The organism is Leifsonia aquatica H1aii (assembly GCF_000633535.1).
Lineage (GTDB): Bacteria > Actinomycetota > Actinomycetes > Actinomycetales > Microbacteriaceae > Leifsonia > Leifsonia aquatica_A.
In genome coordinates this window covers 57,672-169,769 of sequence record NZ_AYMR01000018.1, presented here as the reverse complement: position 1 = coordinate 169,769, position 112,098 = coordinate 57,672, and the positions used below count along the sequence as shown (strand labels likewise).

Annotated in this window: 113 protein-coding genes, 2 tRNA genes and 1 pseudogene (2 of these 116 running past the window's edge); 55 read left to right on the top strand and 61 right to left on the bottom strand. The window is 70.2% G+C overall.

From position 1 onward, the window contains the following. A protein-coding gene (locus tag U870_RS25070; RefSeq protein WP_025158523.1) for an Ig-like domain-containing protein crosses the window boundary here: on the bottom strand, positions 1-1,015 show its 5' portion. Its footprint begins 905 nt before the window's first position; only the first 1,015 of its 1,920 coding nucleotides appear in the window; its start codon is at positions 1,013-1,015; its stop codon lies beyond the left edge, outside the window. A gap of 124 nt (positions 1,016-1,139) precedes the next feature. Here U870_RS25070 and U870_RS0116720 point away from each other — a divergent pair, with 124 nt between their 5' ends. Further along, positions 1,140-3,908 carry a LuxR C-terminal-related transcriptional regulator gene (locus U870_RS0116720; protein ID WP_162819172.1) on the top strand — a complete coding sequence of 923 codons (2,769 nt, stop codon included), beginning with the start codon at positions 1,140-1,142 and terminating at the stop codon, positions 3,906-3,908. Between the two features lie 52 nt (positions 3,909-3,960). Beyond that, positions 3,961-4,896, top strand: coding sequence for a helix-turn-helix transcriptional regulator (locus U870_RS22710; protein ID WP_025158521.1), 936 nt, complete (start codon positions 3,961-3,963; stop codon positions 4,894-4,896). Between the two features lie 174 nt (positions 4,897-5,070). Here U870_RS22710 and U870_RS0116710 read toward each other — a convergent pair whose 3' ends face one another. From U870_RS0116710 to galU, 5 genes are all read right to left on the bottom strand, one after another. Further along, entirely contained in the window at positions 5,071-6,297 is a 1,227-nt protein-coding gene (locus U870_RS0116710) for an MFS transporter (RefSeq protein ID WP_025158520.1), read from the bottom strand. A gap of 251 nt (positions 6,298-6,548) precedes the next feature. Further along, positions 6,549-6,621: transfer RNA gene (locus tag U870_RS0116705), tRNA-Ala, on the bottom strand. 58 nt (positions 6,622-6,679) lie between these two features. Beyond that, positions 6,680-7,741: a hypothetical protein gene (locus U870_RS0116700; RefSeq protein WP_025158519.1), complete on the bottom strand. Its 1,062-nt coding sequence runs from the start codon at positions 7,739-7,741 to the stop codon at positions 6,680-6,682. Between the two features lie 54 nt (positions 7,742-7,795). Next, positions 7,796-8,464 carry a GNAT family N-acetyltransferase gene (locus U870_RS0116695; protein WP_052357780.1) on the bottom strand — a complete coding sequence of 223 codons (669 nt, stop codon included), beginning with the start codon at positions 8,462-8,464 and terminating at the stop codon, positions 7,796-7,798. Positions 8,465-8,518: 54 nt separating this feature from the next. Next, complete coding sequence (gene galU / locus U870_RS0116690) at positions 8,519-9,469, bottom strand: UTP--glucose-1-phosphate uridylyltransferase GalU (protein WP_025158517.1); 951 nt, start codon at positions 9,467-9,469, stop codon at positions 8,519-8,521. Positions 9,470-9,528: 59 nt separating this feature from the next. Here galU and U870_RS0116685 point away from each other — a divergent pair, with 59 nt between their 5' ends. The 3 genes from U870_RS0116685 to mscL are packed head-to-tail and all read left to right on the top strand — an operon-like array spanning position 9,529 to position 11,006. Further along, positions 9,529-10,113 carry a 5-formyltetrahydrofolate cyclo-ligase gene (locus U870_RS0116685; protein WP_025158516.1) on the top strand — a complete coding sequence of 195 codons (585 nt, stop codon included), beginning with the start codon at positions 9,529-9,531 and terminating at the stop codon, positions 10,111-10,113. A 40-nt stretch (positions 10,114-10,153) separates the two neighbouring features. Then, entirely contained in the window at positions 10,154-10,522 is a 369-nt protein-coding gene (locus U870_RS23740) for an FmdB family zinc ribbon protein (RefSeq protein WP_081815329.1), read from the top strand. 46 nt (positions 10,523-10,568) lie between these two features. Beyond that, positions 10,569-11,006, top strand: coding sequence for a large conductance mechanosensitive channel protein MscL (gene mscL / locus U870_RS0116675; protein ID WP_025158514.1), 438 nt, complete (start codon positions 10,569-10,571; stop codon positions 11,004-11,006). A gap of 32 nt (positions 11,007-11,038) precedes the next feature. Here mscL and U870_RS0116670 read toward each other — a convergent pair whose 3' ends face one another. The 4 genes from U870_RS0116670 to U870_RS0116655 form a co-directional block, all read right to left on the bottom strand. After that, on the bottom strand, positions 11,039-11,224 hold the full coding sequence (locus U870_RS0116670; RefSeq protein ID WP_029947749.1) for a hypothetical protein: 186 nt from the start codon (positions 11,222-11,224) through the stop codon (positions 11,039-11,041). A gap of 86 nt (positions 11,225-11,310) precedes the next feature. Continuing rightward, positions 11,311-15,072 (bottom strand): ATP-binding protein, encoded by a 3,762-nt coding sequence (locus U870_RS0116665; RefSeq protein WP_025158513.1) that lies wholly within the window; start codon positions 15,070-15,072, stop codon positions 11,311-11,313. A 9-nt stretch (positions 15,073-15,081) separates the two neighbouring features. Beyond that, complete coding sequence (locus U870_RS0116660; protein ID WP_025158512.1) at positions 15,082-16,362, bottom strand: MFS transporter; 1,281 nt, start codon at positions 16,360-16,362, stop codon at positions 15,082-15,084. After that, entirely contained in the window at positions 16,359-17,042 is a 684-nt protein-coding gene (locus U870_RS0116655) for an ArsR/SmtB family transcription factor (RefSeq protein WP_025158511.1), read from the bottom strand. Before U870_RS0116655 ends, U870_RS0116660 begins: the two co-directional genes overlap by 4 nt. 142 nt (positions 17,043-17,184) lie before the next feature. Between U870_RS0116655 and U870_RS0116650 the strand changes: the two genes are divergently transcribed. The 3 genes from U870_RS0116650 to U870_RS0116640 all read left to right on the top strand — a co-directional run bounded on the left by U870_RS0116650 (position 17,185) and on the right by U870_RS0116640 (position 20,776). Continuing rightward, entirely contained in the window at positions 17,185-18,630 is a 1,446-nt protein-coding gene (locus U870_RS0116650) for an MDR family MFS transporter (protein ID WP_025158510.1), read from the top strand. A 132-nt stretch (positions 18,631-18,762) separates the two neighbouring features. Next, positions 18,763-19,512, top strand: a complete 750-nt coding sequence (locus tag U870_RS0116645; RefSeq protein WP_025158509.1) for a FadR/GntR family transcriptional regulator — start codon at positions 18,763-18,765, stop codon at positions 19,510-19,512. A gap of 7 nt (positions 19,513-19,519) precedes the next feature. Next, a complete protein-coding gene (locus U870_RS0116640; protein WP_025158508.1) occupies positions 19,520-20,776 on the top strand; it encodes an alpha-hydroxy acid oxidase in 1,257 nt (418 codons plus the stop codon). A 39-nt stretch (positions 20,777-20,815) separates the two neighbouring features. Here U870_RS0116640 and U870_RS0116635 read toward each other — a convergent pair whose 3' ends face one another. Further along, complete coding sequence (locus U870_RS0116635; RefSeq protein WP_025158507.1) at positions 20,816-21,448, bottom strand: G5 domain-containing protein; 633 nt, start codon at positions 21,446-21,448, stop codon at positions 20,816-20,818. Between the two features lie 179 nt (positions 21,449-21,627). Here U870_RS0116635 and U870_RS0116630 point away from each other — a divergent pair, with 179 nt between their 5' ends. Next, positions 21,628-22,530: a DsbA family protein gene (locus U870_RS0116630; RefSeq protein WP_240183736.1), complete on the top strand. Its 903-nt coding sequence runs from the start codon at positions 21,628-21,630 to the stop codon at positions 22,528-22,530. A 114-nt stretch (positions 22,531-22,644) separates the two neighbouring features. Continuing rightward, the gene (locus U870_RS0116625) at positions 22,645-22,941 is read left to right on the top strand and encodes a hypothetical protein (RefSeq protein WP_025158505.1); all 297 of its coding nucleotides are present in this window, start codon (positions 22,645-22,647) and stop codon (positions 22,939-22,941) included. Between the two features lie 64 nt (positions 22,942-23,005). Here the strand turns inward: U870_RS0116625 and U870_RS0116620 are convergent, their stop codons facing one another. Beyond that, entirely contained in the window at positions 23,006-23,593 is a 588-nt protein-coding gene (locus U870_RS0116620; protein WP_025158504.1) for a TetR/AcrR family transcriptional regulator, read from the bottom strand. Between the two features lie 9 nt (positions 23,594-23,602). Then, positions 23,603-24,187: a TetR/AcrR family transcriptional regulator gene (locus U870_RS0116615; RefSeq protein ID WP_025158503.1), complete on the bottom strand. Its 585-nt coding sequence runs from the start codon at positions 24,185-24,187 to the stop codon at positions 23,603-23,605. 69 nt (positions 24,188-24,256) lie between these two features. On the opposite strand from U870_RS0116615, the gene U870_RS0116610 reads away from it, so the two are divergent. The 4 genes from U870_RS0116610 (at position 24,257) to U870_RS0116595 (ending at position 26,717) form a co-directional block, all read left to right on the top strand. Then, positions 24,257-24,802: a hypothetical protein gene (locus U870_RS0116610; protein ID WP_025158502.1), complete on the top strand. Its 546-nt coding sequence runs from the start codon at positions 24,257-24,259 to the stop codon at positions 24,800-24,802. A 78-nt stretch (positions 24,803-24,880) separates the two neighbouring features. Continuing rightward, positions 24,881-25,477, top strand: a complete 597-nt coding sequence (locus U870_RS0116605; protein WP_025158501.1) for a DUF6230 family protein — start codon at positions 24,881-24,883, stop codon at positions 25,475-25,477. Further along, positions 25,468-25,980, top strand: a complete 513-nt coding sequence (locus U870_RS24915) for a DUF6114 domain-containing protein (RefSeq protein ID WP_025158500.1) — start codon at positions 25,468-25,470, stop codon at positions 25,978-25,980. Before U870_RS0116605 ends, U870_RS24915 begins: the two co-directional genes overlap by 10 nt. Then, positions 25,977-26,717: a hypothetical protein gene (locus U870_RS0116595; protein WP_025158499.1), complete on the top strand. Its 741-nt coding sequence runs from the start codon at positions 25,977-25,979 to the stop codon at positions 26,715-26,717. The genes U870_RS24915 and U870_RS0116595 overlap by 4 nt, the downstream gene beginning before the upstream one ends. 33 nt (positions 26,718-26,750) lie before the next feature. On the opposite strand, the gene U870_RS0116590 is transcribed toward U870_RS0116595, so the two are convergent. Beyond that, positions 26,751-27,362 carry a DUF1992 domain-containing protein gene (locus U870_RS0116590; RefSeq protein ID WP_025158498.1) on the bottom strand — a complete coding sequence of 204 codons (612 nt, stop codon included), beginning with the start codon at positions 27,360-27,362 and terminating at the stop codon, positions 26,751-26,753. Between the two features lie 338 nt (positions 27,363-27,700). Here U870_RS0116590 and U870_RS0116585 point away from each other — a divergent pair, with 338 nt between their 5' ends. The 5 genes from U870_RS0116585 to U870_RS23260 all read left to right on the top strand — a co-directional run bounded on the left by U870_RS0116585 (position 27,701) and on the right by U870_RS23260 (position 31,662). Next, positions 27,701-27,937, top strand: a complete 237-nt coding sequence (locus tag U870_RS0116585; protein WP_025158497.1) for a PLD nuclease N-terminal domain-containing protein — start codon at positions 27,701-27,703, stop codon at positions 27,935-27,937. Next, positions 27,934-28,662 (top strand): DUF3592 domain-containing protein, encoded by a 729-nt coding sequence (locus U870_RS23265; protein ID WP_025158496.1) that lies wholly within the window; start codon positions 27,934-27,936, stop codon positions 28,660-28,662. The genes U870_RS0116585 and U870_RS23265 overlap by 4 nt, the downstream gene beginning before the upstream one ends. A 33-nt stretch (positions 28,663-28,695) precedes the next feature. After that, positions 28,696-29,301 (top strand): hypothetical protein, encoded by a 606-nt coding sequence (locus U870_RS0116575; protein WP_025158495.1) that lies wholly within the window; start codon positions 28,696-28,698, stop codon positions 29,299-29,301. Positions 29,302-29,374: 73 nt separating this feature from the next. Continuing rightward, entirely contained in the window at positions 29,375-30,847 is a 1,473-nt protein-coding gene (locus U870_RS0116570) for an MFS transporter (RefSeq protein WP_025158494.1), read from the top strand. A gap of 398 nt (positions 30,848-31,245) precedes the next feature. After that, entirely contained in the window at positions 31,246-31,662 is a 417-nt protein-coding gene (locus U870_RS23260; protein WP_052357777.1) for a hypothetical protein, read from the top strand. 36 nt (positions 31,663-31,698) lie between these two features. Here U870_RS23260 and U870_RS0116555 read toward each other — a convergent pair whose 3' ends face one another. The 3 genes from U870_RS0116555 to U870_RS0116545 all read right to left on the bottom strand — a co-directional run bounded on the left by U870_RS0116555 (position 31,699) and on the right by U870_RS0116545 (position 34,343). After that, positions 31,699-32,988, bottom strand: coding sequence for an MFS transporter (locus U870_RS0116555; protein ID WP_240183735.1), 1,290 nt, complete (start codon positions 32,986-32,988; stop codon positions 31,699-31,701). Next, positions 32,972-33,649, bottom strand: a complete 678-nt coding sequence (locus U870_RS0116550) for a metalloregulator ArsR/SmtB family transcription factor (protein WP_029947739.1) — start codon at positions 33,647-33,649, stop codon at positions 32,972-32,974. Before U870_RS0116550 ends, U870_RS0116555 begins: the two co-directional genes overlap by 17 nt. 67 nt (positions 33,650-33,716) lie before the next feature. Further along, a complete protein-coding gene (locus tag U870_RS0116545) occupies positions 33,717-34,343 on the bottom strand; it encodes a TetR/AcrR family transcriptional regulator (RefSeq protein WP_025158491.1) in 627 nt (208 codons plus the stop codon). A gap of 81 nt (positions 34,344-34,424) precedes the next feature. On the opposite strand from U870_RS0116545, the gene U870_RS0116540 reads away from it, so the two are divergent. Beyond that, positions 34,425-35,906, top strand: coding sequence for an MFS transporter (locus tag U870_RS0116540; RefSeq protein WP_025158490.1), 1,482 nt, complete (start codon positions 34,425-34,427; stop codon positions 35,904-35,906). A gap of 52 nt (positions 35,907-35,958) precedes the next feature. Continuing rightward, positions 35,959-37,089: an alpha/beta hydrolase gene (locus U870_RS0116535; protein WP_025158489.1), complete on the top strand. Its 1,131-nt coding sequence runs from the start codon at positions 35,959-35,961 to the stop codon at positions 37,087-37,089. Positions 37,090-37,912: 823 nt separating this feature from the next. Here the strand turns inward: U870_RS0116535 and U870_RS0116520 are convergent. Continuing rightward, complete coding sequence (locus U870_RS0116520; RefSeq protein WP_025158487.1) at positions 37,913-39,373, bottom strand: DHA2 family efflux MFS transporter permease subunit; 1,461 nt, start codon at positions 39,371-39,373, stop codon at positions 37,913-37,915. Positions 39,374-39,467: 94 nt separating this feature from the next. On the opposite strand from U870_RS0116520, the gene U870_RS0116515 reads away from it, so the two are divergent. Continuing rightward, on the top strand, positions 39,468-40,106 hold the full coding sequence (locus U870_RS0116515) for a TetR/AcrR family transcriptional regulator (protein WP_025158486.1): 639 nt from the start codon (positions 39,468-39,470) through the stop codon (positions 40,104-40,106). Beyond that, positions 40,103-40,768 carry a methyltransferase domain-containing protein gene (locus tag U870_RS0116510; protein ID WP_025158485.1) on the top strand — a complete coding sequence of 222 codons (666 nt, stop codon included), beginning with the start codon at positions 40,103-40,105 and terminating at the stop codon, positions 40,766-40,768. The genes U870_RS0116515 and U870_RS0116510 overlap by 4 nt, the downstream gene beginning before the upstream one ends. Before the next feature lie 31 nt (positions 40,769-40,799). Here U870_RS0116510 and U870_RS0116505 read toward each other — a convergent pair whose 3' ends face one another. The 10 genes from U870_RS0116505 to U870_RS0116460 form a co-directional block, all read right to left on the bottom strand. After that, positions 40,800-42,272: an FAD-dependent monooxygenase gene (locus tag U870_RS0116505; RefSeq protein ID WP_029947733.1), complete on the bottom strand. Its 1,473-nt coding sequence runs from the start codon at positions 42,270-42,272 to the stop codon at positions 40,800-40,802. A 130-nt stretch (positions 42,273-42,402) separates the two neighbouring features. Next, on the bottom strand, positions 42,403-43,176 hold the full coding sequence (locus U870_RS0116500) for an SDR family NAD(P)-dependent oxidoreductase (protein WP_025158483.1): 774 nt from the start codon (positions 43,174-43,176) through the stop codon (positions 42,403-42,405). A gap of 117 nt (positions 43,177-43,293) precedes the next feature. After that, on the bottom strand, positions 43,294-43,719 hold the full coding sequence (locus U870_RS0116495; protein WP_025158482.1) for a VOC family protein: 426 nt from the start codon (positions 43,717-43,719) through the stop codon (positions 43,294-43,296). Positions 43,720-43,855: 136 nt separating this feature from the next. Continuing rightward, positions 43,856-44,278 carry a PaaI family thioesterase gene (locus U870_RS0116490; protein ID WP_025158481.1) on the bottom strand — a complete coding sequence of 141 codons (423 nt, stop codon included), beginning with the start codon at positions 44,276-44,278 and terminating at the stop codon, positions 43,856-43,858. Positions 44,279-44,310: 32 nt separating this feature from the next. Further along, a complete protein-coding gene (locus tag U870_RS0116485; protein ID WP_025158480.1) occupies positions 44,311-44,898 on the bottom strand; it encodes a hypothetical protein in 588 nt (195 codons plus the stop codon). Positions 44,899-44,997: 99 nt separating this feature from the next. Beyond that, positions 44,998-46,005: a C-terminal binding protein gene (locus U870_RS0116480; RefSeq protein WP_025158479.1), complete on the bottom strand. Its 1,008-nt coding sequence runs from the start codon at positions 46,003-46,005 to the stop codon at positions 44,998-45,000. Then, the gene (gene speB, locus U870_RS0116475) at positions 45,998-47,035 is read right to left on the bottom strand and encodes an agmatinase (protein WP_025158478.1); all 1,038 of its coding nucleotides are present in this window, start codon (positions 47,033-47,035) and stop codon (positions 45,998-46,000) included. The genes U870_RS0116480 and speB overlap by 8 nt, the downstream gene beginning before the upstream one ends. 68 nt (positions 47,036-47,103) lie before the next feature. Then, a complete protein-coding gene (locus U870_RS0116470; RefSeq protein ID WP_025158477.1) occupies positions 47,104-48,714 on the bottom strand; it encodes a thiamine pyrophosphate-binding protein in 1,611 nt (536 codons plus the stop codon). 25 nt (positions 48,715-48,739) lie between these two features. Continuing rightward, positions 48,740-50,413, bottom strand: coding sequence for an amidohydrolase (locus U870_RS0116465; RefSeq protein ID WP_025158476.1), 1,674 nt, complete (start codon positions 50,411-50,413; stop codon positions 48,740-48,742). 3 nt (positions 50,414-50,416) lie between these two features. Next, entirely contained in the window at positions 50,417-51,763 is a 1,347-nt protein-coding gene (locus tag U870_RS0116460; protein WP_025158475.1) for an MFS transporter, read from the bottom strand. 225 nt (positions 51,764-51,988) lie between these two features. Between U870_RS0116460 and U870_RS0116455 the strand changes: the two genes are divergently transcribed. Beyond that, entirely contained in the window at positions 51,989-52,927 is a 939-nt protein-coding gene (locus U870_RS0116455) for an Lrp/AsnC family transcriptional regulator (RefSeq protein WP_025158474.1), read from the top strand. Positions 52,928-52,939: 12 nt separating this feature from the next. On the opposite strand, the gene U870_RS0116450 is transcribed toward U870_RS0116455, so the two are convergent. Both U870_RS0116450 and U870_RS0116445 read right to left on the bottom strand, forming a co-directional pair. After that, positions 52,940-53,287, bottom strand: a complete 348-nt coding sequence (locus tag U870_RS0116450) for a LysR family transcriptional regulator (RefSeq protein WP_025158473.1) — start codon at positions 53,285-53,287, stop codon at positions 52,940-52,942. A gap of 25 nt (positions 53,288-53,312) precedes the next feature. Beyond that, positions 53,313-53,537 carry an RNA-binding S4 domain-containing protein gene (locus tag U870_RS0116445; protein ID WP_025158472.1) on the bottom strand — a complete coding sequence of 75 codons (225 nt, stop codon included), beginning with the start codon at positions 53,535-53,537 and terminating at the stop codon, positions 53,313-53,315. A 147-nt stretch (positions 53,538-53,684) separates the two neighbouring features. On the opposite strand from U870_RS0116445, the gene arfB reads away from it, so the two are divergent. The 6 genes from arfB to U870_RS24905 all read left to right on the top strand — a co-directional run bounded on the left by arfB (position 53,685) and on the right by U870_RS24905 (position 57,983). After that, on the top strand, positions 53,685-54,122 hold the full coding sequence (gene arfB, locus U870_RS0116440) for an alternative ribosome rescue aminoacyl-tRNA hydrolase ArfB (protein ID WP_025158471.1): 438 nt from the start codon (positions 53,685-53,687) through the stop codon (positions 54,120-54,122). A 49-nt stretch (positions 54,123-54,171) separates the two neighbouring features. Beyond that, entirely contained in the window at positions 54,172-54,732 is a 561-nt protein-coding gene (locus U870_RS0116435) for a dihydrofolate reductase family protein (RefSeq protein ID WP_025158470.1), read from the top strand. A 133-nt stretch (positions 54,733-54,865) separates the two neighbouring features. Next, a complete protein-coding gene (locus tag U870_RS0116430) occupies positions 54,866-55,954 on the top strand; it encodes a hypothetical protein (RefSeq protein WP_025158469.1) in 1,089 nt (362 codons plus the stop codon). Between the two features lie 119 nt (positions 55,955-56,073). After that, positions 56,074-56,394, top strand: a complete 321-nt coding sequence (locus tag U870_RS0116425; RefSeq protein ID WP_025158468.1) for a nucleotide pyrophosphohydrolase — start codon at positions 56,074-56,076, stop codon at positions 56,392-56,394. After that, positions 56,381-57,118 (top strand): GIY-YIG nuclease family protein, encoded by a 738-nt coding sequence (locus tag U870_RS24910; protein WP_240183734.1) that lies wholly within the window; start codon positions 56,381-56,383, stop codon positions 57,116-57,118. The genes U870_RS0116425 and U870_RS24910 overlap by 14 nt, the downstream gene beginning before the upstream one ends. Next, entirely contained in the window at positions 57,111-57,983 is an 873-nt protein-coding gene (locus U870_RS24905; protein ID WP_240183733.1) for a DNA/RNA helicase domain-containing protein, read from the top strand. Before U870_RS24910 ends, U870_RS24905 begins: the two co-directional genes overlap by 8 nt. A gap of 270 nt (positions 57,984-58,253) precedes the next feature. Here the strand turns inward: U870_RS24905 and U870_RS24440 are convergent, their stop codons facing one another. From U870_RS24440 to U870_RS23735, 3 genes are read right to left on the bottom strand one after another with little or no spacing between them, the layout of a single operon-like run. Continuing rightward, complete coding sequence (locus tag U870_RS24440) at positions 58,254-58,493, bottom strand: hypothetical protein (protein WP_162819170.1); 240 nt, start codon at positions 58,491-58,493, stop codon at positions 58,254-58,256. 40 nt (positions 58,494-58,533) lie between these two features. Next, complete coding sequence (locus U870_RS24435) at positions 58,534-58,941, bottom strand: hypothetical protein (protein ID WP_025158467.1); 408 nt, start codon at positions 58,939-58,941, stop codon at positions 58,534-58,536. Continuing rightward, positions 58,889-61,105 carry an ATP-binding protein gene (locus U870_RS23735; RefSeq protein WP_081815327.1) on the bottom strand — a complete coding sequence of 739 codons (2,217 nt, stop codon included), beginning with the start codon at positions 61,103-61,105 and terminating at the stop codon, positions 58,889-58,891. The genes U870_RS24435 and U870_RS23735 overlap by 53 nt, the downstream gene beginning before the upstream one ends. Positions 61,106-61,354: 249 nt before the next feature. Here U870_RS23735 and U870_RS23730 point away from each other — a divergent pair, with 249 nt between their 5' ends. Continuing rightward, entirely contained in the window at positions 61,355-62,500 is a 1,146-nt protein-coding gene (locus tag U870_RS23730; protein WP_081815326.1) for a DNA-methyltransferase, read from the top strand. On the opposite strand, the gene U870_RS0116415 is transcribed toward U870_RS23730, so the two are convergent. The 3 genes from U870_RS0116415 to U870_RS24430 are packed head-to-tail and all read right to left on the bottom strand — an operon-like array spanning position 62,481 to position 65,467. Further along, positions 62,481-63,902, bottom strand: coding sequence for an McrC family protein (locus U870_RS0116415; RefSeq protein WP_240183732.1), 1,422 nt, complete (start codon positions 63,900-63,902; stop codon positions 62,481-62,483). The genes U870_RS23730 and U870_RS0116415 overlap by 20 nt on opposite strands. Further along, a complete protein-coding gene (locus tag U870_RS0116410) occupies positions 63,850-64,797 on the bottom strand; it encodes an McrB family protein (protein WP_240183731.1) in 948 nt (315 codons plus the stop codon). Before U870_RS0116410 ends, U870_RS0116415 begins: the two co-directional genes overlap by 53 nt. 16 nt (positions 64,798-64,813) lie before the next feature. Further along, on the bottom strand, positions 64,814-65,467 hold the full coding sequence (locus U870_RS24430) for a hypothetical protein (protein ID WP_162819168.1): 654 nt from the start codon (positions 65,465-65,467) through the stop codon (positions 64,814-64,816). A gap of 515 nt (positions 65,468-65,982) precedes the next feature. Between U870_RS24430 and U870_RS0116400 the strand changes: the two genes are divergently transcribed. Both U870_RS0116400 and U870_RS0116395 read left to right on the top strand, forming a co-directional pair. After that, positions 65,983-67,188 carry an exonuclease domain-containing protein gene (locus U870_RS0116400; protein WP_029947725.1) on the top strand — a complete coding sequence of 402 codons (1,206 nt, stop codon included), beginning with the start codon at positions 65,983-65,985 and terminating at the stop codon, positions 67,186-67,188. A 721-nt stretch (positions 67,189-67,909) separates the two neighbouring features. Further along, a complete protein-coding gene (locus tag U870_RS0116395; RefSeq protein WP_025158461.1) occupies positions 67,910-68,182 on the top strand; it encodes a hypothetical protein in 273 nt (90 codons plus the stop codon). 42 nt (positions 68,183-68,224) lie between these two features. On the opposite strand, the gene U870_RS24425 is transcribed toward U870_RS0116395, so the two are convergent. The 5 genes from U870_RS24425 to U870_RS0116370 form a co-directional block, all read right to left on the bottom strand. Further along, entirely contained in the window at positions 68,225-68,854 is a 630-nt protein-coding gene (locus U870_RS24425) for a DUF7255 family protein (protein ID WP_162819167.1), read from the bottom strand. Between the two features lie 888 nt (positions 68,855-69,742). Further along, positions 69,743-69,814: transfer RNA gene (locus U870_RS0116385), tRNA-Arg, on the bottom strand. 41 nt (positions 69,815-69,855) lie between these two features. Then, entirely contained in the window at positions 69,856-70,353 is a 498-nt protein-coding gene (locus U870_RS0116380; protein WP_025158460.1) for an HNH endonuclease, read from the bottom strand. Between the two features lie 390 nt (positions 70,354-70,743). Further along, positions 70,744-71,718 carry a C40 family peptidase gene (locus tag U870_RS0116375; RefSeq protein ID WP_025158459.1) on the bottom strand — a complete coding sequence of 325 codons (975 nt, stop codon included), beginning with the start codon at positions 71,716-71,718 and terminating at the stop codon, positions 70,744-70,746. A gap of 220 nt (positions 71,719-71,938) precedes the next feature. Then, complete coding sequence (locus U870_RS0116370; RefSeq protein ID WP_025158458.1) at positions 71,939-72,637, bottom strand: metal-dependent transcriptional regulator; 699 nt, start codon at positions 72,635-72,637, stop codon at positions 71,939-71,941. A gap of 130 nt (positions 72,638-72,767) precedes the next feature. Between U870_RS0116370 and serC the strand changes: the two genes are divergently transcribed. Together serC and U870_RS24900 are read left to right on the top strand one after the other, a co-directional pair. After that, a complete protein-coding gene (serC, locus tag U870_RS0116365) occupies positions 72,768-73,883 on the top strand; it encodes a phosphoserine transaminase (RefSeq protein ID WP_025158457.1) in 1,116 nt (371 codons plus the stop codon). 8 nt (positions 73,884-73,891) lie between these two features. After that, positions 73,892-74,044 (top strand): annotated as a pseudogene (locus tag U870_RS24900) (DUF2530 domain-containing protein); the annotation flags it as partial. Here the strand turns inward: U870_RS24900 and U870_RS23255 are convergent. Further along, the gene (locus U870_RS23255) at positions 73,991-74,884 is read right to left on the bottom strand and encodes a DUF3027 domain-containing protein (RefSeq protein ID WP_025158456.1); all 894 of its coding nucleotides are present in this window, start codon (positions 74,882-74,884) and stop codon (positions 73,991-73,993) included. The pseudogene U870_RS24900 and the gene U870_RS23255 overlap by 54 nt on opposite strands. Continuing rightward, the gene (locus tag U870_RS0116355) at positions 74,877-75,257 is read right to left on the bottom strand and encodes a cold-shock protein (RefSeq protein ID WP_025158455.1); all 381 of its coding nucleotides are present in this window, start codon (positions 75,255-75,257) and stop codon (positions 74,877-74,879) included. The genes U870_RS23255 and U870_RS0116355 overlap by 8 nt, the downstream gene beginning before the upstream one ends. Before the next feature lie 56 nt (positions 75,258-75,313). Between U870_RS0116355 and U870_RS0116350 the strand changes: the two genes are divergently transcribed. From U870_RS0116350 to U870_RS0116340, 3 genes are read left to right on the top strand one after another with little or no spacing between them, the layout of a single operon-like run. Next, positions 75,314-75,610: a hypothetical protein gene (locus U870_RS0116350; RefSeq protein WP_025158454.1), complete on the top strand. Its 297-nt coding sequence runs from the start codon at positions 75,314-75,316 to the stop codon at positions 75,608-75,610. A gap of 24 nt (positions 75,611-75,634) precedes the next feature. Continuing rightward, positions 75,635-77,518: a helicase-associated domain-containing protein gene (locus tag U870_RS0116345; protein ID WP_025158453.1), complete on the top strand. Its 1,884-nt coding sequence runs from the start codon at positions 75,635-75,637 to the stop codon at positions 77,516-77,518. Between the two features lie 56 nt (positions 77,519-77,574). Beyond that, positions 77,575-79,218, top strand: coding sequence for a DNA repair helicase XPB (locus U870_RS0116340; RefSeq protein ID WP_025158452.1), 1,644 nt, complete (start codon positions 77,575-77,577; stop codon positions 79,216-79,218). 307 nt (positions 79,219-79,525) lie between these two features. Here U870_RS0116340 and U870_RS0116335 read toward each other — a convergent pair whose 3' ends face one another. From U870_RS0116335 to U870_RS0116320, 4 genes are read right to left on the bottom strand one after another with little or no spacing between them, the layout of a single operon-like run. Continuing rightward, positions 79,526-80,419: an aminoglycoside phosphotransferase family protein gene (locus U870_RS0116335; protein ID WP_240183730.1), complete on the bottom strand. Its 894-nt coding sequence runs from the start codon at positions 80,417-80,419 to the stop codon at positions 79,526-79,528. Between the two features lie 19 nt (positions 80,420-80,438). Beyond that, positions 80,439-81,224 (bottom strand): pyrimidine reductase family protein, encoded by a 786-nt coding sequence (locus U870_RS0116330; RefSeq protein ID WP_025158450.1) that lies wholly within the window; start codon positions 81,222-81,224, stop codon positions 80,439-80,441. After that, the gene (gene folP / locus U870_RS0116325; RefSeq protein ID WP_025158449.1) at positions 81,217-82,128 is read right to left on the bottom strand and encodes a dihydropteroate synthase; all 912 of its coding nucleotides are present in this window, start codon (positions 82,126-82,128) and stop codon (positions 81,217-81,219) included. The genes U870_RS0116330 and folP overlap by 8 nt, the downstream gene beginning before the upstream one ends. After that, positions 82,115-83,332: an NAD(P)/FAD-dependent oxidoreductase gene (locus U870_RS0116320; protein WP_025158448.1), complete on the bottom strand. Its 1,218-nt coding sequence runs from the start codon at positions 83,330-83,332 to the stop codon at positions 82,115-82,117. The genes folP and U870_RS0116320 overlap by 14 nt, the downstream gene beginning before the upstream one ends. Before the next feature lie 104 nt (positions 83,333-83,436). Between U870_RS0116320 and U870_RS0116315 the strand changes: the two genes are divergently transcribed. Both U870_RS0116315 and U870_RS0116310 read left to right on the top strand, forming a co-directional pair. Further along, complete coding sequence (locus U870_RS0116315) at positions 83,437-84,129, top strand: response regulator transcription factor (protein WP_018191755.1); 693 nt, start codon at positions 83,437-83,439, stop codon at positions 84,127-84,129. A gap of 63 nt (positions 84,130-84,192) precedes the next feature. After that, positions 84,193-85,917, top strand: a complete 1,725-nt coding sequence (locus tag U870_RS0116310; protein ID WP_025158447.1) for a sensor histidine kinase — start codon at positions 84,193-84,195, stop codon at positions 85,915-85,917. A gap of 103 nt (positions 85,918-86,020) precedes the next feature. On the opposite strand, the gene U870_RS0116305 is transcribed toward U870_RS0116310, so the two are convergent. From U870_RS0116305 to U870_RS0116285, 5 genes are all read right to left on the bottom strand, one after another. Further along, complete coding sequence (locus U870_RS0116305; RefSeq protein WP_162819166.1) at positions 86,021-87,103, bottom strand: hypothetical protein; 1,083 nt, start codon at positions 87,101-87,103, stop codon at positions 86,021-86,023. Positions 87,104-87,286: 183 nt separating this feature from the next. Beyond that, on the bottom strand, positions 87,287-88,906 hold the full coding sequence (gene groL, locus U870_RS0116300) for a chaperonin GroEL (RefSeq protein WP_025158445.1): 1,620 nt from the start codon (positions 88,904-88,906) through the stop codon (positions 87,287-87,289). 226 nt (positions 88,907-89,132) lie between these two features. Continuing rightward, positions 89,133-89,336, bottom strand: coding sequence for a cold-shock protein (locus U870_RS0116295; protein ID WP_025158444.1), 204 nt, complete (start codon positions 89,334-89,336; stop codon positions 89,133-89,135). A gap of 185 nt (positions 89,337-89,521) precedes the next feature. Beyond that, positions 89,522-90,064, bottom strand: coding sequence for a LytR C-terminal domain-containing protein (locus U870_RS0116290; RefSeq protein ID WP_025158443.1), 543 nt, complete (start codon positions 90,062-90,064; stop codon positions 89,522-89,524). Between the two features lie 22 nt (positions 90,065-90,086). Further along, positions 90,087-90,380 (bottom strand): DUF3263 domain-containing protein, encoded by a 294-nt coding sequence (locus tag U870_RS0116285; protein ID WP_025158442.1) that lies wholly within the window; start codon positions 90,378-90,380, stop codon positions 90,087-90,089. Positions 90,381-90,563: 183 nt separating this feature from the next. Between U870_RS0116285 and msrB the strand changes: the two genes are divergently transcribed. Beyond that, the gene (gene msrB / locus U870_RS0116280; protein WP_025158441.1) at positions 90,564-90,968 is read left to right on the top strand and encodes a peptide-methionine (R)-S-oxide reductase MsrB; all 405 of its coding nucleotides are present in this window, start codon (positions 90,564-90,566) and stop codon (positions 90,966-90,968) included. Continuing rightward, the gene (locus U870_RS0116275; protein ID WP_025158440.1) at positions 90,965-91,516 is read left to right on the top strand and encodes a nitroreductase family protein; all 552 of its coding nucleotides are present in this window, start codon (positions 90,965-90,967) and stop codon (positions 91,514-91,516) included. The genes msrB and U870_RS0116275 overlap by 4 nt, the downstream gene beginning before the upstream one ends. An 18-nt stretch (positions 91,517-91,534) precedes the next feature. On the opposite strand, the gene U870_RS0116270 is transcribed toward U870_RS0116275, so the two are convergent. Genes U870_RS0116270 through pdhA form a run of 5 tightly spaced genes read right to left on the bottom strand, consistent with a single transcriptional unit; the run spans position 91,535 to position 96,122 of the window. Then, the gene (locus U870_RS0116270; RefSeq protein ID WP_025158439.1) at positions 91,535-92,485 is read right to left on the bottom strand and encodes a DMT family transporter; all 951 of its coding nucleotides are present in this window, start codon (positions 92,483-92,485) and stop codon (positions 91,535-91,537) included. A gap of 57 nt (positions 92,486-92,542) precedes the next feature. Continuing rightward, a complete protein-coding gene (locus U870_RS24680; protein WP_205288784.1) occupies positions 92,543-92,680 on the bottom strand; it encodes a hypothetical protein in 138 nt (45 codons plus the stop codon). Positions 92,681-92,684: 4 nt separating this feature from the next. Next, a complete protein-coding gene (locus U870_RS0116260) occupies positions 92,685-93,968 on the bottom strand; it encodes a dihydrolipoamide acetyltransferase family protein (RefSeq protein ID WP_025158438.1) in 1,284 nt (427 codons plus the stop codon). After that, positions 93,965-94,996, bottom strand: a complete 1,032-nt coding sequence (locus U870_RS0116255; protein WP_025158437.1) for an alpha-ketoacid dehydrogenase subunit beta — start codon at positions 94,994-94,996, stop codon at positions 93,965-93,967. Before U870_RS0116255 ends, U870_RS0116260 begins: the two co-directional genes overlap by 4 nt. 49 nt (positions 94,997-95,045) lie before the next feature. Then, entirely contained in the window at positions 95,046-96,122 is a 1,077-nt protein-coding gene (pdhA, locus tag U870_RS0116250) for a pyruvate dehydrogenase (acetyl-transferring) E1 component subunit alpha (protein WP_025158436.1), read from the bottom strand. 127 nt (positions 96,123-96,249) lie between these two features. On the opposite strand from pdhA, the gene U870_RS0116245 reads away from it, so the two are divergent. The 3 genes from U870_RS0116245 (at position 96,250) to U870_RS0116235 (ending at position 98,544) form a co-directional block, all read left to right on the top strand. Further along, entirely contained in the window at positions 96,250-96,678 is a 429-nt protein-coding gene (locus U870_RS0116245) for an Lrp/AsnC family transcriptional regulator (RefSeq protein WP_025158435.1), read from the top strand. 205 nt (positions 96,679-96,883) lie between these two features. After that, positions 96,884-97,618 (top strand): enoyl-CoA hydratase/isomerase family protein, encoded by a 735-nt coding sequence (locus tag U870_RS0116240; RefSeq protein WP_025158434.1) that lies wholly within the window; start codon positions 96,884-96,886, stop codon positions 97,616-97,618. Continuing rightward, positions 97,615-98,544 carry a 3-hydroxyacyl-CoA dehydrogenase family protein gene (locus U870_RS0116235; RefSeq protein ID WP_240183729.1) on the top strand — a complete coding sequence of 310 codons (930 nt, stop codon included), beginning with the start codon at positions 97,615-97,617 and terminating at the stop codon, positions 98,542-98,544. The genes U870_RS0116240 and U870_RS0116235 overlap by 4 nt, the downstream gene beginning before the upstream one ends. On the opposite strand, the gene U870_RS0116230 is transcribed toward U870_RS0116235, so the two are convergent. Next, complete coding sequence (locus U870_RS0116230) at positions 98,519-98,932, bottom strand: PaaI family thioesterase (protein ID WP_025158432.1); 414 nt, start codon at positions 98,930-98,932, stop codon at positions 98,519-98,521. The genes U870_RS0116235 and U870_RS0116230 overlap by 26 nt on opposite strands. A gap of 48 nt (positions 98,933-98,980) precedes the next feature. On the opposite strand from U870_RS0116230, the gene paaZ reads away from it, so the two are divergent. Next, complete coding sequence (gene paaZ / locus U870_RS0116225) at positions 98,981-101,143, top strand: phenylacetic acid degradation bifunctional protein PaaZ (RefSeq protein WP_081815324.1); 2,163 nt, start codon at positions 98,981-98,983, stop codon at positions 101,141-101,143. Positions 101,144-101,260: 117 nt separating this feature from the next. On the opposite strand, the gene U870_RS0116220 is transcribed toward paaZ, so the two are convergent. Then, complete coding sequence (locus tag U870_RS0116220) at positions 101,261-101,911, bottom strand: TetR/AcrR family transcriptional regulator (RefSeq protein ID WP_025158430.1); 651 nt, start codon at positions 101,909-101,911, stop codon at positions 101,261-101,263. 89 nt (positions 101,912-102,000) lie between these two features. Between U870_RS0116220 and paaA the strand changes: the two genes are divergently transcribed. The 9 genes from paaA to U870_RS0116175 all read left to right on the top strand — a co-directional run bounded on the left by paaA (position 102,001) and on the right by U870_RS0116175 (position 110,000). Continuing rightward, a complete protein-coding gene (gene paaA, locus U870_RS0116215) occupies positions 102,001-102,996 on the top strand; it encodes a 1,2-phenylacetyl-CoA epoxidase subunit PaaA (RefSeq protein ID WP_029947717.1) in 996 nt (331 codons plus the stop codon). After that, complete coding sequence (paaB, locus tag U870_RS0116210; protein WP_025158428.1) at positions 102,993-103,280, top strand: 1,2-phenylacetyl-CoA epoxidase subunit PaaB; 288 nt, start codon at positions 102,993-102,995, stop codon at positions 103,278-103,280. Before paaA ends, paaB begins: the two co-directional genes overlap by 4 nt. Beyond that, positions 103,277-104,110 (top strand): 1,2-phenylacetyl-CoA epoxidase subunit PaaC, encoded by an 834-nt coding sequence (gene paaC / locus U870_RS0116205; protein ID WP_025158427.1) that lies wholly within the window; start codon positions 103,277-103,279, stop codon positions 104,108-104,110. Before paaB ends, paaC begins: the two co-directional genes overlap by 4 nt. Further along, positions 104,104-104,598, top strand: a complete 495-nt coding sequence (gene paaD, locus U870_RS0116200; RefSeq protein ID WP_025158426.1) for a 1,2-phenylacetyl-CoA epoxidase subunit PaaD — start codon at positions 104,104-104,106, stop codon at positions 104,596-104,598. Before paaC ends, paaD begins: the two co-directional genes overlap by 7 nt. 10 nt (positions 104,599-104,608) lie before the next feature. Continuing rightward, entirely contained in the window at positions 104,609-105,715 is a 1,107-nt protein-coding gene (gene paaE, locus U870_RS0116195) for a 1,2-phenylacetyl-CoA epoxidase subunit PaaE (protein WP_025158425.1), read from the top strand. A gap of 8 nt (positions 105,716-105,723) precedes the next feature. Beyond that, positions 105,724-106,494: an enoyl-CoA hydratase/isomerase family protein gene (locus U870_RS0116190; protein ID WP_025158424.1), complete on the top strand. Its 771-nt coding sequence runs from the start codon at positions 105,724-105,726 to the stop codon at positions 106,492-106,494. Between the two features lie 165 nt (positions 106,495-106,659). Then, positions 106,660-108,042, top strand: a complete 1,383-nt coding sequence (locus U870_RS0116185; protein WP_025158423.1) for an LLM class flavin-dependent oxidoreductase — start codon at positions 106,660-106,662, stop codon at positions 108,040-108,042. Positions 108,043-108,135: 93 nt separating this feature from the next. Next, entirely contained in the window at positions 108,136-108,756 is a 621-nt protein-coding gene (locus U870_RS0116180; RefSeq protein ID WP_025158422.1) for a GntR family transcriptional regulator, read from the top strand. Beyond that, entirely contained in the window at positions 108,753-110,000 is a 1,248-nt protein-coding gene (locus tag U870_RS0116175; protein WP_029947716.1) for an MFS transporter, read from the top strand. Before U870_RS0116180 ends, U870_RS0116175 begins: the two co-directional genes overlap by 4 nt. A gap of 18 nt (positions 110,001-110,018) precedes the next feature. On the opposite strand, the gene U870_RS0116170 is transcribed toward U870_RS0116175, so the two are convergent. Together U870_RS0116170 and U870_RS0116165 are read right to left on the bottom strand one after the other, a co-directional pair. Further along, positions 110,019-111,353, bottom strand: coding sequence for a maltokinase N-terminal cap-like domain-containing protein (locus U870_RS0116170; protein ID WP_025158420.1), 1,335 nt, complete (start codon positions 111,351-111,353; stop codon positions 110,019-110,021). A 79-nt stretch (positions 111,354-111,432) separates the two neighbouring features. After that, positions 111,433-112,098, bottom strand: partial view of a M23 family metallopeptidase gene (locus tag U870_RS0116165; protein WP_025158419.1) — the 3' end only. 735 nt of this gene lie beyond the right edge of the window; only the last 666 of its 1,401 coding nucleotides appear in the window; the start codon falls outside the window, past its right edge — the gene reads right to left on this strand; its stop codon occupies positions 111,433-111,435.

Here is a 112,098-nt window from a genome sequence, read left to right as displayed (position 1 = left end):
CGACGACCTCGCCGACGGGGACGCTGCCGCCCTCGGTGTTCGCGACGGTCACCGTCAGGTCCGCAGGCGCGCCGTAGACCGCGTCCGGGTCCGTCGAGACGACCGTCAGCTCGGTCCCCTGCGCCTGGGTGTAGGACAGGAGCACGTGGCCGTTGCCGTTCCAGAAGGTCGACGCGTCGACCTGGACGCGGCTCCCGTCGCTCCAGCTGGAGCCGCCCGCGCCGCCGCCACCGCCGCCACCGCCGGCCTGGCCGCCACCGCCGCCGTCACCGGCCGGCGTGCCGCCGCCGCCACCGCCGCCGCCACCGGCGGAGCTGCTGGTGGCCGCGTTGCCGCCGGCGCGTCCGCCGCCCCAGCCGGGCGGGGAGATCGCGCCGCCGTTGCCGTGCCCGGCGCCGGAGCCGTTGCCGCCGGTCTGGCCGGAGGCGCCGCCGGTGCCACCCTCGTAGCCGACGAACGCCGCGCCGAGGCCGCCGCCTCCGCCGCCCCCGCCGGCGACGATCAGGGGACTGTCGCCGCTGTCACTGCGCAGCACGACCGCGCTCGCACCGCCGCCGCCCCCACCGGCGTGGGCCTCGAGCGAGCCCGTGTCGCCGGGACCGCCCGTGAAGTAGCCGGCACCGCCGCCGCCCGGGCTCGACTTGTCGGAGTTGGTCGGGCCGCCCATCGTGCTCGAGTAGAAGACCAGCGTCTGCCCCGGCTGCACGGCGATCGTGGCGCGGACCAGACCGCCCGCGCCTCCGGCGCCGTCGGAGGTGAGCTGCCAGTCGGTGCCGGGGAAGTTGACCGGGCCGCCGCCACCGCCGGCCGAGCCGGCGACCTCCACCTCGATCGAGTGCACACCCGCGGGGACCATCCAGGTCGCCCCCGCGGTCGCCCCCACCGACTGCCCGGAGACGACCGTCTCGGCGGAGGCGGGCGCGGCCGCGAACAGGCCTCCCGCGGTGAGGGCGACGGCGGCCAGGCCGGCCGCCGCCGGGACGAGGCGCCGTGAGCGCGGTGGAGTTCGATGCATGAGACGAGACCTTTCGAGACCAGAGACTCTCGCCACGCTATGCACGCGCGAGTGGGCGGATCCGCACGGGCCGTCAGGACTATCCGGACCGGATAGTGCGCTGGCCCGCTAGCATGTGGGCACGATGCCGACCTGTCCGCACCCCGCGCTCGCCCCGGAGGACCGTCCCGAGGCCGTCCTCGCCCGCGCCCGTCGCCCGACCGGGACCCTCATCGCCCTCACCGGTCTGGCCGGGGTGGGCAAGAGCACCTGGCTGCGCCAGTTCACCGCGGCGGCCGACCGGCTGCGCGTCGTCGCCGTCAGCGCCGACGCGTTCGAGGCGTCGTTCCCGTTCGCCCTGGCCGACAAGCTGGCGCATGCGGCCGGTCTGAGGCTCGGCGTGCTCGGTGAGGCCGGTGCGCCCGACCTGCTGAGCGTCTCCCGCGCGCTGCTGCCCGCGCTCGCCCGCGGCACGTCGGCTGCACGCCGGCTCGCCCTCGTGATCGACAACGCGCAATGGATCGACGAGCAGTCGGTGCAGGCGCTGCGTTTCGTCCTCGGCCGGATCGCCCACGACGGCGTGTGCGTGCTCCTCGCCGGGCATGCTCCCCGCACCGAGGAGATCGCCGCGGCCCTCGTCGAGGCGGAGCCGGGCGCGTGGGAGGAGACCCGCCTGGTCCGGCTCGAACCGCTCGATGCCGCGGGCGTGCGCGAGTACGTCTCCCGGGTGCACGACGTCGAGGTGTCGCTGCGGCTCGCCGCCCGCATCCGCGAGCTCTCCGGCGGCCTCCCCGTGCTGCTCGACGCGGTGGTCGGCGCGATGGAACGACCGTCCGACGGGCGTCGCGCGCACTGGGACGAGGACGTGCGGCTGCCGCATCAGCCCGAGAACCCGTTCCGCTCGGCCGGCGCCGACCAGCCGCGGCCCGTCGTGGCGGCGGTCGAGATCTCCGCCGCGCTGCGCGATGCCGCGACGGCGGACGAGATCGACCGCATCGCCGCGGCCCTCGGCGAACGCGTGGGCGTGGAGGCCGCGGTCGCCGCGGGACTGCTCGTCCGTACGCCGGAGGGTGCGGTGCAGACCTTCCACGACCTCTACGCGACGGATGTGCGGCAGCGGCTCGGCGCGGACCGCCGCTCGGCCATCCTGACCGCCGCGGCGGACGTGCTCGCCCACCCGCACCGGGCGCTGATCTGCCGCCTGGACGCGACCCAGACGCTCGATCCCGCTCTGCTGCGCGCGGTCCGCGCCCGCGCGGCCGAGGCGGCGCGCGAGGGGCACCCGGAGCGGGCCGTCGACTACCTCCGCCGCGCCGCGGACCTCGCCGGCCCGGGAGTGCGCGGCGACCTCGTCGTCGAGGCGTGCGTGCTCGCCGGCGCCGCCTTCGTCAGCCCGGTCGTGCTCGACCTGCTGCCGGAGCTGGAGAGCCTCCCCCGCGACCCGGTGCGCGACCTGGCGCTGCTGCAGACCCGCCAGATCACCGGAGACGTCGCGTGGGCCGGGGCTTTCGCCGCCGAGCTGCTGGAGCAGCGCGGCGACCACCCGGACGCCCTCACACTGCGGATGCACGCGGCGATGATGGCCGTCATGGTGCAGCTCACGACCGACGACTACGGCCCGGTGCTCGGCCTCCTGGACCGGACGCTGGAGCTCGCCGAGCGTCTGCTGGCCGAGCCGCGAACCCTGAGCGACGACCGACTCGCCCCTCTGCCCTCGGCGGAGGAGATCCGGCTGCGCGCGACCGGGCTGACGATCGTCGCGGCAGCACGGATCGGCGACACCGACCGCGTGTCGGCCGCGCTGGGGGCGTTGTCCGTCGCCATCGCGACCGCCGCCGACTCCCCGGCGCTGAGCGACGCCCTGACCTGCCGGGCCGGTGTCTTGTCGGGCATCGGCGTCGTGGACGCAGCGGCCGCCGACCTCGAGCGCGCGCTGGAGCTCGCCGCCCGCGGAGTCGTCGGCTGGAGTCTCGGCCACGCCCGCGTGCTGCTCGCGTACTGCTGGTGGGTGCTCGGCCGCTCGACCGATGCCGCCGCGATGCTGCAGGACGCCGCCGTCGCCGCACTGGACAGCATCGACGTCTCCTCCCGCCCCTTGATCTACCTGCTGCGTGCAGTACTCGCCGGCGAGGCGGGAGACGGTGACGCCTACGAGGCGAACCGCCGGATCGCCGACGAGGTGACGGTCACCGACTACGACACCTTCGGCGTCGAGCTGGAGCTCCTGGCCGCCGTCCAGCGCGCCCGGGCGCTCGGCCGTCCCGAGGAGGTGCTCGCCGCACTCGCGCCCGAGACGATCGGGGACCGCTGGCTCGCCGGGTCCGCGATCTTCACCTACCGGGTGGATGCCCTGGCCGCCCTCGGTCGCGCGGAGGAGGCCGATCGCGAACTCGCGCGGCTGCGGGCGCTCGCGGGCGCCGGATGGTCCCCGATCTACGGCTCGCTCGACTGGCTGGAGGGCCGGGTCGCGGAGGCGTTCGGGCTCACCGAGCGGGCGCTCCGGGCGTACCGCGCCGCCTCGAACGACCCCGTGCCCCGGTCGCGCGCGCAGGCGGCCTTCGACGGGGGTCGCCTCCTCCTGGCAGCGGGAGGCGAGCGCGTCGGCGGCGAGCGGATGCTGCGCTCCGCCGCGAGCACGTTCGGCGCCCTCGGAGCACGCCCCGCGATGCTGGCGGCGCTGGCGCTGCTCGACGGCGACGGTGGCGATCCGGCCGCACTCGACGGACTCGAGACGCTGAGCGGGCGCGAGCGGGAGGTCGCCCAGCTGGCCGCCACGGGCCTCACCAACGCGGAGATCGCCGACACCCTGTTCCTCTCCGCACCGACCGTCGCCTTCCACATGCGCAAGGTGCTGGCGAAACTCGGTCTGCGCTCGCGGCGCGAGCTGAGCGGGGTGCTCCACCACGGCGCGTGAGGTCGCCGACGGCATCGGGAATCCCGGACCGGGTCGCGCGGTTGCGCTCAGCGTGAGCATCATCGAGATCGACGCCCCTGCCGTCGCCCCCGCGGCGACGGACGCGGCGACGCCTGCGGTCGCCTCGGCTCCGGCCGTCACGACGCTGACAGAACGCACGGCCCGGGTGCTCGAGCAGATGCTCGCGGTGATGGACTGGACGCTCGTCGACTTCGCCCGGCACGAGCTGAGCGCCGGCGAGGCGATCGGCGGGCGCGTGCGCGAGGTCCCGTTCTTCCTGGTGATGAGCGGTGAGCTGGAACTGCGCACCGACGGCGAGACCACCCGCCTGCGCGGGGGCGACTTCGTGCTGCGCACGCGCCCGACGGGCTATCGCGTGCGCGCGGACGGGGACGCGGTGTTCATCGCGGGCTCGCTGCGTCTGGCGGGCAGCGGCGAGCATCCGCTCGTCCGGTCGCTGCCCGAGGCCCTCATCGCCTGCCAGCTGCTGCGTCGCGACGCACACCTGAACGCGCTCGCGGAAGCGCTCGTGGCCGAGGTCGCCAGCGCACGTCCCGCCTCCTGCGCGTTCGCCGGACGCCTGGTGAGCGTGCTCGCGGCCTCCGCCGTGCGCGCCTGGGTGGAGAACGGCTGCGCCCCGGACGGCTGGCTGCTCCCCGCGAGCGATCCGCACATCGCCCGCGCGGTCGATGCGATCCTGGGCGATCCCGGCGGCGCGTGGACGCTGGAGCGACTGGCTCGGGTCGCCACCACCTCCCGCTCCGCGTTCGCCGAACGCTTCCACTCCGTCGTCGGCGAGCCGCCCGCGCGCTACCTGCTGCGGGTGCGGATGGAGCGGGCCAAGATCCTGCTCGCGGACGATCGCGCCAGCGTGGCGCAGACCGCCTCCTCGCTCGGTTACGGCTCGGAGGCGGCGTTCAGTCGCGCCTTCCGCCGGCACACCGGCTCGAACCCGTCCGCCTGGCGCAAGGCGAGCGCCGTCGCCTGACGTCCGCGGCGCGCGTCGCACCGCGGCCGTCGCGGGGTCGCACTCCGTCGCTTTCCGCACCCCGCGGGGTCGCACTCCGTCGGAAAGCGGAGCGCAGAGCGACAGGATGCGACCCCGCGACGGCGGCGCGACGGCGCGGTCGCGCGGTCAGGGCGCGGTCCCGCGGTCGCGCGGTCAGGCGCGGCGGCCGAACCAGCGCCGGGTCGAGGCGATCAGCAGGCCGCCCAGCACGGCGGAGATCCCGCCGGCGACGAACACCACCGACACGCCGGCCGCGTCGATGAGCACGCCGCCCACCACCGCTCCTGTCGAGATCGCGAGCTGGAACGTCGCCACGGTGAGGCCGCCCGCGCTCTCCATCCGCTCCGGCTCCACCCGGGCCGACCAGGTCTGCGCCATGGTCGGCACGCCGCCGAACGCCATGCCCCAGACGGCGGCCGCGGCGAACGAGGCGACGATCGATCCGGATGAGAAGGAGAACACGATCACGGCGGCACCCAGCACTGTCGGCAGCACCACGAGCGTCGTCGCGAGCCGCCGGTCCACGACCGAACCGGTGACCAGGTTGCCGATCAGGCCGCCGACACCGTAGACCGCCAGCAGCACGGCGATCCCGCCCGCGTCGAGGCCGGAGACGTGCTCGGCCGCGGGTCGGATGTAAGTGAAACTCGCGAAGTGCCCCGCGACGATGAGCAGCACGCCGAGCAGACCGACGACCATCGCCTTCGAGCGGATGGTCGCACCGAGAGCCCGCAGGCCGGTGCCCGCCGCGGCCGGCACGGACGGCATCGCCAGCGCGAGGACGACGATCGCGACGACCGTGGCCGCCGAGACGGCCAGGAACACGACCCGCCAGCCGGCGAGCGACCCGATGAGGGCGCCCAGCGGCACCGCAGCCACGGTCGCCGCCGAGACGCCGGTGTTGACGACCATCATGGCCCGGCCGAGGTGGCGCGCCGGCACGAGGTGGGCCGAGACCGCCAGCGCCATCGACCAGGTGCCCGAGATGGCCATCCCGAGTGCGACGCGGGCGACGACCACCATCCAGAAGGCCGGGGCGATCGCCGTCACCAGGTTCGCGGCCAACGCCAGCACGAGGAGTCCGAGCAGGAGCCGTCGTCGGTCGAGCCGGGGGAACACCAGGGCCGTCGCCGGTCCGGCCACGACGCCCACCAGGGCCGTCGCGGTCACCACCTGGCCGGCGACGCCCTCGGTGACGCCGAACTCGGCCGCCATCGCGGGCAGGAGGCTCGCGGGGAGGAACTCGCTGGTCACCAGGACGAAAACGCCGACCAGCAGTGCCACCACGCCGCTCCAGCGCGCGGTCTCGCCGCCGCCCGCGGAGCCCTGTGCGGGAACGGCGCCGGTCGGGGAGGTGGGAGCGGTGTCGCGGAGTGTCATTGCTCCATGCTCGCGCCGCGCCTCCCGCCGCACCTGATCGGTCGTCCGGGAGGGATGACCGTGCGTCCGGGATGCGGCATGATCCGGGACGCCCGGCGCGGGTTCGCGCCCGCAGCAGCCCAAACAAGCCGGTACAGTCAGGCCGGCTCAGTCAGTCCGGCTCAGTCGGGCCGGCAGCACACACGAGCGGCAAAGCAGAAGGGCCGCTCTCTCGAGCGGCCCTTCTGCGATGTCCCTGCGGACGTCTCCGGTGGAGCTAAGGAGATTCGAACTCCTGACCTCTTCGATGCGAACGAAGCGCGCTACCAACTGCGCCATAGCCCCGGGGAACTGCTCTGAAAGACTAGCACCCCACCGCTTCCGATTTGAAATCGAGCAGGGCTCAGCTCGCGGCCCGGCGGCGGCGGAGCACCGCGTCGAGATCGATGCTGCCATCGGCGGCGTCGCCGACGATACCCATGCTGGAGTACCGGCTCGGGATGGGCTCGGGCGCTGGGACGGCGGGCGCCACCGCGACCGGGCGCAGCGGGACGGGGGGCGCGACCGGAGCGACCGGGGCGACCGGGGCGACCTCGGCCGCCTTGCGCTCGAACTCGGCACGAGCGGCGGCACGACGCAGCTCGGTGGCGGCATCGACGGACGCCATGGCGGCGGCCGCGACGGTGCCGGGCGACAGGTGCAGCGGCTTGGGCAGCGGACGCGGCGTCCAGCTCTGGCGCAGACGCTCCTGCACCGGCAGATCGTGCTGGGCGTCGTCGTAGATCGCGGGGGCGGCCGGGATGGTGACCGCGCGCACCGGGGCCGCGGGAGCCTCCTGGGGCTGGGCCAGCCGGCCGAGCATGCCGAGGGCGGCGACCGACACCGCGGCGGACAGCGCCGGGACGAGCCAGGCGCCGGACGAGAGCATGATCCCGGTGCCGGCGATGACGCCGATCACCCCGGCGACGAGGACGAGCGTGCTGAGCGCACGGGCGCGGCGCAGCCGGCGTCGACGGGTCGGCGAGAGGACGGGACGGTTGCTGGCGGCCGTCGAGATCGCTCGCGCCCGCTGGGCCGCAGCGGCCCGCGAGGCGCGCTCCACGGCGATCGCAGCGGTGGCGGCGCGTTCGGCCTCCTCGGCGACGAGGCGGCGCTCCTCGGCGATGGCCTGCTCGCGGCGGGCGTGCGCTGCGGCCTCCGCCCGGGCCTCCGCGGCGTGACGCTGCTCGGCGCGGCGGAGCACACGCTGCTGCTCGGCCACCGTGCGGGCCGTGGCCTCGACGCGGACCTCGTCGGGCAGCTCGCTGGTCTCGGCGAGGATGCGCAACGTCTGCTGCAGCCGGACCGCGTTGCGCTCGGTGGCGACGTACTCGCGGCGGCGCAGCCAGACCGGGACCAGATAGGCCAGCCACAGGACGGCCGCGATGGCGACGACCACCCCTCCGCCCATCACATCCCCATTCATGTCTCTACGCTAGGGGGCTGCGCGCGTCCAGCCGGGGCAGGCGGGGGGTGTGTCTCAGCGCAGACGGGCGACGGGGAGCGGCAGTGCAGCGGCGGCGAGGTCCTCCGCGTTCACGACCGCGGCGTCCGGGGGCACTCCCCCGTCGCGCCAGCGCCGCAGGACGCCCTGGGTCAGCTCCTCCGACACGAGCCCGAAGCAGAAGTGGTCGCGCCAGTCGCCGTTGATGTGGATGTAGCGGCGACGCAGGCCTTCGTAGCGGAAGCCGAGCTTCTCCACGACGCGCAGGCTCGGCTTGTTCTCGGGCCGGATGCAGATCTCCATCCGGTGCAGGCCCAGCTGGTAGAAGCAATAGTCGGTGGCGAGCGCGACGGCCGTCGGGGTGATGTCGCGACCGGCGAACTCCTGGGCGACCCAGTAGCCGATGGTCGCGCTGGAGAGCGACCCGTAGGCGATCGACGACACGTTCAGCTGGCCGGCCAGGCGTCCCTCGTACTCGACGATGAACGGCAGGCCGTGACCGGCACGCGCGTTGGCGAGCAGGGAGCGGATGCTGGCGCGGGTGTCGAAGGAACCGGGCGAGTACGGGCTGGTCGCCTCCCACTGGCGCAGCCAGCCGCGGTTGTCGAGCAGGGAGCGCTCGAGCGCGCGCGCATCGCGCAGCCGGATGGGGCGCAATCCCACCGGCCCCTCACCGAGGGTGGGGACCACGATCGCCACGGGCATCTCCTTCGTGCAGGCTGAGGTTCGGTCGCGTACCGACGCGGGTCGGTCGCCTGCTCAAGCGGTCTCGCCGACGGGCTCGGCCGGCATCTCCTCGACGGCCTCCTCCGGGGCGTCGTCCAGACCCTTCGCGAACTCGCGCAGCCAGGGCCGCAGATCCGGGCCGAGGTCCTCGCGGTCGGAGGCCAGCTGCACGATCGCCTTGATGTAGTCGAGCCGGTCGCCGGTGTCGTAGCGGCGCCCGCGGAAGACGACGCCGTACACGCCGCCGGTCCAGTCCGGCGCATCGGCCATCGACTGCAGTGCGTCGGTGAGCTGGATCTCGTTGCCACGGCCCGGCTCGGTGCGCTCGAGCACGTCGAAGACCTCGGGGCGCAGGATGTAGCGGCCGATGACCGCGTAGTTGGAGGGAGCGTCCTTCTTGTCCGGCTTCTCCACCAGCCCGGTGATGCGGACCACGTCGTCCTCGTCGGTCTCCTCGACGGCGGCCGCACCGTATAGGTGGATGCTGTCCGGGTCGACCTCCATCAGGGCGATCACGGTGGTGTTCAGCTGGAACTGCACCTCCAGCATCCGCTTCAGCAGCGGGTCGCGGGAGTCGATGATGTCGTCACCGAGCAGCACGGCGAACGGCTCGCGGCCCACGTGCATCTTCGCGCGCAGGACGGCGTGGCCGAGGCCCTTCGGGTCGCCCTGGCGCACGTAGTGCATGTCGGCGAGGGCGGTGGAGTAGTTGACCTTCTCGAGCCGGTCGGTGTCGCCCTTCTTGCGCAGGGTGTCCTCGAGCTCGGCGTTGCGGTCGAAGTGGTTCTCGAGCGCGTTCTTGTTGCGGCCCGTGATCATCAGCACGTCGTGCAGGCCCGCGTCGACGGCCTCCTCGACGACGTACTGGATGGCCGGCTTGTCGACGACCGGCAGCATCTCCTTCGGCATCGCCTTCGTGGCGGGAAGGAAGCGGGTGCCGAGGCCGGCCGCGGGGATGACAGCTTTGGTGACGTGGTGAGCCATGCCGCCTACAGTATCCGCATTTCGTCCGGCGTCACGGCCCCATCTTCTAGGATTGCGCTATGGACCCGGACACTGCCGCCCACCGCAAACGCGCCTTGCGCGCAGAACTACGGGAGCGACGACAGAACCTCACCACGACGGAGCGCTCCACCGCGACCGCCGGACTCACCCGCAACCTCGTCGATCTGACGACGGACCTGAACGCGCGCTCGGTGGCCTGCTTCCTCTCCACCACGATCGAGCCGGACACCCGCCCCTTCCTCAACTGGGCGCACGCCCAGGGGGTGCGGGTGCTGCTTCCCATCTCGCGGGAGGACGGGCTGCTCGACTGGACCACGGGCGACGGCGAGACCGAGACCGAGGGGTTGTTCGGGATGCCGGAGGCCGTCGGCGAACTGCTCGGGCCCATCGCGATCAACGACGTCGACCTCATCCTCGTCCCGGCCGCGGCGGTGGACGCCTCGGGCATGCGGATGGGATGGGGGCGCGGCTATTTCGACAAGACACTCGGGAGCATGGAAAAATGTCCCCCTGTGTACGCCGTCCTCTTCGACGGCGAGCTCGTGGACGAGGTCCCGCGGGAGCGGCACGACCAGCCCGTCGACGGCGCCGTCACCCCGACGCGCATCGTCCAGTTCACCTGACGCACCCGACCGAGCGACGCACCCGACCAAGCGGAAACTGATGCCCACCTACTCTTACGCCTGCCGCGACTGCGGCCACACCTTCGACGCCCAGCAGGCGTTCACCGACGACGCCCTGACGGTCTGCCCGGTCTGCGGCGGCAGCCTGCGCAAGGTGTTCGGCGCGGTCGGGGTGACCTTCAACGGCTCCGGCTTCTACCGGACCGACTCCCGTGGTACGAAGAGTTCAGGAGTGTCGGGGGGCTCGTCGTCCGGCGGCTCGTCGTCCGGCGGCTCGTCGTCCGGCGGCTCGTCGTCGGGCGGCTCGTCGTCCGGATCCTCGTCCTCGGGATCCTCCTCGTCGGGAGGCTCCTCGGCCGGAGGGGCGTCCTCCTCCGGCAGCACCTCCTCGGGCGGTTCCTCCTCCTGAGCTCGACCCCATCCCAGCAGCGGCACCACCGGCGAAAGGATCGATCGTGATCAAAGGCTTCAAAGAGTTCATCCTCCGCGGAAACGTGATCGATCTGGCGGTCGCCGTGGTCATCGGCGCCGCGTTCACCGCGGTCGTGACCGCGATCGTGAACAACCTGATCAACCCGCTGATCGCCGCGTTCATGCAGAAGAACGGCCTCGACGAGGCCCTCATCGTCACTCTGAACGGCTCGGACATCAAGTTCGGGGCGATCATCGGCGCGATCCTCAACTTCGTCATCATCGCCGCCGTCGTGTACTTCGTGTTCGTGTACCCGCTCAACACCATCAAGGAGCGCGCCGAGCGCCTCCGCAAGAAGGGCGTGGTCGAGCCCGACGCGCCCATCACCGAGCTCGATCTGCTCACCGAGATCCGCGACCTCCTGCAGGCCCAGCAGGCGCCGCCGCAGGCGGCCGGCAAGCACTCCGACCCGCAGGCCTGACGCGGCGCCGACCGCGCGTCCCGCGCCGCGGGTCAGTAGTGCGGCGGCACGTCCCGTCGCAGCTGTTCGTCGTTCGAGCCGAACGACGGCGTGTGGTCCGAGTCCTCCTGAGCGGGCTCCGCGCGCACCTGCGGCGTGGGATCCGCACCGGGCGCGCCCGCGCGCTGCACGCGCCGATGACGGCGCGCAGCAGGACGCCCCGGGGTGCTCTCGCTCATCCCTCCAGCGTAGCCGCCACCGAGACGGCGGAAAGTGCACGCGAAAACACGGAGGCGGCGGAGAATCCGCCGCCTCGATGACGCGCTCAGGCCGGGATGGTGATGGGTGCCGTCTCGGTGCCCGGCTCGACGGAGCCGATCAGGCGGGCGATGCGCAGGGCCACCGCGTCCGGGTCGGCGAACAGTTCGAAGCTGTGCACCCGGAGGTAGTGCCAGCCGAGGCGGCGCAGCACGTCGGGACGCAGGCGCAGCGACTCGCGGAGGCTGCCGGTGTTCACGTCGTCGTCCGTCTCGACGACCACGGCGCGGCCCTCGTGCGAGGCGATCAGCGTCAGCTTGCCGCGGTAGCCGAGATGCACGTCCAGCCCGCGCCGGGCCAGCCGCTTGGCCAGGTCGATGATCATCGGATCGGAGTCGGGGCTCAGGTGCTCGGGGGCCGCCGCCTGGATCTCGTCGGCCTCCCCCAGTACCTGCGCGAGCGCGGCGATGCCGTGCCGCATCCGGGTCTCGTCGATGTCGTCCGGCTTGAAGCAGGACACGATGTCCATGCCGCGGCGGGCGCGCGTCATGCCGATCGCGAGCAGACGGTCCCCACCCGGCTCCGCGAGGGCGCCGAAGTTCGACAGCAGGCGTCCGTGCGGAGTGCGGCCGTAGCCGATGGAGAAGATGACGCGGTCGCGGCTCTGCCCGACGGACTGGTCGAGCGTCACGACGGTGAACGGCTCGGCCCGGTCGCCGAGGATGAAGTCGGCGAGGTCGGTGCGCTTGGCGAAGGCCGCGAGCACGGCCTGGTTGACCCGCACCGCGTGGCGGTCGCTGGCCGAGATGACCATCAGGGACTCGCGCGGCCGCTCGACGGCGTGCTGCAGGACGAGCTCGACGACCTTGGCGACCTCGGCGTCGGTGCTCTCCACCGCTCCGGTGTCGCTGTCGGGCATGCCCTGCCCGCCGCTCACGTAGTGCAGTGCGAGGCTGCCGTGGCCGAGGTAGGTGCCCGCCCACGGCAGGGAGTCGATCATGCCGCCGTAGAAGCGCCGGTTGACCAGCTCGGCGAGGTCCTCGCCGCCGGCCCGGTAGCTGCGCTTGAGCGTGTAGACCGGGAGCAGCTCGGCGAGGCGCGCGAGCGCCGAGTCCGCGTGCATCGCGTCCACGTCGTCGGTGCTGCCCTCGAACGACGATCCGTACTCGTGCACGCCGATGTCGAAGCGCGACGGGGTCTGGGTGACCGGGTCGCCGAACGCGACCAGCTGCTTCGCCCGGCGCAGCACCGGGATGTTCTCGGCGAGCGTGGATGCGCCGGCGTCGACGAGCACGACCGCGTCGAACGGCAGGTCCGAGCCCAGCTCCGGCACCTCGTACGGCGAGATCAGCCACACGGGGGCGAGCGGGCGCGACAGGTGCGGGGCCGCGGCGTCGAGGGAGGCGGCGGTCGGCTGCCCCGCCTTGAGCAGGCGTTTCAGCGCGGCGGCCTCGTCCGGCCAGTCGACGATGCCGATCTTCCAGGTCTCGGCCAGGAGCCAGGCGAGCTGCTTGCCCGTCGCGGAGGCATGGGCCTCGTCGACGAGACGGAAGTCGGCCTCCAGCCGGTCGAGCACCCCGGTGTTCGCGTTCAGGAGGGCGCGGTCGGCGGCGAGCAGCGACTCCAGCACCGACTGCCACCACGCCAGTTCGAGCTCGGCGCTCACCTGCGACTCGGGCACGTGGCGCACCGAGAGGTCCTGGATGAGCGGGTCGAGATCGAGGTCGCGCAGCTGGCCCAGCAGGGCGGTGCGCTCCTGGAGGTTGGCGAGCACCTCGGACTCGGCCGCGAGGCCGGCGATCTGGCGGGTGAGCACCTCGATCGGCAGGGCAGCGAGCGACTGGGGCGTCCCGGTGCGGCGCAACGGGATGTCGAGGCGGGCGAGGTCCTCCGCGACCCGCTGATAGGCCACCTGCACGTCGGCGATGCCGACCGGCACCTCCGGCACGACACCGGCGACGGCGAAGCGGTTCCAGAGGATGCGCTGCTGCTGGATGCGCCGCAGGCTCTCGTTGAGGTCGGTCACGTGGACGCCCGGACGCACGTACTCCAACGCCAGCTTACGCAGCCGGCGCCGGTTCGCACCGGTCATCGTCGCGGACTCGCGGCGCGACGCGGTCGCGGCGATCAGCTCGGCGAGCGAGCGGTCGAACACGGCCGGCGTGAAGCGGTCGAGCGTCTCCCGGATGTCGAGCAGCAGCCGCAGGTAGACGCCGAGCTCGGCGATCGACTCGAACGGGCGCATCCGGGTCTGGCCGATGAGCGCGCGGGCGCGATCGATCAGGCGGGGCAGCTCCGCGCGGTTGAGCTTCTTGGCGAGGTCGTGGGCGGCGCGCCCCTCCTCCGTCGTAGTGAACGAGGCTCCGTACCAGGGCGAGTCGTTCGGGCCGTAGCGGAACTCGCCGAGGCGGGCGGCGCGGATCAGCGCGTCGGAGGCGGCGGCGCGGTCGACGGCGAGCGCTTCGATCGAGGTGCGGCCGAGTCGCGCCGTCGTCGAGGGCGGCGACGGCAGCAGGGCGAGGCGCGAGAGCTCGCGCAGCGCGTCGAGCACGGACACCTTCAGCACCGGGTCGCGGCGACCGAGGGCGGAGCGGTAGTCGAGCAGCACCTTGCGCAGGCGCACGAGGGCTTCGTCGACGTCGGTGACGCGGGGCTGCGTCGCCTTCTCGTTGCGTCCGATCGACTGCACGAGGTCGCGGCGCAGGGTGCGCGGCGTGACCGCGAGGCCGGGCAGGCCGACGCTGGTGAGCCGTTGGGCGATGTCGTCGAGGCTCGAGCGACGCGGGCTCACGACGAGCACGCGCTTGTGCTGGGCGACCAGCGCGCCGATCGCGTTCACCACGGTCTGCGTGCCGCCGGTGCCGGGGAGGGTCTTCACGACGAGCGAGTTGCCGGCCGCGATCTGCGCGACGACGGTCTCCTGCTCCTCGTCGGCGTCGAGCAGGAGGGTGTCGGTCGCGGGCGGTCGCTCATCCTGGCGGATGTGCTCCACCGGGTTGAACGCGCTCTCGATCGTGGTGCGCGCCGACGGGTTGCCGGCGAGGGCGTTGAGCAGCGTCGTGTCGAGGTCCTCCGCCTCCGCCCGCAGGGCCGGGGCGACATCGGCGAACGACGAGACGACCAGGCGCGGCTGCACGTTGAACCAGGGCAGGTGGGAGGTGAGGCCGCGCAGGCGGTCGATGACCGGCTGCGGTTTGAAGACCCCGTTGTTGAGGGCGAGCGCGACGAAGGCGTCGGCGTCGAGCGTGATCTGGAACTGCTCCGCGAGAGCGCGGGAGAGCTCCGGGTTCAGGAACGGCTGGCCCTTCAGCTTCAGCTCGAAGTCGCGGCCGTAGCGGCGGATCGCCATCGGGCGCAGCAGGATGGGCGCGGTCAGCTCATCGCCGCCGTGCCGCCACTGCGCCAGCCCGATCGCCAGATGGACCGACTCGATCCCGCGCACCGTGCGCAGCTCGATGCCCTTGGTCGTGATCGCGTTCGCCGCCGCGCGGGCGGTGCGCAGCGCCAGCTCGTCGCGGATCAGGCTCGACAGGAGGGTGCTCTTGCCCGTGATGAACTGCGGCAGTCCGCCCGGGTGCGTGGTGCTCAGCTCGATCCGTGCGCGAGGGCTGTCCTCGAAGTGCAGCAGCGGCGAGACGCCGCCGATGGACGCGATCTCGTCCTGCCAGCGCGTGCGCACCGGGTCGGCGATGTTGCCGGCGACGAGCGTCGGGTCACCGAGGCTCAGCTGATGCGGCGCGGTCGAGTTCGCGACCGGATGCAGGGCGTCGTCGTCCGCGGGACCGGCCCCGACCAGGTCGTCCTCGTTCTTCCTATCCAGTCGCCACACACCGACACCCTACGTGCGAATCTCCGAAACGCCCGGCAACCCGGGCGGGTTTCGCGGCAATACGGGAGCCGGCGGTCGCAGGGCGACGGCGGCGAGGACGCCGCACGCCAGGTAGAGCGCCGCCTGTCCGTCGAGGATGGCGACCACGTCGATGTGCTCGGCGAGCAGGCCGCCCGCCAGCAGGCCGACGCCCTGGGCGGCGCCGCCGACGGTCGTCATCGCGGCGATCACCCGTCCCAGTGCGTGCGGCGGGGTTCCGGTCTGCACCAGTGTGATCTCGCCGGTCGCGGTGGCGACGGCGGGGATGCCCATCGCGATGAACAGGCCGGCGTAGACGCCGAGGGCCGTGGTGACCGGGGCGAGGTTCCAGGTGATCAGGGAGAGCAGACCGAAGACGAGGTACCCGCCGCCCACCAGCATCCGCGGGCTCAGCCGGCGCACCAGCACCCCGGAGAGGAGGCCGCCGAGCACGCCGCCGATCGCCTGCACACCGCGCAGCAGGCCGACGCCGCCCTCCCCCGCCCCGAGCTCCTGCGTCACGTACACGATGAAGAGGACGAGGAAGAGCCCCTGCGAGACGCTGCCCAGCGCAGTGATCGCTGCGAGGGTTCGCAGGGTCCCGGAGCGGGCGATCAGCACGAGGCCCTCCACCCAGTCCCGCAGCAGCCGGCGCTCGACGGCGATCGCGGGCGCGTCCGCGTCGAGCGTGTCGGCACGCGGCCGGGGCCGGCGCATGAGCAGCACGAGCAGCGCCGTCACGAGGAACGTCGCGGCATCGGCGATGACGACGCCCGGCAGACCGGAGACGGCGAACGCCAGACCGCCGATCGGCGAGCCGACCAGGCGCGCGATGCTGTCGCTCACCGCGATGAGGGCGTTGCCGCGCGCGAGCTGGTCCGGCTCGACCAGGCTCGGGACGAGCGCCTGCCTCGCGGGGTTGATGACGGCCCCGAGCACCGCCTCGACGCCGGCCACGGCGTAGACGATCCACATCCGGTCGGCGGAGGCGGCCAGCAACGGCAGAAGCACGACCGCCTGCAGCAGCGAGGTCACGATGATCGTGCGACGACGGTCCCAGCGGTCGACGAAGACGCCCAGGAAGGTGCCCAGGAGCAGCACGGGGATCAGCTCGACCAGGAAGACGGTCGAGGCGCCGAGCGCCGAGCCGGTCGCGGCGAAGGCGAACAGCGGCAGCGCGATCATCAGCAGCCAGTCGCCGGTGTCGGAGACGAGTCCGGCCGTCCAGATCAGTGCGTAGTCGCGGCGGAAGAGCGGCGAGCGGGAGGTCACGGCCGGCCCTCCGCATCCTGGCCCGGGTCGCCATCCCGGCCCGGGTCGCCATCTCGGCGGTCGGCGGCGCTCCGGCGGTCGGCGGCGCCCGGGGCGAGTGGAGCATCCGGGTGGCGGAACGCGCTGAGCTGGAGGGCGACCACCTCGGCGTCGTCGGGGGCGTCCGGCCGGGTCAGCCCGATGTAGGGGCGGATGAGCGCGTCGAGCTTGCCGCCGAGCTCCCGGAGCTCCGCGGAGGTGAGCCGCAGGGCGTACCCGGTGAGCATGCTCGCGTCGCGCCACTCCTCGGGCTGATCGTCGCGCTGGGCGAGCGCGCGATGCGCGAGTGCGGCCTCGTCGTCGATCTGCCGATCGGCGAGCAGGCGCTCCGCGGTGTCGGAGCCGAGCCGGAATCCCGGGTCCTCGGTGCGCCCGAAGGCGAGACCGGTCGCGGTGGACTGCCAGGGCCGCTCGCGACCGTCGGCGGCCTCCACCGCCTCCACCAGCCCGAAGCGCGCGAGCGCGCGCAGGTGGTAGCTGCAGTTGGACGGCGTCGAGCCGACGACCTCGGCGCACTCGCTCGCGGTGCGCGGACCGAAGGCCATCAGGTGGTCGAGCAGCGCGAGGCGCAGCGGATGCGCGAGCGCGCGGAGGGCTCGCGGATCGGTGACCGTGCGTCGTTCCGGAGGTCTGAAAGACATGTTTCACATTGTCCGCGCCCCGTTCTTTCACGTCAAGCCGCCTCGCCTCCCCCGCGCCGCGACGGGAGAGCCGCTCGCGTCACGAGGCGAGGGATCCCCTCCTTTCGGGAATGCCCCTCCGTCGGAGGCGTTGTTCACACACGTGAACCAACCCACCCACGCGAGCGTCGGCTTCCGCTCGGAACGCGGCCCCGTCCTCATCGCCCTCATGCTCACGACCGGGCTCGTGGCGATCGACTCCACGATCCTCGCGACCGCCGTGCCCTCGATCGTGACCGACCTCGGCGGGTTCTCGCAGTTCCCCTGGCTATTCTCGGTGTACCTGCTCGCCCAGGCCGTGTCCGTCCCCGTCTACGCCAAGCTGGCCGACACCGTCGGCCGCAAGCCGCTCGTGCTCGTCGGCATCGGGCTCTTCCTGCTCGGGTCGATCCTCGCCGGGTTCGCGTGGAGCATGCCCGCCCTGATCGCGTTCCGTGTCGTGCAGGGCCTCGGCGCCGGAGCCATCCAGCCGATCGCGATCACCATCGCCGGCGACATCTACACGATCGCCGAGCGCGCGAAGGTGCAGGGCTACCTGGCGAGCGTGTGGGCCATCTCCTCGGTGGTGGGCCCGACACTCGGCGGTGTCTTCTCGCAGTTCACCACCTGGCGGTGGATCTTCTTCGTCAACATCCCGCTCTGCCTGCTCGCCGGATGGATGCTCGTGCGCAACTTCCACGAGAACGTCGAGCGCCGGCCGCACCGGATCGACTACGCGGGGGCGACCCTGCTGACGGTCGGGATGAGCCTGCTGATCCTGGCCGTGCTCGAGGGCGGCCAGGCCTGGGCCTGGGACTCCGTCTGGAGCATCGGGGCGTTCGTCCTCGGCGGGCTGCTGCTGATCGCGTTCCTGCTCGTCGAGCGGCGGGCGGCGGAGCCCATCCTGCCGCTGTGGGTGTTCTCCCGCCGGCTGCTGGTCACCACGACCCTGATCTCGCTCGGCATCGGTGCGATCCTGATCGGGCTGACCTCGTACGTGCCGACCTACCTCGAGTCGACGACCGGGGCCTCCCCGCTGGTGGCCGGGCTCGCCGTCGCCGCCCTCACCCTGGGCTGGCCGGTCGCGGCCAGCCTCTCCGGACGGTTCTACCTGCGGATCGGGTTCCGCAGCACCGCCCTGCTCGGCACCTCCATCGCGATCGTCGGGGCGCTCGCCCTGGCGGTGACCTCGGTGCACCCGAGCGTCTGGTTCGTCGCGATCAGCTGCTTCGTGGTCGGGCTCGGGATGGGACTGGTCGCCACCCCGACGCTGATCGCCGCACAGTCGAGCGTGGCCTGGAACGAGCGCGGCGTGGTCACCGGCGCGAACATGTTCTCCCGCTCCATCGGCAGCGCCGTCGGAGTCGCCCTGTTCGGTGCGATCGCGAACGGCATCATCGCCGCGTCCGCGGGCGGAGCGCACGATCCAGGCACCGTGCAGACCGCGTCGACCGCGGTGTTCGTCGCCGTCGCCATCGCCGCGGTGCTCACCATCGTCGCCGGCATCGCGATGCCGCGCTCGCGCGTCGAGGACGTCGAGCTCGGCCACCAGCCCGCCACCGCCGACTGACCCCTCCCGCCCGTCGAGGCGGCGAATGGTCGGCCGTCTCGACGCGAGGAGGCGGAACTTTCGCCGCCTCGATGCGCCGGCGCAGCGCGTGCTAGTGTGGTCGGACCACATGGTCGGACCACAGGAGGCGCGATGACCGCGGAGCCGCGGGCATGGGAGGGCGTGCTCGCCCACATCGAGGCGCGACTCGTCGACGGTCGCCTGCGACCCGGCGACCACCTGCCGCCCGAGCGGACGCTCGCCGCCGACCTGGGGGTCTCCCGGTCGAGCGTGCGGGAGGCCATCCGCGTCCTGGAGGCCATGGGGCTCGTGCGCACCCAGACCGGCTCCGGCCCGAGTTCCGGTGCGATCATCGTCGCCCGGCCGGTCGGCGGGATGCAGGCGCTGATGCGGCTGCAGGTCGCCGCCAGCGGTTTCCCCGTGGCCGACGTGGTGCGCACCCGGCTCCTGCTCGAGACCGCCGTCGCGCAGGAGCTCGCCGAACGCAGCGGCGCCCTCGATGTCGCCGACGCCCACCACCTGCTCGACGCGATGGACGACCCCGCACTCACGCCGCAGGAGTTCCTGGTGCTCGACGCGCAGTTCCACCTCGCACTCGCGGAGGCCTCCGGCAACGCGGTCGTCGCGGCGACGATGGCCGGGCTCCGCAGCTCCATCGAGGGCTACGTGCTCGCCGGCCTCGCACGCATCCCCGAGTGGGAGGCCATGGCTGCTCGCCTGCGGGCCGAGCACCGTGCCGTCATGGCGGCGATCGTCGCGGGAGACGCGGTCGGCGCCCGCACCCGGATCCACGACCACATCAGCGGGTACTACCGCGACGCCTCCCCCGCACCCCAGGACGCCGTCCCCACCACCGCCCCCTCCGCCCACGACCCCCGATAGGCAGCCCATGGTCACCCGTCAAGTCCCCAAGCCCGCCGAACTGCTCGAATTGATGTCGTTCAAGAAACCCGAGTTCGACGCCAAGAAGCGCCGGCTGCAGGGCGCCCTCACCATCGAGGACCTGCGCGCCATCGCGAAACGGCGCACCCCGAAGGCCGCGTTCGACTACACCGAAGGCGCCGCGGAGGGCGAGCTCTCGCTGGCCCGCGCCCGTCAGGCGTTCCAGGACATCGAGTTCCACCCGTCGATCCTGCGCGATGTCTCGGTCGTCGACACCTCGTGCGAGATCTGGGGCGGCCGCTCGGCCCTCCCGTTCGGCATCGCACCGACCGGCTTCACCCGCCTGATGCAGACCGAGGGCGAGGTCGCCGGCGCCGGGGCGGCCGGCGCCGCGGGCATTCCGTTCACGCTCTCCACGCTCGGCACCACGTCCATCGAGAACGTGAAGGCGGCCAACCCGACCGGGCGCAACTGGTTCCAGCTCTACGTGATGCGCGAGCGCGAGATCTCCTACGAACTCGTGCGCCGGGCCGCCGCCGCCGGTTTCGACACCCTCTTCTTCACCGTCGACACCCCGGTCGCCGGGGCGCGCCTGCGCGACAAGCGCAACGGCTTCTCCATCCCGCCGCAGCTCACCCTCGGCACGATCGTCAACGCCATCCCGCGCCCGTGGTGGTGGTACGACTTCCTCACCACACCCAAGCTCGAGTTCGCGTCGTTGTCGTCGACCGGCGGCACGGTCGGCGACCTGCTCAACGCGGCGATGGACCCGTCCATCAGCTTCGACGACCTGGCGATCATCCGCGACCTGTTCCCCGGGAAGATCGTCGTCAAGGGCGTGCAGAACGTCGAGGACTCCGCGAAGCTCGTCGACCTCGGCGTCGACGGCATCGTGCTGTCGAACCACGGCGGCCGCCAGCTCGACCGCGCGCCCATCCCGTTCCACCTCCTGCCCACGGTGGTTCAGGAAGTCGGCCAGCACACCGAGGTCGCGATCGACACCGGCATCATGAACGGCGCCGACATCATCGCCGCCTACGCACTGGGGGCGAAGTTCACGCTCATCGGCCGCGCCTATCTGTACGGCCTGATGGCGGGCGGGCGCGCGGGAGTCGACCGCACCATCCAGATCCTGTCCGACCAGATCGTGCGCACCATGCAGTTGCTCGAGGTCTCCTCGCTGGCCGAGCTGACCCCGGCGCACGTCACGCAGCTGCAGCGGCTGGTGCCGGTCGCGGCACCGAGCACGGTGAACGTCGGCTAGCCGGCCCGACGCCGCCGACCCCCATCCGGCACGGTGGCGCTACTCGCAGCCGATGCCGTCGCCGTCGCGGTCCAGGTCGTAGATGTCCGTCCCGACGACCTGGACCGGGCCGCGCACGTAGGCCGGGCCGTTCCCGCTGCCGCCCGCACAGTCGACGTCGCTCGCGATCGGCACACAGGCGCCGGCGTAGTTCGGATCGCACCCGCTCGGATCCAAAGCGGGCGGTGCGGCCGGGGGCGCCGCGGCGACGGGTGCGGGTTTCCGCGAGCCCACACTCGTGACCTGGTCGATGGGAGGCGTCGTCACGGTCTCGGAGACGAGGGTGCGGGCGGTCTCGACCCCGTCGACGAGCGTGACACTGTAGGTGCTCGTCGTGACGCCGTTCCGGCCTTCGGTCGTGACGGCGCTCGTGCCGGCATCCCGGGTCGGATCGTCCACGGTGGTCGCCGCGAACGGGATCGCCGTGTCGACGGTCACCGTGGTCGTCTCCGTCAGCGGCGTCGGTGTGGGCGTCGTGCTCCGCTCCGACGGAACGGCGACGGCATCGGTCTCGGCCGTCTCGGCGGGAGGGTGGCCTCCGGCGGCGTAGGCCGAGACGGAGACCAGGAGCGCGAGTGCCGCGGCGCCTCCGACGACCGACCAACCGAGGGTGCCCAGCCTGGACCGTGCCACGTTCACTCCTTCGGGTCGTGCTCGCAGCAGTCTGGCGAGCGCGCTCCGCCGCGGCAAGGGACCCGAACGAGGCACAGGGCGACCGCCGGCCCGATCGTCCGGCACACCACCAGCCCTCTCAAAGGAATTACCCCCTACGATCGGTGGGGGAATGTCCACAGTCGAATGGGATGAACTGAATGGCAACGGGTAGAGGGGCCTCCGGCCCGACCAAGCGCGACCGACGCGAAGAGGCGCGCGAGACCGCGCGGCTCATGCGTGAAGAGGCCGCCAAGAAGGCGAAGCGCCGCAAGGTCGTCGTCCAGAGCTCGGTGATCGTCGGCGTGCTCGCCGTGCTCGCCGTCGTCGGCCTGTTCATCTACTCGGGCGTCACCGCCTCCAGCAATGTCGCGAACCCGAAGAACATGATCAGCGGCGGCATCGTGCTGACCCAGGCGGACAAGGCCGTCACGAGCCCCGCCATCTCCGGTGGCGACGCGCCCACCCCGACGACGCAGAAGCTCGACGGCAAGACCGCGCACATCCAGATCTGGCTCGACTACCAGTGCCCCTACTGCGACCAGTTCGAGACCACGAACAGCGCGCAGATGAAGCAGATGATGGCCGACGGGACCGCGACCCTCGAGATCCACCCGGTCGCCATCCTCGACTCCCCGACCAACAACAAGTACTCGACCCGTTCGGCCGCCGCGGCCTCGTGCGTGGCGAACTACGAGCCCGACAAGTTCTTCGACATCAACAGCGCGCTCTTCGCCAACCAGCCCGACGAGCAGACCGGCACCGGGTTGACGGACGCCGAGATCCTGAAGCTCTTCAAGGGAGCTGGGGTCGAGTCGAAGCAGATCACCGACTGCGTGAACAACCAGACGTACGCGCCGTTCGTCACCAACCGCACCAAGGACGCGACCGCCAGCAAGCAGCTCGCGAACCCTCAGGGCGGCTTCGGCACCCCGACCGTGTTCGTGAACGGCGAGCGCTACCAGGGCGGCTTCACCGACGCCACCCAGTTCGCCTCCTTCGTCGCTGCGGCGGTCAAGGACGCCGGCGACAGCGGCACGATCACCTTCCCGAAGGCGAGCTGACCTCCGCGCGCATCGCTCCAGAAGGCGGCCGGTCCGGTGGACCGGCCGCCTTCTGCGTGCCCGGGCGCGGGTGTAGGTTCGCCGCACCGCACCCGCGACGACAGGAGGCCAGCCATGGACCGCATCCCCGAGGACGGCGTGGAAGACGACCGGTACGGCGACGGCGACGGCGGTGACACGGCCGGCTGGGTCGATCCGGCCGACGGCGACATCGACTACTCCGTCGACGACCCGATCGCCGAGGCGGACGCCGCCGACGAGCTCGTGACCACGGACGGCGTCGCGGGCGAGACCGTGTGGGGGAACGGCGCGGGAGACGAGGCCTCCCCGATCGAGGACGAGCACGATCCTCTCGGCGACCCGGACGAGGGCGTCCTCACCGAGGACGACATCGAGGAGGAGGGGATCTAGGGTGTGTCTCTCACGTCGTGGGCCACCGGGCACCGCGCAGCGCCCACGAAGTGAGAGACGTACCCTAGCCGAGGGCGGCGACGACCCCGCGAGCACTGCGCTCCAGGAAGCCGACGATGTCGTCGGCGGAGAGCTCGGGAACGAGCGCGGTCTCGACGAGCGCCTCCTCGGCGAATGCGACCCACGACCGCAGCGCGATGCGCAGCATCGGGGTGTCGGTCACGCCGAGTTCGAGGAACGCGGCCACCACGCGTCCCGCCTGCTCCTCGCGGGCCTCCTCGACCACGGCGCGGACCTCGCTGTCGCCGCTGGCCACGCCGCGGACCAGGGAGTAGAACGTGCCGTGGTGCTCGCGGACGAACCGCACGATGCGCGCGAGCGTGTCACGCAGACGATCCAGCGGCGGCAGCTCGGCGAGGGGTTCCGTGGCGTGCAGCATGCTGTCACGCGCGGTGCGGACGACCTCCCGGTGCAGCCCCTGCTTGGAACCGAAGTAGTGGAAGAGGAGTCCGCGCGAGACGCCGGCCTTCTCGGACAGCGTGTCGATGGTGAGGTCGTCCAGCGGCCGCTCTGCCAGGAGGGCGACCCCGAGCGCGACCAGCTGAGCCCGGCGCTCGTCCGGGGTGAGCCGTGTGCGCCGGTCCGTGGACATGCTGCGAGCCTATCCGGCGAGCCGGTCGAGCTCCGCGCGGAGGAGGTCGAGCGCCCACCCGGAGTCGCCCCCGCGCACCAGCAGGTGCACGGCCAGGCCGTCGACCAGCGCATGGAGCCGGAGCGCCTCGCGTCGCAGGGTGTCGGTTGCAGCAGCGGAGGACTCCCCCCGGAGCGCCGCGACCAGACGCAGGCAGACATCGGTGAGCGCCCGGTCGGCCTCGTCGCGGATGCGTGCGAGTCCCGGCAGGGCGGGCGTCTCGGCGATCAGCGCGATGTTGACCTCCAGCTCGGCCCGACTGTCGGGGGTGAGCGGGAGCAGCTGCCGGAGCACGTCCATGGCATGCTCTCGCGGGTCGTCGCGCTCGGGGAGCGCGCGGATGCGGTCCGTGGCCCGATCGACCATGAGCTCGGCGGAGAATTCGAGCAGTTCCGTGCGGGTGGGGAAGACGTGCCGCAGCGATCCGACCGCCACCGCCGCTTCGGCGGCGACCGTGCGGACCGACACCGCGCCGATCCCGCGCTCGACGATGGTGCGCCAGACGGCCTCGGCGAGCTGGGCCTTGCGGGCGTCGCGGTCCATGGTGCGCGGCATGCTCGGAGGCTAGCACGGTCGTGCTACGCTCCGATTTAGCACAGTCGTGCTAACTGCGGAGGGGTGCGTGTGATCGTCGTCGTCATCGTCGTCTGCGAGATCCTGTTCTGGGTCTTCATCGGGCTCGGACTCATCGCCCGCTACCTCCTGCACGCGCGGCGCGCCGGGGCCGTCCTCCTCGCCCTCTCCCCCGTCACCGACCTGGCCCTGCTCGTGGCGACCGCCCTCGATCTGGCCGCGGGCGGAACAGCGACGGCCGCGCACGGCCTCGCGGCGCTCTATCTCGGCTTCTCGGTCGCGTACGGCCACGCGACGATCCGCTGGGCGGATGTGCGGTTCGCGTACCGGTTCGCCGGTGGCCCCGCCCCCGTGAAGCAGACCGGCGCCGGCTACACCCGCGCCTGCTGGCGCGATGTGCTGCGCACACTGCTCGGCGCGGCGGTGGCACTGGCCGTGATCGGCGCGCTCGTCCTGATCGCCGGCGAGCCGGAACGTTCCGCGGCGGTGACGGCCTTCGTCCCGGTGCTCGGGATCGCCGTCGCCGCGGACCTCGCGTGGGCCGTGAGCTACACGATCTGGCCACGCCGTGACCCTCGAATGAGCGCCAACTATTGACAAACGGTCAATAGCGTCTAGGTTTGCTCCTGGACTCGACCGCACTGGCGCTGTCAAGTCCCCCGAACAGGAGGATCGATGACGTTTCGAAAGTTCGCCGGCTCGCACGCGGGCCGCATCGTGCTCGCCGCCGTACCGGTCGCCGTGGTCTCGACACTGCTGATGGCCGGAGTGGCGCAGGGCGCCGTGCCGGTCTCCTTCGCGGTCTCGGGCAGCCAGTTCCAGATCAGTGCCTCGAAGCTCGACGGCAGCGGTTTCTCGCAGTACGCCGGGGTCGCCCCGGACACCGCGGGCACCGAGCACCAGGTCGCGATCGCCAACATCAAGTCCGCCACCCTCGCCGACCTCTGCCAGTCGGTCGTCACCGACACCCCGCTCGGCAAGGTGGGCATGCTGATCACCGCGGGCGGCGGCGGCTCCCCCGCCTCGGCCTCCGACCTCCAGATCGGGATGACCGACCTCAAGGGCGACTCGAAGTTCGGCAACATCCGCATCGGCGTCGACGCCTCGGCCGTCAACACGGCGGCCAAGGGCACCGCGGGCGACTTCGCCCAGGACGCCGACACCGTCACCATCGACAACCTGCAGCAGACGGCCTGGAGCACCCAGGCCTCCGTGTTCACCCTGACCGGGATGCACGTGCAGCTGACGGACGGCTCGAAGGGGTGCTTCTGAACGCGGTGGCCGCCGGCGTCACACGCCGCGCGCGCTTCCGGGCCTGGCGCCGCTCCCGCCCGTTCGTGGGCGGGCTGCTGACCGCGCTGGGCGGTGTGGAGCTGTTCTTCTCCGGCCAGCTCGACATCGGCAAGATCCACGTGCAGCTCGGCATCGAGGGCCTGCAGGCGACGATCATCCCGATCCTGCTCGTCCTGCTGGGCGTGCTGGTCATCGCCATGCCCGCGCACCGGATCTTCTACGGCGTCATCGCGCTGGCCGTCGCGGTCTACTCGCTCGTGGGGGTGAACCTCGGTGGGTTCTTCCTCGGCATGCTGCTGGCGAGCGTCGGCGGCGTGCTCACGGTCGCGTGGATGCCGACGAAGACGGCGGCCGGCGACGCGGCCGCGATCGACGAGAGCGCGGACCGGAGCGCGGCCGAGCGCGCAGAGGCGGACGCGGTGACCCGCGAAGACCTCGCCCGCGGCCCGGCGGCCGAGCGCACGGAGGGCTCGACGCGATGAGCCCGCGCCGCAGCGGCACCCGGCCCGGCACGATCGTCGGCGCCCTGCTGGCGTGCGTCCTGGTCGCCGTCGCCGGGCTCGGCGCGGCCCGGCTCCCCACCAGCGCGCACGCCCAGTTCTGCATCCCGGTCCTCCTCCCGTGCTCGACGCCGAGCCCGACCCCCACACCGACCCCGTCGACCCCTCCGGGCTCCGGGGCGCCGGGATCGCCGCTGGATCCGCTGCTGCCGACGCCGACACCGACCACACCCGGCGGCGATCCGTCGACCCCGGGCACGCCGGCGCCGGGGACACCCGCCCCGACCCCGATCGACGACGCCGGCTCCCCCGTCTTCACCCAGCCGCCCGCCCAGCTCGGCAGCCGGTCCCTGTCGTTCACGGGGCTCTCCGGCATCAGCGTGGTGAGGGTCCCGCTCGCCGATGGCAGTCGGGTTGCGGCGCTCAAGATCTCGGCCGACACGATCACGATCGGCGGCTTCAGCCTCACCGTCCGACACGAGACCGGTCCGTCGCTGGCGACCACCGCCGACACCATGACGCTGAGCGGGCACGTGCAGGTCTACCTGAACTCCCTCACGGCCACCACGGCGGACGGACACGCGCTCACCCTGGGCGCCGCGACCCCTCCTCCGGCCGACGGGATGCCGAACGGGCTCCTGCGGGTCACGCTCGGCCTGGTCGGCGCGACCGCGGACTCCATCGTCTACACGAACACCAAGCAGCATCTGACGGAGTGACGCTCGGCGACGACGGCCGGGGCTCGTGCCCGCCTAGCGTCCTCGCCGAACCCGGCGCCGCTCCCGCCGGCTGAGGGCGGCGAGCGCCTCCGCCTCCGCCCGGCGCTGCTCCTCCGCCTGCCGGAGACGCGCCGTACGACGGTCGAGCCATGCGGCGACCTCCGCGTCGGCGTCACGGGTGGCGGTGACGACCGGCGGGCCGCCCTGGAGCTGCCGCCGCGCCTCCCGCACCCGACGGTTGAAGTCCTCGACGTGCTCGCGCACGGCCCGCTCGGAGCCGAGCCGGTCGAGCCGGGCGTCGAACTCGGCGTCCTCGGTGCGGAGGGTCAAGGCGGGCGGCCCGAGACCGGTCAGCTGCTCGCGCTCGATCTTGCGCCGGATCCACCAATCGGGATCGTGCGTCCCGGTGAGGCCGGGCAACGGTTTGCCCGCGCCGGGGAGGTCGTCGAAGTCTCCGCGGCGGATGGCCTGCTGGATGGCGTTCTCGATCACGTGCGCGCGCTGATCCATCGACGGCTGCCCGGCGTTCGCCTCCGGCTCGACGTCCTCGCCGCGGGCCTCGGCCTCACGCCGCAGCCGGTATCGCACAGCCTCGACGCGCGCGTCCCCGGACTGCGGGGCGGCGGGCTCGCGCGACTCGGGCATGCCTCCACGATACGCCGGGCGACCGGACGGCCGCCGCGTGGAGCTGCGCCCGAACCGGAGGAGGAGCAGATGCAGCAGATGGGTTCCTGAGAGTCGATCCGGGTGTGTCGGTTGACTTCCCAGAGAACCGATCTATCGTGTGCGGTGACCACGGCGACCGCCAACTCCGGCGCCGCGCGGCCGGACGGAGTGCGGACCCGCTAGGGCGGGTCGCCCCGCATCACCCGGCGAGCGACGGCCGGCTTCTCGGGTGAGCCGGTCGTCGTCGCGTTCGTGCGCGATAGGGTGGCCGCAGACATGAAAGCGGCACGACGGAGACGTCGCGGACGGGGGACGACATGCTGAGTGGACTCGCGGGCTGGCACCTGATGATCCTGTTCCTGGGGGTCGGGCAGCTCGCCCTCTGGCTGGTGGCGCTGGTCCAGGTCGCCCTGAGCCGGACGACCGCGGCCTACGTCATCGCCTGGATCGCCATCGTCACCCTGGTGCCGGTCATCGGACCGATCCTCTGGCTCACGCTCGGCCGCGCGAACGCGCCGCGCAACCAGGACCGGCTCAGCGGCGGCTCAGCATGAGCACCGTCGACCCGTCGATCGCCAAGGCGCAGCGCGAGGCCCGTCGGACCGCGAAGCGGCCGAGCACCGCCCGCGTACTGATCCTGCTCGTCCTGCTGCTCGCGGGAGGTTTCGGGCTCGGCTCCGGCTGGGGCGGGTTCGGGATGCTCGACGAGTTCGGGGAGCCCCCGCTGACGTCGGTGCTCGGCACCATCCTGGGCCTGATGCTCACCATCGCCGCCGGTGCACTCTGGGCGGTCACTGCGACGAAGCGATCCGACATCGGCTTCGGGTACGGCGCGGCTGCGACACTGATCGGCGCGGGCGCCGGCCTCCTGGTCGTCGCGGCACCCCACGGCTATCCGGCCGTCGCCGTCGCCATCGCGGTGGGACTGCTGATCGTCGGCGTCCTCTTCCTCCTTCTCGGGATCGTCGCCGCGGCGAGCCGCAACCGGCAGCGGTCCCGCGACGCCGAGACGGTACGGTCCGGCACGCTGACCACGGCCACCGTGAGCGACAAGGGCTACGACTTCTTCCACGAGAGCCCGCGCATCCTCACGACGGTGACCTTCACGTTCCACGACCTGCAGGGCACCCAGCGCTGGGTGCAGAAGACCATGCTCATCGAGCAGGCGCGCCCCGTCGTCGAGGGGCAGGAGACCCGGCTCTGGTACGACGCCTCCCACCCGGGCGACGCGCGCGGCATCGTCGTCGAGCTCGCCTGGGATCACGCGTTCCGACGATAGCCGGACGCTCCGCCGAGCACCGAGGAGGCCCACATGGCCGGATTCTTCCCGCCCGATCCCCCGCAGGACGACAGCACCGGGCCGGAGCCCGAGGTCGACCCGCGCTGGGGGCCGCCGGAGACCGAGCTCCCCCGGCTCTTCCCGATCTCGGAGGCCCTGGCCGTCACCGACACCGCCGCGATCATCGTGATGGCGGCGCGGGTCTACAGCACCGGCGTCGAGTTCGTGATCGAACGCCGCATCCGCCGCGGAGACCGCACCCCGCAGGAATGGCAGACGGCGCACTGGGGCTTCCACGGGTCCTTCGGCTCGTCCGACCCCGAACGCCTGCGCTACGGAGTCGCCCTGGGCGACGGTCGGCGGCTGATCCTCGACGACGGCTCCTGGATGACCGGCGGAGAGGGCGGCAGCGGGGACGACGACACCGCCCACACGCTCGCGCCGACGGGCGGCAGCGGCGGCGGCTCCGGGAACGTCTACCGGGTCGAGGACGGCCTCTGGCTGCGACCGCTGCCGCCGGCCGGCCCGATCGAGATCGTCGCGCAGTGGCCCGCACAGGGGATCGAGGAGTCGCGGATCGTGCTGGACGGCACGCCGCTGCTCGACCTCGCCGCGTCGGTGCGACCGCTCTGGGGGTGACCTCCACGCCGTAGCGCGTAAGAGGCCGTCATGTTCCTGGGCGAGGCGCGGGCGGCGCGGCTAGAACGGAGCGGTGGCGTCCCGGAGCGAACGGTTCGCGCTGGCGGCCTGCGTCGGCGCCGGCTTCGCGACCCTCCTCGACCAGTCGGTGGTCACCTACACCGTGCCGTCCCTCGGGCCCGAGCTCGGCGCGTCCACGGGAGGGATCCAGTGGTTCCTCGCCGTCTACTCGCTCGCCTTCGGGGTGGGACTCGTCCCGGGCGGCCGTCTGGGTGATGCCTACGGCCGCCGCGGGATGTTCATCGCCGGCCTCGCGCTGTTCCTGGTCGGCGCCGCTCTCGCCGTCTGCGCACCGGACATCGGTTGGGCCATCGCGGGCCGCGCCGCGCAGGGCTTCGGCTCCGGAGTGGTGAGCGCCCAGGTCCTCGGCGTCATCCAGGACCTCTTCACCGGCCGCGCGCGGATCCGCGCTCTCGCGGCCTACGGGATGGCGGCGTCGGCTGCGGCGATCGTCGGCCCCCTCGCCGCCGGCGCGCTCCTGTCCCTGCTGCCGCCGGATGTCGCGTGGCGGGGCGTCCTGGCGATCAACGCCCCGTTCGTCGTCACCGTCGTCGTGCTCGCCGCACGCTACGTCCCGCGCGGCGGTCGGGCCGCGGGCCGACCGTCACTGGACCTGGTGGGCATCACCCTCACCGCGGTGGTCGTGCTGCTGGCGACCGCACCGGTGATCGACCCCGGTCTCGGACCTGTCCGCACCGGTCTGGCGGTCGGAGGCCTCGTCCTGACGACCGGTGTGCTGGTCTGGTGGGAGCGCCGGACCGCACGGATCGGACGCCTCCCTCTTTTCTCGCCGACCCTGCTGCGCGCCCGCGGGTTCACCGGGGGGAGCGTCGTCGCACTGCTGTGGTTCGGGGCGGCGGTCGCGCAGTCCGCCATCGTCACCGTGTTCCTGCTGCAGTCTCTCGGGATGCCCGCCGTGCTCGTCGCCCTGCTGCTCGCGCCGTCCGCCGCCGCACGGATCGTCACGTCCGCCCTCAGCTCGCGGCTCTTCGACGCGCTGGGGCGCTGGACGCTGGTGACGTTCCTCGGGATGCAGACCGCGTTCAGCGCGATCCTCGTGGCGGTGAGCGGAGCGAGCGACGTGGTCGCGCTGGTGATCTCGATCGTGCTGCTGGAGACCCTGATCGGTGCGGCGAGCGGGGCGTTCGAGCCGCCGTTGCGGGCGCTCACCCTGGCGCACGCACAGCCGGGCGAGTACGGTCTCGCAGCCTCGTTCCTCCAGCTCGCGCAGCGACTGTCGGCGACCTTCTGCGTGGCGCTCGTGACCGGCGTGGCGTTCGCCGGAGGCGGGACGCTGGTCGACACGGCCGGACTGCTGGTGGGCCTCGCCGTCTGCGCCGGGCTGCTGCTGGCCTCCCTCGCCGTGGCGGCGACGCTGGTTCTCGGCGTGCGCGAGGCGGCGGCACCGTTCATCAGGCGGCTGCGGGCGACCCGGAGCTCGCCCCGGAGGCCGGTGGTACGGCCGCTGGACGACGGGCGATCGTGACTCCGCCGAAGGCGCGCACCGTCGGGATCGGGCTCGGCTCAGTCGTAGCCGAGGATGACGACGCCGTCGGCGGCCAGCCGATCGACGTCCGGTTGATCTTCGATGGCGACGCCGGCAGTCATGCAGTGGATGCTACGTCCGGCGCCCCGGCCGTGCGAATGTACACCCTGGCCAACCGGACCGTCGACGTGGACACTGTGTACAACAGGGTGGGGAGATCTGCCCCGGGAGGGAGGTGAGCGGATGACCGTGCAGGTCCCGTTCGCGCTCGTCGACGTCTTCGCCACCGCCCCGCTCGAGGGCAATCCGTTGGCGCTGGTACCGGATGCCGACGCGCTGCCGGTCGAGCGGATGCGCGCGGTCGCCGCGAGTTCAATCAATCGGAGACGACGTTCCTCGTGCGGCCGACGGCACCCGGGGCGCTCTGGCGGCTGCGGTCGTTCACACCGGCCGGCATCGAGGTGTTCGGCGCCGGGCACAACGCGATGGGCGCGTGGCTGTGGCTCGCCCTGACGGATCGTCTTCCAGCGGCCGCCGGTCGCTACCGGCAGCAGATCGGCGACGACGTGCTGGGCGTCGAGGTGGGCCGCACCGCGGGGCGCGTCGAGGTGACGTCGCCGATGGCCAGTGGATCACCCGCTTCGAGTCGAGCGAGGCTGGCGAGAGAGTCGACTGCAGCAGAGATCTCCGGGGAAGCCGACAGCGCAGACGCTACGGACCCCCGAGCGTTCGCGCCGATCGCAGCGCCGATGCCCAACGCAGCCGGAACGAGTGCCCCGATCACGACCGCCTTCCAAGAAAGGAACGAGTTATAGGGGTCGCTGAGATGCTGTCTTTCCTTGTCATCGAGATCAGCTGGCTTCGGTGGAAAGTGCGCGACGGCTCCGTGCCCATACCAGCACTGGGATCAGCAGCAAAGCGAGCACGCCACCGGAAATGGAGAGGGCGCTGTAGCTGGTCGAGGCCATGACAACACCGGACATGGCCCCTCCGCCCGCGCCTGCGAGAGCGATCAGGACGTCGATTGTGCCCTGGGTGCGCGCGCGGTTGGCGGGCACGGTGGAGTCCACAACAAGCGCGGTGCCGGCGATCAGGCCGAAGTTCCATCCCAGGCCCAGCAGCACCAGAGCGAGAATGAGCATTCCGAGCGAGTCGCCCGGGGCGAGGGCGGCGACGATCCCGGCGAGCAGCAACGTGACACCGGACGCGATTGCCATGGGCACACGCCCTATCTTGTCGACCAGGACGCCGGTGACCAGCGACGGAAGATACATGGCAGCGATGTGAAGCCCAATGACCAGGCCGACCTCACCGAGGCCGTGATGGTGGGCGCGCATGTGCACGGGGGTCATCGTCATGATCGCGATCATCGCGATCTGCGTGAGCACCATGACCGTCGCCCCCACGTACGCGCCGGTCGCGGGACGCGGAATGACCTTCACCTCGCCATCCTTCGGTGGGACGGTGTTCGCGATGCCGATCTGGCGCGCCACGAGGAACGGGTCGGGACGTAGCAGCGCCAGCAGGACTACGCCGGCGGCAAGGTAGGCAACACCTGCCAGCAGGAACGGTCCAGCGAGGGGTGGGATGCCCCAGTTCATGGCAAGCATCCCCAGAGGCTCCACCAGGTTCGGTCCGGCCACCGCGCCCAGCGTCGTGGACACCATGGCAACGCTCACCGCGGTGCCGCGCCGGGTCGGCAGTGCGAGGTCGGTGCCGGCATAGCGCGCCTGCAGATTCGTCGCTGTTCCCGCGCCATAGACGAACAGCGCGATGAACAGAAGCGGAATGCTGTTCGTGACAGCGGCGAGCACGACACCGCCCGCGCCAATGCCACCAGCAGCGAAACCGAGGCCGAGACCAATGCGCCGTCCCCACCGTTGAGTGAAGCGGCCGATGAGGAACGCTGCGAGAGCCGAACCCAGCGTGAACAGTGCGGTCGGAGCGCCTGCCGCGCTGTCAGAGCCCAGCATCTCTTGCGCGAGAAGGGCCCCGACAGTCACTCCCGCGGCCAGTCCGGCCCCGCCAAGGACCTGGCTGATGACGACGACGGTCAGTGTGCGGCTCTGAAGTTGTTTGCGACCGCCCTCGTCACCGTCGATGACGCGAGCGAGCGCAACCACATCAGGCTGTCTGATCAAGGCAACCCTCCTCTGACGCACGCCACTCGATGACCCCTTCGTCCATCGCCTTGGCGTTGATGCCCCGATCTCGCATCCACGCGGCGGCCTCACGCGCCATTCGGCAGAACTCGCCGCGACAGTAGACCACCACCTCAGCATCGGTGGGGACCTCCGCGCCTCGGTCCTCGAGCTCCGCCAGAGGAATCGACATCGCACCTGGGAAGTGTCCCGCCTCGAACTCCTCCAACGGCCGGACGTCAACGACAGTCATGGTCGAGGTGACCGCTGCGGGATCGATCAAAGGAACCGAAGACGCGGACGGCGCCGCCTGGTCCATGTACGCCGCCAAGGTGTCTCGCAACTCGGGCAACCGCAGCAAACCGACCCGCTTCGCTGCCAGATACAAATCGATGACATCGGTGCCCGCGAGGCGATAATGCACCGTCGTACCCTCCCTGCGGGTCCGCACCAGCCCGGCCTGCTTCAGGATCTGCAAACCAGCCGACACGGTCGTTAGCCCCATGCCCGTCATTCGAGACAGCACCTCTACCGAGTGCTCGCCCTGGGCGAGTACCTCGATCAGCTCCAACCTTCGGCCATTTGCCACCGCTTTCATCACGACAGCGAGCGAGTCATAGACAGCGAGCTTGTCTACCACCTCGGTATTCCATGCATCCATGGATTAACTCTACAACGCGTTCACGCGTCGCCGCCCACCCAGAGGGCGAGTTTCCACGCCATGCAGGTCACGCGTTCAGATCGTGGCCAAGTGGGACCACTGGAGTTCTGGATCGGAGCCCGTCGAGGATGATTTCGATCGCCTGGGCGTGCGAGTCCCGATCGCCCAGTGCTGCAATGCTCTGCGCGGCGAGGCTGAGTTGGAATACGACTGGGCCATCGACATCCGCGCGGAGTTGTCCGGATGCGTGCGCTCGTTCGATCAGCTGGCCGATGATGCTCATGACCTCTTCGCTCCAGCGCGCAATGCTCTCCTGGAGTGCCGTCGGCTTGGTGCCTCGCGCCCAGCCGAGTGAGTCTGTCGCGGAGCTGACGACGAGTTCACGGAAGCCCCTGTCAGCCGCGAAATCAAGGGCCGACGCCCGGAACTCGCTCGCGAACGCCTCCCACGGGTCACCGAGCTGTGCCGCAGCGCGCATCCGGGTCGTGATTTCCGTGAATCGGCGCTCGGCCAACGCTTGAATGATGTCGTCCTTGGTGGCGAATCGGCGATAGATCGTGGCAACCCCGACGCCTGCTCGCTCCGCGATCTCAGCCAACCCCGCATCGAGGCCGCTGCCGGCGAATACTTCCGCCGCGGCTTCCAGGATGCGGTGGGAGACCGAAGGGTCGGTGACTGTCGTGCTTGCAGGCATGGCCGTAGTCTACGCGGAATAGTTGTTCCGCGTCTGTGCTACATTGTGCGGAATAGTTATTCCGGAAATAGGAGAGGACCAATGTCAAGCCGTTCGGTAGCGGACACCCCAGTAGCGGCCGCCAGGGCGCGGAAGGTCGGGTGGCCAGCGCTCATCGTGATTTCACTCGCGCAGCTGATGGTGGTGCTGGACGCCACGATTGTGAACATCGCCCTGCTAAAAGCTGCGCTGGATCTGCAGTTCGACGCGAGCGGACGACAGTGGATCGTCGCTGCGTACTCATTGGCCTTTGGCGCGCTGCTTCTCGTTGGCGGGCGCCTGGGCGATCGCGTCGGTAACTTCCGCACCTTCGTTGTCGGCGCTGCTGGCTTCGCCGTAGCGTCGGCGCTCGGTGGCTGGGCGCCAACGTTCGGGATCCTCGTGGGCGCTCGTGCGGCCCAGGGAGCCTTCGCGGCGCTGCTTGCCCCTGCCGCGCTCAGTTTGCTCACCGTGTCGTTTGCGGGTTCTTCGAAACGGGATCGCGCCTTCGCGATTTTCGGTGCCGTATCGGGGGCAGGCGCGGGCATCGGACTCATCCTCGGTGGCTGGCTCGCGGACGCGTTCTCGTGGCGCGCCACCCTCTACATCAATGTGCTCTTCGCACTCGTCGCGATCATCGGGGCGTTCCTGGTACTTCCGCGGCCGAAGGCCACCACAAGGGCTCCGTTTGATTTCAGCGGTGCAATCGTGTCCGCTGTAGGGCTCTTCGGAATCGTGTACGCGATCGCCACTATCTCCTCGCAGCCGATCCCGGCAGGTATTGCGCTGCTGGTGGGAATCGTCCTGCTGATTGTCTTCGCAAAACGGCAGCGTCGAATTGCTGCGCCTCTGCTGCCGCCCTCGGTGCTCGCGGACCGTCGACGCTCCACGTCGAGCTTGGTGATGCTGATCGCCTCGATCAGCATCGTTGCAGCGTTCGTCTTTGCGACCAGCTACCTACAGGAGATCCTCGGTTTCACCCCTCTCCTGGCCGGCCTGGCATTCCTTCCGATGGTTGTTGCTGTCGTGATCGGAGCACAGGTGATTTCCGCCGGCCTCGCGGCGCGTGTGTCCCTGAAGGTAAAGGTTCCTGTTGCGGCTCTGGTCAGCGCTATCGGGATGGTCCTCCTAGCGCAGGTGCATGACGGGACCGACTACGTCAGCGGCATTCTTCCTGGCCTCATCGTCACGGGGCTCGGCTTGGGAGTGATCTTCGCCTCCACGATCGCCGCTGCGACGCTCGATGTTGCTCCAGAAGACGCCGGGGCAGCATCAGCTGTCCTCAACTCCGCACAGCAACTCGGCACCTCCGTCGGGGTAGCAGTCCTCACCGCGGCATCAGGTGTTTCGATGGGGCTGTACATCGCGAACCACCTCGTCCCCGTCGGAACCATGGGCAGTGTGCCGAGCACTCACACCATCGAAATCGCCACAATCGTGGGCTACCAAGGAGTGTTCCTCGTCGCCGCGGCTGCGTTTGTCGCCACAGGAACTGTGGCGCTCATCCGGTATCCGCGCCGTCACGTCGAACCGAGTGCCCATTAGATATCGGACGACCCACAAACACAACGTCTCAGACCTACGCAAAGGAAAAGCAATGAACAGATCGTTCGCAGCACGAGCCGCGGCGACAGCGGCCACCGCGGTCACGATTGCGGCCGTCCTGACCGGCTGCAGCGTGCAGACCTCAGCCACCACACCCGTCGGCGACTGCACCCCAGTCAGCACGGCAGCTCCCGTGGCCACCGGAGGCGGACTCCCCCTGTCCAAGACAGTCGCACCGCCCGACACCTCGACAAGCACGGTGCTCGATACCGATGCCAGCCCCCAGGCTCAATGCGCGGGCAAGCCCATCACGGAAACGAACAACGTCGTGTATGAGACACGGACGCTCGCCGACGGATCGACCTACCAGATGCGGATGAATATCTCTGTCCCCGCCGATGCCACATCCCCGGTTCCCGTCGTCGTCTACGTCCCCGGCGGTGGATTCATCATCTCGGACCGCAACAACTCGCTCGGCAACCGCTCGTACGTACTGGAACACGGGATCGCCATCGCATCGATCGAATACCGCACCATCGGCGACCACGCAACGTACAAGGATGGAGTTGCGGATGTGAAATCCGCCGTGCGCTTCGTGCGCGCCCACGCGAAGGACTACAACCTCGACAGCGACAACATCGGACTGTGGGGCGAATCAGCCGGCGCGTACCTCGTGACGATGGCAGCAACCACCCAGGGAAACGCCGAATTCGAAGTCGGCAGCAACCGTGACGTCTCCAGCAATGTCTCAGCAGTTGTCGACGAGTTCGGCGCCTCCGACCTCACGAAGATCGCCGCTGACTTCGATCAGAGAACACAGGACTACTACCATTCTCCGGATAACTTCGCCGCAACGTACGTCCTCGGCGCGAGCACCGGGAAAACGCTCTTCGATGAACCCGCAGCGGCCGCAGCAGCAAACCCGATCACATACATTCACAAGGGTGATCCCGCTTTCCTGCACTACCACGGCACAGCAGACAACCTCATCTCTCCATCCCAGACGCTACTGACCCACAACGCGCTCAAGGACGCGGGGATCGACAGCACCCGATACCTCGTAGATGGAGCAGGCCACGGTGACCTGGCCTTCCTCGGAGACGCCAAAGGCGGCCGCGCCTGGTCAACCGTCGCGGTGATGGACCCGTTGGTCGGCTTCCTCACCGCCCACCTCACCCGCTGACGTTCAACATGCGTTCCGCTCGAATTCGGAACAAGTGGCGATGGGGCGACGCAACTCCGTTCTGGGGAGGCTCGCACATCTACAACGCATCCAATGGAATCGCCTGTACGTCCGTTTTGCCTATTTCGCCAACGTGCGAGCGTGCTTCGACAACAACCCCGGCTGGGTCCCGTTGGGTTGACTAAACGTGTGCTGGCGGCGCGGCATCTCCGACTTGCTTCCGCGCCGCAAGCACCGCTACCCCACCCGAGAGAATCCCCAACAGCACCGCCGCCGCTATGAACGCGGATCCCACCGTGTGTTGGCCTCCCCGCCGCCCAAAGAAGAAGTTATCGGTGCACCGCACGTCCGTGGGACTCTCGCACACGAGCAACGTCGCCGGCTCAATCTCACTCGTTAGAGCTAGCACGCCTACGATCGCAGCGAGGGCGGCAAGCACGAGAATCCCCGCCGAGCCGACAAAGAGGCCAGCGCGCCTAGTCACCACGACCCCCGCGCAGTCGTCAGGCGACACAGAACAGGCGCACAGATTCCGGCGATCGCAAAAGCCCTATCCGAAGCTGCCATGTTCGAAACCTAACATGCGCGTTGATCTCAAATCGGAAGGACCGCGCAATGGAGGTAGGTTCTCGGTGGACATCGGCTGGTCCCAGAACAACGGCAAGAAGACCACCATCTCGCCGTCCTCCCTGGGGAGCACCGCGCACCCGTTCGTCGCCGCCCCGCGCAGCTGGGACGAGCTCAGTGCACCCGATCTGGCGCAACGGCGCCGAGGTGCGGCTGAGCGGGAGCGGCGTGATCGCGGCGGAGGGGACGCTCCGGCTCACGCCGTGACCCGGCGCCGGCCTCCCTTCGGCCCGAGCAGGACCGCGAGGACGATGCCGACCGCGCTGATCGCGGCGCCGACGGCGAAGGCCGTGCCGACCCCGGCGGTCAGGGCCTCCGTCGCCGACGGGCCCGTCGCGGTCCCTGCGGACTCCGATCCCGACGCGACCGAGAACAGGGTGACGAAGAGGGCGACCCCCGCCGCGCCCGCGACCTGCTGGAGCGTGTTCACGATCGCACTGGCGTGGGAGTAGAGCTCCGGGCGCACCGACCCGAGCGCGGTCGTCATCAGCGGCGTCATCATCAGCGCGGTCCCGACATTGAGCAGGAGGTGCATCGCGATCACGAGGCCGATCGGAGTGCTCACGTTCAGGGTCGAGAAGGCCGCGAGCGCCGCGGTGACGACGACCGCGCCCGGCACGATGAGGGCGCGGGCGCCGACGCGGTCGAACAGCATCCCGACGAACGGGGCGAGGACGCCGGAGAGGATCCCGCCCGGCAGGAGCATCAGACCGGCGACGTAGGGCGGCTCGCCGAGCAGCTGCTGGATCGCGAGAGGCAGCAGGATGAGGGACCCGAACAGCGCGACCGACACGATCACGATCGCAAGGGTCGCGATCGTGAACGTCCGCCCCGCGAAGACGCGCACGTCGAGCAGGACCCGCTCGGTGTCGCGCAGCGCCAGCTGGCGGAGGACCAGGCCCGCCAGGGAGATCACGCCCACGACCAGGGGGATCCACGCGGGCACGCCGCCGCTCGCTCCGGACGTCTCGCCGATCGAGGCCAGTCCGTAGATCGCGCCGGAGAATCCCACCGCCGAGAGCAGCACCGAGAGGGCGTCGAAGCGGGCCGGACGGGTCGGCGTCGCAGTGCGGAGCCACACGGCGCCGGCGACCAGCGTCAGCGCGGCGACGGGCAGCACCAGGAGGAACACCCAGCGCCAGCCGAGGGCGGAGACGATCACCCCCGAGACGGTCGGCCCGAGTGCCGGTGCGGCGGCCGTGACGATCGTCACCAGTCCCATCGCACGGCCCCGGCGCTCGGGCGCGACGAGCTGCATCACGGTGGTGAACAGCAGCGGCAGGATGATCGACGTGCCGAGGGCCTGGACGATCCGACCCAGCAGGAGCAGGCCGAATCCCGGGGCGAGGGCCGCCAGCAGCGTTCCCGCGGCGAACAGTCCCATCGCCGCGAAGAAGACCGACCGCAGCGGGAAGCGCTGCAGCAGCACTCCGGTGATCGGGATGGCGACCGCCATCGTCAGCATGAAGGCGGTGGTCAACCACTGCGCCGATGCCGCGGAGACATCGAATCCGGCCATGATCTGCGGGATCGCGACTCCCATCGCCGTCTCGTTGAGCACGACGACGAACGCAGAGACGAGCAGCAGCGGGAGGACGGGTCCCGTCCGGGATGCGGACGCGGCGGCGGTGTGGGCGGGTGGTGGGGCGGTCGACATGGGAGCTCCTGTTCTCACGGCGCGAACCACGATTGGTTCTACGTTACAACATGGTACTGAGTACCACTTAGGTACAGCGTGCTAACGTAGCACCATGACTCGCCAGGAGCAACCGACCGTCCCGGCCCCGGATCTGCGGGAGCGCCGCCGCCGCGAGCTGACCCGCACGATCGCCAACGCGGCCGTCGAGCTCTTCGAGCGCGACGGCTACACCGCGACCACCGTGGACGACATCGCCGCCGCCGCGGGGATCTCGCGAACCACCTTCTTCCGGCACTGCGCAGGCAAGGAGGCCGCCGTCCTGGTGGACGACGCGGGGCTCGAGACGCACCTGCTCGGCATCGCGACCGCCGCCTCCCCCGCCCATCCCCTGCACGACCTCGAGTACGCCTGGACGCAGCTGACCGAGGTCTTCGACGCCGACCCGGACGGCTACGACCGCTTCCTGCGCGTGCGGCGGCTGATGCGCGAGAACCCGTCCCTGCACGCCGCGGGCCTCGAACGCGACGCCCGGCTCACCGAGCAGCTCGCAGAGGCGCTCATCGCCGGCCCGGCACTCGCCGCGTTGGACGCGCACGCGGTGGCGGAGAGCTTCGCGCTGGGGATGCGGCTCACCTTCGACGAGTGGGTGCGCCGCGCGGACGGCGCCGACGGCGACATCCCCTCGCTCGGCGACGTCTACGCGGACGTGCGATCGGCGCTGGCGCGCTCCGGCCAGGGGGCGACACGATGACGGAGCACGGCGGGACGGAGCACCACGGGACGGAGCACGGCGGGACGGAGCACCACGGGACGGAGCGATTCGGCGCGGACTACTGGCGGGCGCACTGGGCGGACGCCGATGCGGGCGGCCCGCCGCCGCACCCCGCACTCGACACCGAGCTCGCCGGCCTCGCACCGGGAACCGCTCTCGACGCCGGGAGCGGCGCGGGCGCCGAAGCGGCCTGGCTCTCCGCCCACGGCTGGAACGTCACCGCCGCCGACATCGCCACCGCGGCCCCGCCGCACCTCGACAGCGCGATCCGCTGGGTGGAGGCGGATCTCACCGTGTGGGAGCCGCCGCACCCGTACGACCTCGTCACCACCTTCTACGCGCACCCGACGATCGGTCAGCTCGCGTTCTACGAGCGGATCGCCCGCTGGGTCGCCCCGGGCGGAACACTGCTGATCGTCGGGCACGACCAGGCCGACGGACACGGTCACGAGCACGAGCACCCGCACTCGCACCCGGCCGACGCGACGGCCGACCTGTCCGGTATCCGGACGGTGCTCGCCCCCGACGCGTGGACCATCGAGACGGCGGAGCGCCGCGCGCGCACCCTCGCCGACCCCCGCGGCCGCGCGGTCGCACTGCGGGACGTCGTGGTGCGCGCGCGACGCACCGGAGCCGCGTAGGCGCCGCGCGGTCGACGATGCGGGCGGCGCCTCAGCTCGCGACCGGCGACGGCCTGCCGAACCACTGCGCGAGCCGCGCCTCCAGCCCGGGCTGGTCGTCCCCGATCCAGGCCACGTAGCCGTCCGGGCGCAGCAGCAGGGCGGGCTCAGCCGGCCCAGCCGGCTCGGCCGGCTCGCCCACGGCGTCCACGATCCGATCGACCCGATCCGCCCATCCGTCCACGGCGAGACCGCCCGTGCGGTCGAGCAGCAGACCACGGCCGGTCCGGAGGTGCTCGTAGAGTCGTCCGCCGGCCCTCAGCGGCTGGTCGCGCAGCCGGCGGCCGAGCTGCTCCGGCCCGTCCCCCAGGTCGTAGCGGATCCCGGTCCCGCTGATCCGCTCCGCGAGCAGACGGGCGACGTCGTCGAAGGCCATCAGCTCGGTCATCAGCCGGCGGACGGCCTGCGGCCCCGGCTCGGGAGCGATCAGCACGCTCTGCGCGCGCGTGATGGTGAGCACGCCGTCGGCGACCGGACGCCGCTCGGCCTCGTAGCTGTCGAGTAGGTCGTCCGGCGCCCATCCCGCGACGGTGCCGGCCAGCTTCCAGCCGAGGTTCACCGCATCCTGGACGCCCAGGTTGAGCCCCTGGCCGCCGAGCGGAGGGTGAACGTGGGCGGCGTCGCCGGCGAGCAGGACCCGATCGACCCGGTAGCGCTCGGCGAGGCGGGTCGCATCGGTGAACCGGCTGAGCGAGCGGGGCGCGTGAGCGCCGAAGTCGGTGCCCGCGTATGCCTGCAGCTGCGCGCGGAACTCGTCGAGCGTGGGAGGGACGGTGCGGTCCTCGGAGACCGACGCGGCCGGGACGACGGCACGGTAGCGCCCGTCGCCGCTGGGCCCGATGCCGAAGCCGCGGTGCGTGCGGCGCACCTCCGCGCCGATGGTCGCGATCTCGTCGGCCGGCGCGGTCACCTCCACCTCGCCGAGCAGCCACTCCGTCGTCGCCGCCTCGCCCGGGAAGCCGACGCCCAGCAGCGTGCGCACCCGGCTGCGGCCGCCGTCGCAGCCGACGAGCCAGCCCGCACGCAGTCGCGTGCCGTCGACGAGCTCGACCGTCACGCCGTCCGCGTCCTGGACGAACCCCGCCAGTTCGGCGGCCCGACGGACCTCCGCGCCCCGGGCGACGGCGTGCGCGGTGAGCAGGCGATCGGTGATCGGCTGCGGGATGCCGAGGAGGTAGGCGTGCGCGCTGTCGAGGTTCACCGGGTGCGGTCCGACGATCCCGGCGAACGATCCCACCCCGCCCGGATACGGCGTCCCCTCAGCGAGGAACGCGTCGAGGAGGCCGCGCTGGTCCATGATCTCGACCGTGCGCGGCTGCAATCCCAGCGCCCGCACGGCCGTCGTCGGCTCCGCGTCGCGCTCCAGCACCAGCACCCGCACCCCGTGCAGCCGGAGCTCGGCCGCCAGCATCATGCCGGTGGGCCCACCGCCGCTGATGATCACGTCGTACGTCTCGAGAGCCACGCCCACCCCATCTCCGTGCGGCCGGATTTCAGCCACGATCGGCAATTCTGCTACAGGATGCCGCCCTTGCCGCAAGCCCCGGGCGCTCCGGTATCCTGGAAATGCAGGCACCGCACGCCTGCGGCGGCCGTCACATCGTCTGGCGCATCCCGCCGTCGATCACGACCTCCGCGCCCGTCAGATTGCCGAGCAGCAGGCTCGCCAGCATCACGACCAGCGCCGCGACCTCCTCCGGTGTCGTGAACCGGCCGGTCACCATCGCCTGCTCCGCGCCGCGCCGCACATCGTCGGGCGTGCCGCCACCGGCGGCCGACACGGTCTGCGCGACGCCGCCGTCCCCGAGCCACAGCGCCGTCGCGACCGGTCCGGGGCTCACGGCGTTCACCCGGATGCCGCGCGGTCCCAGCTCCTTCGACAGCGACTTCGAGAAGCTCAGCGTCGCCGCCTTCGCCGCGCTGTAGTCCATCACCAGCGGGTCCGCCAACTGCGCGTTCTCGCTCGCGATCGTGACGATCGCCGCGCCGTCGGGCAGCAGGCCGAGCAGCGCGCGGGTGACCCGCACCCCGGCGAGCGCGTTGAGCTCGTAGCTGCGCAGCCAGTCCTCGTCGGTGATGGACGCGAACCCGCCCGGCCGCGGCGGCGCCGACCCGACGTTGTTGACGAGCACGTCGACACGGCCACCGACCTCCCCCGCCAGCCGATCGATCCGGGCCGGATCGGAGAGGTCGGCCGACACGAAGCGGAAGTGCGGGTCCGCGGCGAGCGCCGTGATCTCGTCGGTCGCGCTGCGTGCGATGCCGACGACGGTCGCACCCTCGGCGAGCAGCGCGCGGGCGGTCGCGAGACCGATCCCCTTGCTGGCCCCGGTGACGACGGCGGATGTTCCGGTGAGCTGAAGGTCCACGTGGCGAACTATGCCGGGTGACGGGGTGGGCGCACCAGAGGGGATCTTTCCGCGACGTGCCCGCCGCAGCGCCGAATCGCTGACAGAGCGGCGGGCGGCACCGGTTCACACCGTGTGCTACTGCAGGCAGAACTCGTTCCCCTCCGGATCCCGCAGCTGATAGTAGTGCTCCTGGAACGGTCCCCACTTCTGGTGCACCAGCCGCACCACGGTCGCGCCGAGCGCGACGAGACGGTCCTTCTCGGCCTCCACCTCCTCGTCGGTCGCGTCGCGACCCGCGGCCGCCTGCACGTCGAGGTGGAGGCGGTTGCGGCCGTCCTTCGGCCCGTCGGCGTGGTGGAAGAACAGCCGCGGCCCGCGCTTGTCGGGGCTCTCGGCCACCGCGCGCTTGCCCAGATCGCCCTCGGCCACCCCGCCGGCCAGCAGCATCGCCCGGAACTCCGGGTCGAGCGTCGGTTCCGGGTACTCCAGCACCGCGGCCCAGAAGGCGGCGAGCGCGGGCGGGTCGTCGGCGTAGATCACGATGTCGCTGAAGGCGGCCACGGTGCGTCCTCTCTGTGCTCCCTCGGCGGGGTGCGGGTCGGTGCAGGGTCGGTGCAGGGTCGGTGCGGGTCGGTGCGGGTGCGGGATCGGTGGGATGGCGTGCGGGTCGGGCAGGGATCGTCGACGTCGCTGCGTGTCAGCCGGTGAGGACGGCGGTGCCCTGCCCGCTGGCGACGAGGACCGGCCCGGCCTCCCCGGCGGAGAACACCTCGCAGCGCACGACCGCCTGCCGGCGGGTCGTGCCGACGACCGTGGCGACCGCGGTCAGGTCGCCCGTCGCCGGGCGCAGGTACGAGACCGTGATGCCCGAGGTCAGGATGTCCGGGCCGAGCCGGGTGCCCGCCGCGAACGTGATCGCGTTGTCGACGGCGTACGCGATGACGCCGCCGTGCACGAAACCGAACTGCTGCCGCAGCTCGGCCCGGAACGGCACCCGGACCTCTGCGAGGCCCGGCTCGAAGCGCACCAGCTCGGCGCCCACCAGCACGCTGAAGTCCTGCGCGGCGAACGCCGACCGCGCCACCGCCACGGCCCGCTCCCACTGCACGTCGTCGGTCATGCCGACACGCTAGCGCGTCGAGCGAGCGGGTTCTACGCCCGGGACTCGCGCGCCAGCCGTCGCACCGTCATGAAGCAGCCCAGAGCGGCGAACAGCAGGGCGAGGGCCACCTGCGGCAGGTAGGCCTGCCAGAGGTCCGGGTTGCCGAAGAGGTTGTCGGCGAAGAGCTGCCAGAACTCCGGCCGGGTGAGCGCATCGATGAGGGGGATGTCGATGGCCGCGGCCAGGTCGATGACGATCCCGGCGAGCAGGCTGAGCACCACCGTCACCACGACGATCACGACGACGCCCCAGAACGCACCGCGCGTCACCCGCGCCTTCGACCCCGCCCGGTACAGCCAGACCGCGCCGATCGCCACACCCCACGACACGATGGAGGCGATGAAGCCGATGCTCCAGAGGATGGACCAGGCGATCACACCCGCGGGGATGACCAGCAGGGCGAGGGCGAGGCCGCGGACGACCCGCTCGTTCTGCGAGAACGGGGAGCCGGGGACGGCGTCATCGGCGTCCGGGGATCCGGCGAGCGAGGCGTCCGCCGCCTGCGCCGTCGGCTCGACGGTCCCGGCACTGTCGTTGCCGCCCTGCACGCGGTCGTCGGTGTCGTCGGTCACGCTCATCCCCCTCGCCGCGCATCACCGTGACGCGCGCCGAGGACAGCTTGCCATGGCGGCGGGCCGCACCTCCCGACGTGTGCTCCCCCCGTTCAGGTGGCCGCGTCAGCGCGCCGGTCGGTTCACCGGTGACTCGGGCGTGCCCGTCGCGATCGCCGTCACCGCGTTCTGCGCCTGCACCCGCACGTACTCGCCCTCGGTGAAGTCCGAGAAGTAGGCGATGTGCGGGGTCAGGACCACGTCGTCGCGGCCGAGAAGCGGGTGGCCGGGGCGCGGGGGCTCCTCGTCGAGCACGTCGAGCGCGGCCCCCGACAGCTGCCCGCTGTCCAGTGCCGCGGCGACCGCGTCGTTGTCGAGCAGTCCGCCGCGGGAGACATTGACCAGGATGGATCCGGCCGGCATCCCGTCGAGGAACGCGGCGTCCACCATCCCCGCCGTCTCCGGCGTCAGCGGCACGTGCAGCGAGAGCGCGTGGGAGGCGCGGCGCACGGCGTCCAGGCTCGCCCGCTCGATCCCGAGGGCGGCGAGGTCGGCCGCGACCTCCGGCGTGTCCGGGAGCATCGGATCGTAGCCGACCACGCGCCCGAACAGCGGACCGGCGAGCCGGGCGAACTCCCGCCCGATCCGGCCGAGGCCGACGATGCCGAGCGTGCGCTCGCTCAGGCGCGGCGGGGCCTCCGGCGCCCGCTCGTTCCACCGCTCGGCCGTGGCCGTGCCGGTGTAGAACGGCAGCTGGCGGACGGCGGCGAGCAGGAGGGCCAGGGCGTGCGTCGCCACCTCCTCCGTCGCGGCGCCGGGCACGTTCGTCACCCAGACGCCGTGCTCGGTCGCGGCCTCCACGTCCACGTAGTCGAAGCCCATCGACATCAGTGCGACGACCTCCAGCCGCGGCAGCGCCTCGATCACTTCGCGGCCGATGGCGGCGTAGCCCGGAAGCAGCGCCACGGCGTCCTGAGCGCCGGAGATGATCGTCTGCGGGTCGCGGCTGCCGAGCACGCGCACCTCGAAGCCGTGCGCCTCGAGCAGCGCGATCCCGACCGCGGGGTCGGTGTCCTCGACGTCGGTGTAGACGGCGACCGGCCGGGGTCGCGTGCCGGCCTCGTGGTCACTCATCGGCGTCGGCCCGTCCGCGCGGGTGGGCGCTGCCTTCGCGCACGATCACCTGGGCCATCGCGGTCATCAGCTCGTACGCGACGTGCGAGGCGGCGATGCCGGTCAGCTGGGCGTGGTCGTAGGCGGGCGCGACCTCCACGATGTCGGCGCCGACGATGTTCAGGTCGGTCAGGCCGCGGAGGATGCGCAGCAGCTCACGGCTGGTCAGGCCGCCGGCCTCCGGGGTTCCGGTGCCGGGGGCGTGGGCCGGGTCGAGCACGTCGATGTCGATGGAGATGTAGAGCGGCGTGTCGCCGACCCGGCGCCGGATGCGCTCCAGCGTGGCCGGGACGCCGTTCTCCTCCAGGTACTCGCTCGAGACGATCGAGAAGCCGAGGCGCTCGTCGTCCTCGAGGTCCTGCTTGCTGTACAGCGGACCGCGGGTGCCGACGTGCATCGACGCGGTGCGGTCGAGGAAGCCTTCCTCCGACGCACGCCGGAACGGGGTGCCGTGGGTGATCGGCTCGTCGAAGTAGGTGTCCCAGGTGTCGAGGTGCGCGTCGAAGTGCAGCACCGCGACCGGGCCGTGCTTCGCGCTGATCGCCTTGAGCAGCGGGTAGGCGATGGTGTGGTCGCCGCCGATCGTGAGGATGCGCTGCACCCGGCTGCCGAGGTCGCCCGCGGCCTCCGCGATCTGCCGCACCGCCTCGTCGATGTGGAAGGGGTTGACCGCGATGTCGCCGGCGTCCGCGATCTGCACGGCCTCCCACGCCGAGAAGTCCTGCGCCGGGTTGTACGGCCGCAGCAGCCGGCTGGAGGCACGCACGTGCTCCGGGCCGAACCGCGCGCCCGGGCGGTAGCTGACCCCGGTGTCGAACGGGATGCCGACGACGGCGAGGTCCGTGGCCGGAACGTCCTCGATGCGCGGCAGCCGGGCGAAGGTGGAGAGCCCGGCGTAGCGCGGCGTCTTCGACGCGTCGAGCGGGCCGACAGGGGGCGTGCTCGTGGGAGGCGTGCTCGTGGGAGGCGTGCTCGTGGGGTGTGTGCTCATGGGAGGTGTGCTCGGATCAGGTGTGCTCATGGTCGTCCTCGTGCCTGTTGCGTGCTGCCTGGTGCGGATCAGTCCGTGAAGCGGGACTGCGGGAGGTGGATGACGTGCAGCCCGCCTGCGGCGCCCGCGGCGGCGACGGCTGCCGTCAGCTCGGTCGCGGATGCCACACGGTGCCCGGTGCCGCCGAACGCGTCGGCGAGGGCGGCCCAGTCCGGCTGCGCCAGGTCGACGCCGACCGGTGCGATACCCGCGTCCGCTTCGTTCTGCTTGATCTCGGCGTAGCCGCCGTTGTCGACGACGATCACGGTCAGGTCGAGGCCCTGCTCGACGACGGTCATGAACTCCTGCAGCGAGAACATCAGCGCGCCGTCGCCGACCACAGCGAACACCGGACGGTCCGGCCGGGCGATCCGCGATCCGATCGCGGCGGGGAGGCCGTAGCCGAGGGTGGCGTAGGTGGCCATGTAGGGCGTCGAGTTCGGCGTCCGCACCCGCAGCGTGTTCAGCAGACCCCAGTACGCGATCTGCGAGGAGTCGGTGGCGACGATGGCGTCGGCGGGAAGGGCCGCGGCGATGTGCTCCGCGAGCGCGGTGTTGACGGCGGAGAGCTCGGCGCACTCGGCCCGCACGGCGTCCACGGTCTCGGCGACGCGGGCTTCGCGGTCCGCGGGCGTGCCGTCGCCGAGCGCATCCCCGATCGCGGCGAGCGCCGTCGTGGCGTCGGCGGCGATCCGCACCTCGGCCGCCTGGTTCTTGTCGAGCTGCGACGCGACGAGGTCGATGCGGATGACCCGGCCGCGCGCCTCCAGCGTGTCGACCCAGAGCTCGGCCTCGCCGAGCTTCGAGCCGACCACCAGCAGCACGTCGGCGTCGCGGGCCCGGTTGCGCGCCGCCGCCAGCCGCAGATTGGAGCCGAGCGAGAGCGGGTGGTGCTCGTCGAGCACGCCCTTGGCGTTCAGGGTGGTGACCACCGGTGCGCCCAGCCGTTCGGCCAGCGCCCGCAGCTCGGCCGTCGCCGCGCGCGACCCGCCGCCCGCGAGGATGACCGGGTCGGTCGCGGCGGCCAGCAGCCGCGCAGCCTCCTGGATCGCCTGCGCGTCGGGGGCCGCCGGCGCCGCGGCGGACCGCGCCGCCAGGGCGTCGCCGGTCAGCTCCGACTCCTCCTCGAGCAGGTCGAGCGGCACCTCGATGTAGACCGGCCGCGGACGCCCGGTCGTGAACAGCGCGAAGGCGTCGTGCACGGCCTGGACCGCCTCCGCGTCGGACTGCACCCGGCGGCCCCACTCGACGATGGCAGAGGCCGCGCCGAGCTGGTCCTTGGTCTCGTGCAGCGTGCCGACGTCCGCGAACTCGCGCCCGCGGGCCGGGCCCGGCGAGAGGATGATCATCGGCCGCGACTCGCAGTACGCCGTCCCGGCGGCCGAGAGCGCGTTCAGCAGCCCCGGCCCGCTCGTGGTGATCACGACGCCCGGCTTTCCGGTCTGCAGCGACCAGCCGTCGGCCGCGTAGCCGGCGCCCTGCTCGTGACGCGTGGTCACCGGGTGCACTCCGAGTGCGTTCAGCGGCCGGTAGAACTCCAGGTTGTGGGTGCCCGGGATGCCGAACACCGTGTCCACCCCGTAGTTGCGGAGCGTCTCGATGAGCACCCATCCGGTCGTGCGTGCGGCGCGTGTCTCCATGCCTGCTGGTCCTCCCGGATCCGTCTCAGTTGCCATCGGCGTCGTAGCGGGGCGTCCCGTCCACCCAGGTCGCGCGGACGGGAATGGCCGCGATCGTGTCCGCCTCGACCGTCAGCGGGTTCGCTCCCAGGACGACGAAGTCGGCACGCTTGCCGGCGACGAGCGAGCCGAGCTCGTTCTCGCGGCCGATCGTGATCGCGCCCTCCAGGGTGTGGCCGCGCAGGGCCTCCTCCGCGCTGATCCGCAGCGAGTCGGGGCCGAGCTTGTGGCCGCGGCGGGTGACGCGGGTGACCGCGGCCTGGATCGCCTCCAGCGGGCGCGGCTCGGCGACCGGGGCGTCGGACGAGATCGTCACCGGCACCCCCGCCTCGAGGAACTCGCCCAGCGGGTTGAACCGCTCGCCCGGGGTGCCGATGGCCTGCTCCACGCCCTCGCCCCAGTTGTAGTAGTGCTGCGTCTGGTTGACCGGGCGGATGCCCAGCGTCGCCATCCGCGCGATCTCCTTCGGGTCCGGGAGGCCGCAGTGCTCGATCCGGTGGCGCGCGTCGGCGTCCGGGTGCTCGGTCAGCACCTGCTCCACCGCGTCCACCACCATCGCGATCGCGGTCGGCGACTGCGCGTGCGTCGCGGTCTGCAGACCGGCGGCGTGCGCCTTGGCCACCAGACCCGCGTACTCGGCGGGCTCGTGGTAGAGCTGGCCGGTGCGGCAGGGGTCGCCGACGTAGCCCTCCGGGAAGTACGCCGTCCAGCCTCCCAGCGTCCCGTCGGCGTAGAGCTTGATGCCCGCCACCGAGAGGAATGCGTTGCCGAACGGCCCGGTGAGGCCGAGGTCGATCACCTGGTCGAGCAGGTGGGAGAGGAAGTACATCGAGACCCGCACCGACAGCTCGCCGCGGTCCGCCATCGCCAGGTAGGCGGCCAGCTCGCGCTTCGACACCTGGGCGTCGCCGAGCGCGGTCACGCCGGACGACAGGAACTCGCGCTGCGCGATGTCGAGCTGGCGCTGGTGCTCGGCCGGCTCGTCGCCGAGGTGGAAGTTGGGGCCGTGGTGGCCGATCTTCACCCCGTGCAGCCCGGTGAGCACGTTGCACGCCGCATCGGACAGCTCGCCCGTCAGCTCACCGTCCGCATCCCGGAAGAACTCGCCGCCCTCGGGGTTGGGCGAGTCGCGGGTGATGCCGTACTTCTCCAACGTGAAGGTGTTCACGACGCCGCCGTGGCCGGAGGCGTTCATGATGTACACCTCGCGGTCGGTCGCGATCCGGTCGAGCTCCTCCTTCGTGGGGTGGCGCTTCTCGGCCAGGTTGCGCTGCTCGTAGCCGTAGCCACGGAGCGGGACGCCGGCCGGGAGCCGGTGGGCGCCCTCCCGCATCAGCTCCACGATCTCCGGGATGGACGCCGCCTTCGCGGGGCTGACGTCCACCCAGGTGAGCAGCTGCCCGTACATCAGCGGGTGCGCGTGCGCGTCGATGAAGCCGGGGACGATCGTCGCGCCCGGGTAGTCCACCCGGCGTGCCTCGACACCCGCCGCCCGGGCCGCCTGCTCGACGTCGGCGACCGTGCCGACGGCCAGGATGCGGCCGCCCGCGGTGAGCATGGCCTCCGCGCGTGGGGCGCCCTCGTCGACGGTCAGGATCACGTCGGCCGTCACGAGGGTGGGGGCCGAATCGCGGTCGTCGTAGGTTGCCAGGTGTCGCATGGGTCAGATCCTCGTGGTCTTGATGGCGGTGGTGTCCAGGCGGGGGTTGAAGGATCCCGTCGCCGGCGCGGTGTCGGAGTGCTGCGGCGCGAACCAGGTGCCGATGATGGCGATCAGCGCGAGCGCGCCGAAGAACCAGATCGCGGACCAGAAGGTTCCGGTGATGGCGATCAGGCCGGTCGCGATGGCCGGCGACAGGCCGCCCCAGACCGCGGCGCCGATCCCGTAGGAGAGCGACATCGAGGTGTAGCGCGCCTGCGGGCGGAACATCTGCGTCATCACCGTCGAGAGCGGAGCCCACGCGCCGCTCAGGGTGATGCGGATGACGCTGACGAAGATGTAGATGAGCGTCACCTGGTGGTTCTGGATGACCAGCACCAGCGGGATCACGGCCACGAACGAGAGCAGCGATCCGAGCATGATGACCCGCTTGCCTCCCCACTTGTCGCCGAGCAGCGCTAGCGGCAGGGTGACCAGCGCCTCGATGAAGGAGGCGACCGTCATCGCTCCGAGGATCACGCTCGCGTCGAGGCCGACCTCCGGGCTCGTGGCGAAGTTCTGCACGAAGACCGTGGCGATCACGTAGCCGCCGGACGACATCGCGATGATGCAGAAGCCGAGGATGATGGCGAGCCAGTTGTTGCGCAGCGCAAACAGGATCGGGGTGGACTGGGTGTGGCCTTCGATCTTCTCCTCGAAGACCGGCGTCTCCTCGACGCGGTAGCGCACCCAGACGCCCACGCCGATGAGCACGATGCTGAACAGGAACGGCACGCGCCAGCCCCAGGTCAGCAGCACGTCGTCGCCCATCCCGGCGAGGATCCAGAACGCGCCGGAGGCCAGCAGCGCACCGAGCGGGTTGCCCAGCTGGGTGAAGCCGCCGTAGAAGTTCTTGAACTTCGGCGGTGCGCTCTCCACCGACATCAGGCTCGCGCCGCCCCATTCGCCGCCGACCGCGAGGCCCTGCGCGATGCGGAGCACGATGAGCAGGATGGGCGCGACGATCCCGATCGTGTTGTAGCCGGGCAGGCAGCCGACCAGCACGGTCGCGACGCCCATGATGAAGAGGGTGATCGTCAGAGCACGCTTGCGGCCCAGCTTGTCGCCGATGTGGCCGAAGATGATCCCACCCAGCGGCCGCATGAAGTACGCCACCGCGTAGGTGCCGAACGACGCGAGCGTGCCGAGGGCGTGGTTGACCTCCGGGAAGAACACCTGGGGGAACACGATGGCCGCGGCCGTCGCGTAGACGTAGAAGTCGTACCACTCGATGGTCGTGCCGACGACGGACGCCAGCCCGGCCTTCAACGCACGGGCGTGCCCGGGGGGTTGCGTTGCGGTTAGAGACACACGAAGCTCCTTTGCTTGTATTGCCTGGTTCGATTGTCGTGCTCGTTTCGACGTGAAGTCTCATCCGGTCGGCGCGGATCTGCAAGCGCACATCGACGATAGGCACGGCGCGTCGCCGTCGATCTGTCAGGGGATGTGCTCAAAACTATCGCGAATCGTCCGCACCGCTCGACCCGCTCCGTCGATCTGCCGCCGCGCGCGAGCGTTTCCGGGTATTCTGCGGATGTGCCGACCCGTCCCGACCGAACCGCCCCCGAGCGCGACTCCGACGCCCTCGACAGCAGCCTCGTCCGCGCCCTGCAGGCCGACGGCCGCGCCAGCATCCACGAGCTCGCCCGCACCCTCGGCGTCTCCCGCGAACTCGTCTCCCGCCGGCTCGGGACGCTGATCGGGAGAGATGGTCTCCGCGTCGTCGCCGCCCTCGACCCCGGGTTCGCCGGCCTCAACGTGCTGATCCACGGCATGGTCGCCGTCGACGGCCGCGCCCGCCCCGTCGCCGAGCGGATCGCCGACCTCCCCGACACGGTGTTCGTCTCGCTGGTCAGCGGCTCCTCCCCCATCGTCTTCGAGTCCCGCCACGGCGACACCGACGAGCTGCACGCCACCCTGACCGCCATCCGCGACATCCCCGGCGTCCGCGGCCTGCGGGTCAGCACCTACGACGCCCTGCTCAAGGAGTTCATCACCGCCGCCTCCGTCACGTCCGTGAAGCTGGACCGCCTCGACCACGACCTCATCGCCGTGCTGCAGGACGACGGCCGCGCCAGCTACCGCGAACTCGCCGACCGCGTGCGCCTGTCCCCCTCGTCCGCGCGCGCCCGGGTCAAGCGCCTCCTGGACGCCGGGGTCATCCGCATCGCCGCGATCGACGCGGGAGGCCTCTCCCGCAACCGCGTCGCCGTCGGCGTCGGCATCGCCCTGCGCGGCTCGGCCGAGCCCGTGCACCGCTACCTCGTGGACGCGACCGCCGTCGACCTGGCCGCGGACGCGCATGGCGCCTACGACGTGATCGCGACCATCGTCGGCACCACCCGGACCGGCGTGCTGGAGGTCATCGAGGACCTGCGGGCACTGCCCGAGGTCGGAGCGGTGGAGACGTGGGCGCACCTCGACATCATCAAGGAGGACTACACGCGGACGCTGGGGCGGATCGTGCGGGGGTGACGGGGCGCGGCGCTACCGCCCCTGCCGCTTCTTGTACGGCTTCGGCTGCCCCTTGACGGCCGGCGCCCGCCCCTTGCCCTTGGAGGCTTTGGCCTTGCCGCCGGCCGGAACGACCGGCTTCGCGGCCGGTGCGGGCGCCGCCGCGATCTCGTCCTTCGCCGTGGCGAGGAAGAGCGTTCCGGCGTCCGTCAGTCGCGTCTCGGCGGAGTTCCGGACGAACAGCGGCGCCCCCACCTGCTCCTCCAGCTTCGCGATCGACGAGTAGAGCGATGCCAACGGGATGTCGAGGGCCTTCGCCGCGCGCGGGAAGTGCAGCTCCTCGGCCACGGCGACGAAGCGCACGAGCAGGGTGATGTTCACGGGGTCCTCACTCCAGTCGCTCTCCTCACGGGCAGACGCGGACGCTGCGCCCCTCGAACGTGACGACGTCCCCAAGCTGCAGCTGCCTCCCGCGTCGCCGGTCGACCTCGCCGTTCACGGTCACGTAGCCGTCGATGATGGCCTCTTTGACGTCCCCGCCGGAGTCGAGGAGGCCGGCGAACTTCAGGAACTGGCCCAGTCGGATGCCGTCGCCGCCGATGGAGATGTCGTCGATCGGTGCGGGAGTCACCTTCGAAATGCTAGTCCACGATCCAGGGGCCGCTGAGTTGTCCGGTACGGGGCCCGGCCCCAGTGAGTGACCTCGCCCGCGTCGTCACTGGCGGCTCCCGCTCGATGCCGATGGCGCTGCGCAGGGCCGGACGAGGATGATGGACGCATGCCCGCCGCCCACCGCCCCGGCCTTCAGGTCGACGCAGGACTCACGATCCCCGAGTCCGAGCTGTCCTGGCGGTTCTCGCGGTCATCCGGGCCGGGCGGCCAAGGCGTGAACACCGCGGACTCTCGCGCGGAGCTCGTCTGGTATGTGGCGGCCTCCACCGCACTCTCTGCGTCGCAGCGCGAACGCCTCCTCGCGCGTCTCGGCAACCGGATCGCCGACGGAGTCCTGACGATCGCGGCCTCCGAGCACCGCGCCCAGCTGCGCAACAGGGAGGCCGCGCGCGCTCGACTCGCGGAGCTCGTCGCCGACGCGCTCCGCCCACCCGCGCCACCGCGACGCCCGACCAAGCCGAGTCGCGGCGCCACAGAACGCAGGTTGACCGCGAAGAAGCAGCGCACCGACATCAAGAAGCTGCGCCGCCCTCCCCACGACTAGTCCGGAAAGATGGACGGTCACATTCATCAGCGTCGATGAAAGGAACGAGATGAGACCCCTCCGATACGCCATCAACGTCACGCTCGACGGCTGCTGCCACCACGAGGCAGGTCTTCCCCCGGACGAGGAGTCGATGCGCTTCTGGACCACCGAGCTGGAGCGCGCCGACGCCCTTCTCTTCGGCCGCGTCACCTACGACATGATGGAATCCGCCTGGCGACGGCCGCCGTCAGGCGCTTGGCCCGAGTGGATGGATGCGTGGCAGATCCCCTTCGCCGAGGCCATCGACGGCGCCAGGAAGCACGTCGTGTCGAGCACCCTGACCGAGGTCGACTGGAACGCCGAACTCCTCCGAGGCGACGTTGGAGCGGCCGTCCAGCGCCTCAAGAACGAGCCCGGCGAGGGCCTCTTCGTGGGCGGAGTGACGCTCCCCCGCGTGCTGGCAGACCTCGGCCTGATCGACGAATACGTGTTCGTCGTGCAGCCCGTGCTCGCCGGACATGGGCCGACGCTGCTCACCGGGCTGCGGGAGCAGATCCGGCTCGAGCTCGTGGATCGGGAGGAGTTCCAGTCGGGGGTCACGGCGCTGCGGTTTCGGCCAGGTGGGTAGGGGCGGGGCGTGATTGCTCCCGTTGAGGCCGGCGTCACGGCCGGCCTCAACCTCCGACGAGATCGCACACAGTCGCTTGTGGTGGCCATTCGGGGGAATTGTCCGCATTGCACGTCTTCAATACCGTCAATACATGGCCACGCGTACTCCCGCACAACTCTCGCTTGAGCTCGGCGTCGATCAGAAGCGGATTCGCGATGCGCTCCGCGACCTCTACGGGACGCTTGAGGAGGGCATTACTCGCTGGCATCTCACCGAGACGCAGGCCGATGCCATCCGCGCCCGGTTTGGTGGCGAGGCGTCGACCCGAGTTCCCACCTGGACGCTCGAGCCGGGCGACACGGTTCTCCGACGCGAGCTGCACGAGGCACTCGGCGGCAGCCGACAGAGCGGGATCGTGACGCTTCGCGGCTTGCCCGACATCGTGGTCTTCTCGAGCGTCGAAAGTGGTGCCGGATTCGGCTACCACCTCTTTGAGGGCCTACAGCCGGACGGCTCCTTCTCCTATACGGGCGAAGGTCAGCGGGGAGATCAGGTGTTCAAGCGAGGCAACCTGGCTCTCCGCGAGTCCGGTCCCGATGGCCGCCCGATCAGGCTATTCACCGTCTCTGGTACCTCCGCCACCTTTGTCGGAACGTTCGCGACCGGTGATCCGACCTGCTCGATCGAGACTATCCCGGACGTTGAAGGGAACCCGCGCAACGGAATCATCTTCAATCTTGTCCCGGTGGACGCAGACGCGAGCCTTCTGGCTGCTCCGTCCGCGCCGGCAGTGCCAAGCGCGCATGTCACCCGTTGGACGCCCCCAGATGCTGCGGACATTGTTGTGGTCAACGAGGTGCCGGCGTTGCCTAGCGACCGCGTTGTTTCGCGAGTCGAGTTTGAGTTGCAGGCGGATTTCGGCGCCTGGCTGAGAGCCCGCGGGAACGAACCACAGCGGCTTCAGTTGGCGACCTCCGGCACGACGATCGAGCCCGATCTGTACGTCGAGTCGTTGGGATGGATCGTTGAAGCGAAGCGATCTTCAGGCCGCGACTACGTGCGCCACGCGATCGGTCAGGTTCTTGACTACGTTCACGTTGCCGCAGAGGCGGGGATTCAGGCCGAGCCGATGGTGCTGCTGCCGGGCCGGCCCACGGCAGACCTTGTGAGTTTGCTGCACCACCACAAGATCGCAATTGCAGTTCGAGATGGATCGGAGTTCGAAGTCGTCCGGGCATAGGAACAGCGACGGTCAACCTCCGCGGTTGTGAGATGGATGTCACACCCTGTGCGGTCTCGGCGCACCCTTCCGGCGATGACTCCAGACATCGACCGTCTGCCCTTGCTACGGTGAGGCACGTGGCAGACAACACCGTGCGTGATGAGCTCCGTGCTTTCGTAGCAGAGCGAGACTGGGGTCAGTTCCATTCCCCGGACAATCTCGCCAAGAGTGTCGCCATCGAGGCGGGCGAGCTTCTGGAGTGCTTCCAGTGGAGCGGCGAATCCGACCCCGATCGGGTGCGAGACGAACTCGCCGATGTCCTCACCTACTGCTATCTGCTCGCCGATCGGCTCAACCTGGATCCGGACAGAATCGTCCTGGAGAAGCTCGCGCGCACTCGGACCAAATATCCGGCCGACAAGGCGCGTGGTCGAAGCACCAAGTATGACCAGCTTTGACATCGTCCCGCTCCTCCGTACGGACCCGAGCGGCGAGACCGGTGATGCGCGCCTGCACAATTGGCCCGTTGTCTATGTGATGGACGACTCGTCGAGCGTGTACGTCGGTGAGACGCTCAGCGCAACGAGCCGAATGCGCCAACACAACGCCGACCACTCGAAGGATGCGCTGGGCTCCGTTCGCGTGATCCTGCACGACGAGTTCAACAAATCCGTCTGTCTGGATCTGGAGTCTTTCCTGATCCGCATGTTCGCCGGCGACGGGAAGCTCGAGGTCCTCAACCGAAATGAGGGTGTCACTGATGCGCGGTACTTCGACCGCGACCGTTACCAGGCTGACTTCGACCGCATCTTCGAGAACTTGCGCTCGCGCGGACTGTTCGAACGCAGCATTCCGGAGATCGAGAATAGTGACCTGTTCAAGTTCTCGCCGTTCAAGGCGCTGACGACGGACCAAGCTGTCGCGGTCGAGAACATCGTCGAAGGTCTCCTCCACGACTACCGGGTCCCGCGGGGCAAGCCGATCGTCGTCCAGGGCGATCCAGGCACCGGCAAAACGATCGTGGCGATCTACCTCATCAAGCTCCTGCGCGACATCGGAGAGGGTCGCGGCGCCCTCGAGCCGGACGAAGACTCACGATTTTCTGACTTCTTCGTCCCGGAGAACAGCGAGCTCCTGAATCGGAACGAGCCACGAGAAATTCGACCTGCTCGTCGTGGATGAGGCTCATCGGCTGAATCACCGAGCCAATCAGCCCGCCGGCCCGCTCAATGCCCTCTTCCCTCGTATCAACGAGAAATTGTTTGGACGCGACGACGACGCATTCACGCAGTTGGACTGGGTTATCGAGCAGAGTCGTCACCAGCTGCTCCTCATCGATGGCGAGCAGTCCGTTCGTCCATCGGACCTGCCCGCGACTGTGGTGCGCACTGTGGTGAACGACGCAACGAACGGGCACCAGTTCTACCGTCTCCATTCGCAGCTTCGCGTCAAGGCTGGCGACGACTACACCGCCTACGTGCGCAGCGTCCTCCGCGGGGACAAGCCCGATCCTCGAGCATTCGATGGGTACGATCTGCGGTACTTCGACGATCTCGCACAGATGCGCGAGCTCGTGCGCGCTCGCGATGCCGAGGCGGGCCTCTCCCGCTTAGTGGCGGGATACGCGTGGAAGTGGAAGAGCCGCAAGACCCCCGACGCATACGACATCGAACTCGACGGTGTCGCGCTCCGTTGGAACCGTACACAGACCGACTGGATCAACTCGCCCGGTTCGCTGGACGAGGTCGGCTCGATTCACACCGTCCAGGGCTACGACCTGAACTACGCGGGCGTGATCATCGGCCCAGACCTCCGGTATTCACCCGATCGCGGCATCTGGTTCGATCGCAGCAGCTACTTCGATAAGAAGGGAATGGAAGACAACCGGAAGCGAGGCATTCGCTACACGGACGACGACATTCTCGGGTATGTGAAGAACATCTACGGGGTGCTGCTCACGCGCGGAATCCGCGGGACGTACGTGTACGTGTGCGATGACGCGCTGCGCGACTACCTCAAGCGCTACTTCGACAACGACCGCAGGTAGGTAGTGGTTCGCCCGCCGGTATCGGCGGCCTTCGCGAAGAGGGTGAGAACGTCACCGCCGACCAAAACAGCGCCGCCGCAACACGTTTCACGACGCGCACGAGGCTACAACTGCTGGAAGGTCGAGCTGACGATAGCGCCCGCGTCGACAAGTGCCCCTGGAGGGACTCGAAAACTGCGACCACCCTTTAAGCATCGTCCATGTGATGGGTAAATCCGCGGAATTCCGCGCTTCCTGACCGCTTGGCGATGACTGCGATCACATAGGAACTCACCCGATTGCGGGCAAATTGTGGGCAAAAATTGAACATGGCCACCAGTCGGGTTCGAGCGCGCCGGACGGAAAGAACATGCCGATGTCCAGCAAGTATGTTTGGCGCGCCATATTGTCACGCACCTCGATGCGGATCGAACTGCAAATCCGTGCCGCCCAGCGGTTCCCGCCATCATCGTTGCACGCTGACGCTTCCACGCAGGCTGAAAGCGTGACGCTTGTCTTGGGCAAAGTCACAGCTGGCGATATCAAAAGTACAGCGCTCAGCGCTGGTGCATCAGATCTCGGGCTTCGGCGCTCCAGAGTCGTGGAAGGTGCTGCCGTGCCGCAGAGTGTGGTTATTGGCCGCCCAAGCAGCGGTTCGTCGCTCAAGCTCCTCCATAGAGGTGTTGAAAAGAAGACGGTCCTCACCAACCAATGTGAGCGCGCCCCCGCTAGCTCCCACAAGCTGGCGCAATGCCACCTTTGCTTCCGCTTGGGTGGGTTTGGCGCCCATCCGGCCTAGCTCAGGCAAGATCATGTCAAGGCTACGCAGCGCATCCGCGGGCGCATATTGTTCCAGATTGCGCAGACCCACCAGCATTGCCACCGCCAGCTTCCGCGGTGCAAGTGCAGGGTCCGCCAGTAGGCGGTCAATGGCGGCCGCCACGTCTTCGGGGGCAAACTGGGTCAGGACAATTTCCATAACCGCTTTCGCCGTTATGTCGTGAGTCGTGAGTCGTGAGCGACGTTACCACTGTGGCGAGCTGATCAATTGTCCAACAACTTACCTTGGCACTTCGCGCTCGCTGCGCCGCCTGCGCGTCCTCGCCACGAGAAGCCCCGGGATAGCTCGGGGCCACAAGTAGACATCCGTGAGCTCCCTCGGCGCGCATGTGTTGTTCTAACCCCGCAAAGTCCAATGCGCTGAGGCTGGGCACGTCAGCACTCGACTTGGCTTCCAAGGTGATCTTGCGTTCTCCATTCGGATAGTCGTGGAATCGGGCGACGCCGTCGGCTCTATCGGCGTTCCCGATGTGTTTGGCTACGAATCCGAGGGCCCTGGCTGCGACCACGAGCGCAATCTCTAGATCACGATCTTTGGCGCTGGAATCGCGAAGCAACGCTGCTATCGCCGACGGAGAATTCACGTGCTCCCGAGCAAGGCTCCTCAGAAGTCCATCCCGCCGTTCTAGTACCTCTCCAACGAGGTGGGGGGCTAGGCCAGCCTCGCGAAGGTAAACCTCTAGCAGCGCTTCGGCAACCGCCACGTCGTAAAGAAGTTCGCGAGCCGCGTGATTGTCCTTGAAGGCGAGCGCGAGTTCGTGATCGGCGTTGACAACGATTGACCGGTTCTCCGGTGTGAACTCCACCAATCTTCCCGTGCGCTCTCTCTCTTCCAGCCTGAAAACGAACGGATCTCGAGACTCAACGCTGTATAGCTCAGCTGCTATCGACGACAAACGTTCCGCCGGCGGCCCATTCAGGTAGAACCAACTATCATCTGCGTCGGAGCCCCCTGGAGGGGTCTCGGCATCCTGGCCAAGAATCAGCAGTGCGTCAGCGACAGGGCGTTCTACGTATCGTGGGTAGACGTACTGACGCTGATCTTCTCGCTTCGTATCCTGCTTGAACCGTGCCTTGATCGCGTCGTCGTATCGGACCCGGGCCTCGTTGAAAAGCTCAACTAATACGTCCTGCAGCACAAGCACACGTTCGCTCGCGCCCGCGCTTTCTCGGGGAGCGGTCAGGTCCTCATCTAGGTCGTCTACTTCAAGCTGCGCTCGAAACCGATTGAATACCTCATAGGTGAGAGGCGTGACGCCGAAGAGCGGATCATCCTCGGCAATTAGCCGGCCGCGAACCCGCACGAAGAAGCCGTGTGATCGTGTCAGATCGCTGCTCTTGCCTCCGTAAATCGTCTCCTCAGCAACCACGACTTCCCCCGTTACACCAGAGGGCAGGATCGCACAGGTCAGCACTGGCGACCCGTCGGTTTCGCTAGAGATGACCGACCATTTAAGACCAGTTCGAGCTTCGAGCCTGCTCAGGCGTTCAGGCGGCAGGTCCGTGACTGCGAAGCGAACGACTGGATTCGCGATCGCCTCTTCCTTGCTGGAAGCAACGCGGTCTCCATTCAAGTGCAGGCGAAAATCCCCCAGGGGCATGGCCGTGCTCAGAACCCACCGCAGCCTGCCAACCGAGAGCTTTGCAACCTGCGGTTTGAACTCCTCGAGCAGGACGAGGGTCCAATGCTGATCGCCTGTGAGGGTATCGCCGATCGCTAGCCCGTTCGCTTCACATACCTGAACGATGACCGGCTGATTCTCTAACTGCTGCGTCGTGATCCGCCGTACCGCGAGTGAAACTGGCTCGTCGGAGTCTGATCCTGCTTCCGACTGAAAGGCACGATACGAAAGCGAGACTGAGAGTATTTGGCCATTGCCGGTCGACGTGATGTAAGTGACACGTGACGCGAGCGCATACGTTGCGAGCTTACCGATGCCGAACTTACCGATTTGTCGGCGTCGACGGATTCTCTCAACGACCTGCTCGCGCTTTGAGGAGGCCCCGACTCGCCACAGATCGGTTAGACCTTCCTCATCCATACCCGCGCCGTTATCAAAAACGGCGATGACGGGGAGCTCTTCGACTTCCGTGCCGGGCGAAGCTGCCGGGACGACCACCCAGCAGTCAGTAGCATCCGCGTCGAACGAGTTAACTACCAATTCCTCGATAGCTTTGGATGCCGAGGTGTAGAGCTGCTCGCTCAGGAGCGTTATCAACTCTCGCGAGAGCCTGACCTTGATATCTTCGGCCGGCTCGCCAACGAGCTCGAGCGCTTGACCGACGGTCGCAGGTGCCCCCATGTCATTCACGGAAGGAGCCTACCGAAACCAGTCCGTTCTCGTGTTCACAGTGGTCGAGCTGCATGTCGTAACTCAAGCACACTGCGATCAGCTCACGAAGATTCGCTCTGCTTTGACGCACATCGCGAATTCGCCTCGTGCGGTCTTGAAATTCTGACGCGGCGTCTCATCGGATCGCCGTCGCCTGCTCGACGATGTCGGCGGTCCTCCATAAACTAAGTGGTGAACACGACACCGGAATGAGGCTCCATGACGTCGCCGACCGCATTTGGTCCCGCTAGCGAACCCGCCGAGGTCACCGGACGACGGAAGCTTGGCCTGGTCACTACCAGCTCGCTTGAATCGTGGAGCGATCATCTCGCCGCGCCTATATCAAGGATCGTCACAGGCGACGCTCGGCATACGGGCCTGGCCGATGATTCGGTGGATCTCATCGTCACGTCCCCGCCTTACTGGGCAAAGCGTGACTACGGGCACGACGACCAGATCGGATGGGAAGCCTCCCCGTTCGCATACATCGCCGCCATCATGGATTGTCTTGATGAATGGAAGCGCGTTCTACGCAGGACCGGCTCCATCTTTCTCAACGTCGGCGACACCTATCACAAGCACTCCCTGGCCGGGATTCCCGCTGGTATCGAGTATGAGGCCATCAAGCGAGGATGGAGGGTCCGCAATCGCATCATCTGGGCGAAAACCAAGGGGATGCCTGATCCCGCTAAGGACCGGCTAGTCAACCGACACGAGTACATCATTCATTTGACCACTCGCGAGAACTATTACTACGACCTTCACGGCTACTCGGAGCGGTACGGTAACGGATCAAATCCGGGCGACGTTTGGACTATAAACCCCGAGCGAAACATGGGCCGTCACCTTGCGCCATTCCCGCGCGAAATCGTAAGCAGAGCTATAGCGCTCGGCGCTCCACCGCAGGTGTGCGGTGAATGCGGAATGCCTCGCCGGCGGGTAGTCGAGCGAACTGCGGAATTGGACGAAAGCCGGCCGCAGGCGAAGCGGGCGATGGAACTTGCTAAAGAACACGGGCTAACCCCGGCTCACATCCGCGCCATCCAAGCCACCGGAGTGTCTGACGCGGGCAAAGCGCTGCGCGTTCAGAACGGAACGGGTAGGAATTCGACAGAGGTTCAACGACTAGCGGCCGAAGCGAAGGCGGCCCTCGGGGGTTACTTTCGAGAGTTCACCTTTGCGAAGAAGCGCACGGTCGGCTGGACAGACTGTGGCCACGGGTCTCCGGCGCGTGGAGTAGTCCTGGACCCCTTCATGGGAACGGGCACCACGCTCAAGGTAGCCGTCGACATGGGCTATGACGCCGTAGGGGTAGACCTCGTTCCGCTGATGGATGAGCCGGACATCACCGCAAGACAGGATTAAGTCCAGCCAACGTCGCAAGAACATCCGCCATCTCTTCCAACCGCGCGTCGAGCGTGTCATCACTTGACAGATCGAGGCGAAAGTCAAACACATCGATCGATCGAACTCGACCGATGTAGACCAGTCCCTTCTCGCCAGCCAGCCAGGGATGAATAAGCACCGTAAACTGCAATCCATAACGGAGCGCATAGGTTACCGCTTGCTCAACTTCGCCGCGTTCGGGGAGGTCCGAACGCAGCGCGTGCACAGTGTTTCTTACTTCCGCTACCAACACGAAGTTCCCGTCTAATGTGCGGAAAACGATGTCCGGCTGAGCGCGACCGGAGTTCGAGCTCGCGACGGCCGTCATCGGTCTGCCAAGCGGGGACGGAAGCTGCGCGGGGACGTCATAGAGATCAACGAATCCGTCAGTGTTGCCGTCAAGAACTTCGATGGGGGACCCAAGCCGTTCATATCGTCGGGCAAGGCTAACCCGTGCGAACTTTTCGAACAGCTTGTTGGTGTCAATAAGCAGCGAGTCCAGCTGAACATCGCTTCCCCCCAGCTCCAAGGCAATGTTCTTACCAGTCAGCATGAGCAAGCAAAGGTCAAGAAGTCGCCTGTAGTAGTAGCGCGAGTCGGGAACTGCGATCAGGTCGCGCACGTACGGGTCGTCCAGGAAGTGCTGGCTAGGGTCGTCCGAAACGTCATCGAAAACATGCATGTAGCCGGCGAGACGTGCAACCTTTGCGCGATCCCCCTTCCGCGGCTTTTGACGCTCTTGAGAGAGGTGAGCTAGTGCCATCTCCAAGGCAGCCTTGACGCATCGGTTGGCTGGAGTGTCAATGGTCCTCTCTGCCCACGAGTAGGCCGCGCTGTTCCGGATACCTCGCGCAGCGAAGCGCTGCATTGTCGGGCCCATTTCGATTCGCCCATGAGGTACGAAGCCCTCGTCCTCGCGAGTAGTGTACGAGCGCAAGAGGCCGAGATCGAGGACTTCACCGACGCGCTCGATCAGGGCTTCGGTGTAGATGTCCATCGCCCAATCGTCAACTGATCCCCTACCCGAATAGCCACGAGCGAACGCCGTCAGAGGAAGGACGCTGTGATCCGTGTCCCGGACCATTCGCGTGAGATTGGCCAGCGGGACTCGAGGTCGTACTTTGACGACGACCCAATCGTTGATTGGAATCACACCTACGAACGACGTCGCCTGGAGACGTAGCCGGCCGTTCTGGAAGCTCGCGCGAAGCACGTCCTTCCCGTCGATCTCAGAATTGAAGATCGTGCTATGTGCTTGACTCACCCACAAGCTGGTATCGACGTCGATCGTCTCGTACTCTTCGCATTCGACTACGAGTGCTTCGCTCCTAGACACCGTCACGCGGCACCTGCGGGCTTTCCCCGGGCTCGCTTCCCGCATCCCCCGGCGGCAACTCAAAGATGTGGGACCATGCTGTTTCAACATCCGCGAGCGTGTTCAAGTCGCGACGGAACGCGCGATGAACAAGGTACTTCAGTTGGTAATCCCACACGTCGCGAAGAGAGTCCTCGTCGGTCACCGAATAGAAGTATGCATGTCCCACAGCGGCTGTAGGGTTCTTCGCCGCGTGCCCTCGCATCTTGTCAAACCAAGCGATCAAGCGTATTTTCAGCCACTCGGCCACCGCGTTCTGGGTCAAAACATCGTAGAGAAGACTGCGGTCTGGGTCCATTCCAACCTTCGCGAAGCGGCGTTCGAAAGCTGCATCCACCTCATCCACCCCGCGGTCGAAGGGATTCATCGTCGCGAGGATGATCAGATTGGAAGGTATCTTGATCTCTTCCCCATTCGCGATACGAAACGGAAGTTCTCTCTTCGAGCGCTCAATGTACGTGAGGGCTTCCCCGAAAACTCGACCGACATCCGCCCTGGATAGCTCGTCAATGACCAAGACATACGGACGCTCTGGGTCCTCGGTTGCGGCGCGAGTGAGCTCCAGGAATGGACCCGACTTTTGCTCAAAGCCATCCTCAGTCGGAGCGTAACCGAGCATGAAGTCTTCATATCGATAGCTTGCGTGGAACTGTACAAACCGCAGTCGGGCGCTGTCCCCGCCCACGATGATTTGAGCTGCGGCCGCAGCGTAATAGGACTTCGACGTGCCGGGAGGCCCGGACATGATGACGCCCCCGAAGAGGGAGGCAAGGCGCACAATCTCAAGGATCCGAGGATCGCTGGAACTAAGCTCCGAAGCGTCTGGGGCCGACGTGGCACGGTTGGTTTCGGCCGCCGCTTTGGCGCCGATACCGAGTTCGTCAGCCGTCAAGGTGCGCACGTTAGGGACTAGAGACTCAAGCACGAAATTCCTCGTTGCTCTCTAAGTCCTCGACATAAGTCTGTGCGGGGACTCGCTCAAACCAACTGAACTCGGTCGAAGGAATCTCCACCGCGAACAGTGACGCGAATTCGCTGTCCGAGTCATCAGGGAAGTCAAAGGCGCGGCGAACGCCCATGACTAGGTCATCGACGGTCGGGTCACCGTCGATTGCAAACCCGAAATTGCGAAGGAAGTATGCACCGAAGGCGATGGCTGAAATAGGGACACCGTCAAGGAGTCTCATACGAGCGAGTTCAACACTGTCATCGGGCATCACATAATTGGTGCCATCGCTCAACCATCGGGCTGGATCCTGGCGGTAGATGGACGTTTGCGACCACATTCCCGCAAGGTTCTCTCCACGCCAAAAGGTTGGCAAGGGACGCCTTTTGATGCCTCGAGTGACGAACGGCAAATAGTGTGGCTTGCCAGGCGCGCCGGGCATTCTGAGGAGCGGTTTGACGTCTTCGACGGTTGCCTCCTCTAGGAGTCCGGCTCTCGCCTGTCGGCGTAGGTACAGGTACATAACAAACGCCGGGTTGATTGTCCTCGAGGCAAACGTTTGGATGCCCCAACGGACAGCAGGAATGGTCAGGACATGTGTCGGCTGCGACTCGCTCTCGGGCACGAAGCCAGCGTAGTGAAGTCAACAAGCCGCTAGCCCGTCGCCACACCGTGCTGGATCGCAGGGGAGTTTGCGGCCGCCAGCTGGCTTCGCCGCGGATTGTCTCTGGCGGTGCCTTGGGACGTCTGCGCAGCGCTCGGTGAGCGTGCGATCCGCAACATCAGTTGGAGGCTGTCTGAACGAGCGTGGAAGCTAGACCTACCATGCACCGAGCTTGTAGCTCGCGAAGGACCGGAGGCGAAAACAAATGGAGAATGAAGAGCGAGAAGGTCCAACGACTTCTCAAGAGACACCAACATCGATCTAGACGGATGCATCCTCAAAGGAGAAGTGCCGATAGGGCTAGAGGGAATGCACGTAGGCACATAAGTGGACGGCTGCAGGCCAGGCGTCACGCCCGCGTTCTCTACCGCGTGTCCGAATGGTCCCTACCTGCCGGATGCTCCTTGGGGCTGTCACCTGTTTTGGCGGCTTCGGGCGCCTCGTCTCAGTCGCTAGCCTCGCTGAGGGGGTGACGCATGGGCAAAGGGTTCGCAGTCGTCGATTTAGAGACGACAGGTCTGTTTCCGACGAAGCACGATCGCATCGTGGAGATCGGGATCGTATTGGTGTCACCGGAGGGCGAGATCGAGTCTCGGCACGAGACTCTCGTGAACCCAAACCGCGATATGGGCCCTCAACATATCCATGGCGTCACCGCCGCGGCAGCGGCACGGGCGCCCCTATTCGAGCAGATCGCTCCGAACGTCGCTGACCTCCTGGACGACCGTGTCCCGGTCGCGCACAACGCATCGTTCGACTCGAGGTTCCTCGGCTTTCAGATGGCTCAGGCCGGCCTGCGGGTGGCGGAGCCAGAACGCTGGCTCTGCACGATGCGGATGAGTGAAGGGGTCTCCGGTAATCGCCGATTGGCCGAATGCTGCAGAGCTGTGGGAGTGGAGCTGGCCAATGCCCACAGCGCTGGCGGGGACGCGCTCGCGACGGCGCAGCTCCTCAGCCTGTATATGCGGAACGTGTCGAATCGACCGTACTGGGACTCATGGCTTGCTTCGGCGGGACATTACGGTCCGTTCGCGGTCGACCCGAGCGTTCGATGGACCGCTCGAACAGAGGCCTTCGAACAGGATCACACCTTCGTCGACCGGCTCGTGGGCTCGCTCACTGCCACACGTCTCGGGGCGCAGCTCAACGTCGACTACCTCGCCCTCCTCGATCGAATCCTCCTCGATCGGGTCGTCTCGGCGTCCGAAGCCTCGGCTCTGGAAGCGCTCGCCCAGGGACTCGGTCTAACCCCGGAGGATGTTCGACTCGCACACCGCGCGTACTTTGATGGGCTCGTCGCGACGGCATGGGAGGACCACATCCTCACCGATGCCGAATCTGCAGAGATCCGGAGCATCGGCGACCTTCTCTCCATCGACGAAGACGTCGTGGTTTCCTCGCTGGCCGAGGCGCCGGCCACAACCGCGCCACTGATGACGACCGGCTTTCGACTGGAGCCAGGCGACATCGTCGTCCTCACCGGTGAGATGTCCAAGCCGCGAGAGGCATGGGCAGACGTCCTCACCCGTCTCGGGCTCGTCGTGAAGAACAACATCGTCAAGAAGACCAAGGTTCTCGTCGCCGCCGATCCCGACTCCCTCTCGGGAAAGGCCAAAACGGCACGCGACTACGGCATCACGATCGTCAACGAGGCCGGCCTGGAGAGGCTCCTCGATGTCTAACAGGCACCCGAGTTAGCCGCCCCATGTCCCGACTACCGAGCGATGTCAAACGGCACATCCACCGCGACATTAACGTCACACTTCCGCGAATCCGAGACCTAAAACGCGAGCCTCTCAGCGTCAGGCTTCAGGTCCAGGCAGAGCTGCAACGTCGGGCCTCCGACGACTCATCTAACATCGAGCTCGCACTCGCTGGACTCGTGATCGCGTTCATCGCACTCCTAGTCGCACCGACAAGTCCGATCCACCTTGACCAGGTTCCCTGGCCAAGCAACCTGCTAACCGGGGTTGTGCTCGGGATCTTCGCGGCAGTCGCCCTCTCACCCTTCGCGGCACACGCGCTCGTAACTCAGGAACGACGCGTACGAGCCACCGTTTGGCTCGCGGCGTACGCAGTGGAAAGCGGGGCCACAGCACACAGTGCGCGGCACGGCCGCGCCCTCCGGCGTATTCGCCAAGGGGTCCGCCGATAGTCTCCGGGCCATGCGAACTCGTGCAAACATTGTCGCCGCACGCGGCGCTGTCCCATTGGGTTTTGAGGGCCTTTCCGTCGCCCGATCGTAGCTCCCTCCCAATGCTCCGTGCCGGGCTTTCGCGGCGTATACTCCGCCGCTTCGCTCCCCCGGTACTCCACAGTCCCGGTACTCCGCACCTCCCATTCGCTGTCGATCACCCGCCGGAGAGGAACTCAAAAGCGATTGACCCTGAGGGAGTGAGTGGGATGCGGGTATTCATCATTGACACAAGCAACATGGCACCGGAACTACAAGGCGGGCTCATCGGCGTGGAAGGATCCTCCGATCCGAGCGCCGCAGAAAAGAACGAGTGCATCGAGGTCGTCAGCGCGTACGTGGTGGAAGGGTGGGCGATAGCCGCCGACCCACACACCCCGATCGGCTGGCTAGCAGCGCTGACCGCAGAGACCGCGTGTGCGCCCCTCGTCAACCTCGCCCAACTCACCGATGACGAGCATCGACTTGCACCGACTATCTGACTGCAATTACCTGCTAGTTGTGATCGGTCGGTCGCGAAGAGTTCATAGACGAGGCGAGACCATGCGCGACTTCACCCACGCGCCAATTCGATCCGCCGGAAGATGCGCTCGCTGGTAAAGCACGTCGTCGAGACGGATGCCATCGATCTCGTCGTAGATAGACACCCGCGACAGGCGAACCAGGCCCGCCGCCGCCGCCGCATCCTTCATCGCGTCGTAGAGTGCTCGTTGCTTCCACCTCGGTGCTCCGTATGTGTCGAAGACACCGTCAGGATCAGCTCCACCAAACATTCGCCTGGCGGACTCGTTCGACCAGCGCTTCCCGCCGATGCCAGCGAATCGCTCCCAACGCGAGCAGTAATCCACGTAGTCCGTGGACCAAGGCGTTGATGTGCTCCAAGAGGTTTGAAGTGTAACCGTTCGGTAGCGATTGAAGTGGAACGATTCGTCCAACTCAACAATCACACCGTCGTAGGCGAGATCCCATGCGCCCGGTGCCAGCCGTGGCTCCATCTGCCTCCCACCCAGCTCGCGATAGAGCCGCATCACCTCGCGAGCGAACTCCGCAGGTAGAACGCTGAGCCTCGGGGGCGACGGCCGCAAACCACCGCTCCATCCCGACTGAATCAACAGCGAATTCAGCTCTCGCGCCCGCGCACCAGTCTTGGCCACACTCCCATCATCTCGGAGAACGCACGCATTAGGTGACTGACGATTGAAACTTCGCAGCACCACCCGCACCCTTCGGTCACGGGTCGGAACCGAGATTCGCGTCGAATTTCGAAATGCGCTTCAAAACTGACTGACAAACACAACGTGTAGGGATGAGGGCGATCGTTTCTGTCTCGACGCCGTCGCGCGGCTCACCGACGGCGCCGCCGGACGCCACATTCATGAGTCGCCGACGCTGCAAGGCAGGGGGATCTGCAGTCGAACCACCCACCGCGGTGGCGGTACGCAGATTCCCGGGTAAGGGTGGTTCGCCTCTCCAAACAGCCGAAAACACGGGCCGACCCCGGTGGATCGGCGTTGGCCGGGAAGGGAACGGACTTTGGGAGAACCAGCAGCGCGCCCAGTGCGCGCCAAAAATGTCCGGCGTACCGGAAGTAGTAAGTAGAGGCACTCTTCGAACAAAGGACAGGACTGCCCGATTTCGGAAAGTCAGAGACGACGTGTGAGGGAGATGAGTGCGGGTGCGAGGTGGAGTTGCCAGATGGAAGTGGGGCCAGCAGTCCCACGGAGTCAAGCAAGCGGTCAACTACGCCTTCAGCGGCGTGTGTGACGCCACCCTCACCGCCAAGACCGCCGACGGTGTCATCGCCGCCGCCGGCTACGCCGACGCTCTCATGACCCGGTACATCGTCGAGAACGGGAACATCCGGGACGATCTCCTCACCCCGCGACCAACTCAAGGAATGGGTCGACGGAATCGACCCGCTAACCGGAGAACGTCGCGGCCGCGATCTCGAGTCTCCGGTCGCGGACCTGAGAAGGACAATCGGCAGTGGTCGCGTTGCCCCGAAAACGTTCTTGACCAGGCTTTTTAATACTCCTGAGAAGTGCCCCTGGAGGGACTCGAACCCCCAACCTTCTCCTTAGGACGGAGCAGCTCTTCCATTGAGCTACAGAGGCCAGCCCATCGAGTCTAGCGAAACGGACACGAGGACCAGCAATCACGCCGCCGGCGCCAGGTAGTCCTCCCAGTCGGGCAGGGGCGCCTCGGAGCCGCGCACGACCCAGGAGGCGTCGTGTGGGGCTCGCGGGGTGATGTTGAGGGTCCAGCCCATCTCGGCCGGGGTGCGGTCGCTCTTGAGGTTGTTGCAGCGCAGGCAGCAGGCGACCAGGTTCTCCCAGCTGTCGCGGCCGCCGCGGGAGCGCGGGAGCACGTGGTCGATGGTGGTGGCGGCCTTGCCGCAGTAGCCGCAGCGGTGCAGGTCGCGGCGCAGCACGCCGCGGCGGCTGACCGGCACGGCGCGGCCGTGCGGGAGGCGCACGTAGCGGGTGAGCAGGATGACCGAGGGCCGCTCGTAGCTGTTGGAGATGGTCCAGACCGGGTGGTCGCGATCGGTGGCGAGCACGGTCGCCTTCTGATTCATCACGAGCACGATGGCGCGCTTGAACGAGACGACCGCGAGCGGTTCGTAACCGGCGTTGAGGACCAGGGTCTTCATCTGCGACCTTCCGGGAGGGCGAGAGGGGTGACGGGAGAGGATGCGGGCACGGCGGGGCAAACAAAAAGGGCACTGTCCGTGCGGACAGCGCCCAAGAAGGAGACGGCATGGTGGTGGTGACGCACCACGTGATGGTGCAGGCAGGCCTCCACATGGTGGCGGCAGGCGAGGAACTCGCGGCGAGGCCCACCGGTGCGCAGGCCGCGCTCGGCCCGTCGGGTCGCCCTCAGCGACCTGACTCCGGGCGGAACGGCAACCGGATGATGCGGCATCAGGGGAACAGAGTAACGCAGAAACGGCGCGCCTCCTATTCGAGGCGCGCCGTTTCACAGCTGCGGTCGGCGAGTGTTCACCCTCCGGTAAGGAAGGCGTTCGCTCGGCCGGGAGGACTCAGATGCCGAGGCGGACGATGTAGAAGTTGCTCGTCCAGATCGGGCGCACCGAGATGGAGCGGCCGACCTCGGGGGCGTCCATGATGTTGCCGTTGCCGGCGTAGAAGCCGTCGTGGCCGGGCATGATGACGATGTCTCCGGGCTTGGCGTCCTCGATCGAGATGCGCTTGCCGGCCGCGGCCTGACCCGACACGGAGTGCGGCAGCGAGACACCGAACTGGGCGTACACGAACTGCACGTAGCCGGAGCAGTCGAAGCCGGCGGGCGAGGCGCCGCCGAAGACGTAGGGGGTGCCGATGTACTGCTGCGCCACCGAGAAGACGGAGTCGAGGCTGAAGTTGGGGTACGGCGGGTTGGCCAGGAAGTCGGAGACCGAAGGGCCGGAGTAGCTGTTCGCGTAGTTCGTCAGGGTGACGGCGGCGCGCTGGCGGGCGGCCTCGGCTGCGGCGGCGGCCTTCTGCGAGGCGAGCTGCTCCTCGGTGGTGGCGGAGGGGGCCTCGCGGGAGACGGCCGCGGCGGCGACGCCGGAGACCTCGACGCTCTGCGACTGGGCCTTCTTCATGCTGTCGGCGGCGCTGGGGCCGAACGCGGACGACTCGGCGCTCTCCGGGTTGAAGGCGAAGGCGGGGAGGGACATCGTGGCGATGATGCCGGTGGCGACCGTCATGACCGCGACGTTGATCGCCCAGCCGCCCTTCTTCTTCGCGGCGGGCTTCTTCGCGGCCGTGGAGCCGGCGGCGGTGGAGCCGGTCGTGGTGGCGACGGACGCGGCAGCAGGCTTCGCGGCGGTCCGTGCGGTGCGCACGGCGGCGGTCGGGCGCGACGGCGTGTGGGCCTTCGCGGTGCGCTCCTCACGGAGGGAGCGGCGGGAGACCGGTGCGGAGGCGGCGGGGGTACCGGTCTCGGCGGTCGTCGGTGTGGCGTCGGTGCTCGTGCGGTCCTGGGCAGGACCGGGCGTACTCGAGTGTGCCAAGTGCAACCTCCTGCGCTCCGGCAGCACTAGGGAGCTGCCCCCGCCCGATGCGAATTGGCTTCGGCTTCACGAACCGGGAGACGGGTTCAGGGGGTGTGGAGCGTCCCGGTTCGGGTCCTGGTGGGCCGGGTGCGGCCCGTTCGGACTCGTAAGAGACTACGGGACGCCTCCCCGTTTGTCACATCTTTTCGCCAGTTTTTTAACGAACTGGTAACGGAAGTCAGGCCTCGACGAAGATGTGGGCCGCGAGCTCGTTGGGCAGCTCCAGGCCGGTCTCGAAGCCCTCGATCTGCACGCCGACGTACGAACCGGCCGAGGAGAAAGTGCCGGTCGAGCCGGGGAAAACGCCCGCCTGCTTGAGCTGCAGGAGCAGCTCGGGGTCGACCTGCGCGGGCTCGCCCAGGCGGCGGATCCTGGCAGTCACCCCGGAGTCCGAGCCGCGCACGACATCGACGAGGTTCACCAGGTTCTGCGTGGAGGCGGTGTCGGCGGTGGCCGGATCGCCCAGATCGCCGAGGCCCGGGATGGGGTTGCCGTAAGGCGACTCCGTCGGGTGGCCGAGCATGGTGAGCAGCTTGCGCTCGACCTGCTCGCTCATGACGTGCTCCCAGCGGCAGGCCTCTTCGTGGACGTACTCCCACTCGAGCTCGATCACGTCGCTGAGCAGGCGCTCGGCCAGGCGGTGCTTGCGCATCACGTTGACGGCCTTGCGGCGGCCTTCGTCGGTCAGCTCGAGGTGGCGGTCGCCGGAGACGACCACGAGGCCGTCGCGCTCCATGCGGCCGACGGTCTGCGAGACGGTGGGGCCGGAGTGGCCGAGGCGCTCGGAGATGCGGGCCCGCAGGGGGACGATGTTGTCCTCCTCGAGCTCCAAGATGGTGCGAAGGTACATCTCGGTCGTATCGATCAGATCGGTCATGATCCCCTCCACATGCAGACGCGCGAATGACGCACTAGAGCCTACTTGCTGCCGGTGACAGAAACGTGCAGGCGGGTCGGATGAGCCCCTGCGGCCCATCGCGTCATTCAACAGCCAATACACTCTCGTTATGCCGGATGTGACCATTCCCACTGATCTGCTGCCCGCCGACGGACGATTCGGCTGCGGCCCGTCCAAGGTCCGCCCCGAGCAGCTGGCCTACCTGGCCGGCCCGGGCGCGGCGCTGCTGGGCACCTCCCACCGTCAGGCACCGGTCAAGAACCTCGTCGGGAGCGTCCGCCAGGGCCTGGCCGACCTGTTCCGTCTGCCGGAGGGCTACGAGGTCGTCATCGGCAACGGCGGCTCCACCGCCTTCTGGGACGCCGCGGCGTTCTCCCTCATCGAGAAGCGCAGCCAGAACCTCGTCTTCGGCGAGTTCGGCGGCAAGTTCGCCAAGGCCGCGGCCGCGCCGTGGCTGGAGGCCCCGCACGTGATCGAGGCGCCCGCCGGCTCCCGCAGCGCCGCGCAGGTCGTGGAGGGCGTGGACGTCTACGCCTGGCCGCACAACGAGACCTCCACCGGCGTGATGGCGCCGGTCACCCGCGTGCACGGCGATGCCGGCGCGCTGACCGTGATCGACGCGACGAGCGCGGCGGGAGGCGTCGACATCGATGCATCCCAGGCCGACGTCTACTACTTCGCCCCGCAGAAGAACTTCGCATCGGACGGCGGCCTCTGGCTCGCCCTCTTCTCCCCCGCCGCGATCGAGCGGGTGGAGCGCATCGCGGCGAGCGGCCGCTACATCCCCGAGTTCCTCAGCATCGCGAACGCGATCGACAACTCGCGCCTGAACCAGACGCTGAACACCCCGGCCGTCGCCACGCTCGCCCTGCTCGACAACCAGATCGAATGGATGAACGGCAACGGCGGCCTCGCCTGGGCCGACGCGCGCACGCGCGAGTCGTCCGACGCGCTCTACACCTGGGCGGCGGGCGTGGACTACGCCACCCCGTTCGTCGCCGACCCGGAGCACCGCTCGCAGGTCGTCGTGACGATCGACTTCGACGACCGCATCGACGCCGCCGCGGTCGCCAAGACCCTCCGCGCCAACGGCGTCGTCGACACCGAGCCCTACCGCAAGCTCGGACGCAACCAGCTGCGCATCGCCACCTTCACGGCCATCGAGCCGTCGGACGTGCGCGCGCTGATCGGCTGCGTCGAGTACGTGGTGGAGCGGCTGGGCTGAGGCCCGCGATGCGGCTCTGGCTCCGCGACGACGAGAGACGGCCCGATCCGACACCCGTGAAGACGGATGATCGGCGGGCCGTCGTCGTCGGACTCGCGCTCTGGGTGCTAGCCCTGATCCCCGTGCTGATCGTCGCCCCGGGCGGCGTCTGGCTCTGGACGGTCGTCGTCGGCATCGCCCTCGGCGTGCTCGGCCTCGGCTACCTCACCGTCAGCCGTCGCCGGCGCGGCTGACGCCCCGGACTCGGCCGCCTCGGACTCCGCAGACGCCACGGACTCGTCGGCGTCGGCGTCGTCGAGTGGGACGGCCTCCTCGAGCGCAGCGGCCTCCTCGGCCGGGAGGTCGAGATCGGCGTCGACGTCGGTGACCTCGTCGAACGCGGCGTCGACGGAGCCCGCCGCGGCGGAGCCCACGTCCGTCTCGTCCTCGTCCGTCTCGTCCTCTTCGTCTGCGTCGTCGTCCGCGTCGGAGTGCAGGCTGTCGATGTCCACGCCGTCGAGGTCGTCGTCGCCGTGGAGGTCGTGGACGTCCCGGTCGTCGTCCGCGTCGTCGAAGTCGTCGTCCTCGTCGTCGCCGTCGAAGTCGTCGCCGGAGTCGACGTCATCGGACTCATCGTCGGACTCGTCGCCCTCCGACTCGGAGCCGTCCGCGTCGTCGTCGCCGGCGCTCTCGGCGGCGAGCGCCTCCTGCGCCGCCTGGTAGTCGGCCAGCCGCTCCGACCACGGCACCCAGTCGGGCGCGAGCAGGGCGCCGTCGGCCGGCATGAGCTCGGCCTCCAGCACCGTCGGCGCGGCGTCCTCGTCGGCGCGACCGATCGTCACGGTCCAGCGCCAGCCGGGATAGCCCGGGAGCGTGCTCTCGAACAGCAGGGAGACGACGCCCTCGCCTTCGACGACGTGCCCGGCGGCAGCGCCGATCGTCGACTCGGGCGTGATCTCCGCGAGCGCGCGGCGGGCGAGCGGCTCGGCCGCCAGCAGGTCCTCGATGCCGGAGTCAGGCATCCAGGTCGTCCGCAACACGACGCAGCACAGCGGCGATCTTCGCGCCGTGCTGCTTGTCGGGGTACTTGCCGCGACGCAGGTTGGAGCCGATGCCGTCGAGGAGCTTCACCAGATCCTCCACGATGATCGCCATGTCGTCGGCCGACTTGCGCTTCATCTTCACCAGGCTCGGCGGTGCCTCGAGCACGCGGACCGAGAGGGCCTGCGCACCGCGCTTGCCGTCGGCGATACCGAACTCGAGACGCGACCCCGCCTTGACGACGGCGCCGTCGGGCAGCGCGGACGCGTGCAGGAAGACCTCCTGACCGTCATCGGCGCTGATGAAGCCGAAGCCTTTCTCATCGTCGTAGAACTTGACCTTGCCGGTTGGCATGGGAACCTCACTTCGCATGGGGGATCGAATGACCAACCTCAATTATCCTTGATTTCGTGACCCAAGAGACCCCGGCGCCCGCATCGCGCGTGCAGCGCATCCTTTCGTACATCATCGCGGCGCTCGTGATCGTCTCGCTGGTCTGCATCGCAGCCATCCTGATCGGCACGGCCGTGGGCGGATTCGCGCAGCAGGGATCGGGCGAAGGGCTGTGGCCGGCGGTGTTCGTCCTCCCGCTGATCGCCCTGCCCATCGCCTTCGTGCTGATCATCGCGCTGATCATCGTGGTGGGCCGGCAGCGCAGCAGGGCGGCGAAGGCCGCGAAGGGCCTGGACCCCAAAGGCCGGCGCTAGCCGAGCGACCGCGGACCCGGCGCGATGACGACGACGCTCGCCCTGGCGGCGCGTCTGCGCGCGCTCGGCGACGACACTCTCGTCGCCTCCCTGCACGATCGGAGCATCCGCCGCGCCGGCGTCTCCGACTTCTTCGACCTGGCCGAGGCGCTGCTGGAGCCGGAGTCGGTGCAGCGCGCCCTCGTGGGCCTCGACCGCACCCGGCTCGCCGTGCTCATCGCGCTCGGCCGCGCGGACGCCCCGCTGGATGCGGAGGCGATCGCCTCCGCCCTGGCCGCGGAGCCGGCGACCGCCGGGCTGACCGCGCACGAGGTCCAGGGCGTCCTGGACGCGCTGGAGGCGCTCCTGCTCGCCCAGCCGGCACCCGAGGAGGGGCAGCCCGAGGAGGGGCAGCGCGGGCACATCGGATACGAGGCCGTGTACGCCCGCCTGCGGGCCTGGCCGGAGGCGGGACTCCCGTCGCCCGACGAGCTGCTGCGCACGGCGCCCCCGGCGGGCCTCGCGCCCGTCCCCGACACCGAACGGCGCTTCACCGACCGGCTCGCCGCCGACCGCGCCTTCGAGGCGGTGGTCGCGGTCTCCGAGCTGTTGGCCGAGCTGGCGCGCGAAGGCGCCCGCGAGCTGCAGCGCGGCGGCCTCGCCCTGCCTGCGGTCAAGCGGCTCGCCGAGGCCCTCGCGATCGAACCGGGCACCGTCCCCACGGCGCTCTCGGTCGCCTCCCGGGCCGGTCTCGTCGCCCGCGAGGACAGCCTCTGGCTGCCCGCCGAGCCGGCGGCCGACTGGCTGCACGCCTCCACCCCCGACCGCTGGCGCGCCCTCGCCGCGGCCTGGCTGGACGCGCTGCCCGACGACCTGCACGGCCTGGTCGCGGCCCGCAGCCGCGCCTCCTGGGGCGACAGCCTGCGCGAACACGTCGCCTGGCTCTACCCGGGCGCCCCCGAGCAGGCCCAGGAGCGGGTGGAGGCGCACCTGCGCGACGCCGAATGGCTCGGCATCACCGCGGCGGGCGCGCCCGCCGGAGCGGGGAGCGCCCTGCTGGAGAACGGACCGGAGGCAGCGGCCGCGCAGCTCACGCCCGCGTTCCCGGCCGAGGTGCGCGGCGTCTACCTGCAGCACGACCTCACGGTGGTCTCCCCCGGTCCGCTCGCCCCCGACCTCGAGGCGCGCCTGCGCGGCATGGCCGACCTCGAGAGCCGCGCGCTGGCGTCGACCTTCCGCTTCTCCCCCGCCTCGATCGACCGCGCGATCACTGCGGGCGAGACCGCGGCGAGCATCCGCGAATTCCTCGCCGGGGTCTCGCTGACCGGCCTCCCCCAGCCGCTCGACTACCTGATCACCGACGTGACCGACCGGCACGGGCGCGTGCGGGTCCGCACCGTCGACGACGGGGAGGCGCGCAGCGCGGTCCGCTCGGCCGACACCACGCTGCTGCGCACCATCGAGGTCGACCAGTCGCTCACCGCGCTGCGGCTGACCCCGGCGCGCGCCGACGTGCTGCACAGCCGCTTTACGCGCGACGTGGTCTTCTGGGCGCTCTCCGACGCCCGCTACCCGGTCGTCGCCGAGGACGAGGACGGCGAGCCGGTGGCGCTGCGCCGGCAGCGCTACGCGCACTCGCACCCGACGGCCTCCCGCGACCAGGACCGCGAACTGGTGGAACGGCTGCGCGCGGTCGACGCCGCCGCCACCGAGGACACCGGCGAGCAGTGGCTGGCCCGGCAGCTCGACCAGGCCGTGCGCGCCCGGCAGCCGGTCGTCGTGGAGGTCGCGATGCCCGACGGGCGCACGGTGGAGTACGTGCTCGAGCCGACCGGGGTCGGCGGTGGGAGGCTGCGCGGCCGCGATCGCGCGGCGGACATCGAGCGGACCCTCCCGCTGTCGAGCGTGAAGGCCGTCCGCCCGCTGTAGCCGCGGCGGCGCCGTTCGCACGGTGCGGCCATCCGCCCGGCGTAGACTCATCGGTTATGTCCGATGGCCCCCTGATCGTCCAGAGCGACCGCACCGTCCTGCTGGAGGTCGCGCACCCCGACGCCGAGGACGCCCGCCACGACCTCGCCGTCTTCGCCGAGCTGGAGCGCGCCCCCGAGCACATCCACACCTACCGGATCACCCGGCTCGGCCTCTGGAACGCGCGCGCCGCCGGCCACACGGCCGAGGACATGCTGGCCACCCTGGAGCGGTACTCCAAGTTCCCCATCCCGCAGACGGTGTCGGTGGACGTCTCCGAGACGGTCGCGCGCTACGGCCGCCTGAGCATCGCCCGCGACGACGAGGGCGAGCTCGTGCTGCGCTCGGACGACCTGGCGGTCCTGACCGAGGTGGCGAGCGCCAAGCGGATTGCCCCGCTGCTGCTCGAACGGCGCGACGACACGACGTTCGCCGTGCAGGCGTGGGCGCGCGGCCAGCTCAAGCAGGAGCTGGTCAAGCTCGGCTGGCCGGCCGAGGACCTCGCCGGCTACACGCCGGGCACACCGCACGAGATCGGCCTGTTCGAGAACGGCTGGGCGCTGCGCGACTACCAGCGCAAGGCCGTCACCAACTTCTTCGACGGCGGCTCCGGCGTCGTCGTGCTCCCCTGCGGCGCCGGCAAGACGCTGGTCGGGGCCGCGGCGATGGCGACCTCCAAGACCACCACGCTCATCCTGGTGACCAACACGGTGTCGGCGCGGCAGTGGCGGGACGAGCTGCTCAAGCGCACGACGCTGACCGCCGACGAGATCGGCGAGTACTCGGGACAGGTGAAGGAGGTCAAGCCGGTCACCATCGCGACCTACCAGATCCTGACGGCGAAGCGGAAGGGCGAGTACGCCCACCTGGCGCTGCTCGACGCGCTCGACTGGGGGCTCGTGGTCTACGACGAGGTGCACCTCCTCCCGGCGCCGGTGTTCAAGCTGACCGCGGAGCTGCAGGCCCGGCGCCGGCTCGGCCTCACCGCCACGCTGGTGCGCGAGGACGGCCGGGAGGGCGACGTGTTCAGCCTGATCGGCCCCAAGCGCTTCGACGCGCCGTGGAAGGAGATCGAGGCGCAGGGCTTCATCTCCCCCGCCGCCTGCTACGAGGTGCGCATCGACCTCCCCGCCTCCGAACGGCTGAGCTACGCGGCCGCCGCCGACGACGAGCGCTACCGGCTCGCCGCGACCGCGCCCGCCAAACTCGACGTCGTGCGGCAGCTCGTCGACCGGCACGCCGGCGAGCGCATCCTGGTCATCGGCCAGTACCTCGACCAGATCGACGAGCTCGCGGAGGCGCTCGGCGCGCCCCAACTCACCGGCGCCACCCCGGTGGACGAGCGCGAGCGGCTGTACCAGGAGTTCCGCGACGGCCGCACGACCGTGCTGGTGGTCAGCAAGGTCGCCAACTTCTCGGTCGACCTTCCGGAGGCGACCGTCGCCATCCAGGTCTCCGGCTCGTACGGCTCGCGGCAGGAAGAGGCCCAGCGCCTCGGCCGCCTGCTGCGCCCGAAGGAGTCGGGACTGTCGGCGAACTTCTACACCCTGGTCTCGCGGGACACGGTCGACCAGGACTTCGCGCAGAACCGGCAGCGGTTCCTGGCCGAGCAGGGCTACTCGTACACGATCCTGGACGCGCACACCCTCCAGGCGGCGTGACTCCGGCCACGCTGCGGGCTCCTGACTCCGGCGTTCTCGCGCGACGCGCCGCCAACGGAGGAGATCCTGGCCATTCCGGCCCGATTCTCCTCCCTTGCCCGCCGACACGCCGACGCTGCGCGCCCGACTCCTCCCTTGGCCGCGCCGGCCGGTAGCGGAGGAGAACCGGCGCGTGAGCGGCGGAAACGCAGGCTGGGGAGGCGATCGCGGGGCGGAAGTAGGCGAATCTCCTCCGTTGGCCGCGCACATGGGACAAGCCGGGTCGGGTGGGACAGGCCGGGTCGGGTGGTCAGGCCGGGTCGGGTGGTCAGGCGGGGTCGGCCAGGAGGCGGCGCAGGGTGGTGCGGGAGGGGGCGTCGTCGGGGCGGTCGCGCAGGGTGATGGCGGCCTTCCAGAGCGCCCAGCCGCGGGCACGGACCCAGGTGTCGGCGTCGAGACCGGCCGCGGCGCGGAAGGCGGCGCGTGCGGGCTCCTCGAACAGGGTCCAGGCGGGGACCAGATCGCAGGCGGGGTCGCCGACTCCGGAGGTGCCGAAGTCGATGACGGCGCTGAGCCGGCCGGCGTCGACGAGGAGGTTGCCTTCGGCGACGTCGCCGTGGAACCAGACCGGTGCGGCCTCCCACCGCGAGACGATGGCCCGATCCCACAACGCACGTGCCCGGGGTGCGTCGTCGCCGAGCAGGGCGATCGCGGCGACGGCTTCGTCGCCGTACACGCCGGGAGGAGCGCCGCGGAGGGCGGTGAGCGGACCGGGTTCGGGGCCGTCCGCGGCGTCCGCCTGCCGAAGGGCGACGAGGAAGGCGCCGAGATCCCGGGCGAGCACGACCTCATCCACCTCTTCCCGGCCGTCCCCACCATCCCCGTCGCCCGCGGCGAGGGCGAGCACGAGCGCTCGGCCCGGCAGCCACCGGTACACCGACCACGGGAACGGGTATCCCTCGCCGGGCACGCCGGCGGCCACGGGCTGCGGGATGGGCAGCGGCAGCTGCGGCGCGAGGCGCGGCAGCCATTCCTGCTCCTTCGCGACCTGCACCGTGTAGCCGGCCGCACTCGGCAGGCGGACGCTCAGGTCGTCGCCCAGCCGGAAGGTGCGGTTGTCCCACCCGTCGTGCTCCACCGGGGCGATCGGCAGGTCGCGCCACTGCGGGAACTGCGTGTCGACGAGCCGCCGCACGAGGGCCGCGTCGATAACGGGCTGCACGTGCGGAGCGGTGCCGGGCTCAGCGCCGGACATACCGCAGCAGCAGGGTGTCCCCGCTCCGGAGCACGTGCGCCAGCTCCAGCTCCACCGGCACCCCCGGGGCGGCCCCCGTCGCGATGCGGGAGGCGGTCCCGGCCACGAGCAGGGGGCTGACGGTCAGGCAGAGCTCGTCGACGGCGCCCGTGGCGACGAGATCGCCGAACAGGTGCGGGCCTCCCTCGCAGTGGATGCGGGTCAGGCCGCGCTCCGCGAGGACGGCGACCATCGCGGCAGGGTCGACGCGGTCGACGCCGCAGACCAGCACGTCGGCCACGGCCGCGAGAGCCGCGCGCTTCTCGGGCGCGGCGGTCTCCGCGGTGACGACGATCGGCCGTACCGGCGCATCGGCGAAGAGCGGGTCGGCCGGGTCGAGGTCGAGTCCGGCCGAGACCACGGCGAAGACGGGCTGCTCGCCGAGCCCGGCGGCGGCGGCGCGGGCACGCTGGGAGGCGCGGTCGACACGCATCGGCCCGTACCCCTCCGCGCGAACGGTGCCCGCTCCGACCACGACGACGTCGCAGAACCGGCGCAGGAGGTCGAAGACGCGGTGATCGGCGTCGTCGCCCAGCCCGGCGGAGAGTCCCTGCACCGTGGCCGCGCCGTCCGCGCTGCTCACGAAGTTGACCCGCAGCCAGGGCGAGCGCCGCGGCGCGTCGTACAGCGCGGCGAGGTCGTCGTCGCTCAACGCGTCCGTCGCGGCGTCCCCCTGCGCGGCCCTCTCCTGCGTCGGGGCGGGGAACAGCCGGACGATGGCGGCGTCACTCATTCACGTCTCCCATGTTGTGCCGGAGGTAGGCGGGGGCGCGCAGCCCGAGGATCGCCTCCGTCATCCGGGCCGCCGCCACCGAGGCGTGCACGTCGTGCATCCGGATGATCCGCGCGCCGTTGACGATCGAGACCACCGCTGCGGCGATCGAGCCCGCCCCGCGTTCGCTCCGCGGCGCGTCCAGCGTCTCGCCGATGAAGTCCTTGTTCGAGACCGCGGCGAGGGTGGGGTAGCCGAGGTCGGCGATCTCGGCCAGGCGACGGGTGAGCTCCAGCGAGTGCAGCGTGTTCTTGTTCAGGTCGTGGCCGGGGTCGATGATGATCCGCTCCTCCGGCACGCCCGCGGCGAGGGCGAGGTCGACGCGGTCGAGGAGGAACTCCGCGACATCGGCGACGACATCCCCGTACTGCGGCCGGGGGTAGACGGTGCGGGGCCGGGCGAGGCTGTGGGTGATGACGAGGGTGGCGTCGCTGTCGGCGACCACGTGCGCCAGCTCCGGGTCGCTCAGACCGGTCGTGTCGTTCACGACGGTCGCCCCGGCGTCGATGGAGGCGCGGGCGACCCGGGAGTGGAAGGTGTCGACCGAGATGACCACGTCGGAGCCCGCCCGGAGCCGGGTGACGACCGGCACGACGCGCTCGATCTCGTCCTCCACCGGAACCGGCTCACCGGGGGCGAACGGAGCCCCGCCGATGTCGACCCAGTCGGCGCCCAGCGCGACGGCCTCGAAGCAGGCGTCGACCGCCGCATCCAGCGCATACGTGCGGCCCTGGTCGAAGAAGGAGTCGGGGGTGCGGTTCACCACCGCCATCACGGCGACCTGGCGGGAGAAGTCGAACGTGCGCGCGCCGATGGTGCGGACGGGCAGACGGAGGGGAGGCAGGTACGGGTCAGAGCGCGGCAAGGTCCACGCTCTCGTCCGTCAGGCGGGCGGGGTCGAGGCGGTCGCCGGTGCGGATGAGGCGCTGGATGTCGTCCTGCACGTCCCACACGTTGACGTTCATGCCGGCGACGACACGGTCGTCGCGCAGCCAGAACGCGATGAACTCGCGCGCGTCCACGTCGCCGCGGTAGACGACGCGGGCGCCGGCCGCGAGCGGTGCGTATCCCGAGTACTCCATGCCCAGATCGTATTGGTCGGAGTAGACGTACGGGATGTCGTCGTAGCTCGCGCGCTCCCCCAGGATGCTGCGCGCGGCCACCGTTCCGCCGGCGATGGCGTTGGCCCAATGCTCGTTGCGCAGGTGGCGGCCGATGGCGGGCAGGAACGGGTTGGCCAGGTCGCCGACGGCGTAGACGTCCTCGGCGGAGGTGCGCATCCCCTTGTCGGTGAGCACGCCGTTCTGGAGGGCGAGGCCGGAGCGCTCGGCGACGAGCACGTCCGGCGTGGCGCCCACTCCGGCCACGACGAGGTCGGCGGGGAGGCGCTCGCCCGAGGCCAGCACGACCGCGTGACCGGCGCCGCCCTCCACCGCGGCGACCGCGCCGGTGACGAAGCGGACGCCGTGGTCGCGGTGCAGCTGCTCGAAGACGCCGCCGAGTTCGCGACCGATCGCGCCGGCGAGCGGGACCTCCTGGCGGCCCACGACGGTCACCTCGTTGTCGTAGCCGCGCGCGGCGGCGGCGACCTCCATCCCGATCCAGCCGGACCCGACGATCACCACCCGCCGGCCACCGACCTCCAGCGCCGCGTACAGCCGCTGGCTGTCCTCGATGGTGCGCAGGCGCAGCACGTCGCCGCCGCCGCTGCCCGGCACGTCCAGGGAGCGGGGCTTCGCGCCGGTGGCGAGCACCAGGCTGTCGTAGGTGATCCGGGCGCCGCCGTCCAGGAACAGCTCGTGCGCGGCGGGGTCGAAGGACCCGGCCGCGGTGCCGGGCAGGAACTCGACGTCGTGCTCGGGATACCACTCCCCGGGCTTCACGTAGGTGTCACCGACGTCGCCCTCGCCCTTCAGGTACTCCTTCGACAGCGGCGGGCGGATGTAGGGGTGGTGGTCCTCCGCGCCGAGCAGGAGGATGCGGCCGGCGAAACCGCGCTCGCGCAGCTCGACCGCGGTCGTCGCTCCGGCGAGACCGGCCCCGGCGATGACGACGGTGGGATTGGTCATTCCCTCAGCATCCACGTATCGCACGGCCTGCGCCAGCCCCTCACGTAGGCCGCACCCCACGCGCTCACAGGTAGGACACAGCTGCCGCGCAGATACTAGGCACCATGAACGCCGGACCTCGCATTCTCATCGTCGACGACGAGCCGAACATCCGCGATCTGCTGACCACGAGCCTCCGTTTCGCCGGCTTCGCCGTGCGTGCGGTCGGCAACGGGGCGCAGGCGATCTCCGCGGTCCTCGAAGAGGAGCCAGACCTCATCATCCTCGACGTCATGCTGCCCGACATGAACGGCTTCGGCGTCACCAAGCGACTCCGCGGCGCGGGCTACACTGCGCCCATCCTGTTCCTCACCGCGAAGGACGACACCGAGGACAAGATCACCGGCCTCACGGTCGGCGGCGACGACTACGTCACCAAGCCGTTCAGCCTCGACGAGATCGTCGCGCGCATCAAGGCCATCCTCCGCCGCACCATGCAGGCCGACGAGGACGCGGTCATCCGCGCCGGCGAGCTGACCATGGACCAGGACACCCACGAGGTGTTCGTCGGCGACACCCCGATCGAGCTCAGCCCGACCGAGTTCAAGCTGCTGCGCTACCTGATGCTCAACCCGAACCGTGTGCTCTCGAAGGCGCAGATCCTCGACCACGTCTGGGAGTACGACTTCAACGGCGACGCGGGCATCGTGGAGTCGTACATCTCGTACCTCCGCCGCAAGGTGGACGCGCACTCCAGCGAGCCGCTCATCCAGACCAAGCGCGGATTCGGCTACATGCTCAAGGCCGCCAAGGCGTGACTTCCGGGTCGCGCCCGGGCGCACCGGGAGCGCACAGCATGCGCTGCGTAGACTGACGGCCTGATGCATTCTCGCCTGCTCGATCGCTGGAACTCGATCTCCCTGCGCACCAAGATCACGGGTGTCACCGTGCTCATGCTGACGCTGGGGCTGCTCGTGACGGGCATCGGCACGATGTCGATGCTCAAGCCGGTGCTGCTCGACCAGCTGGATGCGCAGCTCTCGGCGGCGTCGGGCGCGTCCTACCTCAACACCTACCTGTACGGCACGTCGTCGGACAGCGAGAAGATCGCCTCCGACGCCAGCCCGTCGGACTACTTCGCGGCCCTGTACGACTCCGAGGGCAACCTCGTGCGGACCAACTGGACCAACATCCCCGCCTCGCACCGCCCAGCCGTGCCCGACACCCTCAGCGTCGCCGAGGGCAAGAAGCTGCCCGCCGGCGGCTACCCGCTGCAGAGCAACGACGGACACACCACCTACCGCGCGCTCGCGCAGACGGTGACGCTGACGAACCCGCCCGGCGCGCTCGGCACGGCCATCGTCGCGACCACGACCACGCAGATCGACACGGTGATGGCGAGCTTCCTCGCGATCTTCCTCGGCTTCGGCGTCATCGTGATCATCGTCGGGGCCGGCCTCACCCGCATGCTCGTGACGACGACCTTCCAGCCGCTGCGGGAGGTGGAGCAGACGGCCGCGCGCATCGCCGACGGCGACTTCAGCCAGCGACTCGGCGGTGCCACCCCGAACACGGAGGTCGGCCGGCTCAACCGCTCCCTCAACACCATGCTCAACCGGATCGATCGCGCCTTCAGCGACCGCGCACGCACGATCGACCAGATGCGGCGCTTCGTCGGCGACGCCTCCCACGAGCTGCGCACGCCGCTGGTCTCGGTGCGCGGCTACGCCGAGCTGTACCGGATGGGCGCCCTGCAGACCCCGGAGGACGTCGCCCAGGCGATGGATCGCATCGAGAAGGAGGCGATCCGGATGGGCATCCTCGTGGAGGACCTCCTCGAGCTCGCCCGCCTCGACGAGGCCAAGCCGCTCGACCTGCACGCCGTCGACCTCGTGCGCATCGCGCAGGACGCCGCGATGGATGCCATGGCCGGCTCCCCCGGCCGCGTCGTCACGGTGCTCACGCCCGACCCGGTTCCGGCGCCGCCGCGCACGGCGGAGGACGACGAGCCGACGCTGGACACCGTCCCGATGCCGCTCTCGGAGCTGCCGACCACGACCGCGCCGGGCAAGGTGTCGAACGCGACAGGGCCGATCGCCTTCGCGGGCTCGGCCCTCGCCCGTCTGCGCCGCAACCGGCCGCGGCGCGGCACCGGACCCGTCCCCATCGTGACGTCCGAGAAGGTCGTGCTGACCCAGCCGGTGGCCGCCGAACCCGCGATCGTGCTGGCGGAGGAGAACAAGCTGCGCCAGGTCGTCACCAACCTGATGGGCAACGCCCTGCGCTACACCCCGGTCGACAGCCCGATCGAGATCGCGGTGCAGATCGACCACCGCACCGAGCGCGCCGCGCTGGAGGTGCGGGACCACGGCGAGGGCATCCCGCCGCAGATCCGCGAGAAGATCTTCCAGCGCTTCTGGCGCGCCGACACCTCCCGCGCCCGGGAGACCGGCGGCAGCGGCCTGGGGCTCGCGATCGTCTCCTCCATCGTCGCCGCGCACAACGGGTCGGTGGAGGTCGTGGAGACCGAGGGAGGCGGCGCCACCTTCCGGGTGACCCTGCCGCTGGCGGGCTCCGCCGCCGCACCGAAGCCGCTGGCGGTGTAGCCGCCCGCTCCCGCGTGGGGTCCGGCGCCGCGTGCGCGGTGCAGCGGGACGACCGCGGTGCGGCGCCGCGCCGCGGTCGTCCCGGAGAGCAGCGGTCGCCGGGTCAGGGGTGGGCGGCGGCCCACTGGACGAGGGCGAGAGAGCGGGACCAGTCGGTGTCGCTCGACCGGAACTCGATCCAGCGGCCGTCGACCACCGCGTCGACCGCGGCGAAGGATCTGTCGTCGACCGCGCCGCTCCAGACGAGCACCGGGTGGTCCTCGCCATTCACCGTGATCGTCTCGCTGTGTGCGGTCGCATCCTCGGCGAGCACGGCGGCGCGGTAGGCGTCATAGACGCCGGGCGCGGCGGGCAGCACCGAGAGGCTGCCCAGGTATGCAGCGGCGGTGCCGTCATCCGGCCGGAAAGCGCACATCGCCGCTCCCCCGACCTGGAAGACGGCGTCGCGCAGCCGGAACGCTTCGTCCGCGTCGACCGGCGTCGCAGCGGGACGGTCGAAGGTCGTGCGGACCTGGGCGAGCAATTCCTGCGCCGAGCAGTCGACGACTCCGCCCGTCGCAGCGGGAGGGGCGGAGGCGACCGCCGCCGCGACGAGAGGAAGCATCCGCTGCACCGCGTCGTGGAAGCCCGCCTCGGTGAGCCCGGGCACGGCGCCGGCGGCGAGGCCGACCGCGAGCCAGGCATCGCCGACGAGCACGTTCGTCCGGCACTGCACTGCGGGCGTCAGCGAGCAGTCGCCGCCGAGGGAGACCCCACCCGCATAGTCCGCACCCGGCGTGGCGGTGTCGGGATGGGCCGCCGCGAGCCGCGCCCACGCCTGCGCCGCGTGCGGGAGCACCTGGACCGTCAGCTCCTCCTTCCCGTGTGCCCACCGGCAGCCGTCACCTCCGACGGCGCGCAGCGCGAGGGCGCCGACTGCGGCGTTCGACGCGGTGATCGATGCGTTCGCTCCGGCGGTATCGCGGACCACCGCGGCGTCCGGACCGAGGAGCGACGCGAGGTCGCCGCTCGCGACGACCGCAGTGCAGTCGAGGGCGAAGGCCGCCGGAGTGGGGATCGGGGTCGCGGTGGTCCGGGTCGTACCGCCCGGATCGGGGAGGCCGAGGACTGAGCACCCGCTCAGCGCGAGGGCGACGAGCGCGGCGGCCACCCCGGCCGTGACGCAACCTGTCGGTATCCGGCCCATCGATCTCTCCTCTATTCCCGACGCGGTATACAACGCCCGCTCCCTTGGGAGAAGGCTAGCGAGCGGTCGGTCCAGCATGAACGCGACCCGCATAACGGTGCCATATCGAAACGACACGAGGGCGCCTCCCTTGCGGGAGACGCCCTCGTGATCAGCGCGTGAGAAGACTCGACGCGGCGGGACTCAGAAGTCCATGCCGCCCGTCGGGTCGCCGACCGGAGCCGGGTTCTTCTCGGGCTTGTCGGCGACGACGGCCTCGGTGGTGAGGAAGAGGCCGGCGATCGACGCGGCGTTCTGCAGCGCCGAGCGGGTCACCTTCACCGGGTCGTTGATGCCGGAGGCCAGCATGTCGACGTACTCGCCGGTCGCGGCGTTGAGGCCGTGGCCGACCGGGAGGTTGCGGACCTTCTCGACGACGACGCCGGCCTCGAGGCCCGCGTTGATCGCGATCTGCTTCAGCGGGGCCTCGATGGCGACCTTGACGATGTTCGCACCGGTGGCCTCGTCACCGACGAGCTCCAGCTTCTCGAAGGCGAGCTTGCCGGCCTGGATGAGGGCCACGCCACCACCGGCGACGATGCCCTCCTCGACGGCGGCCTTCGCGTTGCGGACGGCGTCCTCGATGCGGTGCTTGCGCTCCTTGAGCTCGACCTCGGTGGCCGCGCCCGCCTTGATGACGGCCACGCCGCCGGCGAGCTTGGCGAGGCGCTCCTGCAGCTTCTCGCGGTCGTAGTCGCTGTCGGTGGCGTCGATCTCGTTGCGGATCTGGGCCACGCGGCCGGCGATCTGCTCCGGGTCGCCGGCGCCCTCGACGATGGTGGTCTCGTCCTTGGTGATGACGACCTTGCGGGCCTGACCGAGCAGGTCGAGGGTGACGTTCTCGAGCTTGAGGCCGACCTCCTCGGAGATGACCTGGCCGCCGGTGAGGATCGCGATGTCCTGCAGCATGGCCTTGCGACGGTCGCCGAAGCCCGGAGCCTTGACGGCGACGGACTTGAAGATGCCGCGGATCTTGTTGACGATCAGGGTCGCGAGCGCCTCGCCGTCGACGTCCTCAGCGATGATGAGGAGCTGCTTGTTGGCCTGGATGACCTTGTCGACGATCGGGAGCAGGTCCTTGATCGAGGAGACCTTCTGGTTGACGATCAGGATGTACGGGTCCTCGAACACCGCCTCCTGGCGGTCCTGGTCGGTGACGAAGTACTGCGACAGGAAGCCCTTGTCGAAGCGCATGCCCTCGGTCAGCTCGAGCTCGGTGCCGAAGGTGTTCGACTCCTCGACGGTGACGACGCCCTCCTTGCCGACCTTGTCGATCGCCTCGGCGATGATCTCGCCGATCGTGGTGTCGCCGGCGGAGATGGACGCGGTGGCCGCGATCTCGGCCTTGGTCTCGACCTCCTTGGCGCTGGTGATGAGCTCCTCGGTGACCGCGGCGACGGCCTTCTCGATGCCGCGCTTGAGGGTGATCGGGTCGGCGCCGGCCGCGACGTTGCGCAGGCCTTCCTTGACGAGCGCCTGGGCGAGGACGGTCGCGGTGGTGGTTCCGTCACCGGCGACGTCGTCGGTCTTCTTGGCGACCTCCTTGACGAGCTCCGCGCCGATCTTCTCGTACGGGTCGTCGAGCTCGATCTCCTTCGCGATGGAGACACCGTCGTTCGTGATGGTGGGAGCGCCCCACTTCTTCTCGAGGACGACGTTGCGACCGCGCGGGCCGAGGGTCACCTTGACCGTGTCGGCCAGGATGTTCAGGCCGCGCTCGAGGCCGCGACGCGCGTCCTCGTTGAAAGCAATGATCTTTGCCATGTGTTTCTCGTCCCTCCCGGACGTCTGCGAAAGATTCGGTCTATTAGCACTCGATCAGATGGAGTGCTAAAGCGATTCTGGCACTCGCTGCGGTGGAGTGCAAGACGAGGGAGGGTGGTGCCGCGTCGACGTCGCGGCGGGACGACGGTGCGCGGGGCGTCACTGCCCCGCGCACGCGGAAGCGCCGCCCCGAGAGGCGGCGCTCCACTCGTCGATTCGCTGGGTTCTAGGCCAGGCGCACAGACTCGGCCTGGGGACCTTTGTTCCCCGAACCGACCTCGAAGACGACCTGCTGGCCTTCTTCGAGGACCTTGTACCCGGACATGTCAATTGCGGAGTAATGAACGAAAACGTCCTGTCCTCCCTCATCGACGGTGATGAATCCGTAGCCCTTTTCAGCGTTGAACCACTTCACGGTTCCGTTCGCCATGCATTACTCCCATTGCTGTGTCGCGGGCGCGGTCCAGCGCCGCGCGTTGGACCGATACTAATGCTTGGAATACGGGTAATTGCCAGCTTTTTTGTGAAACCGTTACCAATTCCGTCGAAAGTTAAACACGCCGGAAACAAAGGGATCCGTGGGGTGCCGAACCGGCCGCCGACCCGGCGGCGGCGTCACCCGGTGTAGTCGGAGCCGACGACCACCGTGATGTCGGCCCCGGTGTCTGCGAAGTCCTGAGTGTTCTGGATGGTCGCGCCGGGCAGCGACTGAGCGACGCCGAGGGCCGCGGCCTCCTTGGCCGGGTCGGCGTAGTAGACGACCGTCTGGGTCAGGTTGGTCATGTCGGCGTTCGCGACGGCCCCGACCTTCCACCCCGCGGCTGTGAGCACCTCCCCCACCTTCGTGCCGAGGCCGGTGGTCGGCGTGCCGTTGAGCACGTTCACCGACAGATTCGGGTCGACCGTCGGCTGGACGGTCGGCGTCGGGGTCGGCGTCGGGGTGGGGGTGCTCGACGGCGTGGACCCGTTGAACGAGATCGCGCCGTTGACGAGCGAGAGGCCGAAGATCCCGGCACCGACGAGGATGACGGTCGCCAGCGCGGCCCAGCCGACCACGATCCAGCCGCGGCCGCGGGGGCGAGGGGCACGGTGCGCGCCGACGCGCTGGATGTCGCCCGGAATCTCGTCGAAACGGTCGCGGGGGTGCTTGTCTGCCATCGTGTGGTGGTTTCCTCGGGGGTCAGTCGTCGGAGGGGAGGGTCCTGGTCCGGCGGGCGGCCTGCCGCGTCTCGCGGAGCCGGAGCAGCCGCTTGACGAGCATCGGGTCGTGCGTGAGGGCGGCCGGGCGATCGATCAGGGCTCCGAGGAGCTGATAGTACCGCGCGGCGGACAGGCCGAACTCCTCGCGGATGGCCTGCTCTTTGGCGCCGGCATGCCGCCACCATTGGCGTTCGAAGGCGAGGATCGCGACGTCGCGTTCGCTCAGCTCGGAGCGCCGGGGCTCGGCCCCATGATGCTCTGCAGCCTCGGCCACGCGCGTGCCGCCTTCCCTCGAACCGCCGCCTTCCGTTGAACGCTCGCCGCTCATCCTAGGTGCGGGGTCCTGTGTGTTGCCCGTTTGCCCCCGGCACGTCGCGCCTGAAACAGGGAACAGTCCACCCGTCGCTCCCGTTTAGGGTGTAGTCAGATCACCGAACCGCGCATGGAGGCACCGCAGATGGATTACCAGGTCTCGAAGACCGACGACCAGTGGCGTGAGGAGCTGAGCGACGAGCAGTACGCCGTGCTGCGCGAGGCCGGCACCGAGCGTCCGTGGACGGGCGAGCTGCTCGACGAGGGACGGGCCGGCCTCTACACCTGTGCGGCGTGCGACGCGGAGCTGTTCCAGTCCGGCACCAAGTTCGACAGCGGCTGCGGCTGGCCGAGCTTCTACGAGTCGGTGCGCCCGGAGGCGGTGCAGCTGATCGAGGACACGAGCCTGGGCATGGTGCGCACCGAGGTCCGCTGCGCGAACTGCGGCTCGCACCTGGGGCACGTCTTCCCGGACGGCTTCGGCACCCCCACCGGCGATCGCTACTGCATGAACTCCCTCTCGCTCGGGTTCACCCCGGACGCCGGATGAGCGACCTCGTCGCCCGGGTCGGCGCGCGCCGGTCCTACTCGCGCGTGACCGACACCGCTCCCACGCACGAGGAGTTGCTTCCCTTGGTGGCGGCCGCGGGCCGGGTCGCCGACCACAGCGCCCTGCACCCGTGGCGCGTGATCGAGTTGCGCGGCGATGCACGGCTGCGCCTCGGCCGGGCGTTCGCGAAGGACGCGAAGGCCCGCGGCTCCGAGGCGGAGAAGCTGGCGGCCAAGCCGCTGCGCGCCCCGCTGCTGCTGGCGATCGTCGCCGACCGCAAGAAGAGCAGCAAGGTGCCAGGGTGGGAGCAGGATGCGGTCGCCTCGGGCGTCGCGCACATGCTGAGCCTGCTGCTGCACGACGCGGGCTGGGGCGTCTTCTGGCGCACCGGACACCAGACACGCGTCAAGGCGGTGCACACGATGCACGGTCTGACGAAGAACGAACGGTTGCTCGGCTGGCTCTACGTCGGGGGGATCCCAGCGGGGAGCAAGGAGGGGCACCGCAAGCCGCTGGCGGCGGAGCGCTTCCTCAGCGTGCTCGACTGAGGCCGCCGCCGCGCACGCTCACTCGGCGGGGCGCCGCGAGCCCCAGCGGATGCTCGCCACACCGACCGCGACGATCGCGAGCAGCGTGCCTCCGATCGTGGAGAACGCCACGGGTGTGCTGGAGGTCGGCGCGAGCAGATCCAGCAGCAGGGCGGTCAGCAGCTGGCCGGCCACGGTCGCGAGGCCGAGCAGCAGCACTCCGGTGATCCTCACCAGGAGCGCCGCGCCCGCGATGAAGACGCATCCGATCGCCCCGCCGAAGTAGAGCCAGGGCTCGGTCGGCAGGGGCGCGGGCAGTCCGGCGAGCGCCCAGTGCACGAGCATCAGCACGACCAGCACCGTGGTGCCGACGAGGAAGTTGATGAAGGTCGCCGTCAGGGCGCTCTCCGCGACGACGCGGACCTGGCCGTTCACGGCCTGCTGCCATCCCATCCCGAGACCGGCGATGAGCGGGAGGAGCATCATCCACACGGGGACGCTGCCGCCGAACTGCGCCGAGACCGCCCAGGTGACGGCGAGCAACGCGATCACGGCACCGGCGATGCGGGCCGGGGTCAGCGGACGCCGGCCGCCCGGGCCGAGCCCGATCCGGTCCAGCACCAGTCCGCTGACGGTCTGGCCGGCGACGACCGAGACGGTGAAGAGGGCGACGCCCAGCAGCGCCGCCGTCAGACCCTGCGAGAGCACGAGGAACGAGCCGGCGGCGCCTCCGCAGACGTACCACCAGCGCAACTCGCCGCCGCGCAGCGCGTCGCGCACCCGGCCGAGTCCGCGCCGGCCGGCCGGGGCGATCGCCAGCGCGACGAGAAGGATGATCAGACCCGACCCGAACGAGATCGCGGCGGCCGTGAAGCCGTCGTCGAGACGGCGGCCGAGCTCCCCGTTGATGCGCGATTGGAGGGCGACGCCGGCCCCGCAGATCATCGCGATGACGAGCGCCAGCCAGAGGGGGAAGGTACGGGGTATCACTCCCCCAACACTATCTCCGGGTGCGCCGTGGAGTCGCGGACCGGTGCCGTGGCCGGCTCAGGGAGCGGGGGCTTCGCCGTCGCTCGGGCTCGGCTGCGGGAGCCAGTCGATGTTCTCCTCGGGGGCGACCAGCTTCTCCTCGCTGAGGTCGTAGTCGTCGCCGTTCTCGGTGCCGGGGTTCTTCTCGTCGGTCATGCGCTCAGCCTATGCCCGGGGTCGGGGAGGCGGGCGGCGGCGCGTCGGCCACCACGCCCAGCGGCGACTCGACCGCGTCGGCGATCTCGCGCAGGAAGCCGGCCGCGACGCCGCCGTCGGTCACCCGGTGGTCGAAGACGAGCGACAGCTGGGCGATGCGGCGCGGCACGATGGCGCCCTCCACCACCCACGGGCGCTCCAGGACCCTCCCGACTCCCAGGATCGCGACCTCGGGGTGGTTGATGATCGCGGCGCTCCCGTCGACGCCGAGGCTGCCGTAGTTGTTGATCGTGAACGTGGAGCCGGACAGCTCGCCCGGCGGCAGGGCGCCCTCCCGGGCCGCACGGGCCAGGCGGTCCAGCTCGGCGTCGACCTGCCGGACGGAGAGGGCGTCGGCCCGACGGATGACCGGGACGACCAGCCCGCGCGGGGTGTCGACCGCGATGCCGAGGTTCACGCCCTCGAAGGTCTCGAGTCCGGCGCCGTCGGCGGTGACCCGGCCGGCGAGCTCGGGCCGGCGGGCGAGGGCGGTGAGCGCGAAGCGGGCGATGAACGAGAGCAGGGAGGGTGCGCGCCCGTCGACGGCCAGCCGGCGGCGGCCGTTCCAGAGGTCGGTGGCGTCGACGTCCACCCACACCGTCGCCTCCGGGATCTCGGAACGGCTGCGCGACATCGTCTCGGCGACGGTGCGGCGGAAGCGGGAGAACGGCTCGGTGGCGCGCAGCGGCAACCCGGTGCGGGCGTCGCTGTTACGCACGGATGCGGTCTCGGACGCGGTGCCGGTGGCGAACGCGGCCTCGACGTCGGCACGGGTCACGACGCCTCCCTCGCCGGACGGCCGGAGCGCGGCGAGATCGACCCCGTGGGTGCGTGCGAGCGAGCGGACGACGGGCGAGCTCACCGGCACGATGCGCGGGACGGCGGCCTCCGCCGCGGGACGGCCGCCGGATCCCACGGGCACGCGGGCGCGGCGGGCGGAGCCGGTGACGTCGGTCGTGCCGTAGCCGACGAGCACGGCACCGGACCCCGTAGCGGCGACGGCCTCCGACGCCTCCTCGACCTCCAGCAGGGGCGCGCCGACGGCGATCGTCTCCCCTTCGTCGCCGTGCAGCGCCGCGACGACGCCGGCGAACGGCGACGGCACCTCCACGACCGACTTGGCCGTCTCCACCTCGGCGATCGGCTGGTCGACGGCGACGGTGTCCCCGCGGGCGACGAGCCAGCGCACCAGCTCCGCATCCGTGAGCCCCTCGCCCAGATCGGGCAGGGTGAAGACGCGCGCGGTCATGCGTCCTCCCACTGCAGGGAGTCGATCGCGTCGAGCACCCGGTCGACGCTCGGCAGGTAGTACGACTCGAGCTTCGGCGGCGCGAACGGAGTGTCGAAGCCGGTCACCCGGCGCACCGGCGCGAGCAGGTGATGGAAGCAGCGCTCCGACACCCGCGCGGCGATCTCGCTCGCCATGCTGGCGAAGCCGGGCGCCTCCGCGATGACCACCGCGCGACCGGTCGCCCGGACGGCGTCGCAGACGGTCTCGTCGTCGAACGGCACGAGGCTGCGCAGGTCGACCACCCCGACGCTGCGGCCCTGCTCGGCGGCGGCCTCCGCCGCGGCGAGCGCGACCGGCACCGACGGCCCGTAGGCGATCATGGTGGCGTCCGTGCCCGGGCGGGCGATGCGCGCGCGGCCGATCTCCGGAAGTGGGACCGCCGGATCCACCTCGCCCGTCGCCCAGTACAGCTTCTTCGGCTCCAGGAAGACCACCGGGTCGGGGTGGCGGATCGCCGCGCGCAGCAGACCGTAGGCGTCGGCGGGCGTGGCGGGCGAGACCACGGTGAGCCCCGGGGTGTGCGCGTAATAGGCCTCGGACGAGTCGGAGTGGTGCTCCACTCCCCCGATGCCGCCGGCGTAGGGGATGCGGATGACCATCGGCAGCCGCACCAGCCCGCGGGTGCGATTGCCCATCTTGGCCACGTGGTCGACGATCTGCTCGAACGCGGGATAGGCGAACGCGTCGAACTGCATCTCGACCACCGGACGCATCCCGTTCATGGCCATGCCGACGGCGGTGCCGACGATGCCGGCCTCCGCGAGCGGGGTGTCGAAGCAGCGGGTCTCGCCGAACCGGGCGGTGAGCCCGTCCGTGATCCGGAAGACTCCGCCGAGGGGTCCGACGTCCTCGCCGAAGACGAGCACGGCCGGGTCGGCGGCCAGCTCGTCGGCGAGCGCGCGGTTGAGCGCCTGCGCCATGCTGAGGCGCAGGACACCCGTCCCCTCGGCGGAGCGGTCGGCGGGCGCGTCGTGCATGAGCGTCATCGGGCGGCCTCCTCGGCGGCGCGGACGGCGGGCGCGTCGTGCATGAGCGTCATCGGGCGGCCTCCTCGGCGGCGAGCTGCTGCGCCTGCTCGCGCAGCTGCGGAGTGGGGGTGGCGTAGACGTAGGCGAAGAGGTCCTCGGGGTGCGGTTGCGCGTCCGCGACGAGCCGGCCGCGCACCCGCACCGCGACGCTCTCGGCGTGCGCGTGGATCTCGGCGTCGTCTCCCTCGCCGAGCATCCCCTGCGCCCGCAGCCAGGTGCGCATCCGCAGCAGCGGATCGCGGGCCAGCCACGGCTCGACCTCGTCGGCAGTGCGGTAGCGGGTGGCGTCGTCGGCGTTGGTGTGCGGCTTGACCCGGTAGGTGACGGCCTCCACGAGGGTGGGTCCGCCGCCGTCTCGCGCCTCCCCGACCGCGTCGCCGAGGACTGCGAGGAGCGCGGCGAGGTCGTTGCCGTCGACCAGGCGGCCGCGCATCCCGTAGCCGATTCCCTTGTGCGCGAGGCTGGGCGCGGCCGTCTGCCTGCGGAGCGGGACGGAGATCGCGTAGCCGTTGTTCTGCACCAGGAAGACGACCGGCAGCTGGAACACCGCGGCGAAGTTGAGTGCCTCGTGGAAGTCGCCCTCGCTGGTCGCGCCGTCGCCGCACATCGCGAGCACGACCGTGTCCTCGCCGCGCAGCCGGGCCGCGTGGGCGAACCCGACCGCGTGCAGCAGCTGGGTGGCCAGCGGTGTCGCCTGCGGGGCGACATGGTGCGCGTGGGGGTCGTAGCCGGAGTGCCAGTCGCCGCGCAGCATCAGGAGCGCGTCGAACGGGTCGACGCCGCGGGTGATCACGGCGACCGTGTCGCGGTAGGTCGGGAACAGCCAGTCCTGCTCGTCGAGCACCAGCGCGGCGGCGACCTCGGCGGCCTCCTGGCCGAACGACGACGGGTAGACCGCCAGCTTGCCCTGGCGCACGAGGGCGTCGGCCTGCTCGTTGAGGCGCCGGCCCAGCACGAGGTGCCGGTAGCCCTCCAGGAGGCTGTCGGCGGACGGGAACGGGTGGTGCTCGCGCGGGTGGCCCGAGCCCTCCTCGTCGATGAGGCTCAGCGGGGTGTCGCCGGGCAGCAGATCATCCGAGTGCATCGTTTCTCCTTCGAAAGACGTCGCTCTCTCTCAGGATGACTTCGGTGGACCGCTCGCGCCACCGATCCGCCGGTATCGAGACGAACGGTGTCGCGATGGAGATCTTCATGGCAGGATGTCTCCCACCATGGACGACATCGACGTACGCATCCTGGACGCCCTGCGCGCCGACGGCCGCGCCTCCATCACCGCGGTGGCCGAGACCGCCCACGTCTCGCGGGCGAACGCCTACGCACGGGTCGCCCGGCTGGTCGAGGACGGGGTGATCACCGGCTTCACGGCCAAGGTGGACCCACGGAAGTCGGGGCGGGCGTCGTCGGCCTACGTCACACTGCGGGTCGACCAATCGGAGTGGCACACGCTGCGGGACACCCTCGGCGGCATCCCGGAGGTCGAGCACATCGCCCTGGTCGGCGGCGACTTCGACGTGATCCTGCTGGTGCGGGCGCGCGACAACGAGGACCTGCGGCGGGTGATCCTGGAGGAGCTCACCAGCATCCCCTCGGTGCGCGACACCAAGACCTCGCTCGTCTTCGAGGACCACGACCTCCGCTGACCCGCGTCCTCCCGCCGTCCTCCCGCGTCCATCCCGCCGTCTCCTCCCGCCGAGGTTCACGTCGTTGCGCTCATTCGCGGGAAATGAGCGCAACGACGTGAACCTCGGCCATGGAAGGGGCGGCACTTGCCTCGGTGGAGGCGCTCTGCGACTATTTACTCACTGAACGTTCGTTCGGTAATTCGCGATTCGAGGGAGAGACGCGATGGAGACGCTGCGGCTCGCCGAGAGCGCCGACCGGGTGGTCGCGACGCTCGACCGCCCCGAGCGGCGCAACGCGATCGACCAGCGGATGGTCGACGAGCTGCACGAGCTCTGCGCGACCCTCGAGGACGATCCGCGCCTCCTCATCCTGATCGGCTCCGGCGGGGTCTTCGCGTCGGGAGCCGACATCGCCGAGCTGCGCGAGCGCACGGCCGTCGACGCGCGGCACGCGATCAACGCGACGATCTTCACCCGCATCGCGGAGCTGCCGATGCCGGTGATCGCCGCCCTCGACGGCTACGCGCTCGGCGGCGGTGCGGAACTGGCATACGCGGCGGACTTCCGGCTCGGCACCCCGCGGCTGCGGATCGGCAACCCGGAGACCGGGCTGGGGATCATCGCCGCGGCCGGGGCGCTCTGGCGGCTCCCCCGCCTGGTGGGCGAGCCGCTGGCGAAGGAGATGGTGCTGGCCGGGCGCGTGCTCACCGGTGAGGAGGCCCTCGCCGTGCGGCTGGTGTCGGAGCTGTTCGAGCCCGACGACCTGCTGGCCGGCGCCCACGCGCTCGCCGATCGCATCGCGGCGAACGACCCGTTGGCGACCCGGTACACCAAGCAGGTGCTGGCGGCCCCGGCGACCGAGCATCCGCGCGCCGAGCGCGAGGCGCAGGCCGTGCTCTTCGAGTCGCCGGAGAAGCACCGCCGGATGACCGCCTTCCTCGAGCGGAGGCGACGATGACCGCGGCGTCGCCGATGACCGCGGCGGCGCCCGGCAGCGTGCCGGAGCGGGTGGGCGTCGTCGGCGGAGGTCGGATGGGCACGGGCATCGCGCACGCGTTCCTGATGGCGGGCTCGCGCGTCGCGGTCGTCGAGCGCGACGCGGCGGCGGCCGACGCCGCCCGCGACCGCATCCTGCGCTCGGTGTCGGCCGGCGTCGAACGTGGCGAGCAGCGCCCCGACCCCGACGCGCTCGTCGTCGGGACGCGGTGGGAGGCGCTCGCGGGGTCGCACCTGGTCGTCGAGGCCGTGCCGGAGCTGGCCGAGCTGAAGACGGACGCCCTGCGCCGTGCCGAGGACCTCCTCGACCCCGACGCGGTGCTCGCGACCAACACCTCCTCGCTCTCGATCGACGGCTTGGCGCGCGCACTGCGACGGCCGGGCGGGTTCGTCGGGATGCACTTCTTCAACCCGGTGCCGGCGTCGGCCCTGGTCGAGGTGGTCGCCGGAACCGCGACGGCCCCCTCCGCGATCGCGGCGGCGACGGGGTGGGTGGCGGCGATCGGCAAGACCGCCATCGTCGTGCGCGACTCCCCGGGCTTCGCGTCCTCGCGCCTCGGGGTGCTGCTCGGGCTGGAGGCGATCCGGATGGTCGAGGACGGCGTCGGATCTCCGGAGGACATCGATCGGGCCTTGGAACTGGGCTATCGGCATCCCGTCGGGCCGCTGCGGCTCACCGACCTGGTCGGCCTGGACGTGCGGCTCGACATCGCCGAATACCTGGCCCGCGAGCTCGGGCCGCGGTTCGAGGCTCCCGCGCTGCTGCGCCGCATGGTCGCCGAGGGGATGCTCGGGCGCAAGACCGGGCGTGGGTTCTACACCTGGCCCGACGCGGGAGGCCCGGCCGAAGGGGGCGGCGCGACTAGCGCCCCGGAGCGTCCACGATGAGGTTGGTGATGCGCGCGGTGCAGAGCCGGTCGCCGTTCTCATCCGTGACCACGATCTCGTGCGACGCGATCGTCCGACCCAGCCGGATCGCCGTCGCGACCCCGGTGACGAGGCCGGAACGCGCGGACTTGTGGTGCGTCGCGTTGATGTCGACGCCCACCGCGCTGCGGCCCGGGCCGGCATGGATGACCGCCGCCCACGAGCCGAGCGCCTCGGCGAAGGCGACCGACGCCCCGCCGTGCAGCAACCCGAACGACTGGCGGTTGCCCTCGACCGGCATCGTCGCGACGACGCGCTCCGCCGACTGCTCCAGGATGCGCACACCCATCTTCTCGTCGAGCTCGCCGAGCTCGATCGTCCATCCGCCAGCTGCGTCTCCGTCGACCATGCCGTCAGCATACGTGTCGACCGAGCCCGCTCCCCGAGGAGGAATCCGATGACGCCACCCGCTGCCTCCACGCCCGGTGCAACGGTGCCGGACGCCGAGCCGACCCGCACCGAGCTGACCAGCACAGTGCTGCCCAGCACCGTGCTGCCCAGCACCGTGCTGCCCAGTTATGTCCGCGGCGCCTGGTGGACGCCGTCCGACACCGGAGCGCACGGCGCGACCGACGTGCTCGACGCCTCCACCGGGGAGCTCGTGGCCCGCGTGAGCGCGGCCGGTCTCGACCTCTCCGCCGCACTCGACCACGCCCGCACGGCCGGCCAGGCCGCGCTCGGCGCGCTGACGTTCCACCAGCGCGCACTGCTGCTCAAGGCGTTCGCCCAGGCGCTCACCGAGCGCAAGCAGGAGCTGTACGACGCGTCGGCCCGCGCGGGCGCCACCCGCGCGGACGCGTGGATCGATGTCGACGGCGGCATCGGCGCCCTCTTCACCTACGGGTCGAAGGGGCGGCGCGAACTGCCGAACGCGCAGGTCGTGGTGGACGGACCTCCCGAGCCCCTGTCGAAGGACGGCTCCTTCTCCGGTCAGCACATCTACACCCGGCTGCCCGGGGTGGCCGTGCAGATCAACGCCTTCAACTTCCCGGTCTGGGGGCTGCTGGAGAAGTTCGCGCCGTCGTTCCTCGCCGGCATGCCGACGCTGGCCAAGCCCGCGACACCGACGGCGTACGTCGCGGAGGCGATGGTGGGCATCCTGGTCGAGAGCGGGCTGCTGCCGGAGGGGTCGCTGCAGCTGGTCTGCGGAGCGGTGCCCGGGCTCTTCGACGCGCTGCGGCTCGGCGACCTGGTGGCGTTCACCGGGTCGGCCTCGACCGCGCAGTCGCTGCGCGACCATCCGGCCGTCCAGACCGGAGGCGTGCGATTCACCAGCGAGACCGACTCGATCAACGCCTCGGTGCTGGGCCCGGATGCGGTGCCCGGGACGCCGGAGTTCGACGCCTACGCGAAGCAGCTGGTCGTGGAGCTGACGGCGAAGGCCGGGCAGAAGTGCACGGCCATCCGCCGCGCCATCGTGCCCGCCGGAACCGAGGACGCCCTGGTCGAGGCGGTGCGCACCCGCCTCGCCGAACGCGTCGTCGTCGGGGACCCGCGCGCGGAGGGCGTCACGATGGGACCGCTCGCCTCCCGCGCCCAGCGCGACGAGGTGCTGCGGCAGGTCGGCCGGCTCATCGAGGCGGGCGGCGAGATCGTGGTCGGGGCCCTGGGCGACCCGGTCGTGCGCCGGGCCGACGGAAGCGAAGGGATCGCGACCGACGGCGCCTTCGTCGCCCCGCTGCTGCTGCGGTTCGCCGACCCGCGCACCCCCGCGGCGCACACGGTGGAGGCGTTCGGGCCCGTCGCGAGCATCCTGTCCTACGCCACGCCCGCCGAGGCGGCAGAGCTGGTCGCACTCGGCGGCGGGTCGCTGGTGACGAGCGCGGCCACCCACGACGCCGGCTTCGCGCGCGAGCTCGTGCTCGCCTCCGCCGCCTACAACGGCCGCATCCTGCTGCTCGACCGCGACGACGCCCGCACCTCCACCGGCCACGGCTCGCCCGTGCCGCACCTCGTGCACGGCGGCCCGGGCCGCGCGGGAGGCGGCGAGGAGCTCGGCGGCATCCGTGCGGTGCTGCACCACATGCAGCGCACCGCCGTCCAGGGATCGCCCGACATGCTCACCGCCGTCACCGGCGTGTGGCACGAGGGCGCCGCGTCGACCGCGGACGGACCGCACCCGTTCCGCAAGTCGCTCGCGACGCTCCGCATCGGCGATCAGGTCGCCTCCGCCTCCCGGCGCGTCACGCTCGACGACATCGAGGCGTTCGCGACCTTCACCGGCGACACGTTCTACGCGCACATGGACGAGGAGGCCGCGGCGGCCAACCCGTTCTTCCCGGGCCGGGTGGCCCACGGCTACCTGCTGGTGTCGTGGGCGGCGGGGCTGTTCGTCGATCCGGCGCCGGGACCGGTGCTCGCCAACTACGGGCTCGAGGAGCTGCGGTTCCTGACACCCGTGGTGCCGGGCGACAGCATCCGGGTGACGCTCACCGCCAAGCAGATCACGCCGCGCGAGACCGACGACTACGGCGAGGTGCGCTGGGACGCCCGCATCCGCAACCAGCGCGACGAGCTGGTCGCGAGCTACGACGTCCTGACCCTCGTCGCGAAGGAATAGCCCCGCCGCCGATGTGGACCAAATGTGGAGAAAGCGCGCGCCATACCGCACATGTGGTCCACATCGGAAGGGGTGAAGCGTGCGCTGTCGCGAGGGTGGCGACGCGGAGGGAGCGGGTCAGAGGGCGAAGGCGAGGATGGTGTCGGCGAGGGTGTCGGGCGTGACCGGACCCTCGGGGTCGTACCACTCGGTGAGCGAGTTGATCGTGCCGAAGAGCAGGCGCGCGACGACGACCGGGTCGGCGTCGGTGCGGAGGGCGCCCTCGGCCTGCGCCTCGGCGACGAGGTCGGCGACGGCACGGTCGAAGGCACGGCGGCGGGCGAGCGCGGCGCGCTCGACCTCGGTGTTGCCGCGGACGCGCAGCAGCAGGGTGACGTACGGCTGACGCTCGGCGAGCACGTGCACGGCACCGCGGAGCACGGCCGCCAGCCGGCTCGCTGCCGGCCCCTCGGTGGCCTCCGGGGAGCGCAGAACCCCCTCCAGCCCGTCGAGCGCTTCGTCGAGCGCCAGCGCGAGCAGCTCGTCCTTGGAGGCGACATGGTGGTAGATCGCCGACTTGGACAGCCCGAGCCGCGCGGCCAGCATCCCGATCGAGGTGGCGTCGTAGCCGTGCTCGTTGAACGCGGCGACCGCCACCTCCAGGATGCCCCGCTGGTCGTAGCCCGGACGGCCCCGGCGCAGACCGTCGGCACGCGAGGCGCCGCCGGACAGGGCGTCACCGGGCAGGGCGCCGCCGGACGGGGCGTCGGTGGACAGCGTCTCGGTCATGCGCCCCAGTGTGGCACGACTCGTGACCGCGAGGATATACTGAACGAACGATCAGTCAGTAATGAGCGTCGACGGAGACGGAGGGACTGATGACCGCCATCGAGACACCGGTGGAGCACGACGACCGCGAGCCCCAGGCCCGCTTCGACGAGCTCCTCGCCGCCGACGCGCGCATCGAGCCGCGCGATTGGATGCCCGACGCCTACCGCCGCACCCTGGTGCGGCAGATGTCGCAGCACGCGCACTCCGAGATCATCGGGATGCAGCCGGAGGCGAACTGGATCACGCGGGCGCCGAGCCTGAAGCGCAAGGCGATCCTGATGGCGAAGGTGCAGGACGAGGCCGGCCACGGCCTCTACCTCTACTCCGCCGCGCAGACGCTCGGCGTCTCCCGCGATGAGATGACGGAGCAGCTGATCGCCGGGACGGCCAAATACTCCTCGATCTTCAACTACCCCACGCTGAGCTGGGCCGACATCGGCGCGATCGGCTGGCTGGTCGACGGTGCCGCGATCTGCAACCAGGTGCCGCTGTGCCGCTGCTCCTACGCCCCCTACGGCCGCGCGATGGTGCGGATCTGCAAGGAGGAGTCGTTCCACCAGCGGCAGGGGTTCGAGATCCTGCTCACGCTGATGCGCGGCACACCGGAACAGCGGCGGATGGCCCAGGACGCGGTCGACCGCTGGTACTGGCCCGCCCTGATGATGTTCGGCCCTCCCGACACCGAGTCCCCCAACTCGGCGCGGTCGATGGCGTGGAAGATCAAGCGGTTCTCGAACGACGAACTGCGCCAGCGGTTCGTCGGGATGCTGGTGCCGCAGGCCGAGGCCCTCGGGGTCGGCCTGCCCGACCCGCAGCTGCGCTGGGACGAGGAGAGCCAGTCCTACGAGATCGGCCCGATCGACTGGACGGAGCTGCACGAGGTGATCGCCGGCCGCGGGCCGTGCAACGCCCAGCGGATGCAACGCCGCCGCGAGGCCCACGAGGAGGGCGCCTGGGTGCGGGAGGCCGCGGCCGCCTACGCCGCGAAGCACGCCGCCGACGGCGCCACCGCCGGCACCGCCGCTCGCGAGGTCGCCGCATGACCGCGGAGGTGTGGCCGCTCTGGGAGGTCTTCGTCCGCGCCTCCCGCGGGCTCAGCCACGTGCACGTCGGCTCGCTGCACGCCCCCGACGAGGAGATGGCGGTGCGCAACGCCCGCGACCTCTACACCCGCCGCGGGGAGGGCGTCTCGATCTGGGTGGTGCGCTCGGACGCGATCACGGCGAGCGATCCGGACGCCAAGGACGCCTTCTTCACCTCCCCCGAGGGCAAGAACTACCGGCACGCCACCTACTACACGGAGAGCGAGGGGGTGAAGCACCTGTGAGCACGGGAGCCGCATCCGAGGACGGGCACGGCCGCGTCGAGCTGAGCACGGTCACCCTGTCGGATGAGTTCGTCTCGTCCGACGCACCGGCCTCCCCCGACGTCGCCGAGTACGCCCTCTGGCTCGGCGACGACGCCCTCGTGCTCGCCCAGCGGCTCGGGATGTGGATCTCGCGCGCGCCCGAGCTGGAGGAGGACGTCGCGCTCGCCAACATCGCCCTCGACCTGCTCGGCCACGCCCGCTCGCTGCTGCGGTACGCGGGCACGGCCACCGATCGCAGCGAGGACGACCTGGCGTACTGGCGCGACGAGCACGCCTTCCGCTCCGCGCACCTGTTCGAGCTGCCCAACGGGGACTTCGCGCATACGATCGTGCGGCAGTTCGCGGCCTCCCACTACTTCGTCGAGCTGTACGAGCGGCTGCGCGCCTCGGCCGACCCGGTGCTCGCGGGAGTCGCCGCCAAGGCGGTCAAGGAAGTCGACTACCACCGCGACCACGCCGATCAGTGGATGCGGCGTCTCGCGCTCGGCACGGACGAGTCCCGCCGCCGCACCGTCGTCGCCCTGGCCGACGTCTGGCCGAGCGTCGCGGAGCTGTTCCAGGACGAGCCGCTGATCGATCGGCTGGAGGGCGTCGCCGTGCGTCCCTCCACCCTCCGGCCCGCCTTCGACGAGAGCCTCGGACCGGTGCTGGAGGAGACCCGGCTGGAGCCGCCCACCACGTTCGCGTCGGCGGGCGGCGGGAGGCGCGGCCGGCACTCCGAGTACCTGGGGCCGCTGCTGGCCGAGCTGCAGGTGCTCGCACGACAGCATCCGGGGGCGTCCTGGTGAACCACTTCGCCGACGCCGACCGGGCCTGGGAGGCGGCCGCCGCCGTGCTCGACCCGGAGGTCCCTGTGCTCACCATCGACGACCTGGGCATCCTGCGCGCGGTCACCGTCACCGACGACGGCGTGGAGGTCGTGATGACGCCCACCTACTCCGGCTGCCCGGCGATGGAGACGATCCGTGAGGACGTCGTGCGCGCCCTCGCCCGTGCGGGGTTCGACGCCGTGCGGGTCCGCCTGGAGCTGTCCCCCGCGTGGACCACCGACTGGATCAGCGCGAGCGGGCGGACGGCGCTGGAGGAGTACGGCATCGCCCCGCCCACCGGTGTCGCCGCCGCGACCGGGCCGGTGCGTCTCACGCTCGGCGTGAAGTGCCCGCAGTGCGGTTCGCTGAACACCCGGCAGCTGTCACGGTTCGGCTCGACCTCCTGCAAGGCGCTCTATGTCTGCGAGGGATGCGGCGAACCGTTCGACCACTTCAAGGCGCTGTGAGGGCCGGCTGATGGCCCGCGCACGCTTCCACACGCTGGCGGTCGCCGCGGTGCGGCCGCTGACCGCCGCCAGTGTCGAGGTGACCTTCGCCGTGCCGCCCGAGCTGCGCGACGACTTCGACTATCTGCCGGGCCAGCACGTCGCCCTGCGTGCCGAGGTCGACGGGCGCGAGCTGCGCCGCAGCTACTCGATCTGCCGGCCGCCGGTCGCGGCCGCACCCGACCGCGACGGCCGGATCAGTGTCGCGATCAAGCGGGACCTCGGCGGGGCGTTCTCCACCTGGGCGACGAGCGAGCTGAAGCCCGGGGACCGGATCGACGTGATGAGCCCGCAGGGCACCTTCACGGTGGACCTCGGCGCGCTCGACGGCCGCCACATCGCGGGCATCGCGGCGGGGTCCGGCATCACACCGCTCATGGCGCTGGCGACCAGCGTGCTCACCACCTCCCCGACCTCCCGGTTCACGCTCGTGTACACGAACCGCACGGCGATCGACGTGATGTTCCTGGAGGAGCTCGCCGACCTGAAGGACCGCTTCCCCGCCCGGCTCGCCCTGCACCACGTGCTCTCGCGCGAGCAGCGCTCCGCACCCCTGCTGTCGGGGCGGATCGACGAGGAGCGGCTGCGGCGGATGCTCGACACCCTTCTGCCGCCGGACACCGTCGACGAGTGGTTCCTCTGCGGGCCGTTCGAGCTCGTCCAGCTGTGCCGGGACGTGCTGGAGTCCTCGGGGGTGCCGCGCGCGAGCGTCCACTTCGAGCTGTTCACCACGGGCGAGCCCGCCGAGGTGCGCGGCGACGTGGGCCACCCGGTGGTGGTGCACGACGGCGAGCGCACCGCCGAGATCGAGTTCACCCTCGACGGCACCACCTCGAGCGTGACGACCCCGGTCGACGCGAACGAGTCCGTGCTCAACGCGGCCCTGCGAGTGCGGCCGGACGTGCCGTTCGCCTGCACCGGCGGCGTCTGCGGCACCTGCCGGGCCCGGCTGCTCGACGGCGATGTGCGGATGACCGAGAACTACGCCCTCGAACCCGAGGAGCTGGAGCGCGGCTACGTGCTCACCTGCCAGTCCCACCCGCTGACCGACCGGGTCGTCGTCGACTACGACGTGTGAGGAGCGCCATGATCGAGCTGGCCATCGACGACGGGGTCGCCCGCGTCACGTTGAACGCGCCCGAGCGGTTGAACGCGCTCGGTCCCGACGACCTCCGCGCCCTCGACGCCGCGTACGCGTCTGCAGAGGAGGCGGGCGTGCGCGCCCTCGTGCTGCGTGGCGCCGGACGGGCGTTCTGCGCGGGCCGCGACATCTCCGGGGTCGATCCGGCCACCGACGACGTGACCGGCTACCTCGACGGCCTCGTGACCCCGCTGCTGCGCCGCATCAGCGCGTTCCCCGCCCCGACCTTCGCCGCCGCGCAGGGCGCCTGCCTGGGCGTCGGGCTCGGGCTGCTCGTCGCGACCGACGTGGTGATGGTCGCGGAGGACGCCAAGATCGGCTCTCCCTTCGCCACCCTCGGCGCCGCCCTCGACTCCGGCGGCCACTGGCTGCTCGTCTCCCGCCTCGGCCCGCACCGCGCCCTCGACCTGATCTACTCCGGCCGGCTGCTCTCCGGAGGCGAAGCCGTCGCGGGTGGGCTGTTCAGCCGGGCGCTGCCCGCGACCGAGCTCGACGCGGCCGTGGAGGCCGCAGCGACGGCGGCCGCGACCGGCGCGACCCAGGCGTTCCTCGCGAGCAAGCGCATCGTCGCCGGCCTGCGCGACGGCGCGCTGGACCTCTGGTCGTCCGTCACCGCCGAGAACACCGCCCAGGCGGCCCTCCGTGACACCGCCGACTACCGCGAGGGCTTCGCCGCCTTCCAGCAGAAACGCCGGGCGACGTTCACGGGGCACTGACCCCGCCGCCTCTCCCTCACCCGTCGAGTACGCACATTCTCGCCCGACACGCCGCGGGTGGACCCGAGAACGTGCGTACTCGACAGGGGGGCACGGGAGCGGCGAGGGTTACGGGAGGTTACGGGTGGGGTGCGGGCACGGGAATGATCCCGCATCCTGGACCGCATGACCCGTCAGATCCGCTTCAACGCCTTCGACATGAACTGCGTCGCCCACCAGGCCTCGGGGATGTGGCGCCACCCCGACGACCAGGCGTGGCGGTACAAGGACCTCACGTACTGGACCGAGCTGGCGAAGCTGCTGGAGCGCGGGAGGTTCGACGGGATCTTCATCGCCGACGTGCTCGGCACCTACGACGTGTACGGCGGCGACAACGAGGCCGCGATCCGGCACGGGGCGCAGGTGCCGGTCAACGACCCCATCCTGCTCGTCTCGGCGATGGCGCTGGTGACGGAGAACCTCGGATTCGGGATCACGGCGGGCACCGCCTACGAGCACCCCTACCCGTTCGCCCGCCGCATGTCGACGCTCGACCACCTGACCAACGGGCGCGTCGGCTGGAACGTCGTCACCGGCTACCTCCCGTCGGCCGCGCGCAACATGGGCCACGACGACCAGCTGGAGCACGACGATCGCTACGACCACGCCGACGAGTACCTGGAGGTGCTCTACAAGCTGTGGGAGGGATCGTGGGAGGACGACGCGGTCGTCCGGAACCGTGAGGCGGGCGTCTTCACCGACCCGGCCAAGGTGCACGAGATCGGCCACAGCGGCAAGCACTTCACGGTGCCGGGCATCCACCTCTCCGAGCCGAGCCCGCAGCGCACGCCGGTGATCTACCAGGCCGGCGCGTCGAAGCGCGGCATCAGCTTCGCGGCCGAGAACGCGGAGGCCATCTTCGTCGCCGCCTCCACCAAGGAGGGGCTGAAGGAGACCGTCGCGAAGCTGCGGGACGCGCTGGAGGCCGCCGGCCGCGACCGCTACGCCGCCCGGATCTACACGCTGCTGACGGTGATCACGGACGCGACCCCCGAGAAGGCGCAGGCCAAGTTCCAGGACTTCCTGCAGTACACCAGCGACGAGGGCGCCCTGGTCTTCATGTCGGGCTGGATGGGCGTCGACCTGTCGCAGTACGACCTGGACGAGCCGATCGGCAACGTGCAGAGCAACGCCATCCAGTCTGCCGTCGCCAACTTCCAGCGCCCGAACGAGGACGGCGGCGAGTGGACCGTCCGCGACATCGGCCGCAACGGCGCCATCGGCGGCCTGGGCCCCTTCATCGTCGGTTCGGGAGCAGAGATCGCCGACCAGCTGCAGGAGTGGGTCGAGGAGACGGACGTGGACGGGTTCAACCTCGCCTACGCGATCACCCCCGGAACGTTCGAGGACGTCGTGGAGTTCGTCATCCCGGAGCTGCAGAAGCGCGGCGCCTACCCGACCGACTACGTGCCGGGCTCGCTGCGCCACAAGCTGCACGGGGCGGGCGACCGGGTGGCGGAGACGCATCGCGCGGCGAAGTACCGGATCGGGTCGCCGGCGCAGGACTGATCCGGGGCGGCGGCGGTTCGGCGCGGCGCTGACTCGACGCGGCGGCGACTCGGCCTTGCACGCAAGCTTGCATGCAAGGCGTACACTGGACGCATGATCCCCGCCGCCGAACACGCCTACACGCACACGAAACGCCTCATCCTCTCCGGGGAGGCCCCCGGCGGCGCCCTGCTCAGCGAGGCGCAGCTCGGCGCCGAGATCGGCGTGAGCCGCACGCCGGTGCACGAGGCATTCCTGCGCTTGGCGGCCGAAGGGCTGCTCACCCTGGAGCCGCGCCGCGGTGCGGTCGTCGTGCCGATGTCACCGCGCGAGGCGCAGAACGTGCTCGACCTGCGCGAGGCGATCGAGGCCACGGCCGCCGCCCGGGTGCGCGACGGAGGCGGAGCCGACGACACACTGCGCACGGCGCTCGAGGATGCCCTGGCCGAGCAGCGCGCCGCCCTCGCCGACAGCGACGTCGAACGGTTCGTCGAGGCCGACCAGTGGTTCCACGCGGCCGTCGTGGACGCGTCGGGCAACGAGCTCGCCGGCCACTTCTACGGCCTGCTGCGGGACCGCCAGCAGCGGATCCGGCACCAGCTGTTCCGGGTGCGGCCGGAGACGCTGGCCGACTCCCTCGCCGACCACGAGGCCCTGCTCGACGCCCTCCGCTCCGGCGGCGACTACCCCGGGCTGCTGCGCACGCACATCGCGCGCAATCAGGGCGCCCTGTGAGCCGGCACACCCTCCGTCCCCGCACCGCTCCCGGAACCCGCCCCGCCTCAGCCCCCTGGCGCGGCGTCTTCGCCGTCATGTTCGTCTGCTCGTGGTGCGGCAACCAGTTCAGCCCGCTGCTGCTGATGTACAAGGACGTGCAGCACTACTCCGAACTCACCGTCAACATGTTCCTCGGGGTGTACGTGCTGGGGCTCGCGCCGGCTCTGCTGGTGGCCGGCGCGCTCTCCGACCGGCACGGCCGGCGGCCGCTGATGTTTGCGGGTGTGGTGACGGCGATGCTCGCCAGCGCCGCACTGGCCCTCGGCTCCCTCGGCCCGACCCCGATCTACCTCGGGCGGCTGCTGTCCGGCGTCACCGTGGGCATCGCGATGGCGGTGGGCACCAGCTGGATGAAGGAGGTCTCCTCGGCGCGGTTCGAGCCGGGCGTCGACGGTGCGGCCGGAGCCCGCCGCGCCTCCCTCGCCTTCACGCTCGGCTCGGCGGCCGGCGCGCTGGTGGCCGGGGGCATCGCGCAGTTCACGGCCTTCGGCGAGGAACTCCCGTTCGCCGTCCACATCGCGCTGACCCTGCCGCTCGCCTGGATCGTGCTGCGCATCCCCGAGACGGCCACGACCGGCGGCGAGCGCGGCCCGCTGCTCGCGCAGCTGCGCATCCCGGCCGCCGGGCACAAGCGCTTCCGCCGGGTGGTGCTGGTCGCCGCCCCGTGGATCTTCGCCGCGGCCGCCCTCGCCTACGGCTACCTGCCCGTGCTGCTCAGCGCCGAGACCGGCGACTGGGGGCTCGGCTACGCGACGATCCTGACCGTGATCGCGCTCGGCGTCGCCTCCCTGGTGCAGCCGATCGCCAAACGGCTGCACTCCGTCTCCAGCGCCCGCGGACTTGTCGCGGCGCTCGCGACCATCGGCGGCGGCCTGATCGTGCTCACCGGGGCCGTCGTCTCCCGCTCCCTCGCACTCGGGGTGGTCGCGGCCGTGGTCCTCGGCGCCGGGATGGGCATCGCCCTCGTCTCCGGGCTGCTGGAGGTGCAGCGCATCGCGACGCCGCGCGACCTCGCCGGCCTCACCGGCGTGTTCTACGCCGTCGCCTACGCCGGGTTCCTGGTGCCGACCATCATGGCGGCGCTCACCCCTCCCCTGTCGACCGTCGGGCTGTTCCTCGCGCTGATCGTGCTGTCCGCGCTGTCCGCGATCGCACTGCTCGCCTCGAACACGAAGCACCTGCCGCGCACCGCGGAGGCGTGACAGCGGCGTGACGGCAGCTCAGACGCGGGTCGCCAGCAGCCGCTCGACCGCGCGCAAGGGGATCGGGATCCAGGCCGGGCGGTGGCGGGCCTCGTACGCCACCTCGTAGACGGCCTTGTCGAGCTCGAACGCGTCGAGCAGCGCGTGGTGCTCCTCCAGCTCGGCCGCCGCGACCGTGCCGTACCCCTCGAGGTAGGCGTCACGGGCCCGTGCGGCCCACGCCGTGGCGTCGACCGGCGGCCGGCGCTGGGCGAGCGACCCGGCGACGTAGTCGAACGAGCGGAGCATCCCGGCGACGTCCCGCATCGTGGAGTCGGGGAGGCTGCGCTCGGCCAGCGGGCGCAGCGGCTCGCCCTCGAAGTCGATGAACTGCCAGCCGCGGTCGGGAGCGTGCAGCACCTGGCCGAGGTGCAGGTCGCCGTGGATGCGCTGCAGCACCGGCAGGGGTGCGGCGGCGGCCTCCTCGTAGACGGCGGCGATGCCGGGGCGGAGTCGCTCCACGTCGGGCACCTCGGTCGTCGTGGTGGTGAGCCGGCGGAACATCGCGTCGAGGGCGAGACGCACATCGTCGGCACCCGCGCGGCGGGTCGGCAGCTCGCGCGCCAGCTGACGGTGCAGCTCGGCGGTGCCCCGGCCCAGGTCGAACGCCCGCTCGGCGAAGTCCTCCCCCTGCTCGGCCGCGGCGACGGCGAGCTCCCAGCCGTCCTCGGCGCCCTGCACGAAGTCCTGCATCAGGGCGAGCTCCCCGCTCGCCCGCTCCCCGCTCGCGGACGGCCACTCGCCGGTCACCCAGCCGAGCAGCGCCGGCGTCCGCCGGGACCCGCCGGCCGTGAGAGCTGCCAGCGTCGAGACGTCGGGGTTCTCCCCGTCCTGCACCACACGGAACACCTTGACCAGCGCGAGCCGGTCGCCATCGAGTTCGGCCACGATGGAGGTGTTCGACTGCTCGCCGGTCAGACGGCGGGAGGAGCGCACCTCGATGCGCTCGCCGAGCGTGTGCCCCTGCGCGTGGGCGTGGCGGCCCTCCGACTGCTCCGCCCCGGTCATCAGGCCGATCAGGGCGGCGACGTACGCCTCCTCGGTCGGCCCGTCGTAGAGGTAGCGCCCGCCCGCCTCCCCGATCAGGGCGGCGGCATCGCCGTCGCGATCGGAGCGCGCGACGACCGGCACCTGGTACACCCGCGGCGTGCGCGGGGCGTCGTCGCAGAAGAAATGGGTCACGATCCGCAGTCCGGGCTCGGCCGGTTCGATCTCGAAAGAGGCGAGGAGGCGCAGGCGCGGTTCGACGCTCTTGGTCGAATACCACCGTTGGCGCCGCATCCATGACCCGACGAGCTCCGTGAGTTCGGACATGCCTTGCACGCTACGCCCACCCGGCGACCGTGCCGAGAACAACCGGCGAACACGCAGGATCCACGCGCGGAGGGCCGCCTCAGCGGGTGCCGATCCGCACTCCGCGGGCGGCGAAGAAGGGCATGGGGTCGATCTGGAGGCCATTCACCCGCACCTCCAGGTGCAGGTGGCAGCCGGTGGAGGCGCCCGTCGAACCGACCTGGGCGATCGCCTGCCTCGCGGCGACCACTTGGCCGACGGCGACGCCGATCCCGCCGTCCCGGATGTGGCCGTACGCGGTCTGCACTCCGCCCCCGTGGTCGATGAGGATGAAGTTGCCGTACGAGCCGTTCGGCCCGGCGTCGACCACGGTCCCGGCGGCCGCCGCCACGATCGTGGTGCCGCAGTCCGCGCCGATGTCGTCGCCGGGGTGGAACAGGGCCGTGCCGGCCGGTCGCGACGGCCGGGGGCCGAAGCCGTCGGTCAGCGGTCCGTGGACCGGCAGGGTCCAGCCGTCCGGGATGAGCGACGGATCGACGGTGAGCGTCCGCCAGCCCGCATCCGCGGACAGCACCGTCGGCACCGCGGCCAACGCGGCGACCGCGAGGTCGACGCGGGTCTGAGCCGCGGCGACCGTCTGCTCGCTCCCGGCGACGTCGACCGCGGTCAGCGCCTGGTCGGCGCGGTCGGCCTTGGCGCGGGCGGCGCTCGCGGCCCGGGCGTCGGCGCTCGCGGCCCGGATCGTCCGCTCGCCGTCGGCCGACAG

Coding starts and splice junctions, on each gene's coding strand:
- U870_RS0116290 (WP_025158443.1), bottom strand. CDS start 90,064: ATGGCAGACAAGCACCCCCGCGACCGTTTCGACGAGATTCCGGGCGAC.
- U870_RS0116595 (WP_025158499.1), top strand. CDS start 25,977: ATGAGCCCGCGCCGCAGCGGCACCCGGCCCGGCACGATCGTCGGCGCC.
- msrB (WP_025158441.1), top strand. CDS start 90,564: ATGGATTACCAGGTCTCGAAGACCGACGACCAGTGGCGTGAGGAGCTG.
- serC (WP_025158457.1), top strand. CDS start 72,768: ATGCCGGATGTGACCATTCCCACTGATCTGCTGCCCGCCGACGGACGA.
- U870_RS24435 (WP_025158467.1), bottom strand. CDS start 58,941: ATGGAAATTGTCCTGACCCAGTTTGCCCCCGAAGACGTGGCGGCCGCC.
- U870_RS24680 (WP_205288784.1), bottom strand. CDS start 92,680: ATGACCGACGAGAAGAACCCCGGCACCGAGAACGGCGACGACTACGAC.
- paaA (WP_029947717.1), top strand. CDS start 102,001: ATGACCGCCATCGAGACACCGGTGGAGCACGACGACCGCGAGCCCCAG.
- U870_RS0116380 (WP_025158460.1), bottom strand. CDS start 70,353: ATGAAGACCCTGGTCCTCAACGCCGGTTACGAACCGCTCGCGGTCGTC.
- U870_RS0116320 (WP_025158448.1), bottom strand. CDS start 83,332: ATGACCAATCCCACCGTCGTCATCGCCGGGGCCGGTCTCGCCGGAGCG.
- U870_RS0116480 (WP_025158479.1), bottom strand. CDS start 46,005: ATGAGTGACCACGAGGCCGGCACGCGACCCCGGCCGGTCGCCGTCTAC.
- U870_RS0116235 (WP_240183729.1), top strand. CDS start 97,615: ATGACCGCGGCGTCGCCGATGACCGCGGCGGCGCCCGGCAGCGTGCCG.
- U870_RS0116465 (WP_025158476.1), bottom strand. CDS start 50,413: ATGCGACACCTGGCAACCTACGACGACCGCGATTCGGCCCCCACCCTC.
- U870_RS0116370 (WP_025158458.1), bottom strand. CDS start 72,637: ATGACCGATCTGATCGATACGACCGAGATGTACCTTCGCACCATCTTG.
- U870_RS23255 (WP_025158456.1), bottom strand. CDS start 74,884: ATGCCTGACTCCGGCATCGAGGACCTGCTGGCGGCCGAGCCGCTCGCC.
- U870_RS0116625 (WP_025158505.1), top strand. CDS start 22,645: ATGGACCGCATCCCCGAGGACGGCGTGGAAGACGACCGGTACGGCGAC.
- U870_RS0116230 (WP_025158432.1), bottom strand. CDS start 98,932: ATGGTCGACGGAGACGCAGCTGGCGGATGGACGATCGAGCTCGGCGAG.
- U870_RS23265 (WP_025158496.1), top strand. CDS start 27,934: ATGAGCACCGTCGACCCGTCGATCGCCAAGGCGCAGCGCGAGGCCCGT.
- U870_RS0116340 (WP_025158452.1), top strand. CDS start 77,575: ATGTCCGATGGCCCCCTGATCGTCCAGAGCGACCGCACCGTCCTGCTG.
- U870_RS0116180 (WP_025158422.1), top strand. CDS start 108,136: ATGATCCCCGCCGCCGAACACGCCTACACGCACACGAAACGCCTCATC.
- U870_RS0116720 (WP_162819172.1), top strand. CDS start 1,140: ATGCCGACCTGTCCGCACCCCGCGCTCGCCCCGGAGGACCGTCCCGAG.
- U870_RS0116710 (WP_025158520.1), bottom strand. CDS start 6,297: ATGACACTCCGCGACACCGCTCCCACCTCCCCGACCGGCGCCGTTCCC.
- U870_RS0116295 (WP_025158444.1), bottom strand. CDS start 89,336: ATGGCGAACGGAACCGTGAAGTGGTTCAACGCTGAAAAGGGCTACGGA.
- U870_RS0116485 (WP_025158480.1), bottom strand. CDS start 44,898: ATGAGCGTGACCGACGACACCGACGACCGCGTGCAGGGCGGCAACGAC.
- U870_RS0116655 (WP_025158511.1), bottom strand. CDS start 17,042: ATGTCTTTCAGACCTCCGGAACGACGCACGGTCACCGATCCGCGAGCC.
- U870_RS0116630 (WP_240183736.1), top strand. CDS start 21,628: ATGGCAACGGGTAGAGGGGCCTCCGGCCCGACCAAGCGCGACCGACGC.
- U870_RS0116685 (WP_025158516.1), top strand. CDS start 9,529: ATGGACCCGGACACTGCCGCCCACCGCAAACGCGCCTTGCGCGCAGAA.
- U870_RS23735 (WP_081815327.1), bottom strand. CDS start 61,105: ATGGGGGCACCTGCGACCGTCGGTCAAGCGCTCGAGCTCGTTGGCGAG.
- U870_RS23740 (WP_081815329.1), top strand. CDS start 10,154: ATGCCCACCTACTCTTACGCCTGCCGCGACTGCGGCCACACCTTCGAC.
- U870_RS24910 (WP_240183734.1), top strand. CDS start 56,381: ATGACCAGCTTTGACATCGTCCCGCTCCTCCGTACGGACCCGAGCGGC.
- arfB (WP_025158471.1), top strand. CDS start 53,685: ATGCCCGCCGCCCACCGCCCCGGCCTTCAGGTCGACGCAGGACTCACG.
- speB (WP_025158478.1), bottom strand. CDS start 47,035: ATGAGCACACACCCCACGAGCACGCCTCCCACGAGCACGCCTCCCACG.
- U870_RS0116400 (WP_029947725.1), top strand. CDS start 65,983: ATGGGCAAAGGGTTCGCAGTCGTCGATTTAGAGACGACAGGTCTGTTT.
- U870_RS0116245 (WP_025158435.1), top strand. CDS start 96,250: ATGGACGACATCGACGTACGCATCCTGGACGCCCTGCGCGCCGACGGC.
- U870_RS0116585 (WP_025158497.1), top strand. CDS start 27,701: ATGCTGAGTGGACTCGCGGGCTGGCACCTGATGATCCTGTTCCTGGGG.
- U870_RS0116605 (WP_025158501.1), top strand. CDS start 24,881: ATGACGTTTCGAAAGTTCGCCGGCTCGCACGCGGGCCGCATCGTGCTC.
- U870_RS0116700 (WP_025158519.1), bottom strand. CDS start 7,741: ATGAATGGGGATGTGATGGGCGGAGGGGTGGTCGTCGCCATCGCGGCC.
- U870_RS0116590 (WP_025158498.1), bottom strand. CDS start 27,362: ATGCCCGAGTCGCGCGAGCCCGCCGCCCCGCAGTCCGGGGACGCGCGC.
- U870_RS0116240 (WP_025158434.1), top strand. CDS start 96,884: ATGGAGACGCTGCGGCTCGCCGAGAGCGCCGACCGGGTGGTCGCGACG.
- U870_RS0116305 (WP_162819166.1), bottom strand. CDS start 87,103: ATGGGCCGGATACCGACAGGTTGCGTCACGGCCGGGGTGGCCGCCGCG.
- U870_RS0116615 (WP_025158503.1), bottom strand. CDS start 24,187: ATGCCGCGCACCATGGACCGCGACGCCCGCAAGGCCCAGCTCGCCGAG.
- U870_RS0116575 (WP_025158495.1), top strand. CDS start 28,696: ATGGCCGGATTCTTCCCGCCCGATCCCCCGCAGGACGACAGCACCGGG.
- U870_RS0116640 (WP_025158508.1), top strand. CDS start 19,520: ATGGTCACCCGTCAAGTCCCCAAGCCCGCCGAACTGCTCGAATTGATG.
- U870_RS0116435 (WP_025158470.1), top strand. CDS start 54,172: ATGAGACCCCTCCGATACGCCATCAACGTCACGCTCGACGGCTGCTGC.
- U870_RS0116310 (WP_025158447.1), top strand. CDS start 84,193: ATGCATTCTCGCCTGCTCGATCGCTGGAACTCGATCTCCCTGCGCACC.
- galU (WP_025158517.1), bottom strand. CDS start 9,469: ATGGCTCACCACGTCACCAAAGCTGTCATCCCCGCGGCCGGCCTCGGC.
- U870_RS0116520 (WP_025158487.1), bottom strand. CDS start 39,373: ATGTCGACCGCCCCACCACCCGCCCACACCGCCGCCGCGTCCGCATCC.
- U870_RS0116190 (WP_025158424.1), top strand. CDS start 105,724: ATGATCGAGCTGGCCATCGACGACGGGGTCGCCCGCGTCACGTTGAAC.
- U870_RS0116330 (WP_025158450.1), bottom strand. CDS start 81,224: ATGAGTGACGCCGCCATCGTCCGGCTGTTCCCCGCCCCGACGCAGGAG.
- U870_RS0116620 (WP_025158504.1), bottom strand. CDS start 23,593: ATGTCCACGGACCGGCGCACACGGCTCACCCCGGACGAGCGCCGGGCT.
- U870_RS23730 (WP_081815326.1), top strand. CDS start 61,355: ATGACGTCGCCGACCGCATTTGGTCCCGCTAGCGAACCCGCCGAGGTC.
- U870_RS0116510 (WP_025158485.1), top strand. CDS start 40,103: ATGACGGAGCACGGCGGGACGGAGCACCACGGGACGGAGCACGGCGGG.
- U870_RS0116345 (WP_025158453.1), top strand. CDS start 75,635: ATGACGACGACGCTCGCCCTGGCGGCGCGTCTGCGCGCGCTCGGCGAC.
- paaZ (WP_081815324.1), top strand. CDS start 98,981: ATGACGCCACCCGCTGCCTCCACGCCCGGTGCAACGGTGCCGGACGCC.
- paaB (WP_025158428.1), top strand. CDS start 102,993: ATGACCGCGGAGGTGTGGCCGCTCTGGGAGGTCTTCGTCCGCGCCTCC.
- U870_RS0116470 (WP_025158477.1), bottom strand. CDS start 48,714: ATGGAGACACGCGCCGCACGCACGACCGGATGGGTGCTCATCGAGACG.
- U870_RS0116550 (WP_029947739.1), bottom strand. CDS start 33,649: ATGGATGCATGGAATACCGAGGTGGTAGACAAGCTCGCTGTCTATGAC.
- U870_RS0116415 (WP_240183732.1), bottom strand. CDS start 63,902: ATGCGGGAAGCGAGCCCGGGGAAAGCCCGCAGGTGCCGCGTGACGGTG.
- U870_RS0116185 (WP_025158423.1), top strand. CDS start 106,660: ATGACCCGTCAGATCCGCTTCAACGCCTTCGACATGAACTGCGTCGCC.
- U870_RS0116645 (WP_025158509.1), top strand. CDS start 18,763: ATGACCGCGGAGCCGCGGGCATGGGAGGGCGTGCTCGCCCACATCGAG.
- U870_RS0116355 (WP_025158455.1), bottom strand. CDS start 75,257: ATGCCAACCGGCAAGGTCAAGTTCTACGACGATGAGAAAGGCTTCGGC.
- U870_RS0116275 (WP_025158440.1), top strand. CDS start 90,965: ATGAGCGACCTCGTCGCCCGGGTCGGCGCGCGCCGGTCCTACTCGCGC.
- U870_RS0116170 (WP_025158420.1), bottom strand. CDS start 111,353: ATGTCCGAACTCACGGAGCTCGTCGGGTCATGGATGCGGCGCCAACGG.
- U870_RS0116515 (WP_025158486.1), top strand. CDS start 39,468: ATGACTCGCCAGGAGCAACCGACCGTCCCGGCCCCGGATCTGCGGGAG.
- U870_RS0116695 (WP_052357780.1), bottom strand. CDS start 8,464: ATGCCCGTGGCGATCGTGGTCCCCACCCTCGGTGAGGGGCCGGTGGGA.
- U870_RS0116540 (WP_025158490.1), top strand. CDS start 34,425: ATGTCAAGCCGTTCGGTAGCGGACACCCCAGTAGCGGCCGCCAGGGCG.
- U870_RS0116395 (WP_025158461.1), top strand. CDS start 67,910: ATGCGGGTATTCATCATTGACACAAGCAACATGGCACCGGAACTACAA.
- U870_RS0116260 (WP_025158438.1), bottom strand. CDS start 93,968: ATGACCGCGCGCGTCTTCACCCTGCCCGATCTGGGCGAGGGGCTCACG.
- pdhA (WP_025158436.1), bottom strand. CDS start 96,122: ATGCACTCGGATGATCTGCTGCCCGGCGACACCCCGCTGAGCCTCATC.
- U870_RS0116490 (WP_025158481.1), bottom strand. CDS start 44,278: ATGACCGACGACGTGCAGTGGGAGCGGGCCGTGGCGGTGGCGCGGTCG.
- U870_RS0116545 (WP_025158491.1), bottom strand. CDS start 34,343: ATGCCTGCAAGCACGACAGTCACCGACCCTTCGGTCTCCCACCGCATC.
- U870_RS0116535 (WP_025158489.1), top strand. CDS start 35,959: ATGAACAGATCGTTCGCAGCACGAGCCGCGGCGACAGCGGCCACCGCG.
- groL (WP_025158445.1), bottom strand. CDS start 88,906: ATGGCAAAGATCATTGCTTTCAACGAGGACGCGCGTCGCGGCCTCGAG.
- U870_RS0116255 (WP_025158437.1), bottom strand. CDS start 94,996: ATGACGCTCATGCACGACGCGCCCGCCGACCGCTCCGCCGAGGGGACG.
- paaE (WP_025158425.1), top strand. CDS start 104,609: ATGGCCCGCGCACGCTTCCACACGCTGGCGGTCGCCGCGGTGCGGCCG.
- U870_RS0116315 (WP_018191755.1), top strand. CDS start 83,437: ATGAACGCCGGACCTCGCATTCTCATCGTCGACGACGAGCCGAACATC.
- U870_RS0116670 (WP_029947749.1), bottom strand. CDS start 11,224: ATGAGCGAGAGCACCCCGGGGCGTCCTGCTGCGCGCCGTCATCGGCGC.
- U870_RS0116430 (WP_025158469.1), top strand. CDS start 54,866: ATGGCCACGCGTACTCCCGCACAACTCTCGCTTGAGCTCGGCGTCGAT.
- U870_RS0116220 (WP_025158430.1), bottom strand. CDS start 101,911: ATGACCGAGACGCTGTCCACCGACGCCCCGTCCGGCGGCGCCCTGCCC.